This is a genomic window from Streptomyces sp. yr375, assembly GCF_900110755.1.
Classification (GTDB): Bacteria; Actinomycetota; Actinomycetes; order Streptomycetales; family Streptomycetaceae; genus Streptomyces.
Window position 1 is genome coordinate 57,672 of sequence record NZ_FOFF01000020.1, and the last position, 85,847, is coordinate 143,518.

The following is an 85,847-nucleotide window of genomic DNA, read 5'->3' on the forward strand; positions in this document are numbered from 1 at the left end:
TCCGCTACAAGAACCGCTGGCACGTCTACTTCACGACTGCCAACACCGCCGGGGCGTGGAGCCTGGGGCACACCAGTTTCACCGACTGGTCGCAGGCCGCCGCCGCTCCGCAGACCTTCCTCGACACCAACCCGAACATCGGCAACCGGTACGCCGCCGCACCCCAGGTGTTCTACTTCGCGCCGCAGAAGACCTGGTACATGGTCTACCAGACCGGGCCGCCGTCCTACTCGACCACCAAGGACCCCGCGAACCCCGCGAGTTGGAGCGCGCCGAAGTACTTCTTCGACGCCGAGCCGCAGGTCGTCCTCGACAACAAGGGCACCGGCGGCTGGCTGGACTTCTGGACCGTCTGTGACCGCAGCGACTGCTACCTGTTCTTCTCGGACGACAACGGCCACCAGTACCGCTCCCGCACCACCCGCGCCGAGTTCCCGAACGGCTTTGGCGACACCGAGATCGTGCTGTCCGAGCCCAACCGCTTCGACCTCTTCGAGGCGAGCAACGTCTACCGCCTCGGCGACAGCGGAAAGTATCTGATGCTGGTCGAGGCGCTGGCCACCGGTTCCGACTGGCGCCGCTACTTCCGGGCCTGGACCGCCGACAGCCTCGGCGGCACATGGACCCCGCTCGCCGACACCGAGGCCAACTCCTTCCTCCGGTCCGACAACGTCACCTTCGCGGCCGGTCAGTCGGCCTGGACCACGGACTTCAGCCACGGCGAGCTGATCCGCGACGGAGTCGACCAGACCCTCACCATCGACCCCTGCCGACTGCGCTTCCTCTACCAGGGCATGGATCCCGCCGCGAGCGGCGACTACTCCCAACTCCCGTGGCGGCTCGGCCTGGTGACCCAGACGAACTCCACCTGCTGATTCCGCCCGCCTGCCCACTCATACGCACCTCACGTACGACGTCCCCCGAGCCGCTACAGAAAGGGACAAGCACGTGTCCAACTCACCTGCGAGAGCGCTGCGTTGGCTGTGCGGGGCACTGATGCTCCTGCTCGCCGCCGCCCTGCTCACCGCCCCCACGGCCACCGCCCGACCACAGGCGTCCGCCCGGAACCAGGCCGCCGCGCCGGTCCCCGCCGCCACCCTCACCGAGGTCACCGGCTTCGGCGCCAACCCCAGCAACCTCCAGATGTACGTGTACGCACCGGCCACCGTCACCGCGCACCCGGCCGTCCTGGTGGCCGTGCACTGGTGCGGAGGCTCGGGACCGAACATGTACACGGGCACGGAATACGCCCAACTCGCCGACCAGTACGGGTTCGTGATCGTCTACCCGTCCGTCACGCGCAGCAGCAAGTGCTTCGACGTCGCCTCGCCCCAGGCGCTCAGGCGCGGCGGCGGCAGCGACCCCGTAGGCATCAAGTCGATGGTCGACTGGGTGATCGCGGCCTACGCCGCCGACACCAGCCGCGTCTACGCCACCGGCATCTCCTCCGGCGCGATGATGACCAACGTCCTGCTCGGCGACTACCCCGACGTGTTCGCCGCCGGCGCGGCCTTCTCCGGCGTGCCATTCGGCTGCTTCGCCACCACCGACGGCTCCGAGTGGAACAGCGCCTGCTCCGGCGGCACCGTGATCCACACCGCGCCGGAGTGGGGCGCCCTCGTCCGTGCGGCCTACCCCGGCTACACCGGGAGCCGGCCGCGGATGCAGGTGTGGCACGGCACCGAGGACGACACGCTGCGCTACGCCAACTTCGGCGAGGAGATCAAGCAGTGGACCGATGTGCAGGGGGTGAGCCAGACCCCGGCCGCCACCGACACACCCGCCTCCGGCTGGACCCGTACCCGGTACGGCGGTACGGGTGACCAGGCCCCGGTGGAGGCCATCAGCCTCCAGGGCGTCGGCCACAACCTGTACGCCTGGGGCATGGCCGCCCGCGCGCTCACCTTCTTCGGCCTGGACGCTTCGGGCCCGGCTCCGCAACCCGAGCCCGGCAGTTGCCGGGTGACGGCGACGACCAGCGCCTGGAGCACCGGTCTGACCGCCTCCGTGACCCTCACCAACACCGGCGCCGCCACGGTCAACGGCTGGCAACTCGGCTTCACCCTGCCCAGCGGCCAGACCATCACCAACGGCTGGGGCGCCACGTACGCACCGGCCTCCGGAGCGGTGACGGCGACGAACGCGACGTACAACGCGACGCTCGCCCCCGGCGCGAGCGTCACCATCGGCTACCAGGCGAACCACACGGGCAACAGCGCGGCACCGGGAGCCTTCACCCTCAACGGGGCTGTCTGCACGAAGAGTTGAGGTTTCCCCTTCATGGTTCAAGGCGTCGAGGGTGTTTGAGGGTCGTTCCTGGACGACTTCTGGCCGGGAAGGTGGTTGAAGAGCAGGTTGAGGGTGATCGCCGTTACGCAGCCCGCGCTGATGCCGCTGTTCATCACCGTCTGGAACCAGTCCGGGAACTTCTCGTAGATCGTCGGCACGCCGACCGGGAGCACGCCCATCGCGACCGAGACGGCCACCACCGTCAGGTTGTGGTTGTCCTTGAAGACGACGCCGGCCAGGGTGCGCACCCCGCTCGCGGCCACCGTCCCGAACATGACCAGCCCGGCACCGCCCAGCACCGGTGCCGGAACGGCCGCCACCACCGCGCCGAGCTTGGGCAGCAGACCGAGCAGGACGAGAATGCCGCCCGCGGTGGCGACGACCCAGCGGCTGCGCACCCGGGTCATGCCCACCAGGCCGACGTTCTGCGCGTACGCCGTGTACGGGAACGTGTTGAAGACACCGCCGAGGACGGTCGACAGGCCGTCCGCGCGCAGGCCGTCGGACAGGGTGCGCCGCTCGATCCCGCGGCCCGTCATCTCACCGACCGCGATGAGGTCGCCGGTCGTCTCGGTCATCGTCACCAGCGCCACGACCAGCATCGCGATGATCGCCGACGCCTCGAACGTGGGCGCGCCGAAGTGGAACGGCGTGCTGATCCCGACCCAGTCGGCGTCCCCGACCCCGTCGAAGTCCGTGAAACCGAACGGTACGGCGACCGCGAGCCCCACCACGATGCCGATCAGCACCGCGATCCGGCTCAGGAACACCGGCGCGAACCGCTGCACACCCAGCACCACCACGAGCACGAACGCGGCCAGCGCGATGTTCTTCGGCGCCCCGAAGTCCGCCGAACCCACCCCGCCCGCAACCCAGTTGCCCGCGACCGGCAGCAGCGAGACACCGATGATCAGGATCACCGTGCCCGTGACGAGCGGCGGGAAGAAGCGCAACAGCCTGCCGAACACGGGCGCCAGCAGCATGATCGCGAGCCCTGCCACGATCACCGAGCCGTAGATCGCGGGCAGCCCGCCGCCCGTCGTCCCGATCAGCACCATCGGCGACACCGCCGCGAACGTACAGCCCTGCATGATCGGCAGCCGCACGCCGAACCGCCAGAAGCCCACGCACTGGATGAGCGTGGCGATGCCGCACACCAGCAGGTCGGCGGTGATCAGGTACGCCAGATCGGCGGGCGACAACTTCATCGCACCGCCCACGATCAGCGGCACGGCCACCGCGCCCGCGTACATCGCGAGCACGTGCTGCAGCCCGAACGCGGCCAACTGCCGTACGGGCGGCACCTCGTCGACGGGATGGACGGGCGAGGTCGTAGCCATGGGCACTCCAGAGCGGCGGCGAGGGCGAGATCGGTGGGGGGTGACAATCACACTGCACGAGACCGTACGAGTCTTGAACAGTTTGTTGATTTCGCGGACGTTGCCGCCGTGTGTCCCGTACATCGACCCCGGCCGGCTCCCGCCGCTCCGCTGACAGGGTGTTGTGCGGTCGTGGTGCGCGCGCGTTCGATCGTATGGAAAGTGATCATGTGGTTACGTCGCGTGTGTGCTAGAAGCATCGTTTCTTAATCTTTCTGATCGTTCCGCCGAGGACGGCACGGTGTCCGTGTGGCCCGCGTGGGAGGTCCAGGAGGGCGAGGGCGCCACGTCCTGGTGCCACGTCCGGCTGGCGTTCACCGACGGCGCGCGCGTCGAACTGCTCGCCGTGGTCTGCGAGGGCCGCGTCTCCATCGAGGACATCCGGTCCCAGCCGGCCCTGTCCCTCGTCGACCTGACGGTGCTCGCGGACTGGATCGAGGGGCCCCTGTTCGAGAACTGCGACGGGGACGGCTCCGAGGCGGAGGGCGCGGAGGATGTGGCGGACGGTGCGGACGTGGGCGGCGTCGACGGGTCCGTCGTCCCCCGTCGTGCCCGCCCCGCCTGGCCGCGCGGTGTCGAGGGGCGGTGGCTGGTGGCGCAGGAGTACCGCGCGGCCCAGGGGGAGGGAGTGGACCCCGTCCTCGCGGTCATGTGCGCGACGGGGCACAGTCGACGCCGGTCGCTCAGACTGATCGCGCAGGCGCGGGACGCGGGATATCTGACACCACGTCACGCCCGGCGCTGACGCGGCCTGTTGTAAGGCGGACGGGGCTTCGGCTACTGCATTCCGCGCATCCGCGTGATCTCGCTCGTCTGCTGCGCGACCACGTCGTCCGCCATCTCCTCGATCCGCACGTTGTTGCCCTTCGCCTTGACGTCCGCTGCCATGGTGAGCGCGCCCTCGTGGTGGGTGATCATCAGCGTGAGGAAGAGCGCGTCGAACGCCTTGCCGTGCGCCGCGCGCAGCTCGGTGAGCTGTGCCTCGGTCGCCATGCCGGGCATCATCGTGTGCGTGTGCCCGGTGCTCGCCGTCTCCTTGCCGTAGGTCGAGAGCCAGGCCTTCATGGCCTCGATCTCCGGCCCCTGCGCGGCGCCGATCCGCGCGGCGAGCCCCTTGACGGTCGTCGACTGGGCCTGTTTCGGGGCCAGTTCGGCCATTTCCAGTGCCTGGGTGTGGTGCTCGATCATCATCTGCGCGTACGAGACGTCGGCCGAGTTGGGCGTGTCGTCGTCGACGCGCTGTTCGGCCGCGTCCTGGGCGGAGAGGGTCCGGTTCGCCTCGCCCGGCTTGCCCGGCGCGATCACCGAAGGCCCGCTCGCCGCACCGGACTTGGCGTCATCCCCGGAGTCGCAGCCCGCGAGGGCGAGTGCGAGCAGCAGCGAGGCTGCGGCGAGGGGCACGCGGCGAACGAGCACAACGACCTCCTGGGACGGCTGAGTTGGGGACAGGGGGACCCGCCCTCGTAGGGATCTTCGCATCACCGGCCGCGCCGCTGAACAGAAAGACTCGTTACGAGTGCGTTGCCAACCCTTGATATGTGCATGATGAAGACGATACTTCGGAGCACCGTGAACCGTTCCTGTCCGAACGGCGACGAGGGAGGATGCAGTGACCCTGTTGAACGATCCCCGAACACGCCGCAGACGGCTGGGAGTCGCAGCCGCGTGTGCCGGACTCCTGGCCGCGCTCCTGACGGCGGCACCGGCGGCCGCGACCCCCGACCCGGGGGACGGCCCGGCCGCGCAGCGCGAGGTGTCCCAGGGCGTCCAGGCCGAGGCGGCCGAGGCGATCGCCGAGGGCGAGATACCCGGCAAGGACGAGATCGTCCACTCCGCCAACATCGAGCACCTGACGAACATCCCCAAGGAGGCCCTGCCCGGCACCAACTCGGACCTGGCCTTCCAGGGCAAGTACGCCTTCGCCGGCAACTACGACGGCTTCCGCATCTTCGACATCAGCGACCCGAAGTCCCCGAAGACCGTGGCCCAGGTGCTCTGCCCCGGCTCGCAGAACGACATCTCCGTCTCGGGCAACCTGCTCTTCCTGTCGACCGACTCCTCGCGCAGCGACAGCAGTTGCAACAGCACCACGCAGCCGGTGACCGAGAAGTCCTCCTGGGAGGGCATGAAGGTCTTCGACATCAGCGACAAGGCGAACCCGAAGTACGTCGCCGCCGTGGAGACCGCCTGCGGCTCGCACACCCACACCCTGGTGCCCGAGCGCAAGAACGTCTACGTCTACGTCTCCTCGTACTCGCCGAACGCCGCCTACCCCGACTGCCAGCCCCCGCACGACGGCATCTCGGTCATCAAGGTGCCGCGCAACGCACCGGAGAAGGCCGCGCTCGTGGGCTTCCCCGTCCTCTTCCCGGGTGAGGGTCCGGACGGCGGCGGCAACCCCGGCGCTCCCACGAACCCCGGCGTCTCCAAGACCACCGGCTGCCACGACATCACCGTCCTGCCGGAGAAGGAACTGGCCGCCGGTGCCTGCATGGGCGACGGCATCCTGTTCTCGATCAAGGACCCTGAGCACCCGAAGGTCATCGACCGGGTCCAGGACAACGTGAACTTCGCGTTCTGGCACTCGGCGACCTTCAACCAGAAGGCGAACAAGGTCGTCTTCACCGACGAGTTGGGCGGCGGCGGTGCGGCCACCTGCAACGCGGCCATCGGCCCGGACCGCGGCGCGGACGGCATCTACGACATCGTCGGCAAGGGCGACAAGCGCAAGCTGGTCTTCCGCAGCTACTACAAGATCCCGCGCCACCAGGCGGACACGGAGAACTGCGTCGCCCACAACGGCTCGCTGATCCCGGTCAAGGGCAAGGACATCATGGTCCAGGCCTGGTACCAAGGCGGCGTCTCCGTCTGGGACTTCACCGACTCGTCGCAGCCGAAGGAGATCGCCTACTTCGAGCGCGGTCCGCTCAGCACGGACGCACTACAGGTCGGCGGCTCGTGGTCGGCGTACTACTACAACGGCTACATCTACTCCAACGACATCGCCAAGGGCTTCGACGTGCTGAAGCTCAGCGACCGGCGGACCGATCCGGCGAAGCGGGTCCACCTGCGCGAGCTCAACGTCCAGACCCAGCCGGACTACTTCGACTGATCCCCGGGGGCCGATTCCCGGAAGGCTGGTCCCCAGGAGGCCGGTCCCCGGGAGGCCGGTCCCGTAAGGGCTGATCTCCGGCCGGCGGGTCGGTCGCGAAGAAGCGCGACAGATCGGTGTCGGCGCCACCTCTCCCGCCGGGCGCTTCGGCGTCCGGCGGGACCCCCTGCTCCCAGTCGAGTCGGTAGCGCGCGAACAGTTCGGCGCGCAGGGTCGTGAACGGCAGGGGCGCGTTCGGCAGCACCAACGCGTAGACGGCTCCCATCAGTTGGGCGCGCAGCAGCGGGTAGTCGTGGTCGAGGTCCTGCGCCCCGTGCCGGGTGGCGGTGTCCCGCAGCAGTTCGGCCAGCCGCTGCTGCTCCGGACACCGCACGAAGCCCTCGGCCTGGAGCAGCCCCGCCATGTGCTGGCGCATCAGCACCGTACGGTCCCGGGCCAGCCCCAGGATCGCGTCGATGGCCCGCGCCATCCGCTCCCGGCCGTCCTCGGTGTGCGGCTCCCGCTCGAGCGCCTCCTCCAGCGTGCGGTGCATCAGCCGGTGCACCGCCGACTGCACGAGCTGCCGCTTGCCGGGGAAGTAGTACGACACCAGACCGCGCGCCGAACCGGCCCGGTCCGCGATGTCGGCGAGGGTCGTCGCCTCGTACCCGCGCTCGCTCACGAGCTCCACCGCCGCCTGCAGAAGCCGCTCCCGGGAACGCCGCCGCAATTCTTCATTGACCGAGGCGCTGCGCGGGCACATCCTGTAACTCCTGGGTTGACTGGCTGCCAGCCAACTATACTCAGGGAGTCCCGGTCGACTCCGTACGGAGCGGACCGGGCTGCCGCCTGCTCTGGGCGACGCGGGGGATCGTCCAGAGTGGGCGCGCTTTTCCCGCAATGGTGGCCTGAGGCTACCGTCGACGGGAAGCAGATCAGCCCTCGAGCCCCTTGAGGCCCTCGCTGCCCACCAGGTTCAGCACTGGTCGCAGGCCGTGCGGGCGTTCGTCCGTCGGCAGATGGTCCACGAAGTGCACCGCGCAGCCCAGCGCCGCCGCCCCGCCGTCCGCCCGCCGGTCGTCGCCCACCATCAGGGTCCTGCGGGGATCGGCGCCCAGCGTCTCGCAGGCGACCATGAACAACCGCGGGTCCGGCTTCTGCACGCCGTGTTCGTACGACAGCACATACGCGTCGACGTACCGGTCGAGGCCGTGCTCCCGGAACACCGGCCGCAGATCCCAGCCGATGTTGCTGACCACGCCGACCCGGACTCCGCCCCCGCGCAACCCGTTCAGCACGTCCAGTGCGTCGGGATACGGGGTCCAGGCCGCCGGCGTCCGGTGCCGGTCGTACAGCGCGTCGTGCAGCGCGGGATCCGGCAGCGTCACCTGACGGGACAGGCCGGTGTACGCGGCCCGGTGCAGTGCCGCGCTCTCGTCCCGCACCCGCCACGCCCCGGCGAGGTCGTCCGGCACCCGGACGGGAGCCGGACCGCCCGGCAGCGCGCCGGCCGTCTCCAGCGCCGCCGCCTTCGCCAGCAACTCCGACTCGGGCAACGCGACACCCGCCGCGTCCAGCACGGCCCGCAGCCAGGACTCCGCGGACTCGATACGGAAGAGGGTCCCGGAGAAGTCGAACAGCACGGTCGTCATGCGGATGATCCTATGAACCCCGGTGGGACGACATCATCGGTGCGGTGCCGGGCGGTGCCGGGCGGTGCCGGGCGGTGCCGGGCGGTCCTGTCAGGGTCGCCGGCGCTGGTGTGCCGCGATCGCCAGGGCCACCAGCATCGAGCCGAGCAGCCAGCCGCCCAGGACGTCCGAGGGCCAGTGCACGCCCAGCCAGATCCGGGTCAGTCCCACGCCCGCCACGGACACCACCGTCACCGCCAGCGCCGTACGCCACACGACGGGGCCGACGCCGTGCCGGTGCAGCAGCCACAGTAGGAGGCCGAACATCACGGTCGCGGTCAGCGCGTGCCCGGAGGGGTACGCGGCGTAGTGCGCGGAGTCGACCGGGTCGGGCCAGACCGGGCGGGCGCGGCCCACCGCGGCCTTCAGCCCCTGCTGGATCAGCGTGCCGACCGCCGACGTGACGACCAGCCATCCGGCCGTCCACCAGGCCGCGTGCCGCCACACCAGCCACCCGGCGACCGCCGCGCCGAGCAGGCGCATGGTCAGGGGGTCCCAGACCCAGTCCGTCAGGATGCGGCAGACCTGGGTGACGCCGGGGTCGGCGACGGCCCAGCGGTGCGTGGTGCGGGAGATACCGCCGTCGAGCGAGATCAGGGGATGCCACTCGGCCCAGACCAGGACCAGGAGCAGGACGGAGCTCAGTCCGAGCACCAGGGCGCTGCACAGGGCCGTGCGCGGGGCACGGGGGTGGAGGCTGGGCCGGGGCGGGGAGTCGACGGGCGGGTTGTGCATGGGGTGATCCTCGCCCAACGGTGGGGCGGGAGGCGAACCCGGGGGTACTCGTGCCACTGTCGGTCAGTGTCCGGCGGCGCGTGTGGTGAGGTCCTCGTCGGTGATGGAGCGGACCACCCGGCAGGGTGTTCCCAGCGCGACGGACATCGGGGGAATGTCGCGGCTGACGACGCTGCCGGCGCCGATGACCGATCCGTATCCGATTCGGACGCCGGGCAGAACCACCACGTTGCTGCCGATCCACACCTTGTCCTCGATCACGATCGGCTCGGAGAACCGCCCGAAGTCGACGCGTCGCGAGGGGTGAACCGGGTGTCCCGTCGTGGTGAGCGTCACGCTGGGAGCGATCATGACGCCATCGCCTATGCGGATGTCCACGTCGTCGACGAACGTCAGGTTCACGTTCCCGAAAAAGTCGTCGCCGATGTGGACGTTGCTGCCGAACCCCGCGTGGAACGGCGGCAGCAGCACCGTGCGTTCACCGACCGAGCCGAGGATCTCGACGAGCAGCGAGCGACGCTTCTCCGCTGCGGAGGGTGGCGTGTGGTTGTACTCGAAGATCTGCTCCGTGCGGCGCCGAGGGGCCTGGAAGGCCGCTTCCGACTCGGTGTAGACCAGCCCCTTGGCAATCCGGGCCAGGACTTCTTCCTCGTGACTACCCGTCACAACTCCATCTTCCCCTCGCTCAGTTACCCAGGCACAGGACCAACGCGCCGCCGTCGACGGCGCGTTCACGTTTGAGGTGCTCAACCCAGCGCGTGCAGTCCCGGCACCAGTGCCACCAGTACCGGAATCACCGGTACGAGCGAGGCCGCCGCCGTCAGGCGCAGTCTGCGGGCCACGGTGAGCCGGTCGGGCGGGGTGAGCAACCGGTCGACGCGTTGCGGGAGATGGGACTGCGGGGCGGCGGAGGGGCCGAACACCCCCCGGTCCTCGTTGAGTTCGACCAGTGCCAGCGCGGTCGTCAGACGGCCGAAGCGGCGGGACGCCATGTCGTCGGCGGACAACTCGACCAGCCGGTGCATCTCGTCACGGAACGCGGCGAACACCGGTACCTGCGGGAAGCCGGTGGCCAGCGCCGTCGAGCAGTGCAGCAGCCAGTCGTGCCGCGCCTGGGCGTGCCCCTGCTCGTGCGCGAGCACCGCATCGAGCTGACGACCCTTCAGGCGTCGCAACGCGGCGGTGGTGACGACGAGTTGGGGCTCCGCGCCGGACATCCACCAGGCGTCGGGGCGCTCACCCTCCAGTACGAGCAGCCGACCCGCCGCCGATTCCTCGCCCGGCAACAGCGGGGCGCGCAGCCGGAGTTCGGCACGCCGGGACCGGGCTCGGGCCCGGCTGCGCAGCACCTCCCGTACGAGCATCGCCCCGCTCCACAGCCCGCCGCACGCGAGCAGCACCGCGGTCGCCGCAGCCCAAGGGCCGGTCGCACCCAGCGCGTAGGCCTCCACGACTCCCTGGGGAGCCGGTGCGAACACGTGCCCGCGCACCGCGTGCCAGGCCGCCGCCGCGCTGAGCGTCATCGACAGCGCACAGCACAGCAGGACCGCCGCCACCGCGCACTGCCACGCCCACAGGGCGAGCACCGGTTCACGGTCCGGCCAGTCGGCCCGGGCGATCAGCCGGGGGGTGACGACAGCGGTCAGGGCAGCGAGCAGCAGCAGGACCGCGGGGACCATCATGGACAGCACCCTATGAGCGGCGTACCGCTCAGGGGTACGACTTATTACGGCGAAGTGACGTAGGCCACGTCCAGGTGGCGTGGATCACGGCCGGGCGGCGCGGTCGACAGGGGAGGGCAGGGGGCGCGGCGGGGGTCGGTTCTTGCGGACTGGTGCCGCTCGTACGGGAGTTGGGGTCACATCGTCAGCAGCATGGCGAGCATCCCGATGCCCATCGACAGTCGGCAGGCGCGTGCCACCTCGGGCCGGTCGCTCCAGGCGACGGCCGCTCCACCCGCCCCGGCCACCGGCAGCAGCCGGACCCCGGAGAGCAGCACGTATCCGGTGAAGTACAGCAGCAGCACACCCGTCAGCAGCGGGATCCCCGCGCCGCCGTGCGCGTGCTCGTGGGCGTGTGCGGATATGGATGCGGACGAGGAGGGGGATGAGGGTGAGGCGGCCATCACGGCCGCCATGTAGACCATGGCCCCGGTCCCCACCAGGTGGTGCAGGTGGTGGGTGCTCGTGCGGGCCGCCCACAGGGCCCGCAGCCCGGCCGCGCCGAACACGGCCGCGAACGCCGGCCAGGCCCACACCGGCGGGGTGAACACCGCCGGGGGTACCGCCATCGCGGCCATCCCGAAGCCCATCAACGCCTCGCCGCCCGCGGCTCTGCGCTGTTCCTCGACTCCGCTGCGCATCCGCAGCAGGCAGTAGGCCCCGGTCGCCGCACACAGCGCGACCAGCAGCCAGCCGGGCGAAGCCGGTCCGGGCACGCGCACCTCCCCGCTCGACGTTCGACGCTAGACACTCGACGTTCGCGACTCGACGTTCGCGATCGAGGGATGCGATGCCCACGCCATGCCGCGCGCACGCGGGCGCAAGGGTGTACACGGGGAGCATTCGACGGAGCACGGCAGGTGGAGAGGGCGGGAGGAGGAAATCGTTCACAGGTAAAACACCTGTTAAATTAATAAGCATGCCTCGTCCACGCCTACGTCTCCCGCTCACCGGTGTGCTGCGTCTCGGCCGGCCCTCCGACATCTGGTTCAAGCCCGCCGTGAGCGTGGTCGCCGCGGTCGCCCCGCCGAACCTGATCCTGCTGGCGCTCGGGCGGCTCGACCTGGCGATGTACACGATGGCCGGGTCCCTGTGCGCGCTGTACGCCCACAACCGCCCCTATGCGGCCCGCGCCCGCGTCCTGGCCCGGGTGGTGCTGGGCATGACCGTCGGCCTGGGCGTCGCCCTGCTCGCGGCCTCGCTCACCACCAGCGCCGTCGCCCTGGTCACCGTCGGCGCCCTCCTCGCGGCGGCGCAGAAGGCACTCTGCGACGCGACCCGCCTCGGCCCGCCCGCCAACGTCGTCCTCACCTTCATCAGCTCCGCCGCGCTGTTCGCGCCGCAGACCCTCGGGCAGGTCCCCGGCCATCTGGGACTGGCCCTCGCCACGGGCGCCTGGGCCTGGCTGATCGGCATGGCGCCAGGCTTGGCGCGCCCGCACGGCCCCGAGCGCCGCGCCACCGCCCACGCCCTGAACGCGGCAGCCGCCCACGCCGCCACGGACGGCACCGGCGACGGCCACGACCGGACCCGTACCGCCGCGGCCGACGCGGTGCACGCCGCCTGGCAGACGCTCCTGTCGGCCCGCGCCGGAGAGACGCGCCGCGCCCTGGAACGTCTCGTCGTCCGAGCCGAGATCGCCCTCGCGGCCCCCGCCGACACCGACCCGACCCGGCTGCGCGGCTGGGCCCGCGACCTACGCGGCACCGGCCCGGTCCCGAGCCCGGGCGACCTCGTGGACGACGCCGAACTCCTCGGCATCGACACCGAACTCCCCACCCACCGACCGCCGTTGTGGCACCGTCTCCGCGCACTCGGCCTCCTCGCCCCGATCGCCGCACGCACCGTGCTCGGCTGCGCCCTCGCCGGGTACGTCGCCCTCGCCCTCGGGGTCGGACGCCCCTACTGGGCCCTCGTCACCGCCGCCTCCCTCTACCAGGCGAACGTCACCCTCACCTGGAGCCGCGGGGTGCAGCGCGTCGTCGGCAACCTCGTCGGCGTCCTCGCTTTCGCAACGCTCGTCCCGCTCGCCCACGTGCACCGGGCGGCCCTCGTCCTGGTCTGCCTCGCCCTGAACTTCGGCGCCGAGGCGCTGATCAGCCGCAACTACTGGCTCGGCAGCGTCTGCGTGACCCCGATGGCCCTGCTCATCACCGAGTTCGCGCAGGTCCAGGACTCGGGCCGACTGATCACCGAGCGGCTCGTGGACACCCTCGTCGGCGCGGTGGTCGGCTTCGTCGCCGCGGTCGCCGTCACCAACCGCAGGGCGGGCGACCGTCTCACCGGTGCCCTGACGGCCGTCGAACGGGCCCGCGAGCACGCCGCCCGCGTCCTGGCGGAGCCGCGCCCGGCCCCGGGAGCCCTGGAGTCCGCCCGCCGCAGCCTCGCCGCCGCGCTCGTCGACCTGCGCGCCAGCGCCGACGCGGCGTCCGGCGAGTGGTGGCAGCGGGTGCCGCCCCGGGAGCGGGTCGTGACGGCCGAGCAGTCCGGACACCGTACGCTCGCGGCGACGGTACGGCGCCAGGGGCTGGTCCTGGACCGGGACGCGAGTACGAAAGCGGAGGACGCGCGGCGATGACGGCGACGCAGGGACGGTCGGCGACCGGGAACGGGACACCGGAAGGATCCGAACAACCGACAACCGGCGAAGCCCCGCAGAAACGGGCCGCAACCCCCGATCCCAAGACCAGCGGCGACGGGGCAAGCGACGGTGACCGGCCGGCCAGCGGCGACGGTTCGGAGGCCGCCGATCAACCGGCCGACGGCGACCGACCGGGGGATGGCACCCGGTCAGGCAGGCACGCCGGTCCGGAAAGCGGCGCCCGGTCAGGCAGAGACGCTGGCCCGGAGAGCGGCGACCGAACGGGCGGCGCTGACCGACCGAGCGACGGAGGCGGACCGGGGGACGGCGACGGACCGGGGGATGCTGACGGCCGGGGGAGTGTCGACCCGACGGCCAGCGCTGACCAGCCGGGCCGTGACGACCAGTCGGACCGTGGCGGCGAGCCGGACCATGACGACCAGCCGGGCCGTGGAGGCCGGCCGGATTATGGCGGCCAGTCGGACGGCGGCGACCAGGTAGAACCTGGCGACCTGCTGGAGCCAGACGACCAGCAGGAACCCGGCGATAGGCAGGAACCCGGCGACCGGCTGGACCCCAGTGACCAGGCAGGTGTCGGCCCTCTGACGCGAAATGACACGGTCGCGGCTGTCGTACGGCAATGGCAGGCCGTGCGGCCTGAGTTGGACACCGGGCCGATGGAGATCATCGGGCGCGTGAACCGCTGCGCCGCCCTCCTTCAGCAGACCGAGGACGCGCCTCTGCGGCGGACCGGTCTGAGTCGCCCCGAGTTCGACCTGCTCGGCGCGCTGCGTCGCACCGGGCACGAGCTGACCCCCGGCGAGCTGGCCCGTGAGACCTTCTCCTCCGGGGCGGCCGTCACCAAGCGTCTTAAGCTGCTCACCGAGCGCGGTCTGGTGGAGCGCCGCGGCGACGACCGCGATCGCCGCGTCGCCCACCTCCGCCTCACGGACGCCGGACGTGACCTCGTCGACGGCATCCTGCCCGAGCAACTCGCCTACGAGAGCGCCGTACTGTCCGCCCTGGACGGCGGTCGACTCGACGAACTGGCCGATCTACTGGGCGAGTTGCTGAGCCGACTCGAGGGACACATGCGGTCGCTGCGGGTTTGAGCGCCGCCCACGCCCCAGACCCGTCACGGCAGTTGGCATACCGACCCGAGGCATGCCGACCCGTCGAGGATCACCCCTCGTCTCCCGCGCGGTACACGCCGAACACCGCGCCCGGCGGGTCCCGCAGTACGGCGATCCGCGGGCCGTCCGGTACCGACGTCGGCTCCATGAGCGTGGTGCCGCCCGCGCCGACCGCCGTCTGCGTGGACGCGTCCACGTCGGCCACCGCGAAGTACGGCAGCCAGTGCGGCGGCACCTCGGGCGGGAACTTCTCGTCCATCGTGATCATGCCGCCGACCGACAGCTTCGCCAGCGAGCGCCGCTACGCCATGGCGGGCGACGCCGCCAGCATCATCGACGCCTACTACAGCCAGGGCATCGCCCTCGCCCTGGTGACGAGCTGGCACCTGGCCAACGTCATCCAGTGCGACGTCCAGGACAACCGGCTGGACCAGCCGTACATCCGGCGCATCAACGAGGCCACCCGCCAGGACTGGCACATGCTGCGCAACATGGTCCGCGAGAAGTACACCCCGGCCATCGAGGACCCCAGGTTCTTCCTGCTCTCGCACGTCCTGGACATGATGGTCTTCTGGGGCATGGGCAGCACGCGCGCCAAGCTCACCAGATGGCTCGTGGACACCGACGGCGACACCGGGCGCGAGACACCGGAGCTGCGGCGCGCCCGCACCGCCCTGGAGACGCGGCTGTTCTACTCGCGCGCCCCCTACTGGGCCTTCCTGTCTCCGGAAACCGTCCAGCGCCTGCAACGACACCTGCAAGGCCGACTCGCGGAGCGCGCCCGCTGGCGGCTGGAGAACGGCGTCCGCCTGCCCACGCTCACCAGTTGGCTGAGTCTCACCGCCCCCCAGCCCAAGGTATGGAAGCTGCCGTTCGCCCGAGCGTCGGACCATGTCGACATGAGAGGTCGCGACCTCGTCCAGCCCGCCGCGCTGCGACCCCCCGGCACCGCGACCCTCTACGACCGGCTGCCGATCTCCGCCGACACCCGTCTGGCCTGGGTCCTGCGGCTGCGCCCGCTCGCCCTGATGGCGACCTTCGCCGCCGCCTACACCTGGGACGGCGTCGACACCGCCGTACGCAGACTGCGATCGCGACGAGTTCCGCAGCCCAGCCCGCAGGACATCACCCGCTGATCCTCGGGTGCCGTATATACACCGACCTCAACTCCCCAAAGAACAGTTTTATTTGACATGTCATCAGGAGCCACGATGAACGCGAATCAGGGAAGGACGGATGTGGTGTACCTCAGCATGGGGTCGCCGCACCGGGAGTACAGCGGTGTCGCCGCCGCGCTGGCCGAACGGGGAGTACGGGCCCACCTGGTGCACCTGGACGACGTGGACGCGGTGGACTGGTCCGGGGTCGGTCTGGTCAACGTCCGCATGTGCAGGGGCTATCACACCGACCCCGACTTCCTGGCCCGCCTGGAGCGCCTGCACGACGTGCTGCGGGAACTGCCGCAGGGGCCGATCCCCCTGGCCAACTCCCTGCCCCTGCTCAGGGGCGCCGTCGACAAGGGCCGCTACCTGCGGTTGCTCGCCGACAAGGCGGGCATCGGCCTCATCCCCACCCGCTGGCTGCCGCGCGGCACCGATCTGCGGATAGCGGAGCTGCTGGACGACACCGGCTGGGACGACGTGGTCATCAAACCCACGGTGTCGGCGGGTTCCTGGCGGACCGTCAGGATCTCCCGCACCGGTCGCAGCACCTCCGACAGCCACTTCATCCTCGAAGCGTCCCGTGGCGGCACACCGCCGTACGAGGAGCAGTTGCGCCAACTGCTCACCACCCACGACCTGTTCGCGCAGCGCTTCCTGCCGTCGGTCCTGGACCAGGGAGAACTGTCCCTGGTGTTCCTGGGTGGCCAATTCAGCCACGCCGTCCGCAAGACCGTCGGGCAGGACGGCGGCTGGTGGGCCCACGAGCGGTTCGGCGGCATCAACCACCGCGTGCAGCCGACCGACGAGGAGTACGCCTGGGGCGCCGAGATCCACCGCGCCCTCGAACGGCACTACGGCCGCCTGTGGTTCGGCCGCATCGACGGCATCCGCGACGAGAACGGCGACCTGCGCCTGCTGGAATGCGAACTGGCCATTCCCCGCCTCCTGTTGCCCGAGGGCAACGCCTTCGGCAGATACGCCGACGTCATCACCAGCGCCCTGCGCGACCCGGCCGGTGACCTCGGACAACAGCCCGTCCTGAGCTGACACACCCTCCCTCCGCGAGGAGTTGGCAAACGAGACGAGTGCGAGGAACGAGAGGAGTGAAGCGACCGTGACCGTGGCCGAAGAGATGTCCCGCCTGCTGCTCGCCCTGCCGCTCGCCATCGCGGTGTGCAGGGCAGGCGGCGCGGCGGCGCGCCGCCTCGGCCAGCCACCCGTGGTGGGCGAGATCGCCGCTGGCATCCTGGCCGGTCCCTCGCTGGTCGGCCGGCTGTGGCCGCACGCGCAGGCCTACCTGCTGCCGCCCGCGGTCCTGGACCACCTCGATGTCCTGGGCCAACTGGGCCTGCTCGCCTTCATGTTCCTCGCCGGCTTCGCCCTGGACACCCGGCATCTGAAGGGGCAGGGCCGGGTGACGGTCGTGGTGAGCAACGCCGGTGTCCTGGTGCCCCTGCTGCTGGGCGGCGCGCTCGGCATGGCCCTCTACGGGCCGCTGGCGCCCAGCGGGGTCGGCCGGGTCGTGTTCGTGCTGTTCGTCGCGGTCGCCATGAGCATCACCGCGTTCCCGGTCCTGGCGCGGATTCTCACCGACCGCGGGCTGCACCGGTCCCGGCTGGGCAGTCTCGCCCTGGCCTGTGCCGCGGTGGACGACATCACCGCCTGGTGCCTGCTCACCCTCGTGATCGCCGTCGAACGGGGCGGGACACCGCTCGCCTCGCTGACAGCCGCCGGGCTGGTGCTGCTGTACGTCGGCGTGATGGCACGGCTGGTGCGGCCCCTGCTGGCGAGGGTGCTCCGGTCGTGGGCCGTCGCTCCCTCGGCGATGCTCGCGGTGCTGTTCTGCGGGATCTGTCTGTCGTCGTTCGTGACCGACCGCATCGGTGTGCACCCGATCTTCGGCGCGTTCATGTTCGGCGTCGTCACACCACGCGGCCACCCGGTGGTCGAGCAGGCCGTCGCGGTGCTGCGGTCGGCCGCCGTCCCGCTGCTGCTGCCGCTGTTCTTCCTGATCACCGGCCTGCGTACCGACCTCGGGCTGCTCGCCGCCGATCCGGTGGAGTGGCTGTGGCTCGCCGCCATCCTCGTCGTGGCCGTGGTCGGCAAGTGGGGAGGCGTCGCCGCGGCGGCCCGGTTGAGCGGGATCCCCCGACGCGAGGCGCTCGCCCTGGGCGCGTTGATGAACTGCCGGGGCCTCACCGAACTCATCGTGCTCGGCATCGGACTGGACCTCGGCGTCATCGGCCAGGACCTGTTCACCATGCTGGTGCTGATGGCGCTGCTCACCACCGCGATCACCGCTCCCGTGGTGGCCGCCCTCGGACACGGCACCCGCCCGGCCACCGAACCCCCCGACGCGGCAGGTCCAGGTCCAGGTCCAGGGCCGGGCGACGCAGAGCAGGCGCAGGGCGGACAGCGCGCCCTCAGATCCCCGGTCGGTACCGGATCGGATGGTCCGCCGGGACCTCCACCAGGGCGATCGGCGTTCCGTCCGGATCCTTGATCCACATCTCGACCAGCCCCCACGGCTCCTTCACCGGCGCTCGGACGACGTCGACCCCCTTCGCCCGCAACTCGTCGTGCGCCGCCGCGACGTCCGGCACCTGCAGCCACAGCCGTACGGCAGGGTCCGGCGGGGTCGGCGACCGGCCCGAGACCTCCAGGAAACCGCCGCCGAGGAAGTACACGACCCCACGCTCCACCCCCGTACCGAACTCGCGGTAGACGGCCAGCCCCAGTTGCTCCCCGTAGAAGGCCCGGGAGCGCTCGGGGTCGGTCGGGCGGAGCAGGGTCCTGCTGCTGAGTACGTGAACCATGCGTCCGGAGCTTAGGGGCTGCCCGGCCGATCAGGCGGCAGATGCCGGGCCAGAGCTAGGCTCGCCCGTGTTGCCGCCGCGTCAGAGAACCGGAGAACGCCCGCATGGACACCGACACGGACACGAACACCGACAGGGAGATGGACACCGCCGCCCCCGAGCACGCCCCCGCACACACCTTCCGCGACGCCACCCACGCCGACGTGGACGCGCTCGTCGCGCTCGTGGAGTCCGCCTACCGCGGGGACTCCAGCCGGGCCGGGTGGACGACCGAGGCGGACATCCTCCAGGGGCAGCGGACCGACCCCGACGGCGTGCTCGCGGTCATCGAAGCACCCGACAGCCGGCTGCTCGCCGTCGAGCAGGACGGCCGGATCGTCGCCTGCTGCCAGCTCGAACACCGCGGCGAGCACGCCTACTTCGGCATGTTCGCGGTCAGCCCGACGGTGCAGGGCGCGGGCCTCGGCAAGACGGTCATGGCGCACGCCGAGCGGCAGGCCCGCGAGGCCTGGGGCGCCACCGAGATGCACATGACCGTGATCTCCGTACGCGACGACCTCATCGCCTGGTACGAGCGCCGCGGCTACCGCCGTACGGGACGCATGACCCCCTTCCCGTACGGCGACGAGCGCTTCGGCATCCCGCAGCGCGCCGACCTTCAGTTCGAACTGCTGGTCAAGCCGTTGGTCAACCCGCTGGCGACCTGAGCGCCGGTACACCCGCGCACGTCCGCGCCCGCGCACACCCGCGCACGCCCGCTCACGCCGTGAAGCGGCCCGTACGCCTGATCTCCGGGTAGTCGGTGGTCGCCCCGTCCAGTTCCAGCGCGCGGACGAGCCGTAGCTGATCCTGCGTGTTGACCACCCAGCCGATGATCCGCAGGTCCCGCTTCCGCGCCTCTTCGACGGTCTCCAGGTTGAGCCGCCGCAGGTTCAGGCAGACCGTCGCCGCGCCCGCGTCCACGGCCCGGTCGACGATGTCGAGGCCGTAGCGGCTGCCGATGAGCGCGGTGCGCACACCGGGGACCAGCCGCGTGATCTCGGCGACGGCCTCGTCGTGGAAGGACGACACCTCCACCCGTTCCACCAGGTCCCGCGCCCGCAGCACCTCGGCCAGCGCCCGTGCCGCCTGCACGTCCTTGATCTCGGCCTGGAGCGGTAGCTGTACGGCGTCCAGGACCTCCTCGAAGAACGGGACGCGCTCCCCGCGGCCCGCGTCGAGAGTGCGCAGCTCGGCGAGGGTCTGGTCGGCGATGGGCCCGGTCCCGTCGGTCGTACGGTCCACGTCGGGGTCGTGCATGACCACCAGCGCGCCGTCCTTGCTCAGGTGCAGGTCGAGTTCGATGGCGTCGAGACCGGCCTGCTCGGCGGCGACGAAGGAGCGCAGGGTGTTCTCGGGCTCGACACCCATGATTCCGCGGTGACCGATGGTGAGGAAGTTCAAGACGGGACTCGTTTCCGTCGACGGCGGGGTGGGCGGAGCGCTCGCAGCCTAACGACCCCTGCCCGCCAGGGACACGTGTAGGCATGCCGGCCCGCCACGAGGTGCGCGCGACGCCGTCCACTACCCAGCCGAAGAGGAAGTATTCGCTCCTTCGGTTTCAGGCAGGAAAAAGTGCGGTGAAGATGCGAGCGCGCAGGATAATCTCCCGAGGATCCACTTGCTGGAGGAAACCTCATATGCATACGGTGTCCTGACGCGAGGTTCTCCAGTGGAGGATGGGACATGACGGAAATTCTTGTGCGGGCAGCTACGGAGGAGCGGGTTCCTCCGGCGACCAGGGTGGTGGAGCACCCGGCGTGGCGCGTGCTCAAGGATGCCGTGGAGCGGATCCGGCCCTGGCAGGCGAAGGACGGATCGATCGACTTCGCGGCCGAGGGCGCACCGCAGCGCACGGACGCCGAGCAGGTCGTCCGCGCCGTGATCGAGGCCGTCGCGGAGCTGTCCCCGCTGCTCCCGCACGACGCCGACTACCACCGGGCCCTCGCCGCCGACCTGCGGACCTGGGCCGACGGCGGCTTCGAGGTGCCGGACTTCCTCGACTCGCTGCTGGCCTTCCAGCCGGCCGCCGGCCGTGCGGACGGGCTCCAGCATCTCGTCGTCTTCCCCATGTACACGCAGAACGGCAACCCGGACCGCAACCTGGAAGCCGTCGTACTGCGTATGGTCTGGCCGGAGTGGCTGGCCGAGCTGGAGCGCACCCGGTACGACAACCCGCTCTTCTGCGGCATCACCTTCGAGGACTTCACGGCCGGCTACGACACCAACTCCGCCGTCCTCTTCCCGGAGACCATCGCCGTACGCGAAGCGCCGGAACGTTTCTCCTGGGGCGGTATCTTCTGCGACCGCGAAGCCGCCCGCTTCCGCCGCGTCACCGACGCCGCCGTCGGCATCCTGGGCATGGAGCTGCCCGAGGACATCGCCGCCATGGTCCACGACCAGAAGCGCTGCGAGGACGCCTTCGTCCTGTGGGACATGGTCCACGACCGCACCCACAGCCACGGCGACCTGCCCTTCGACCCGTTCATGATCAAGCAGCGCCAGCCGTTCTGGATGTACGGCCTGGAGGAGCTGCGCTGCGACCTCACCGCCTTCAAGGAGGCCGTGAAGCTGGAGTCGGACGGCGTCGACCTCCCGCAGGCCCGTGACGTGCAGTACGCGGTGCTCTTCGACCGCATGTTCCGCTTCCCGGTCACCGGCGAGCGCGTGCGCAACTACGACGGCCTCGGCGGCCAGCTCCTCTTCGCCTACCTGCACAAGCACGACGTCGTCCGCTGGACCGACAACAAGCTGCACATCGACTGGCAGCGCGCCCCCGAGGTCACCAACCAGCTCTGCGCCGAGATCGAGGACCTCTACCGCGCCGGCATCGACCGCCCCAAGCTCGTCCACTGGTTCAAGGCCTACGAGCTGGTCTCCACCTACCTCGCCCCGCACCCGGGCTCCCGGTGGGCCAAGGGCCCCGACGCCCTGGACCTGACCCAGCCGCCGCGCAAACTCGTCGATGACGTGCTTCCGGACGAGTTTCCGCTGAGCATGTTCTATGAGGCACTGTCCAAAAGGCTGAAGAACGTGATCGCCTCCACCCGGGGCATCACGGGGGACACTGCCGAGCGGATCGCCGCGTGAGCGACCTGCGAACCGAGAACACTGCTCCGCAGAACGCTGCCGAGCAGAACACTGCTCAGGAGGCGAAGACCATGGGGAACGGTGCTCTCAGCGGTGCGGTGATCGCGGTGGCCGGTGCGGGCGGACCCGCCGGCCGGGCGGCACTGCTCAAGCTCGCCCGGCAGGGCGCGACCGTCGTCGGCTCGGACAACGACCCCGAGCGCCTGGCGGAGGCCGTCGACCACGCGCGCTACGAGGCCGGCGGCGCCAGCGTCACCGGCGACACCGTCGACCTGCTGGACCTGAAGTCGACGCAGGAGTGGGCCGCCCGTATCGAGAACGACTTCGGCCGCGTCGACGGCCTGGTCCACCTCGTGGGCGGCTGGCGCGGCAGCGAGACGTTCGTCAAGACCAGCCTCGACGACTGGGACTTCCTGGAGCTGCTGCTCGTCAAGACCGTGCAGCACACCTCGCTGGCCTTCTTCGAGGGCCTGCAGCGCAGCGAGCGCGGCCGGTATGTGCTGATCAGCGCGGCCGGCGCGTCGAAGCCCACCGCCGGCAACGCCGCCTACGCCGCCGCCAAGGCCGCCGCCGAGGCCTGGACCCTCGCGCTCGCCGACGCCTTCCACAAGGCCGGGGGCGCCCAGGGGCCCACGTCCGCGGCTGCCATCCTGGTGGTGAAGGCGCTGGTGCACGACGCGATGCGCGCCGATCGACCCAACGCGAAGTTCGCGGGCTTCACCGACGTCGACGATCTGGCCGAGGCCATCGCCGGAGTCTGGGAGAAGTCCGCCCCCGAAGCGAACGGACAGCGTCTGTGGCTCACCGACCAGCCGTGATCCCCCCGAAGACCGCTTTCACGCAGGCTCGTCGCCATCACGACCCCGACGTACGCGGTTTCGCCAGCGACAACTACGCCGGAGCCCACCCGGAGGTGCTGGCCGCCCTGGCCCTGGCCAACGGCGGCCACCAGGTGGCGTACGGCGAGGACGACTACACCGAGAACCTCCAGGGGATCGTCCGGCGCCACTTCGGGGCCACGGCGGAGGCCTTCCCGGTCTTCAACGGCACCGGCGCCAACGTCCTCGCGCTCCAGGCGGTCACCGACCGCTGGGGAGCGGTGATCTGCGCCGAGAGCGCCCACATCAACGTCGACGAGGGCGGCGCTCCCGAGCGCATGGGCGGCCTGAAGCTGCTCACCGTCCCGACACCCGACGGCAAGCTGACGCCCGAGCTGATCGACCGGCAGGCCTGGGGCTGGGAGGACGAGCACCGCGCGATGCCGCAGGTCGTCTCGATCACCCAGAGCACGGAGCTCGGCACCCTCTACACGCCGGACGAGATCCGCGCGATCTGCGACCACGCCCACGGGCACGGCATGAAGGTCCACCTGGACGGCTCCCGCATAGCCAACGCGGCGGCCTCCCTGGACGTCCCGATGCGGACGTTCACCAACGCGGTCGGCGTCGACATCCTCTCCCTGGGCGGCACGAAGAACGGCGCGCTGTTCGGGGAGGCGGTCGTCGTCATCGACCAGGACGCCGTCAGCCACATGAAGCACCTGCGCAAGCTGTCCATGCAGCTCGCCTCCAAGATGCGCTTCGTGTCGGTGCAGTTGGAGGCCCTGTTCGCCAAGGACCTCTGGCTGCGCAACGCCCGCCACGCCAACGAGATGGCCCAGCGGCTGGCGGAGGGCGTGCGGGCCGTGCACGGCGTGGAGATCCTCCACCCGGTCCAGGCCAACGGCGTCTTCGCCCGGCTCCCGCACGACGTGAGCGTGCGGCTGCAGAAGCGGTTCCGGTTCTACTTCTGGGACGAGGCGGCGGGGGACGTGCGCTGGATGTGCGCGTTCGACACGACCGAGGAGGACGTCGACGCGTTCGTGGCGGCGGTCAAGGAGGAGATGGCGGGCTAGCGGTGCCGCAGACATGACGTTCGATGCATAAATATGCGATCACCTGGAAATGAATTGACTCCCAGGTGATCGCATATTTATGCTCTGCGGCCATGGAGCTGATCCAGGAGAACCCCGACCTGTCCGCGTATCTCGCCGCTGACGAGGCCATCGACCATCACCACCCGCTGGTGCGGGCCACGGCCGCGCGTCTCGCGGAGGGCGCGACGGACTCGTATGTCTATGCACGTCTGGCGTTTGACTTCGTCCGCGACACCATTCCCCACTCGCAGGACGCCGGCGACCCGCGCGTGACCTGGCGCGCCTCGGACGTACTGGAGCGGGGGACGGGCATCTGCTACGCCAAGGCCCACGCGCTGGCCGCCCTGCTGCGGGCCGAGGACATCCCGACCGCGCTGTGCTACCAGCGGCTGGCGCACGACGAGGGCGACGGGTACGCCGTCCACGGACTCGTCGCCGTGCGCTTCAACGGGGCCTGGCACCGCCAGGATCCACGCGGCAACAAGCCGGGCGTGGACGCGCGGTTCTCCCTGGACGGCGAGCGACTGGCCTTCCTGCCCGACCCCGAAGCGGGCGAGCTGGACCATCCCGTCCTGTACGCCGCACCCCACCCGGCCGTCCTGAACGCGCTCCAGGCCGCCACGGACCGCCCCCACCTCTGGCGGACGCTCCCCACATCCCTGTGAGCACCCCCGCCGCCGCCCCGCGCGGGGACGCCGACGAGGCCGACCCCCGGTGCCGTCAGCGGGTCTCGGCCTCGCGGACCTGTTCCGGTGTCGGCGCAGTGCCGCCCAGGTGGGCCGGCATCCACCACGTGTCGCTCGTGTCCTTGGGGCGGACGGGGTAGGCGCGCTGAGCGGCCTCCAGGAGCTCCTGGACGCGCTCGCGCAGTTGCCGGGTGATGGCGCCCGCGTACTTGTCGCGGGAGGCCTCGATGGCCTCGCCGACGCGGATGGTGACCGGGGTGTGGCTGCGCTTGAAGTTGCGCGGGTGCCCCTTGGTCCACAGTCGCTGCGTGCCCCACAGGGCCACCGGGATCAGCGGGACGCCCGCTTCCTGGGCCATCCGGGCGGCACCCGACTTGAAGCTCTTCAGGCAGAACGACTGCGAGATCGTCGCCTCGGGGAAGACCCCGACGATCTCACCCGAGCGCAGCGACTCCAGGGCGTGCGCGTACGCCGTCTCGCCCTGGTTGCGGTCGACCGGGATGTGCTTCATACCGCGCATCAGCGGACCGGAGATCTTGTGGCGGAAGACGGCGTCTTTCGCCATGAAGCGAACGAGACGTTTCTGCGGGAGCGCGGCCAGGCCGTCGAAGATGAAGTCGAGGTAGCTGATGTGGTTGCTCACCAGCACGGCTCCGCCCGAGCGCGGGATGTTCTCCGACCCCTGGCAGTCGATCTTGAGGTCCCAGACCTTAAACAGCGTCTGGGCGAGGCCGACGGCGGGACGGTAGACAAGCTCTGCCATGGGTGGGGCGAACCCTTCCTTCTCTTTGCCGGGGAAGATGCTCCCGACGACAAAGTTACGCAGCCGTAGGTTTACGGCATCTCGCAGATCGTGCCCCAAGAACGGCCGGGGAGCCAGCCCTGGTGCCCGGCGGCGGCGAGATTCTTGTCACGTCAACCCCCCTGAGCCACACCCTTGCCCCACCCCCTTGATCCACCTCGGCCTTTTAAGTCTTCTTTACTCTGCGCGAACCGCGACGCGCCGTACGAGCAGGTACATCTCGCAGCCGAGGCAGTACCCGAAAGCGGCATTCAGGAACGCGGCCGCCAGCGCCGCGCCGGTCGCCGCGAGGCCCAGCCAGCCGGGCCCCAGGGTGAGGCCGACGAGGCCGAAGCCCGCGAACAGCAGCCCCACCGCCTGCGCGAACCGCGGCGGCTGCGGAGCCTCGAACGCGGTCGGCGGCCCGAGCCGCGGCCGCACGGCGGTGCGGAACACCCAGCCGTACGGCGAGCGCGCCACCCCGCCCGCCGCGCCGAGCGCGAAGGCCAGCGTCTGCCAGGCCAGCGGCCAGGCGCTGCCGGTGATCAGTGCGACCGCGAGTACTACGGTCGTCACGGCGGCCCCGAACCGCGGGCCTCTCGCGTCGATGTCCATGGAATGAAGCATTCCGCAACGGCGGCGATTCCTGGGTCCGGGAATCTTTGCAGTCTCATGAACGCTGGAGCGGCTGATGACCGGACTGATGGTGTGCGTGGCGGTGCTCGTGGCGGCGAGCGCCTACGGAGTGCTGCAACGGCGGCGGAGCGGGAGGGTACGCGTGCGTGGGCGCGACGACGGCAAGCGGCTCGGGGCGGACCGGATCGGCGGTGAATTCGGTGAGCGGGCCACGCTCCTGCAGTTCTCCAGCGCCTTCTGCGCGCCCTGCCGGGCGACCCGCCGGGTCCTCGGCGAAGTGGCGGGCGTGGTGCCCGGAGTCGCCCACATCGAGATCGACGCCGAGGCGCACCTCGACCTCGTCCGCGAACTCGGCATCCTCAAGACCCCGACCGTCCTGGTCCTCGACGCCGACGGCCGGATCGTCCGGCGCGCAACCGGTCAGCCCCGCAAGGCGGATGTCATCGCGGCCCTGGGGAAGGCGGTGTGACCCTCTCCAGGGGGACGGTGAGGCATCTCCCAGAAACCGGAACGTACTTGACTGCGCGGGCCACCCGTCGTCAGCCTGACCGTATGCCTGAGGAACTCCTTCTCCACGGACGGGCCCACGTCGACCTGGTCCGTACCGCGAGCGCGCGCTGTCCGGCCTGTTGAGCACCCACGGCCAGGCCCGCCACTTCCCGCTCCCGCAGAAGGACAACTCCATGACGGCCACGCCGCCCGATCTCGACGCCCCTCAGCTCGCCTCCCCCGATCTCCTGCGCTCCGTCTTCCGGCGGCACGCGGCCGGCGTCGCCGTGATCACCGCCGCAGGTGAGGGCGGTCCGGTCGGTTTCACCGCCACCTCCCTCAGCTCCGTCTCCGCCGAACCCCCGCTGCTCTCCTTCGGCGTCGGCACCGGCGCCTCCAGTTGGCCGGCGATCTCCCGGGCCGGGCATGTGGGCGTGCACATACTCGGCGAGCACCAGCAGGCGCTGGCCGCCACCTTCGCCAGGAGCGGCGCCGACCGCTTCGGCGCGCCGACCGGCTGGCGGGAGGGCCCCGAGGGCGTGCCCGTCCTGGACGGCGTGCTCGCGTGGTTGGTGTGCCGGGTCGTCGCGCGCGTGCCCGCCGGGGATCACCGCATCGTGCTGGCCGAAGTCGTCCTGGGCGACCCCGAGGGCGCGGGCCGTCCGCTGCTCTACCACCAGGGTCGGTTCACCGCCCTGCGGGATTGATCACTGGACCGCTCTCCTGCGAAGCCGTCGAGTTCCGGTTACGCTGCGTTGCGAAGGTCACAGTTCAAAGCGCTTGCTTAGCGGGTACGAACTGGGTGTACTGGCGAGTAATATTTCGTTCGGTGCGCGGGTCGCCCCGACCGGGATCGGCCGCTTGTGGAGCCTATGCTGCCTGGAAGAAGGCAGCCGAGAACTGACGATGCAGTAGGAGAGCCGGCGTGAGCTTGAGGATCGTTGTCACTGTGAAGTTTGTGCCCGACGCCACTGGCGACCGGCACTTCGCCGATGACCTGACCGTCGACCGGGACGACGTGGACGGTCTGCTCTCCGAGCTCGACGAGTACGCGGTCGAGCAGGCGCTGCAGATCTCCGAGAACTCGGACGACGACGTGGAGATCACCGTCCTGACGGTGGGCCCCGAGGACGCCAAGGACGCGCTCCGCAAGGCCCTTTCCATGGGCGCCGACAAGGCGATCCACGTCGAGGACGACGACCTGCACGGCACCGACGCCATCGGCACCTCCCTGGTGCTGGCCAAGGCCATCGAGAAGGCCGGTTACGACCTGGTCATCTCCGGCATGGCCTCCACCGACGGCACCGCCGGCATCGTCCCGGCCCTGCTGGCCGAGCGCCTGGGCGTCCCGCAGGTCACCCTGCTCTCCGAGGTCTCCGTCGAGGACGGCACCGTCAAGGGCCGCCGGGACGGCGACGCCGCCTCCGAGCAGCTCGAGGCCGCCCTGCCGGCCGTCGTGTCGGTCACCGACCAGTCGGGCGAGGCGCGTTACCCGTCCTTCAAGGGCATCATGGCCGCCAAGAAGAAGCCGGTTCAGTCCTGGGACCTCTCCGACCTGGACCTGGAGGCCGAGGAAGTCGGCCTGGAGGGCGCCTGGACCGCGGTCGACTCCGCGACCGAGCGTCCGGCCCGCACCGCGGGCACGATCGTCAAGGACGAGGGCGAGGGCGGCAAGCAGCTCGCCGAGTTCCTCGCGGGCCAGAAGTTCATCTAAAGGCCCCTCGCCGACCGCCCCTCAACTTCGTTTCGCAGGAGAGCAAATCCCATGGCTGAAGTCCTCGTCTATGTCGACCACGTGGACGGCGCCGTCCGCAAGCCCACCCTGGAGCTGCTGACGCTGGCCCGCCGCATCGGCGAGCCGGTCGCCGTCGCCCTCGGCTCGGGCGCCGAGAACACCGCCGCCGCGCTCGCCGAGCACGGCGCCGTCAAGGTGCTGACCCACGACGCGTCCGAGTACGCCGACTACCTCGTCGTACCGAAGGTGGACGCGCTGCAGGCCGCCGTCGCCGCAGTGTCCCCGGCCGCCGTGCTCGTCCCGTCCTCCGCGGAGGGCAAGGAGATCGCCGCCCGCCTCGCGCTGCGCATCGGCTCCGGCATCATCACCGACGCCGTCGACCTCGAGGCCGGCGACGAGGGCCCGGTGGCCACCCAGTCGGTGTTCGCCGCGTCCTTCACCACCAAGACCCGCGTCTCCAAGGGCACCCCGGTCATCACCGTCAAGCCCAACAGCGCCGCCGTCGAGGCCGCCCCGGCCGCGGGCGCCGTCGAGGCCCTCGCGGTGACCTTCTCCGCGCAGGCCACCGGCACCAAGGTCACCGGCCGCACGCCGCGTGAGTCGACAGGTCGTCCGGAGCTGACCGAGGCCGCGATCGTGGTTTCCGGCGGGCGTGGCGTCAACGGTGCGGAGAACTTCGCGATCATCGAGGCCCTCGCCGACTCCCTCGGCGCGGCCGTCGGCGCCTCCCGCGCCGCCGTGGACGCCGGCTGGTACCCGCACACCAACCAGGTCGGCCAGACCGGCAAGTCCGTGTCGCCGCAGCTCTACATCGCCAACGGCATCTCCGGCGCGATCCAGCACCGCGCGGGCATGCAGACCTCGAAGACCATCGTGGCCGTCAACAAGGACGCCGAGGCCCCGATCTTCGACCTCGTCGACTACGGCGTGGTCGGCGACCTCTTCGACGTCGTCCCGCAGCTCACCGAGGAGATCAACACCCGCAAGGGCTGATCCCCCGACAGTCGCCTCGCACGACTGCCCGAGGCCCCCGCGACCACACCGGTCACGGGGGCCTCGGCCCGTTCCGGACCCGGGTTCAAGGTTCACGCGCAGGGCTCATCCCAGGCTCAGGGAGGCCTGCACCGGCAGGTGGTCGCTCGGGTACTGGCCGTTCACGGTGCAGGGGTCGGTCCACTCCCGGTGGACCGTGACGCCCGGCGTGGCCAGGATCCAGTCGATGCGGTCCCCGCCCGGCGTGAGCGCCTTGTACCCGTGGAACGTCGCGTACGCCCCGCCACGCGCGCGTGCCGCGTCCCAGGTGTCGACGAGGCCGGCGGCCAGCAGGGTGTCGTAGACCGGATTGTCGTGGGCCACGACGTTGAAGTCGCCGGTCAGCAGCAGCGGCAGGGAGCGGTCGAACCCGGCGAGCCGCTCGGCGATCAGGTCGGCGGAGCGCACGCGCGCGTACTGGCTGGCGTTGTCGAGATGGGTGTTGAGGACATGGAACTCCCGCCCCCGCGCCCGCAGATCACGAAAGCGCACCCAGGTGACCATGCGGGGATGGCCCCCGCCCCAGGTGTTGGAGCCGCGCACCTCGGGCGTGTCGGAGAGCCAGAAGTGCCCGTAGTCGGCCGGGGCGAGCCGGCGCGTGTCGTAGAAGACGGCCATCGACTCCTCGTCGCCGCCGCCACGGCTCGTGCCGATCCAGTCGTAGTGCGGCCCGAGGTCGGCCTCGATGTCCCGCAACTGCGGCGGCTGGCCCTCCTGGGTGCCGATGACGTGCGGAGCCGCCCAGCGTAACAGCGCGCGCATCACCGGACGGCGGTCCGCCCAACTGTTGGGCTCCTGGGCCGACGCGTAACGGAGGTTGAACGTCATGACCTCCAGCGGCGGCACGGGCGCGCGCACGAGCGTCTCGGACGGTGCGCGCTGGTGGCGGGCGGCCGAGGCCCCGGCCGTGCCGAGCAGCGGCAGGGCGACCACCGCGCCCACCATCGTTCTCAGTCCCGCCCGCCGGGTCGGCCCACCGCTGCCCGTCATGTGTCCCCCCTCGTCCCGTGAGCAAGGATGAAGGGGTGAACCATTGTGCGGAAGAGGGCGTGGGTGCGGCGGTGAACGCGAGGGGACCATGCCGTGGACAGGGTGTTGACCTGCCGGAAGATCCCCGGATAACTTCATTCTGCGGATACTTTATTCCGTAAAGCGGAAAATTGGAGGGTGTGGAATGGGTCAGGGCCAGCAGGAGACGGTGGCGACGAGCCTCGCGGGCGCCGTCAGCGACGAGATCAGCGCGTCCCTCGTCCCGGTCGACGCCGAACTCGACCGCCGCTACCCCGGGGACCCCGGCACCCGACAGCCCGTCCACACCGTCTACGTCCCCGGCGACGCCTTCGGCGCCGACACGATCCGCTCCTGGGGCGACCGGGCCCTCGCCGCCCTCGACGAGCACGCCCCGGACGCCGCGTCCTTCGCCGCCGTCCTCGGCCTGTCGGACGACCTCGCCGAGCCCGTGTACGGGCGCGTGCGGGCCAAACTGGAGCGCGAGCCCATCGAGGACCTCCGGGTCGACTTCGAGGACGGCTACGGCCCCCGCCCGGACGCCGAGGAGGACGAGACGGCCGCCCGCGCGGCCCGCCTCATCGCCGAGGCGTACGCCAAGGGCACCGCGGCCCCGTACATGGGCATCCGCATGAAGTGCATGGAGGCCGCCGTACGCGACCGCGGCATCCGCACCCTCGACGTCTTCCTCACCGGCCTGATGGAGTCCGGCGGCCTGCCCGACGGCCTCGTCCTCACCCTCCCCAAGGTCACCTACCCGGAGCAGGTCACCGCCATGGTCCGGCTCCTGGAGGCCTTCGAGAAGGCGCGCGGGCTCGACGCCGGGCGGCTCGGCTTCGAGATCCAGATCGAGACCAGCCAGTCCATCCTGGCCACCGACGGCACCGCCACGGTCGCCCGCATGATCCAGGCGGCCGAGGGCCGCGCCACCGGCCTGCACTACGGCACCTTCGACTACAGCGCCTGCCTCGGCGTCTCCGCCGCCTACCAGGCCAGCGACCACCCGGCCGCCGACCACGCCAAGGCGGTCATGCAGGTCGCCGCGGCCGGCACCGGCGTCCGCGTCTCGGACGGCTCCACGAACGTGCTGCCGGTCGGCCCGACCGCGAACGTCCACGACGCCTGGCGGCTGCACTACGGCCTCACCCGCCGCGCCCTGGCCCGCGCCTACTACCAGGGCTGGGACATGCACCCCGGCCACATCCCCACCCGCTACGCGGCCGTCTTCGCCTTCTACCGCGAGGGCTTCGCCCAGGCCGCCGAGCGCCTGTCCCGGTACGCCAACCGGGCCGGCGGCGACGTCATGGACGAACCGGCGACCGCCAAGGCCCTCGGCGGCTACCTGCTGCGCGGCCTGGACTGCGGCGCCCTCGACCTCGCCGAGGTCACCGGCGCGACCGGCCTGACCCGGGCGGCCCTGGAGGGCTTCGCGGCCCCGCGCCGGGGCGATCTGACGGTCACCGGCCCTCGAGGGTGACTACGGCGCGGGGAACGTGTACGGGGCCGTGATGATCTCCATGATGTGCCCCGCGGGATCCATGAAGTACAGGCCCCGGCCGCCGTGGTGGTGGTTGATCTCACCGGGCTGCCTGCGGTGCGGATCCGCGAAGTACGTGATCCCGGCCTGCTTGATCCGCTCGAAGGCCGCGTCGAACTCCTCGTCCGAGACGAGGAACGCGTAGTGCTGGATGACGATCGACTCGGCCGGGAGGGTGGCGAAGTCCAGGGTGACCTTGTTGGCCGTCTCGACCGGGACGAACGGGCCCCACTCGGCCCCGACTTCGAGTCCCAGGACGTGGGCGAGGAACTCGGCGGACTCCCGGTTGTCACGGGAGTGGACGATGGTGTGGTTCAGCTCGACTGACATGTGTGGAATGCCTCCGTAAGGCAAACTCACGGGCACCTCCATGCCTCACCCGGTCGGTGACCGACACGCGATGCCGTCCGATCACCCTAACGGACGCGCAGATGCTCCAGACCGGAATCGGTCACCAGCTTCTCCTGTGCGAACAGCCGGGTGCCCCGCTCGCACAGCCGCGCGTCGGCCCGGGCCCGGGCGCAGAACTCCTCCGGGGTCGCCCCGAACAGACGCCGCAACGCCGGTGAGCCCGCGAGGAGTTCGGTGATCAGGGCACGCTGCCCGGGATGGCCGCGCGGAACACCGGCGCCGTCGTGCAGCACGCCATGGTGGTTCACGTACGCGAACGCACCGGGGAGCGCCTGACCGTCCTCCAGCTCGATCCGGAAGCCCGACGTCGGCAGCAGGACGCGGTCGTAGTTCGGCTCCGTCGCGTCGACTACCGCGAGTTGTGCCGCGTCCAGCCAGATCACGAACAACTCCCGTGTGACGTCAGGGGCGTTGACGGGGGACGCGGACACATAGCCGAGACGGCTGACGTGCGCCGAGACGCCCACGTCGAGGCCCGTCACCCGGGCCCGCACCATCGGGACGGGCGAGGTGATCCCGAACTCGGCCATCTTGTGCCGCAGTTGGGCGGGGCTGGCGTTGGAACCGACGGCCACCACGGGGGTCCGGCCGGGATGGGTCAGACGCTCCAGCGGCAGCAGCCGGTCCCCGTCGAGCAGCCCGGACCCGGCCGGCCAGGCACCGGGATAGCTCAGCGGACGGTCGCGGGGCGCGTCCGCCAGACCCAGCGCCTCCAGCGTGCGGTGCTCGCCACGGTCGTCCATACGCGCCTCAGTCCGCCGGCGGCAGCTCGCCCGAGCCGCGGGCGACGAGCCGGGTCGGCAGTTCGATGCGCTCGGGAGCGAACAGGGTGCCGTCCAACTGCCGGAACAGCCGCTCGGCGGCGGTACGGCCCAGCGCCGCCGCGTCCTGCGCGATCACCGTGACCCCCGGCTGGAGCAGATCGGCGAGCTCCAGGTCGTCGAAGGCCACCAGAGCGACCGGGCGGGCCTGCTCGGCCAGCACCCGGATCACGGTGACCGTCACCCGGTTGTTGCCCGAGAAGACCGCCGTGACCGGCTCGGGCCCCGACAGCATCCGCTCGGCCGCCCGGCGCACCCGCGGCGGATCGGTGATCCCCAGCGACATCCAGGCGTCCTCGACGGGTATCCCGGCCTCCCGCATCGCCGTGCGGTAGCCCCGCAGGCGCTCCGCGGCGGTGTGGATGCGCGGCATGTCACCGATGAAGCCGATCCGGCGGTGCCCGTGCGCCACGAGGTGGGCCACGCCCGCGCGGGCGCCGCCGAAGTTGTCCGACAGGACGCAGTCGGCGTCGATCCGCCCGGCCGGCCGGTCGACGAAGACCGTGGCGACCCCCGCCTTGATCTCGGGCTCCAGATACCGGTGGTCGTCACCGGCCGGGATCACCACCAGACCGTCCACGCGGCGCGCGCACAGCGCCAGCGCCAGTTCCTGCTCACGGTCCGGGTCCTCGGCGCTGGAACCGTTGATGAGCAGCGCGCCGTGCGCCCGGGCGACCTCCTCCACCGCGCGGCTGAGCGGCCCGTAGAACGGGTCGGCGAGATCCTCCAGGACCAGGCCGATGCTGGCCGTACGGCCCTTGCGCAGCACCCGTGCGCTGTCGTTGCGCCGGAAGCCCAGCGCGTCGATGGACTCCTGGACCCGCCGTTCCGTCTCGGGCGTGACCCCGGGCTCGCCGTTCACCACGCGCGAGACCGTCTTCAGGCCGACTCCGGCGCGAGCGGCGACGTCCTTCATGGTGGGACGGTTGCCGTAGCGGCTCTCGGGCCTGCGCTGCGTCTCGGGCACGATGCTGGGTCCTGTCCTGTCGTCCACCGGGGTCGGCTCCGCACGCCGTCCAAGGGTGTTTGTGGACGGGATGCGTGGGTCCTGGTGGGTGTATGAGGATGTGGCGTCGAGCATAGAGCCTGGACAACGTTGTCAGATGCGGGAGACACTGTCCACCGCAAACTCCGGCCCGCGTCCCCACCGCTGGACCGGCCAGCTCTTTTCCATGGTGGACCGGGAGAAACCAGACTGATGCACACCGACCTCGTGGCCGCGCTCGACATCGGCGGCACCAAGATCGCCGGAGCGCTGGTGGACGGCGACGGCACGATCCTGGCCCGCGCGCAGCGCGCCACGCCGGCACAGGAGGACGGCGACACCGTGATGCGGGCCGTCGAGGAGGTGCTCGGGGAGCTGACGGGGTCGCCGCTGTGGGGGCGCGTGCACGCCGTCGGCATCGGCAGCGCGGGCCCGGTGGACGCCTCCGCGGGCACGGTCAGCCCGGTGAACGTGCCGGGCTGGCGGGACTATCCGCTCGTCCGCCGGGTGCGGGCCGCGACCGGGGACCTCCCGGTCGAGCTGATCGGCGACGGCGTGGCGATCACGGCCGCCGAACACTGGCAGGGCGCTGCCCGCGGCCACGACAACGCGCTGTGCATGGTGGTCTCCACCGGCGTCGGCGGCGGCCTGGTCCTGGGCGGCCGGCTGCACCCCGGTCCCACCGGCAACGCGGGTCACATCGGCCACATCGCCGTCGAGCTCGACGGCGACCCGTGCCCGTGCGGTGGGCGCGGCTGTGTCGAGCGCATCGCCAGCGGCCCCAACATCGCCCGGCGGGCCCTGGAGAACGGCTGGCTGCCCGGCCCCGACGGCGACACGTCCGCGGCCGCGGTGGCCGCCGCCGCCCGCGCGGGCGACCCGGTCGCCGTGGCCTCCTTCGAACGGGCCGCGCAGGCCCTGGCCGCCGGCATCGCGGCCACCGCGACCCTCGTCGAGATCGACATCGCGGTGATCGGCGGAGGCGTGGGCAAGGCGGGCGAGGTCCTCTTCGCCCCCCTGCGCCGCGCCCTCCGCGACTACGCCACGCTGTCCTTCGTCCAGCGCCTGACAATCGCACCGGCACAGATGGGCACGGACGCGGGGCTGGTGGGTGCGGCGGCTGCGGCGCTGGCGGGGAGGGCGGGATCGGGAGGAAACGCTGGGGCGGGGGCTGCGGTGGCGGGGGTCTGATCGGCCCACCCCCTTGATCGGCCACGCCTGAAGGAACGTTCCGGCCTTTCCGCGTTGTGGTGGGCGGGGCGAGGGGTGTGCTGGGCGAGTGCCGGTGCCGGTGCCGGTGCCGGTGCTGGTACGTGGGCGGGTGCAGGTTGCTGGGTCAGTGCCTGTGCATGTGCCCGGCGAGTGCCTTTGCGTGTGTGCCGGGCAGGTGCGCTGGACGGGTGCTCGTGCGCGCGTGCCCCGCCCACCGGGTGCGCCTGGCGGGCGGGTGCGGGTGCGGGTGCTGCGTGGGGTGTGGTCGGTGTGGCGGAAGGGTGCACGCGCGTGTGTGTGGCCGACGGGCGAGTGCCGGTGCCTGGCTGCGGCCCGGCTCTCGTGCCTTCGGCGGGCGGATTTCCAGGTGCTGTGGCCGTGCGCCCCGGGTCGCGGATCGTCGTGGTCCGGCGTGACTGCTGTCCGCGTGCGGGTCCTCGTCCGGGTGGCCGTCAGTCGGTGTTCTGGTGGGCTGCTGCGTGGGTGTCCCAGCCGTTCCAGGCGGGGACACCCACCTCGGTTGCCTGGCGCCAGGCAACCGAGGGATGTCGTCCGTGCGGGTGCGGGTGCGGTCCATCGGGGCGCGGATCGCCGTAGTCCGGCGAGTATGTGTGTGGTCCTCGGGCGGGTGGCCGTCAGCCGGTGGCCTGGTGGGCTGCTGCGTGGGCGTCCCAGCCGCTCCAGGTGGGGATGGTCTCGGTCGACTCGCGCCAGGTGGGCGGGATGTCGCCCATGCCGGTGCGGGCCGCGACGACGCCGCCCGCGATGGCGCAGGTCGTGTCTCGGTCGCCCCACCCGCCTACGGTCTGCCACAGGGCCTCGGGCAGGTCGTCCAGGTGGCCCGCGGCGGACCAGAGGGCGAAGGGCACCGTGTCCGGAGCCGAGATCAGCCTTCCCGAGCCCAGTACGGACGCCGCGTGGCGCACCGAGGTGTGCTCGGGGAACCTCGCGGCCACCAGCAGCCCGGAGCGGACGTCGCTGTCGGGCACGTACGAAGCGACCTCCTCCAGGAACGCGGCGCGCGGCGGGGCCTCCCGGCCCTCGCCGGCGGCTGCCAGCGCGGCGGCGACCGCCACGGCCACCGCCCCCGCGACCGCCTCCGGGTGGGCGTGGGTGGCCAGTGCGGACAGCCGCGCCTGCTCGCGGGCCACGGCCAGGTCGTCCCGGAACCAGGCGCCCAGCGGAGCGACCCGCATTGCCGCGCCGTTGCCGTACGAACCCTGTCCACCGAACTGCCCCGTGGTCACCGCCCGCCAGTCCTCGCCCTCGGCGACGCGCCGCAGCACACCGTGCATGGACGGGCCGTACTTGCGCCCCGGGTCGCGGACGTACTCGGCGGCGAACTCCCGCGCGAGGTCGCCCGGACGGATCTCCCCGTGAGCCCTCAGGTGGGCGAACAGGACGAACGCCATCGCCGAGTCGTCCGTCCACGGCCACGGCGCGGGACGCGGCTCGCGCGCCGCCCACAGCTCCTCGGCGGGCTCGTCGGAGTGCGTGAACCAGCGGTCACCGAAGGCGTCGCCGGTCACGAGTCCGTCGAGGGAGGCGTGGGCGTGCTGTGGACCGGTCATGGCGAAACTCCTCGGAACCGTCGGTGACCACGGCATTCTCGTCGCAGGCGGATCGATCGTGCGAGGGGATTACCGGGTTGCGAGCGGATTGCCGGGTGACGCGTGACCCCGCGCCCGTCCGCGCAGTTGATCCGCGCATGAAGAAGCGCAGCATGCTCGCCATCGCCTCCCTCGCCACCGGCTTCGTCGTCGCGGCGATCACCCCCTCGCACGCCCTGGGCGCCACGGACCTCGAAGGACTGAACCTGGGCGACACCCTCAGCACCCTCGACCACACCATCGCCAGCGACAGCCTGGCCGTCGACGACAACGCCCTGGGGCAGAACGACTGAACGAGACGGGCCGAACGGCCGACGTGGCGCCGGTACCCCACCGCGAGGGGTGCCGGCGTCGCGTCGTTCATGCGTCCTCAACTGGAACTGGTTTCCGTGGCAGGGTGGAGCGGGCAAGCCACAGGGGGCCAACAGCAGAGGGGGAACTGTGACCGTCGTCTGGATCAACGGCGCGTTCGGTGCGGGGAAGACCACCACCGCACGGGAATTGATCGACCTGATCCCGAACAGCACGCTCTTCGACCCCGAGGTCGTCGGCGGGGCACTCCCACACCTGCTGCCGCCCAAGAGACTCGCCGAGGCCGGCGACTTCCAGGACCTGCCGATCTGGCGCCGCCTCGTGATCGACACGGCGGCCGCGCTCCTCGCCGAGCTGGGCGGCACCCTCGTCGTCCCCATGACCCTGCTGCGCCAGGAGTACCGCGACGAGATCTTCGGCGGCCTCGCAGCTCGCCGGATCGCGGTCCGGCATGTCCTGCTCGCCCCGGCGGAAACGATCCTGCGCGAGCGAATAGCCAACCGGGAGGTCCCCGCGGACCTCCCGGACGGCGAGATCCGGATCCGCCAGTGGTCGTACGACCACATCGAGCCGTACCACGCCGCCCTCGCCTCCTGGCTCACCGCCGACGCCCACCCCGTGGACAACGGCGCCCTCACCCCGCACGAGACGGCCGCCCGGATCGCCGAGGCCGTCGGCAGCGGCGCCGTGGCCACCTGCGCCATCGTGCAGACCCCCGAGCCCACCGCCGAGACGCTGGCCGCCGGCGTGCTCCTCTTCGACGAGCAGGACCGGGTCCTGCTCGTCGACCCCACGTACAAGCCCGGCTGGGAGTTCCCCGGCGGCGTGGTGGAGCCCGGCGAGGCACCCGCGCGCGCGGGCGTGCGCGAGGTCGAGGAGGAGACCGGGATCCGGCTGGCCGACGTACCCCGGCTGCTGGTCGTCGACTGGGAACGCCCGAAGCCGCCCGGCTACGGCGGGCTGCGCCTCCTCTTCGACGGCGGCCGGCTCGACCCGGCGGCCATCGCCGGACTGCTGCTGCCCGGCCCCGAACTGCGCGCCTGGCGCTTCGTCACCGAGGAGGAGGCGGCCGACCTGCTGCCCCCGGTCCGCTACGAACGGCTCCGCTGGGCCCTGCGCGCCCGCGAAGGCGCCACCACCCTCTACCTGGAGGCGGGCATCCCCACGGGCTAGCCGGTGTCCCCGGAGGGCTCAGCTCGCCGCGTAGTTGCGCAGGAACAGCGCCTCCGTCACCGACAGCCGCTCCAACTCCTGCGGGGACACGCTCTCGTTGGCCGCGTGGATCTGGGCCTCCGGCTCGCTCAGGCCGATGAGGAGGATCTCCGCCTGCGGGTAGAGAGCGGCGAGGGTGTTGCACAGGGGGATGGAACCGCCCTGGCCCGCGTACTGCATCTCCTCGCCGGGGTAGGCGACCGCCATCGCCTCGGCCATCGCCGCGTACGCCGGGCTGGTCGTGTCGGCGCTGAACGCCTGGCCCTGGCCGATCTGTTCGGTGCTCACGCGCGCGCCCCACGGCGTGTGCGCCTCCAGGTGCGCCTGGAGCAGCTTCGTCGCCTCGGCCGCGTCCACGCCCGGCGGCACCCGCAGGCTGATCAGCGCGCGGGCGCCCGCCTGCACGGACGGGGTGGCGCCGACCACCGGCGGGCAGTCGATGCCGAGGACGGTGACGGCGGGCCGGGCCCAGATGCGGTCGGCGACCGTGCCGGAGCCGATCAGCTCGACGCCGTCCAGCACCTTGGCGTCCTGGCGGAACTGCGCCTCGTCGTACTGCAAACCCTCCCAGCGCGAGGTGGCGTCGGTCAGGCCGTCGACGGTGGTCGAGCCGTCCTCGGCGCGCAGCGAGTCCAGGACGCGGATCAGCGCGCCCAGCGCGTCGGGCGCGGCCCCGCCGAACTGGCCGGAGTGCAGGTTGCCCTCAAGGGTGTCGATCCGCACCCGCATCATGGTCATGCCCCGCAGGGTGGAGGTGACCGTCGGCAGTCCGACGCGGAAGTTGCCCGTGTCGCCGATCACGATGGTGTCGGCCGTCAGCAGGTCCGGGTGCTCCTCGGCGTACCGTTCCAGACCACCCGTGCCCTGTTCCTCGGAGCCCTCGACGATCACCTTGACGTGGACCGGGACGCCGCCGTTCGCCTTGAGGGCGCGCAGCGCGAGCAGGTGCATGATGAAGCCGCCCTTGCAGTCGGCGCTGCCGCGGCCGTACCAGCGGCCGTCGCGCTCGGTCAGCTCGAAGGGCGGTGTGGTCCAGGCGCCTTCGTCCAGCGGCGGCTGCACGTCGTAGTGGGCGTAGAGCAGGACGGTCTTCGCGCCGGCGGGGCCGGGCAGGTAGCCGTACACCGACTGGGTGCCGTCGGGCGTGTCGAGCAGCGCGACGTCCTGGAAGCCCTCGGCGCGCAGGGCGGCCGTGATCCAGTCGGCGGCGGCCTCGCTCTCGCTCCTGGGGAACTGGTCGAAGTCCGCCACCGACTTGAAGGCCACCAGTTCGGTGAGCTCCACCCGCGCCCTGGGCATGAGCGAGGCGACGGTCTCGGCGACCGAATTCGGCGACATGGGCACGCTCCTTGTGGGTGCGACGTTGTAGTGGGTGTCACTGGTCCGTTCGGGGGACCGTGCGAGCGTACGCGCTGCTGGGACGGGGTCGCGCACGCCGCCGATCCTTCCACGGCGGACCGTCATCGGACCGTGACGATCTCCGCCGTAGGATGCGGGGGACAGGTGCGGCAAGCGGCTTGATCGGGAGCAGTAGACCATCGTGAGCAGCGAGAACTCTTCGGCGGACGACGAGAACCCTTCGACGGACGCCGAGAACGCTTCGACGGACGACATGCGGGTGTGGGACGTCGTGGTGGTGGGCGCGGGGCCCGCGGGGGCGTCGGCCGCCTATGCGGCGGCGGTCACGGGGCGGCGCGTGCTGCTGCTGGAGAAGGCCGAGCTGCCCCGCTACAAGACGTGCGGCGGCGGCATCATCGGCCCCTCGCGCGACGCCCTGCCGCCCGGTTTCGAGCTGCCCTTCCGCGACCGGGTGTACGCCATGACCTTCTCGAACAACGGGCGTTTCACCCGGACCCGGCGCTCCCGGCAGATGCTGTTCGGGCTGATCAACCGGCCCGAGTTCGACCAGCAACTCGTCGAGCACGCCCAGAAGGCGGGCGCCGAGCTGCGCACGGGCGTCACCGTGCAGCGCGTCGAGCAGCACGGCTCGGCCGTTCCCGACCGGCGCACGGTCGCCGTCGTCCTCCAGGGCGGCGAGACGCTGCTGGCGCGGTCGGTGGTCGGCGCGGACGGCAGTGCGAGCCGGATAGGCGCGCACGTCGGCGTGAAGCTCGACCAGGTGGACCTCGGCCTGGAAGCGGAGATCCCGGTTCCGGAGACGGTCGCCGAGGACTGGAAGGGCCGGGTCCTCATCGACTGGGGCCCGATGCCCGGCAGTTACGGCTGGGTGTTCCCCAAGGGGGACACGCTCACGGTCGGGGTGATCTCGGCACGCGGCGAAGGCGCCGCCACCAAGCGCTACTTGGAGGACTTCATCGGGCGACTCGGCCTCGCCGGGTTCGAGCCGAGCATCTCCTCCGGCCACCTGACCCGCTGCCGTGCCGAGGACTCGCCGCTCTCGCGCGGGCGGGTGCTCGTGTGCGGGGACGCGGCGGGTCTGCTCGAGCCGTGGACCCGCGAGGGCATCTCCTTCGCGCTGCGTTCGGGCCGGCTCGCGGGCGAGTGGGCGGTCCGGATCGCCGAGGCGCACGACGCGGTGGACACCCGCAGGCAGGCGCTGAACTACGCGTTCGCGATCAAGGCGGGCCTCGGCGTGGAGATGAGCGTCGGCAAGCGGATGCTCACCGTCTTCGAGCGGCGGCCCGGCCTCTTCCACGCTGCCCTCACCGGTTTCCGCCCGGCCTGGCGGGCGTTCACCGACATCACGCGCGGCCGCACGACCCTGGGCGAGCTCGTCCGCACCCATCCGATGGCCCAGCGGGCGCTGACCGCCATGGACCGGCGGCAGGCCCAGGCCCAGGCCCAGGCACAGACCCCGGCCCCCGCCCCGGATGCGGCCGCTGCCTCTGCCGCGGATTCGGCGTCGGCGCCGGTGGCGGAGGAGGGCGAGTAGTCCTTCGGCGGCCAGAAGTCGCGGTACGGGGCTCGGTCCTCAGGGCTCGGCCTTCGACCGCTCAGTCCTCGACCGGTCAGTCCTCGACCGTGATCCGGAAGACCGGGTGGTCGCCGGCCGCCGCGACGATCTCCTCGTCCGTGGACTTGGCCGTGACGCCGTTGAAGTACTGGTTGACCTCCCAGCCCCACTTCTCCAGGTAGGTCCGCAGGATCGGGAGCTTCTCCTCGTCGGGAAGCTCCACCGCGGAGAACGCCCGCACCTTGCGCCCGACCCGCAGCTCTCCGCCGCCCGCGACCCGCATGTTGCGCACCCACTGCGAGTGCCCGCGCGCCGAGACCAGGTACCGGGCACCGCCGTACGAGTGCGGGTTGACCGGGATGCGCTGCATCCGGCCGCTCTTGCGACCCCGTACGGACATCTCCGCCGAGCCCATGAGACTGAAGCCGTGCCGGGCCAGCCAGCCGATGACGCCGTTGAGACGGACGTTGAGCGGGCTGCCCTTGAGGTAGTACGGCGATGACGACATGGCGGGTGACCTCCGGTCAGTGAGAGAGCGCTGCTCTCGGTTCTTCGCTTGGTGCGAGTCTGCCTGAGATCGGTGCATAGAAGCAAGAGCAGTGCTCTCTATTTTGCGCACCAATCCGAAATGTGTTCGCCGATCCGAACCGTGTGCGACGATCCGTTTCATGGGACACTGCTCTCCATGAGCAGCACCATTCGAGGGGCCCGCGCCCGCGCCAGGATCGAAGTCACCGCCGCCATCAAGGACGAGGCCCGCAGACAGCTCGCGTCCGAGGGCGCCACCAAGCTGTCGCTGCGCGCCGTGGCCCGTGAGCTCGGCATGGTCTCCTCCGCCCTGTACCGCTACTTCCCGAGCCGCGACGACCTGCTCACCGCACTCATCATCGACGCCTACGACTCCCTCGGCGAGAGCGCGGAGGCCGCGCACGCCGCCGTCGCCGACGCCGTTCCCGTCGAGCGCTGGGTCGTGGTCGGCGAGGCGGTGCGCGGCTGGGCGCTGGCGCATCCGCACGAGTACGCGCTGATCTACGGCTCGCCGGTGCCCGGCTACAGCGCGCCCCAGGAGACCGTCCCGGCCGCCGCCCGCGTCGGCCTCCTCCTCGTCGGCATCATGCGCGACGCACACCGGGCGCACGGCCTGGAGGTACCGCTCCTGACGGACGACCTGGTCCCCGAGGCGGTACGCATGGCGGCCGACCTCGCCCCCGACCTGCCGCCCGGCGCGGTCGCCGCACTCGTCGCGGCCTGGGCCCAGTTGTACGGGCTCGTCGGCTTCGAGGTGTTCGGACAGTTCCACCGGATCGTGGAGGAACGCGAACCGTTCTTCCGGTACGCGGTCACACGGCTCGCCCATCAGGTGGGGCTCCGCTAGACGCGCCAAGCCTGGGGCGCGACCGCGTCGGCGCGTACTTCCAAAGTGGGGGGCACCTACTTCCAAGGGGGCGCGTACTTCCAGGGGAGTACCGGGGGTGCCCTCGCCCGGCGGACGTCCGGTGCGGGCGGTGGCGTCTAGCGTGGCGGGCATGGACGAAGAGCAGGTGCGCGGGCGCGCCGGCCCGGGCAGGTGGTGGCGGCACGGGCCACCGTGGTCGCGTCAAGGGGAGGGCGAGGGGCCGGGCGCGCCGCGGTGGCCCTGGCCCTCCACCGTGCTGATCACCGTCTTCGTCCTCGTCGGCTCGCACTTCGCAGCCCATGCGCAGGAGGAGGGCGAGCGGGCCTCGCTCGACGTCTTCGCGCGCGTGCTGCTGGTCGTCGCCTGCGGGCTGCTGCTGTGGCGGCACCGGCACCCGGTGGCCGTCGTGTTCGGCACGGCGGCCACCGCCGCGCTCTACCTGGGCGCCGACTACCCGTACGGGCCGGTGTTCCTGACCGTCGCGGTGGCCTGCTTCGCCGCCGTCGTCGCCGGGCACCGGCGGGCCGCCTGGACGGCGCTGGGCATGCTGTGGGCCGTACACCTGCTGGTCGCGCACTGGCTGTACCGGTGGCTGCCGCCCGCCGGTGACGACCCCGCGCCCTTCGGGCAGGAGATCGTCGTCGCCGGATGGGCCGTGGCGGTCGTGGCGGTCGCGGAGCTGGCCCGGATCCGGCGGGAACAGTGGGCCCGGGAGCGGGCCGAACGCGCCCAGGCCGCCCGGCGGCGCGCCGACGAGGAGCGGCTGCGCATCGCCCGCGAACTGCACGACGTCCTCGCGCACAGTCTGTCGGTCATCAACGTGCAGGCGGGCGTGGGCCTCGCGCTCCTCGACGCCGATCCCGAGCAGGCGCGCACCGCGCTCACCACCATCAAGTCCGCCAGCAAGGAAGCGCTGGGCGAGGTGCGCCAGGTGCTCGACAGCCTCCGCACGCCGGGAGACGCGCCGCGTACACCGGCCCCCGGCCTGGACCGGCTGCCCGAACTCGTGGAACAGGCGGCGCGGGCCGGACTCACCGTCGCCGTGACCGGCCGACCGCCCCGCCTGCCGCCCCACACAGACCTCGCCGCCTTCCGCATCGTCCAAGAAGCCCTCACCAACGTCGTACGCCACTCGGGCTCGCGCCACGCGCGCGTGCGGCTCGATCAGACCGCCGGGACGCTACGGCTGCGGATCGACGACGACGGACCGGCGACCGGCGCCGACGCGGGCGGCAGCGGCAACGGTCTCGCCGGGATGCGGGAGCGGGCCGCGGCGCTGGGTGGCACGATCGAGGCGGGACCGCGTCCCGACGGCGGCTTCCGCGTACGCGCCGTACTGCCCACTCGGGACGGGCAACGCGACGACGGGACAGGGGACAACCAGTGAGCGAGGGAGGAGCGGTGAGTGAAGGAGGAGCGGTGATCCGGGTGTTGCTCGCCGATGACCAGTCGCTGGTCCGGGCGGGGTTTCGGGCGCTGCTGGACGCGCAGCCGGACATCGAGGTGGCCGGGGAGGCCGCCGACGGGGACGAGGCGGTGCGCGCGGTGCGTGAACTGCGGCCCGACGTCGTCCTGATGGACATCCGGATGCCCCTCCTCGACGGCCTGGCCGCCACCCGCCGCATCACCGACGACGAGGCGCTCTCGCACGTCAAGGTGGTCATGCTGACCACCTTCGAACTCGACGAGTACGTCTTCGAGGCGATCCGCTCGGGTGCCTCCGGCTTCCTGGTCAAGGACACCGAGCCGGACGAACTCCTGCGCGCCGTAAGGGCGGTGGTCGCCGGGGACGCGCTGTTGTCGCCGGGAGTGACGCGCCGGCTCATCTCCGAGTTCGCCGCCCGTTCCAAGGAGCCTGCCACGGCAGGTGAGTTGAGCCGGCTCACGGAACGCGAGCGGGAGGTGATGGCGCTGGTCGGGATCGGCCTGTCCAACGACGAGATCGCGCGTCGGCTGGTCGTCAGCCCGCTCACCGCCAAGACCCACGTCAGCCGCACCATGGTGAAGCTGGGCGTCCGGGACCGGGCCCAACTGGTCGTCCTGGCCTACGAGTCGGGGTTGGTCCGGCCGGGCTGGCTCGGCTGAGCCGCCGGACCGGCCTCCGTACGGAAGCGGAGCAGCACGGAGATCACCCGGGCCGCGAACACCAGGGGAGCGAGCACCAGGCCCGCCCGCAGCAGCGACTTCTCCGCCAGGTCCGGCAGTTCGAACAGCAGCGCCGGTCCGGCGACCGCCCCGAAGAGCACCGCCGCCGCGAACACCGCACTGCACAGCGCGTATCCGATCTCGACGGTGATCGCGTCCCGCTCGGCCTGAGTACGCCGTCCCCCGTAACCGCTCATCCGGCCAGTCTCACAGGTGTGCGCCCGGCAAGGCAATCGGCCCCGCCGGGCGCACACGGGGAGGCAGGGCTATTGCCCGGCTGCCGGGGCGCGGGGGAAGACAGGTGTCCTTGCATCGCCAGATCGCCCGCCCGTTCGAGCGGGTGTTCACGCACGCAAAGCGCGACGCGCTACTGGCCCGCGTCGCCGACCGCGAGCCGCACCTGCGACTCGCGGGCTCACGACCGGAATTTCCGGCCGTGTGTACTAGGATCCGCCGCTAACATCACTCGATCGATAGGAGGCCCGATGATCGGCGTGCTCGTGACTTTCGCGCAGACCGGCAAGTTCGATCGCTCAACTATCGCAAAGATTGCCGGCGAACTCCGAGGACCGTTCGAAGGCATGGCCGGCCTTCGCTTCAAGAGCTTCATGCTCGACGAAGACGGCGTGCAGGCAAGGAACTTCTACGTGTGGGATGACGAGGAGAAGGGCCGCGCCTTCTTCACGGAGGAACTCGTCGAAAAGGTGACGGGGATTTATGGCGTCCCGCCCAAAATCGAATTTCTCGATATCGTGGGGTTCGTCGACAACTCTGGCACCTGATTCTCAAGGAAGCTGTCGCACAAACCTTTGCTGTCCAGGCCGTTTTGGACCATCGGGGCATGCCACAGAACATCCTCACATGCGATCGAGGTTAAGCGCTGCCGCGCCCTTGCAGCCTCCTGACCTGCGCGACTGGCTGCCTGAGGAGCACCTCGCCTGGAACACGCAGCCCAGCCATGACGGGCTCGAACAGCGGGCGCGTCACCCGCCTGGCCGGGCTGAGGGCGAAGCACAGCGGCCGGCATCCCAATCCAACTCGCCCTCGGCATTGGCCTGGGCGAGCAGGGCAGTGAACACCCGCTCCCAGGTACCGTTGACTGCCCACTTTCGCAGCCGGGTGTAGACGCCCTTCCATCAGCCGTACTCGGCGGGCAGATGCACCCACTGCGAGCCGGTCTGGAACTTCCACGCGGTGGTGTGATCACCTGCCGGTGATCACACCACCGCCCGCCCCGGCCCCGCCTCCGCCCCGGCCTCTGGATCAGCCTTCGGGTCCGTCTCCGGCGCCGTGGACCTGGCGATCACGACTGAGCCCTGGGGGCGTCGGGTGCGCAGGCCGGGGAGGGTGATGAGCAGGCCCGTGGCGGCGATGACGGTCACCACCGCGAGGCCGGAGTGGTAGCTGTCGAGGACGGCCTGCGGGGTCGGGTCGGCCGGGGTGCTCGCGGTCACCACCGCCGTCACCACCGCGAGGAAGATCGCGCCGCCGACCTGCACCGAGGTGTTGAGCAGCCCCGAGACCATGCCCTGCTCGTGGTCCGCCACACCGTTGGTGGCCTGGATGTTGAGCGAGGGGAAGACCAGCGCGCAGGCCGCGCCGATCAGCAGCATCGACGGCAGGATGACGGCGGCGTAGACCGGGTCGAGATCGACGCGCAGGAACAGGGCGTACCCGACGACCATGAAGACGAAGCCCGCCGCGATCAGCCGGGGGGTGCCGAACCGGTCCACGATCGAGCCCACCTTCGTCGAGGACAGGGCGACCAGCGCACCGGCCGGCAGGAACGCGAGCGCCGTGTGCAGCGCCGACCAGCCGAGCAGCGTCTGCATGTACAGGGTGGCAATGAACTGGAAGCCGACGTACGAGCCGAAGAAGGCCATCGCGCCGAGCTGGGCGCGGATCTGGCTGCCGGAACGCAGCACGCCCAGCCGGATCAGCGGGCCCGCCGAACGCCGCTCGACGAGGACGAACGCGGTCAGCAGGACGACGACGGCGAGGAACGACAGCAGCGTGCGGGCGGACGCCCAGCCGGCCTCCGGGGCCTGGACGACGGTGAAGACCAGCAGCAGCATCGACGCGGTGCCGAGGACCGCGCCGGGGACGTCGTAGCCGTCGTGGTCCTTCTCGCGTGCGCTGCGCGGCAGCAGCTTCAGGCCGGCTGCCAGCGCTGTCAGGGCGATCGGTGCGGGCAGCAGCATGGTGAGACGCCAACTCGCCTCCGTGAGCAGGCCGGAGAGGACCAGGCCCATCGAGAAGCCGGTGGCGGCGCAGGTGGTGTAGATGGCGAGGGCGCGGTTGCGCAGCGGGCCCTCCGGGAACGTCGTGGTGATGATCGACAGCCCGGCCGGTGCCGTGAAGGCCGCGCTGAGGCCCTTGACGAACCGGCTCGCGATCAGCAGCGGACCCGAGTCGACGAACCCGCCGAGCAGCGAGGCCAGCGCGAACACGCCGAGGGCGACCAGGAACACCTGGCGGCGGCCGAGCAGGTCGGCCGTGCGGCCGCCGAGGAGGAGCAGGCCGCCGTAGCCCAGGATGTAGGCGCTGACGACCCATTGCAGGGTCGAGGTGGAAAGGCTCAGGTCAGCGCCTATGGACGGCAGGGCCACGCCGACCATCGACACGTCCAGCGCGTCCAGGAACATCGCGGCGCACAGCACCAGCAGGGTGCCCCACAGCCGGGCGGTCCAGCGGCCCTCGACGAGAGGGGACGCGGGGGAGGGGAGCGGAGAGGTCATGCCGGAGACAGTACATGTGCATGCATTGATTGCGTGCGCATTTAATTTGCGCGCAATAAATCTCCTGTGCGGTGCGCGGTGTGGATCGGGATGCCGGCGAACTGACGTCGGTGGCTTGTCAGTTCACGGCGGACGTCTCCCGCCACAGCCTCGCCAGTGAGGCGTCCCCGGTCACGGCGGGCAGCGGCAGGCGGTTCCAGAGCGCGAGATAGAGCAGCGTCGCCGGCCCGGACACCTCGCAGTCGACGACCCCCTCGGCATCCGCTTGGGGGTTCCCTTCCGCCTCGCGCTCCGTCACGGGCGGTTCTGTCGACAGGCGTACGGTCCACACGGCGTCGGCCGTGTCCGTCGCCCGTACTCGCAGGACCCGGGGCTTCTCGGTGCGCACCCCGCTCCTGTCGCGCGCGTGGAAGCCGCGCAGCAGCTCGTCGATGCCGTCCGCCGCGAAGTCGACGGTGAACTCCCGGGCGATCTCCTCGGGTGTCCGGCCCCGGGCCGACTCCGCGTCCACCCGGTGTACGGCCGTCTCGTGCGCCTGACGTCTGGCCCAGAACGCGAGCGGCGAGGGCGCGGGCAGGAACTGCCAGCACCGCAGGTCGGGTGAGGCGGTGGACAGGGTGTCGACGAGCCGTGCGTGTCCTTCACGGAACCAGTTCAGCAGCGGGTCGCCGTCGAGGTCCGGCGGTTCGTCGAAGGGGCGGAACGAAGGGTGGCCCTCGGCCACGAACGACGTGGCCCAGCGGTGCACGGCCCCCGTGTGCCGCAGCAGGTCCCTGACCTGCCACTCCGGGCAGGTCGGTACCTTCGCCCCGGGGCCGGCCTCGGCCGCGGCGGCGGCCAGCGACCGGCCCTCGCGGTCGAGGACGCGAATGAACTCGGCAGTCTTCATAGCTCCATAGTTTCCATGGGGGAGCTGGGGGAGAGCTGCTGTCGTGTGTTCAGTCGGCCGTCGCGCGGCGCGTGGCGAGGCCGATCCCGGCGGCCACCGCTGCCAGTACCGCCACGCTGGTGAGGGCGGCGGACAGGGAGAACCAGTCGGCCATGAAGCCGATGGCGGGCGGGCCCAGGAGCATGCCGCCGTAGCCGAGCGTCGAGACGATGGCGACGCCGCTCGGGCCGGCCAGCGCGCCCGCGCGTTCGACGGCCACCGGGAACAGGTTGGCCAGGCCGAGTCCTGCGACCGCGTAGCCCAGCAGCGCCGCCCACAGTGCCGGGGCGAGGGAGCCGAGCAGCATCCCGACCGCCGCGACCGCGCCGCCGGTCACCACCGTGCGGGTGCGGCCGAGCCGCTCGAGGAGGGTGGTGCCGGTGAGTCTGCCGACCGTCATGGCCAGCGCGAAACAGGCGTAACCGGCCGCGGCGGCCCCGGCGGAGGAGCCCAGATCCTGTTCCAGGTGCAGTGCGCCCCAGTCGGCGAGGGCCCCTTCGCCGTAGGCCGTGCAGAGTGCGATCAGGCCGAAGACGACGACCGGGCGGCGGGTACGGGTGGTGAGGCTGCGCGGGGGTGCTGTCGGCGGGGCCTTCGTGGGGGCCGGAGCCTCGGGTGCGGTGACGGCGTCTTCGGGCGGGCGCGGTGGCTCGTACCGCAGGAGTGTGGGTGCCGTGAACGCGGTGACGAGCAGGCCGATGGCCCCGAGGCCCAGCAGATGGTGTGTGGGGGACAGGTATCCCGCGGCCAGGCCGCCGAGACCGGCGCCGGTCATGCCGCCGAGGCTGAAAGCGGCATGGAAGGTGGGCATGATCGGCCTGCGCAGTGCCGTGACGAGATCGACGGCGGCGCTGTTGAAGGCGACGTTCAGGCTGCCGTAAGCCGCACCGAACAGCAGCAGGACAGCCCCGAGCGCAGTCGCTGAGTGGGTGAGTGGGGGGAGCGTGACGCTGAGGGAGAGCAGGATCGCGCAGGCCACGGTGACCGGGTGGCTGCCGTAGCGGTGGCACAGGCGTCCCGTGAACATCATGGTGATCACCGCGCCCGCGGAGACACCGAGGAGCGCGAGACCGAGGGTGCTGGGGGAGGCGCCGGTCTGCTGCTTGATGGCGGGGATGCGGACGACCCACCCGGCGAAGACGAAGCCGTCGAGGGCGAAGAAGGTCGTCAGGGCGATGCGGAGGTGGGTGAGGTGGTCGCCGTCGCCCGGCACGGCGTTGTGCGTTCGGGTTTTGTTTATGAGCGGCACTAAACGAGGCTAGGGGGTTGCCCTGAGCCGGACAAGGGGACCTGCCCCTAGGGGATCATGGGGGGATGCGAATGCACGGAGACCGGCGGTGGGCCCTGGTGGGGACGGCGCTGATGCTGGTGGGCGGCGCGGTGGCCTGCGGCGGAACCGGAGGAACCAGCGACACCGGCGACACCGGAGGCAGGGGAGAGGGGGCTTCGGCCACTGCCTCGGCCACCGGCGCGGTTGCCTCGCCGCGGCCCTCCGGCCCCCGGTTCGACGAGGAGATCGAGCTGTCCGACGGGCGGCGCGTGGGCATGTCGTACGTCGCCGGGCGGGGGCTCGTCGAGCGGCACCGAGGTGCGGGTGCGGGAGTGTGGAGCGCGCCGCACGTGGTGTACGCGACCGTGACGGACCGGTGTCAGAGCCTGACGCTGAAGGAGTTCGGCGGGACGGTCGCCGTCATCGCGAACTGGGGCGACTACTGCTACGACGGTGAACCGCCGATGGAGTCGATCGCCGCGGTCGGCGTCGGTGACCTGTCCCGCTGGGACACCAAGCTCACCGAGGAGTTCGACGGCTGGGAGAAGGTCGTCGCCGTGGACGACGTACGGGAGTTGGTCTTCAGCGAGGCTTCCACGGAGTACCTGACCCGGCTCCGGTGGAGCCGGACGGCAGGCTTCGCGGAGGTGGAGGAGATTCCGCGCTGATTTCCCGGTATCTCCGGCATGCGCGGGTGCGACCACTAAGCTTCCGCGACGCGTCCGTCGTATCGACGCGTCAGCCCGTCAGTACATCAGCCGTGACTCGGGGGAGCCCGCTACATGAACGCCTGGAATCAGCAGGGCGGTCGGCCACCGTACGACCCCTACCAGCAGCCGAACCAGCCGTATCCGCCGAACCAGCCCTACGGGCCGCCGCCGGTGCCGCCGTTCGTGCCGCGGGTGGGGTTGGTCCGGCGGGTGTGGCGGGCCGTCGGGCCGATCGCCGTCGGGCGTAAGGTGTTTCGGCCGTCGCGGCCGGGGCGGGTCGACGATCCGGTGGTGGCCCGGATGCAGAAGATCCGTACCGGTGTCGGTCTGGCGGCCGTGGTGTGGGTGGTGGTGTCGTATCAACTCGCCCGGTCCGTGGGGGATTTCGCGAACGACCGTGTCAACCAGTCCTGGAACAACGTCCTCGTCCTGTCCGTGACGTTCCCGGTGGTCGTCGGCGTGCTGATCGGTGTGGCCCGGCCGCCGGCCCGGCAGGAGTTGCTGCGGCGGGCGGTCAAGCCGTTCGGCTCGGTCGTTGCGATCATCGCCGCGGTCGGCGTGTTCCCGGTGTTCGTGCTCACCGGCTTCGCCGACGGGCGGTTCGCCACGAACCCCGTGACGACGGCGGTCACCGTCCTCGTCATGCTGCTCGCGGTCGGCTGGATCCTGCCGTTCGTCGTCTACGGCATCGGGCTGTCCTTGGTGCACGTCTTCCGCACCGCCGACATACACGAGACGGTCCCGCCGCTGCTGGCGCTGGTGCTCGTATGGGAGATGGCGCTGCTCGACCTGGTGACCGGGGCGTACGAGGGCGCGCCGGTGCCGGTGCGGATCGGGCTCGTGCTGGGGGCTCCGCTGTCGGTCACCGCGGTGGCCCTGTGGGAGCTGCGGCGGCTGCGCGTGGGCTACGGCCTCACGCTGCGCGGCGCGCTCATGCGCTGACGGGGCCCGGCCGCGCGGACGCGTTCGCAGGGGTTCGCAGGGTTCGCAGGGGTTGGCAGGGGTTGGCGTCGAAGACCGGGCACGCCAGCCTGACTTGGTGTTTTACAGTGGCTCTCGCCAGTCAGGAGACCCCGGAACCTGTGAGGAACACGCCAGACATGTCGACCGAAACGTTTGAGTTCCAGGTAGAGGCCCGTCAGCTCTTGCAGTTGATGATCCACTCGGTCTACTCGAACAAGGACGTCTTTCTCCGCGAGCTCGTCTCCAACGCCTCCGACGCGCTGGACAAGCTGCGCCTCGCCGCGCTGCGGGACGACGCGCCCGACGCGGACGTCTCCGACCTGCACATCGACCTCGAGACCGACGCCGAGGCCCGCACCCTGACCGTCCGGGACAACGGCATCGGAATGTCGTACGAGGAGGTCGGCCGGCTCATCGGCACGATCGCCAACTCGGGTACGGCGAAGTTCGCGCAGGAGCTGCGGGAGGCGCAGGAGGAGGCGGGGGCCGAGGGGCTCATCGGGCAGTTCGGCGTCGGCTTCTACTCCGGCTTCATGGTGGCCGACGAGATGACGCTGCTGACCCGGCGCGCCGGCGAGAACCACGGCACCCGCTGGTCGTCGCGCGGCGAGGGCACGTACACGCTGGAGCGGGTGGACGACGCGCCGCAGGGCACGACGGTCACGCTGCACCTCAAGCCCGCCGACTCCGACGACCAACTGCACGACTACACCTCGCACTGGACGATCAAGGAGATCGTCAAGCGCTACTCGGACTTCATCACCTGGCCGATCCGGATGGTCCCGGCGGCGCCCGCCGCCGACGCCGCCAAGACCGACGACGCCGACGCCGAGGCCTCCGAGACCGCCGTCGCCGCGCCCGAAGCCGAGACGCTGAACTCGATGAAGGCCCTGTGGGCGCGGCCGCGCGACGAGGTGTCCGACGACGAGTACCACGAGCTGTACAAGCACATCAGCCACGACTGGCGGGAGCCGCTGGAGACCGTCCGGCTCCAGGCGGAGGGCACCTTCGAGTACCAGGCGCTGCTGTTCGTGCCCTCGCACGCCCCGCACGACCTGTACAACCAGGGTTACAAGCGCGGTGTGCAGCTCTATGTGAAGCGCGTCTTCATCATGGACGACTGCGAGGCGCTGCTGCCGCCGTACCTGCGGTTCGTCAAGGGCGTGGTCGACGCGGCGGACCTCTCGCTGAACGTGTCCCGTGAGATCCTCCAGCAGGACCGGCACATCAAGATGATGCAGCGCCGGCTCACCAAGAAGGTCGTGTCGACGGTCAAGGACATGATGACCGCGGCCCCCGACCGGTACGCCACGTTCTGGCGGGAGTTCGGCGCGGTCCTGAAGGAGGGGCTGCTGTCCGACTCCGACAACCGCGACACGCTCCTCGCGGTCTCCTCGTTCGCGACCACGCACAGCGAGGACGAGCCGACCACGCTGAAGAGTTACGTGGAGCGGATGAAGGACGGGCAGGACGCCGTCTACTACCTGACCGGCGAGTCCCGGCAGAGCATCGAGAACTCCCCGCACATGGAGGCGTTCTCGGCGAAGGGCATCGAGGTCCTGCTGCTCACCGATCCGGTCGACGAGGTGTGGGTCGACGCGGTGGGCGAGTTCGACGGCCGGCCGCTGCGGTCCGTCGCCAAGGGCGAGGTCGACCTCGGCGGCGAGGACGACGACAAGGCCGACGGCGAGCGCGAGAAGCAGGGCGAGGAGTACGCCGGACTGCTCGGCTGGATGAAGGAGCGACTGGCCGAGGACGTCAAGGAGGTGCGGCTGTCGTCGCGTCTCACCGTGTCCCCGGCGTGCATCGTCTCCGACGCGCACGACCTCACCCCGGCGCTGGAGAACATGTACCGCGCGATGGGGCAGGAGGTGCCGCGTGCCCTGCGGATCCTCGAACTCAACCCCGACCACCTGCTCGTGAAGGGCCTCAACCAGGCCTACAAGGAGCGTGAGGACCACGCGGGGCTCGCCGACACCGCCGAGCTGCTGCACGGTCTGGCGGTCCTCGCCGAGGGCGGGCGGCCCAAGGAGCCCGGCCGGTTCGTGAAGCTGGTGGCGGACCACCTGGAGCGCGCGCTGTAGCCGACGGTTCGTGCGAGACCGGGCAGGAGACCCCTCCTGCCCGGTCTCTTCACGGTCCGCGTACGGTTCGCGCACCAAAAAGTGCTCGTTGCTTGAGTCAATCAAGCGGGCATACGATGCTGCTCTGCAGTGGTGCAGAACCGCATCCCCCACGGAGGCCCCGACCATGTCCCATGCGCAACCCCGGTCCGCGGAGACGGTGACGGGGGAGGGGACCGCCGTACCGCGGGCCGGCCTCGTCGTGGCGGTGCTCGCCTTCGGCGGGATCGTGGTCTCGGTGATGCAGACCCTGGTGATCCCGATCATCCCGGAGCTGCCGAAGCTGCTGGACGCCCCGGCCTCGGACGCCGTCTGGGCGGTCACCGCGACGCTTCTCGCGGCCGCCGTCGCCACCCCCGTCATGGGCCGGCTCGGCGACATGTACGGCAAGCGCCGGATGCTGCTGGTCAGCCTGCTCATGCTGATCGCCGGATCGGTCACGGCCGCCCTCAGCGACGGGCTTCCCCTGCTGATCGTCGGCCGGTCCCTACAAGGGCTCGCCTCCGGGGTCGTCCCGCTCGGCATCAGCATCATGCGCGACGAACTGCCCGCCGAGCGGCTCGGTTCGGCGACCGCCCTGATGAGCGCCTCCCTCGGCGTCGGCGGCGCTCTGGGGCTGCCCGCCGCCGCGCTCATCGCGGACCACTTCGACTGGCACACGCTGTTCTGGACGTCGGCCGCCCTCGGCGCGGTCGCCCTCGTGCTCGTCCCGCTGTTCGTGCCCGAGTCGAAGGTGCGCTCGGGCGGACGCTTCGACCTGGTCGGCGCTCTCGGCATGGCGGCCGGGCTGGTCTGTCTGCTGCTCGCGATATCCAAGGGCGCCGACTGGGGCTGGGGCAGCGCCACCACCCTCGGGCTGTTCGGCGCGGCGGTCGTCGTCCTGCTGCTGTGGGGCCTGTTCGAACTGCGCGTCAAGGAGCCCCTGGTGGACCTGCGGGCCACCGCCCGCCGTCAGGTGCTGGTGACCAACCTCGCCTCCCTGGCCTTCGGTTTCTCCATGTTCGCGATGTCCCTGGTCATGCCGCAGCTTCTGCAACTGCCCACGGCGACGGGCTACGGTCTGGGCAGGTCGCTGCTGGCCGCCGGCCTGGTCATGGCCCCCACGGGGCTGGTGATGATGGCCGTCGCGCCGCTCTCCGCGCTGGTCTCCAAGGCGCGGGGCCCGAAGGTGACGCTGATGCTGGGCGCCGTCATCGTCGCCGTGGGCTACGGCGTCGGCGTCGTGCTGATGGCCGAGGTGTGGCAGCTCGTGCTGGTCTCCTGCATCGTCGGCGCCGGCATCGGCTTCGCCTACGGGGCGATGCCCGCGCTCATCATGGGCGCGGTGGACCCCTCCGAGACGGCCGCCGCGAACAGCCTCAACACCCTGATGCGGTCCATCGGCACCACCACCGCCAGCGCCGTCGCCGGTGTGATCCTGGCCCAGATGACCACCGTCTTCGGCACCACCGCGCTGCCCTCGCAGAACAGTTTCAAGGTCGTCATGGCCGTCGGCTCGGCCGCGGCGCTCCTCGCCCTCTTCGTCGCCGGGTTCATCCCCCGGCAGCGGACGGCAACCCAGAAGCCCGGCACCGAGCCGGTGGTCGTGGCGCAGGTCGCCGTAGCGGACGAGCGGGCGATGGGCGCCGCGGTCCCCGTGCCGCTGGCCCGCGCCGTCGCGGAGTTGGTGGCGACCGTGCCGGGGCTGGCCGACGCCCGCCCGGCCGGCGGCGGGCACCCGGTGCGCGGGCAGGTGCGCGGCGCGGAGGGCGTACCGGTGGGCGGGGCGGCGGTGACGCTGATCTCGCTGGGCGGACGGCAGTTGAGCCGGGCGGTCGCCGAGGCCGACGGCGCCTACGCCGTCGACGCGCCCGGGGAGGGCACGTACCTCCTCGTCGCCGCCGCCGACGGCCATCAACCGCAGGCCACGACGGTCGTGGTCGGGGCGGAGCCGCTGACGTACGACGTGCTGCTCGGCGGTGCCAGCGGGCTGGCCGGTGTGGTGCGGACCGCCGACGGCGGGGTGCCGGTCGGCGGGGCGGTCGTCATCCTCACGGACGCCCGCGGCGACGTGGTGGCCAGCACGCAGACCGACGGCATCGGCGAGTTCTCCGTCGCCGACCTGGTGCCCGGGCCCGTGACCCTCGCGGTCAGCTCGCCCAAGCACCGGCCGCTGGCCCTGCCCGTGGAGATCCGCGCCACCGGTGTCACCCGGGTCGACGTCGAACTGCGGCCCGGCGCGCAGGTACGGGGCACCGTGCGCGGCGCGGGCGCTCCGTTGGGCGACGCGCGGGTGACCCTGGTCGACGCCGCGGGCAACGTCGTCGCGACCGCCAGAACCGGGCACGACGGAGCGTACGCGTTCTCCGACCTGGACAGCGGCCAGTACACCGTCATCGCAACCGGCTACCCACCCCGGGCAACCGGCGTCAGCCTCGGCGGCGGCGACGTGGACGACCACGACATAGAACTGGCGCACGCCGCCGAGTAGTTCACCCTGCGCGGCGGGCCGCTGGACACCGTCTGGTGGCCTGTCGTCTCGGATCCGCCGGGGCCCGTTGCTGGTGGTGCGGCAGTGGCGTCGGCTTCGGTGGTGGCGATGTGGACGGCCCGTGACCTGGAACTGGAGGACGCTGCTGAGTAGTTGACCTCGCGCGGCGGGTCGCCGGAGACCTTCCGGGGGCCTGCCGTCTCAGATTCGCCCCGCCCGCCGCTGGTGGCGTAGCCGTAGTGCCAGATACAGGCCGCCGACCACCCCCGTCACCACGCCCACCGGTAACTGGGCTGTCTCGTGGACGCGTTGGGATGCGAAGTCGGCGGTGACGACGAGGACGGTGCCGGTGCAGGTGGCGGCGGCCAGGTTGGGGCCGGCGACACGGGTGAGGCGGCGGGCCAGTTGGGGTGTGACGAGGGCCACGAACGGGATCGGGCCGGCCCACGGACACCGCGCCCGCCCGCCGGGTACCCCCAAGCTGCCCGCCACGTCGTCGCCCATCTTCAGGACCTTCAGTCGGCTGCCCAGCAGGGTGCGCACCACGTCCGCCGGGGAGATCGGGTACTCGCCGGTGCCAGGGCGAGGACGCCGATCGCGGCGGTGAGGGCGAGCGCCACGAGACAGACCGTGAGCGCGCGGAGCTCCACCCGTAGCGAGAGGCGCTGGGAGCGGCCGCGGACGACCCGGACCCGGCGGGCGGGGGCAGCCTCCGTGGGTCGGCCGGTCACCGTCACACCGCCACCACCCTGCGTTGGCGCACCAGCGCGATGAACATCGGGGCCCCCACCACCGCCGTGACCACGCCCGCGTCGAGTTCGTCGGGGCGTACGACGACCCGGCCGAGGACGTCGGCGAGCAGCAGCAGCAGCAACAGCAGCGACGGCGCGAGCAGCATGGACAGCGGCAGCGTCCAGCGCCGGTCGGCGCCCGTGATCAGGCGGGCCATGTGCGGGACGGCGAGGCCGACGAAGACCAGCGGGCCGACGGCCGACCGCGAGAGGGGCGCCGGCCGGGAGCGGCTGCGCTTCCTCAACGTCTCCCGCGTGCGCGACGTACGGCAGCGGGCCGACGGCTCGCTCGGCATCGCCGTGGAGTTCCTGCCCACCGGCGAGGAGCAGGTGCTCGACGCCGACGTCCTCGAACGGATCGGCACCGGAGTGGGGCTCACCCCCGGCTGGTCGCCCGGAGCACCACGAACTTCCGGTCGCCGGCGACCAGTTCACAGGTGCCGAACAGTCGCTTCAGCTTCAGGTGGTAGCCCAGGTGTCGGTTGCCCACCACCCACAGCTCGCCGCCCGGTCGCAGCGCACGTCGGGCCCCGGTGAACATCCGCCACGCCGTCGCGTCCGTCGTGGCCTGGTGGGAGTGGAACGGTGGGTTGTTCAGCACGACGTCCACGCTGCCGTCCGCCACCCCCGCCAGCCCGTCCCCGACCCGGAACTCGGCGTGCCCCGGCACCCCGTTCGCCTTGTAGGTGGCCTCCGCCGACGCGACCGCCTGGAACGACTCGTCCGTGAACAGCACTTCGGCCGCCGGATTGGCCAGCGCCACCGCCGTCCCCACGATCCCGTTGCCGCAGCCCAGGTCGACGACCCGGCGGGCGCCGCTCGTCGCCGGCAGGTGGCGGAGGAAGAACCGGGTGCCGATGTCCAGCCGGTCGGCGCAGAACACGCCCGCGTGGTTGACGACCGGACGGCCCGCGAGGGTGCCGCCGACGTCGTCGGGGAGGTCGTAGGCGTGCGGCCATGGGTTGACGGGGCGCTTCAGCGATGCATCAGGGGTGCAGAGGATCAGCCGGGCCTTCTGCTCGGCCAGCGAGGTCCGGGTCGGTCCGAGGATCCGCTCGAACAGCCGCAGCGTCGAGGTGTGGATCTCCTTCACCATGCCGGCGGCGACCACGACCGTGTCCGCGTGCACGGCGTGCGCCAGCCGCAGCAACTGGTCCTCCAGGAGCGCGAGGCTCTTGGGCACCCTGATCAGGAGCACGTCGATCCGGTCCGGCACCGGGTCCTGGGTGGTCAGCAGCCGGACCGCGCCGGTCTCCACACCGGCCCGCGCGAGGTTCGCCCGGGTCGCCTCCTGCCCCAGCCAGGAGTCGGTGATCTGCGTCGGACGGTACGCCGCGAGCGCCGTGACCAGCGCACCCCAGCGGTCGCCCAGCACCACCACCGCACCGGTGAGCGGGACGTCCCGCTCCACGAGGTGTCGGAGCAGGTACGCGTCGGAAGCGTCCCAGGCGCGCAGCGTCTCGCGCGGATCCTCGGGGTGGCGGGCCAGCGAGACCTCGCCCCACGGCGTCGTCATACGGTCGTTCATCGTGCGGCAAGGCTAACCGAGCCGCAGCTCAGGCCCGGTGTCGGACCCATGGCGGAGGATGGGTGCATGGACACCGAGCTGTTTCCCCGGGAGCGTGCGCAGGTCGCGCCGGGCGCGGTGCACGTCCCCGACTGGCTGGACGAGGCGCGGCAGCGCGCGCTGCTCGCGGCCTGCCGCGACTGGGCCCGCCCACCGGCCGGCCTGCGCACGGTCCGCACCCCCGGCGGCGGCACGATGACCGCCCGCCAGGTCTGCCTGGGCTGGCACTGGTACCCGTACGCCTACGCCCGCACCGCCACCGACGGGGACGGCGCACCCGTCAAACCCCTCCCCACCTGGCTGGCCGAACTGGGCCGCCGAGCGGTCACCGACGCGCTGGGACCAGAGGAGAGCGGGGAAGGGGTGGGCGGGGAGCAGGAAGGCGCAGGGGCGGCGGCGTACGACATCGCGCTGATCAACTTCTACGACGGCGACTCCCGGATGGGCATGCACCGGGACGCCGACGAGCGGTCCGCCGCGCCCGTCGTGTCCCTCAGCCTCGGCGACACCTGCGTCTTCCGTTTCGGCAACACCGAGACTCGGACCCGCCCCTACACCGACGTCGAGCTGCGCAGCGGCGACCTGTTCGTGTTCGGGGGGCCGTCCCGGCTCGCCTACCACGGGGTGCCGCGGGTCCTGCCGGGCACGGCGCCGGCCGGGCTCGGGCTGACCGGGCGGCTGAACGTGACCCTGCGGGTCAGTGGCTTCCCGGACGCCACCTGACGAAGCGGATCATGGGAGACTCGCTCTCATGAGCGGCAAGGCGGACCCCCGGCCGGCGGGGGAAGGGACCACCTCGAGGGCGCGGTTGGACCGGGGGCGCGGTGCGCTCGGCCCCGCGTTGGAGCTCGTGCACACCGGCCGCGCGCCCACCCGCGCGGTACTCACCGCCGAACTCGGCGTCACCCGTGCGACGGCCGGCGCGGTGGCCGCCGAACTCGCGGCACTGGGCCTGATCCGGGTGGACGCGCGGCCCGGCGCCGCCGCCGGTTCGCAGGGCCGCCCCTCGCACCGGCTCGCCCTCACCGAGGAGGGCCCGGTCGCCCTCGCCGCCCAGGTCCACGCCGACGGGTTCCGGGCCGCGCTGGTCGGCCTCGGCGGGCGGATCGTCGCCACCACGCCCAGTTGCGAGACCGTCGACGCCGACCCCGCCAAGGTGCTCGGCGCCGCCGTCGACGCCGGCGCGGAACTGCTCCGCCAGACGGGTCGGCGCTGCGTCGGCGCCGGGCTCGCCGTACCCTCCGCGGTCACCGAACCCGAGGGACGCGCGCTGAACCCCCTGCACCTGGCGTGGCCGGCGGGGGCGCCCGTGCGGGAGATCTTCGCCGAGCGGATCCGCGCCGCCGGTCTCACCGGCCCCGCGTTCGCCGCCAACGACGTCAACCTCGCCGCCCTCGCCGAACACCGGCACGGCGCCGGACGCGGCGCCCGCGACCTGCTGTGCGTGGCCACCGGACACCGGGGCGTCGGCGGCGCGCTGGTGCTGGACGGCCGTCTGCACACGGGCAGTTCGGGCCTCGCGCTCGAAGTCGGTCACCTCACCGTCAACCCCGAGGGCGGCCCCTGCCACTGCGGCAGCCGGGGCTGCCTCGACGTCGAGGCCGACCCGCTCGCCCTGCTCACCGCGGCCGGCCGCGCGCCGGGCCCCGAGGGCTCCCTGCTCCAGCAGGCCAACGAACTGATCCGCGAGGAGTACGGCGACCCGGTCGTCCGCGCCGCCGCCGACACCCTCATCGACCGGCTCGGTCTGGGCCTGGCGGGCCTGGTGAACATCCTCAACCCGGACCGCATCATCCTCGGCGGCCTGCACCGCACCCTCCTCGACGCCGACCCCGACCGCCTCCGCGCCGTCGTCACCGACCGCAGCCTGTGGGGCCGCAGCGGCGGCGTCCCCATCCTCGCCTGCTCCCTCGACCACAACAGCCTGGTCGGCGCGGCCGAGCTGGCCTGGCAGCCGGTCTTCGACGATCCGCTGGCGGCGCTGGGCGCCGTGTGAGACCGACGCCCGGGGAGGCGTCCGCGTAGGTTGACGGCATGACAGAGCAACTGACCGTGAGCGTCCTGGGCACCGGCATCATGGGCGCGGCGATGGCCCGCAACCTCGCCCGTGCCGGACACACCGTGCGCGCCTGGAACCGCACCCGCGCCAAGGCCGAGCCGCTCACCGCGGACGGTGTGCGGGTCGTCGACACCCCCGCCGAGGCGGTCGACGGCGCGGACGTCGTCCTGACCATGCTCCATGACGGCCCGGCCGCCCTGGACGTCATGCGCGAGGCCGCTCCCGCGCTGCGGGCCGGCGCGGCCTGGGTGCAGTCGACGACCGCCGGGATCGAGGCCCTCGGCGACCTGGCCGCCTTCGCCCGCGCCCACGACCTGGTCTTCTTCGACGCGCCGGTGCTCGGCACCCGGCAGCCCGCCGAGGCCGGTCAACTGACCGTGCTGGCGGCGGGCCCGCCGGCGGGCCGGGACGCGGTGGCGCCCGTCCTGGACGCCGTCGGCGCGCGGACGGTGTGGACCGGCGAGGACGGCGGCGCGGGCAGCGCCACCCGGCTGAAACTGGTGGCCAATTGCTGGGTCATCGCGGCCACCGCCGCGGCCGGCGAGGCCCTCGCCCTGGCGCAGTCCCTGGACGTCGACCCGAACGCGTTCCTCGAACTGATCGCGGGCGGCCCGCTCGACATGGCCTACCTGCGGGCGAAGACCGGCCTGATCCTCGACGACCGGCTCTCGCCCGCCCAGTTCGCGGTGACGACGGCCGCGAAGGACGCGCGTCTGATCGTCGAGGCGGGCCGCGCGAACGGCGTCCGCCTGGACGTCGCGGCCGCCAGCGCCGACCGCCTGGAACGGGCCGCCGCGCAGGGCCACGGCGACGAGGACATGGCCGCCGCCTACTTCGCGAGCTTCGACAAGAACGCCTGATCCCACGCTGGAGGACCGCGCCGGCGGCGGCCTGCGGAAGCAGCCGATCGCCGCGCGCGTACTCCCCGCGCGGTACACGCACTGCCGCTGGCCGTACGACGACCCTGACCCCCTCCCGGCGGGACTCTCGAGACATCGAACGAAGACCCACCGAAGGTCTCACCGAGGAGATGACCCGAGATGAACACCCTGGCGAACTGGGACGGCGGACCCGGCCCGTGGATCCTGTTCCTCCCGCTGATCTGGGCGGCCGTGGTGATCGGCGCCGTCACGCTCCTGCGCCGCACCGTCTGGCGCGGCCGCCGCGGCCCCTGGCACCCGGCAGCCGACCCCCGCCCCACCGGCGACGCGCCCCTCGCGGTCCTCGGCCGCCGCTTCGCCTCCGGCGAGATCGACGAGGACGAGTACTGGCGCCGACTGTCCGTCCTGGACGAGCAGTTCGGCCGCATGGGCAAGGGCGGCGGTCCGGCATGAGCACCGAGACTCCCGCGACCTCCGCGACGCGGGCCGTCGCCACGGAATGACGTACGCCTGACTGACGTACGCCCGGGGGTGAGGTCACCGCCCGGTCAGCCGAGGACGGCCGACCGGGCGGGAGCATGGGCGGGCCGCAGGTCGTCGACGCAGACGACCTCCGCGAACCGGGGCGCGACCTGCTCGCGGGGCGTGCGACGCGGTGGACGCGCCGACAGTTCGCGCGCGGCGACGGGCGCCGGCAGCGTGAACCACACGACCTTGCCGGACTCGCCGTCCGGCCGGGCGCCCCAACTCTCGCTCACCGCGGCCACCATGGCGAGTCCGCGCCCACAGGTGGCGAGGGCCGCGGCGTCCTTCAGCTCGCCCACGACCGGCAGCCGCGGGTCGTGGTCGCGCACCGAGACGGTGAGCCGGTCGAGCAGCAGCTCCATCTCCACGACGCACACCTTGTCGGGCTGGGCGTGCAGGTGGACGTTGGTCAACAGCTCCGTCACGCCGAGCGCGGCCCGGTCTATGAGCGGATCCATATGCCAGTAGCGCAACTGCGCCGATACGATTCTGCGGACCTGGCCGATCCGCGACGGCAGGGCCTGAAGCTCCACCGCGCAGTGCCTGTTTGGGTTGGTGATCACGGCTGCGACTCCCCGACTGAGGTCCGGAAGAACACGGAGTTCGGATCGAGCAGAGCGTCTGCGCAAGGCGGCCGCCTGCTGTCGTGGCCGGCGGGGCTGGTTCGCAGCGTTATCGCCGGTAAACCCAGAGTGACGTGAGACCAGAGTGACCCAGGGGCCGCGGTGCCGCAACTCGCGGCGTTCCGGCCACGGAGTCGGGGCCCCGGTGGCGCTCTGTGTCGCCCCGCGCAGCCCCACGCGGGCAGCCTTGTGCCGCCCCCGTGCTGTGTCTGTGTCGGTCAGTGTCGCCCCGCTGCCGCCCTCGGCGCAGGCTCAGCCGCCGCGCCCCGCCGCTTTGCGCACGGCCTCGATGAAGCGGCGCGCCGCGGGCGGCCCCGGCTCGCCCGGCGCCGGATCGTGGTCGCCCAGCGTGAGCAGGTACCGCGTGCCGTTGACGTCGGCCTGCGCCCGGTCCTCCGGGGCGAACCAGGGTTTCGAGGCGCGGACCGCCTGCACGGGCGCGCTGTCGATCTCGCTGCCGTAGCTGGTCAGCAACTCCAGCCTGCCGTCGCTGATCCGGACCTGACCGGCCCGGGTGAGCGAGCGCAGCCGCTTCCCGATGCGCACGCCCGTGGCCCTGAACTCCGGCTCCGCCATGCCTCCCGCCCCCTTGTGCGCCTGGGCGGGCCGGACCGCGCGCCCGCGTGGGGCGTGCTCCAGCCCGCGTCCTGTCGAACCCGTCCTCGTGAACCAGTGTGCGCCCCCGTCCGGGCCCCGCCGCCGGACCGGAACGTTCACCCCGTCCGGGACCCGTGCCCGACCCGGTGCAGTCTGCCCGCGCCCGGCGGCGAGCACCAGTGCCCGGAACGCCCCGGCCGCACCCGCCCGGAGCACTCGCGCGAATGCGCCCCCACCCGCCCACGCCCGCTCCCCAGGGCCGCCTTTGAGCCTCCCAAAGGTGTGTTTATGCAGGTGAGAAGCGTGCGGAAGGTGCTTATGATCGAGGTGTCGGCCGCGCGGACCACCGTCGGCGCGAAGCCTGAAGGAGCCCTCGCCCGTGACCACCCCCCAGCCCCCCAGGACCGGCGCCACCCTCGACGTCGACCACAGCGACCCCGCCTACCGCGACTGGCTGAAAGAAGCCGTCCGCAAGGTCCAGGCGGACGCCAACCGCTCCGCCGACACACACCTGCTGCGCTTCCCGCTCCCCGACCAGTGGGGCATCGACCTCTACCTCAAGGACGAGTCGACCCACCCCACCGGCAGCCTCAAGCACCGCCTCGCCCGCTCCCTCTTCCTCTACGGCCTGTGCAACGGCTGGATCCGGCCGGGCCGCCCGGTCATCGAGGCGTCCAGCGGTTCGACGGCCGTGTCGGAGGCGTACTTCGCCAAGCTGATCGGCGTGCCCTTCATCGCGGTGATGCCGCGTACGACGAGCGCCGAGAAGATCCGCCTGATCGAGTTCCACGGCGGCCAGTGCCACTTCGTCGACGACTCGCGCACGCTGTACGAGGAGTCGGCCCGCCTCGCGGCGGACAGCGGGGGCCACTACATGGACCAGTTCACCTACGCGGAACGGGCCACGGACTGGCGTGGGAACAACAACATCGCCGAATCCATCTTCCGCCAACTGGAGTTGGAGCGTTTCCCGGAGCCCGCCTGGATCGTCGCCACGGCCGGCACCGGCGGCACCTCCGCGACCCTCGCCCGGTACGTCCACTACACCCAGCGCGACACCCGCGTCTGTGTCGCCGACCCGGAGAACTCCTGCTTCTTCGAGGGCTGGACCACCGGCGATCCGGACGTCACCTGCGACTGCGGCTCGCGCATCGAGGGCATCGGCCGGCCGCGTATGGAACCGAGCTTCGTGCCCGGCGCCGTCGACCGGATGATGAAGGTCCCCGACGCGGCCAGCATCGCCGCCGTCCGCGCCCTGGAACAGGCCATCGGCCGCAAGGCGGGCGGCTCGACGGGCACCGGACTGTGGAGCGCGCTCAAGATCGTCGCCGAGATGGTCGCCGAAGGACGCCAGGGCAGTGTGGTAACCCTGCTGTGCGACCCGGGCGACCGCTACCTCGACAAGTACTACTCCGACGCCTGGCTCGCCGAACAGGGCTTGGACATCGCCCCCTACACCGCCGCGATCGAGTCACTGCTCGCCACAGGCGTATGGCCCGCCTGAGGGCCTGAGGGCCTGAGAGCCTAAGGGCTTGACCGACTGACGCCTACGGAGCGAGCCGGCGGTCCAGGCGCGTCACCGCGTCCCGGAAGGACCGCCCCACACCCGCCCGCACCAGCCGCAGGACCGCCCGCAGCGCCCTGCTGCCGTCGGCGGCGAACGTCCACTGGACCCGCGTCCCCGCCCCGGCCGGCGTCAGCCGCCACTCCTCGACCAGCGCCCGCAGCCCCGGCGCGTTGGCGACGTCCACGCGGTAGGCGTACACCTCCGGCGCCTTCGCCACGAGGACCGTCTCGCGCAGCCGTACACCGCCCTTGACGCGTACGTCGCGCCCCGCGCCGTCGTCGAGGGGCTCGATGGAGGACACGGCGGGAAACCACTCGGACCAGCCGGACACGTCCTCGGCGAGGGCGCGGAACACCTGCTCGGGGGAGGCGGCGACCTCCCGCGCGAAGACCAGTCGCAGCGGAGCGGTCCCGACGAAGTCCAGCCCTTCGGGCCGCAGTCGGTGAGCCATGCGCGCTACCTCCTCAGCACGAGGAAACGGGGCGCCACCCTAGCCGCCGGCCGGTCAGATGTCTGCACCCTCGACGGGCTCGCCCGACGCCTCCGCCTCACCCGCGACCACCAGCCGCCGCAGGTGCTCGGAGATCTCCGCGCGGGCCTCGACCGGCAGCCCCGCGTCCGTCACCAGCGTGTCGACCTGCTCCAGCGCCGCGAACGAACTCAGGCCCACCACACCCCACTTGGTGTGGTCCGCGACCACCACGACCCGCCGCGCCGACTGCACCAGGCGCCGGTTGGTCTCGGCCTCCGCGAGGTTCGGCGTCGACAGACCGGCCTCGGCCGATATCCCGTGCACACCGAGGAACAGCACGTCGAAGTGGAGCGCCGCGATGGCCTGGTCGGCGACCGGGCCCACCAGCGAGTCCGACGGCGTGCGCACCCCGCCGGTCAGCACGACCGTGGCGGCGCCCTGCCGCGGGCCGGCGGTGCGCTGCGCCAGGTGGAAGACGTCGGCCACCCGCACCGAGTTGGTCACCACGGTCAGGTCCGACACGTCCACCAGGTGATGCGCCAGCGCGTACGTCGTCGTACCGCCCGACAGCGCGATCGCGCTGCCCGGGGGGACCAGCCGCGCCGCGGCCTTCGCGATGTCCTCCTTGGCGGTCAGCTCCAGGCCCGACTTCGCCTCGAAGCCCGGCTCGTGGGTGCTCGCCTCCACCACCGGCACCGCGCCGCCGTGCACCTTCTCCAGGACACCCTGGCGCGCCAGCGCGTCGAGATCGCGGCGCACCGTCATGTCCGACACGCCGAGCTTGCGGGTCAGTTCGTTGACCCGGACGCCGCCGCGACGCCGTACCTCGTCCAGGATCAGGGCGCGGCGCTGCTCCGCGAGGAGGTTCTGATTCTCGCTCACGTACGCTCCGGTCCTTTCCCTCACACCGTCCGACAGGCCCGCTCACCTGCTCCGACGAGGACGTTCTCGCCGACTCCGGGCTGCGGGCGCCCCATCCTCGCACGGCCCGCCCACCGCCGGACCACCACCCCGACGGGTGCCTGCCGGTAGCGGGCGGCACCGCAGTGTGCCCCACGGTCCGGGGAGATTCTGTGACGGGAGGTGTATCACGCCTGCGAAACGGCGATCCTTATGCCCGCACGGACACAAAGTCGAAGGCGTGTCACGGGGGAAGTGCGAACAGTGGAACGTGTCTCCGCGGACCGAACGGCCCTGGAACTCCTGGTGCACGGCGTGGGTGGCGCCACGCCCGAGAAGATGCTGAACGATCCGCGCACGGTGCGGATCACCGGCGACGAGACGGCGGCCGTCTTCCGGCGCGCCGACGACGTCACCGCCGACACAGGGCCGGGCCACGACCGGGGCCGCGACGCCCCGGTGCCCGAGGCCTACGTCTGGTCCAACCTCACCTCCGGGAACGGCACCCGCGCCCTGTGGCTGTTGCTGCTGCCGTTCATGGTCGTCAACCTCGCCCACTGGATGCGGCCCGCCGCCCGCGAACGCGTCCGCGCGGTGCGTCTCTACGGGCTGCTGGTGCGGCTCGCGGCGCTCAGCCTGACGGTGCTGCTCGTCGCCGCGGCCTGCGAGGTCGCCCTCGACCTGACGGCCTGGCAGTGCGCGGGCACACCCGCGTGCGCCGACCGCCACTCCTGGCTCGGCTTCCTCTCGCCGACCGTCTCGAACGGCGGCTGGTGGAGCACGCCCGGCCGCCGCCTCGCCCTCGCGGCCCTGGTCCCGACCGCCCTCACCGGCCTCCTCTGGTACCTCTCCCACCGCACCTGGCGGGCGTACGAGTCACAGGAACCCCTCGATCCCACGCCCGAGCCCGAGACCGGCCCCGCCCACACCGCGCTCGGCCGGCCCGGCTTCTGGTACGGGCGCCGCCTGGTCGCCCGCCTGCGCGCGGCGCACACGGCGGCCGGGCTGCTGACGGTGGCCGCGGCGGTCGGCACGGCGGCCGTACGTGAGGACCGCAGACCCGGCGGCTCCGCCCTCCTCGACGGGCTCGGCCGGCTGCTGGAGGCGTCGCTCGTCGCGGGCGCGCTGGCCACGGTGTGGGTGGTGTGCCGCCGGGGCCGCAGCGAACGCCGCCTGGACCGCCGGGTGGACGCCCACCTCGTCCACCGCCTCCCCCTGGCCGCCCTCGTCCTCCTCGCCCTCACGCTGCTGTACGCCGGCTGGGACCGCCCCGGCTGGCACTCCACCGGCCGCCTCCCGGGCGACGCCACCTTCGGCACCCTCGCCCTCGTCCAGGGCGCCCTGGTCATCGCCCTGGCGGTCGTCGCCCGCGCCCCGCACCGCTGCCCCGCTGAGGAGGAGCGGTGCGCGGTGGGCGGGCTCGGCGGGCCCGCGGTGGCGCTGCTGGCCTGCGCGCTGGGCGGGGTGATGTCGGGCGGTGTGTCGCAGCGGGTGTCGGACTGGCTGGACGGCACCGGGACCTACCTCGCCGGACCGCCCGTGCTGCTGACCTGGCAGGCGTCCGCGATCCCCGTGCTGATCGCCGTCCTGCTGGCGCTGTGCGGGGTGCTCGGGCGGCGGACCCTGCTGCTGACCCGGGCCGAGCAGGAGAACGTGCTCCGGGAGTACGGGGTGGCGCCCGGCGACCCGGCCCGCACCCGCCGTATCGCCCGCGCCCGCGCGATGGCCACGCTCACCGACCGCGCACCCCTGCTCGTCGCCGTCACCGCCGTCGCGACCCTGGTCCTGGGCGCGGGCGCGATCGTCGGCGCGTTCGGCACCGGGAAGACCCCGGTCCGGGCCGCGGAAACGGCCCAGCCGTTCGTGCACGGGGCCGCCCAGACCGCGCAGGCGCTGGGGTCCTGGCTCATCGGGCTCGGCTGCATCCTGTTCGTCACCTGGGGCCGGCGCGCCTACAAGGACGCCTCCGCGCGGCGCACGATCGGCATCCTCTGGGACGTCGGCACCTTCTGGCCGCGCGCCGCGCACCCCTTCGCCCCGCCCTGCTACGCCGAGCGCGCCGTACCCGACCTGACCTGGCGCATCGCCACCTGGACGCGCGCCACCGGCGGCCGCCTCGTGATCTCCGGCCACTCCCAGGGCAGCGTCCTCGCGGCAGCCGCGGCCTGGCAACTCCAGCCCTCCGACCGCAGACGCGTCGCCCTGCTCACCTACGGCTCCCCGGTCGAGCGCCTCTACGGCCGCTGGTTCCCGGCCCACTTCGGCCCGGCCGCGCTCGCCGCCCTGCACGAGGACATCGACTGCTGGCGCAACCTGTACCGGCTCACCGACCCCATCGGCGGCCCGGTACGCGTCTGCGGCGACGGCTGCGGCCCGCAGGTGGACCGCGAGCCCCTCGCGGACCCCCTCGCCTACGGCCGCACCGACGACCACCCACTGCCCGCGGCCGTCCTGGGCCACTCCGACTACCAGGCCGACCCGGCGTTCGCGCAGGAACGCGCCCTACTGCTGAGGCGGCTGCGACCAGAGGCACCGCAGGTATCAGACGTATCAGCCGTACCAGACGCACCGGAGGTGCCCGTGCAGCGGACGTGAGCGGGGGTCAGGGCAGCTCGGGGAGGTCCTCCGCGTACAGCAGCGTCAGGTCGTCCTTGTCCGGCTCCGCGACCTGCGCGACCCGGCTCGCGTGCCGCTCGACCATCGCCTCGAACGTCTGCCGCGCGGTACGCCCGTTGCCGAACGCGGGGCCCTTGGGGAGCTCCGTGAAGTACTTCAGCAGGGCGTCCGAGGTGCCCGGGCCGAGCCGGTACTCGTGCTCCTCGGCCTGCTGCTCCACGATCCGCAGCAGCTCGTCGGGGCCGTAGTCGCCGAAGGTGATGGTCCGTGAGAAACGGGACGCCACACCGGGGTTGACCGACAGGAACCGCTCCATCTCGGCCGTGTAGCCCGCCACGATCACGACGACGGCGTCCCGCTGGTCCTCCATCAGCTTCACGAGGGTGTCGATGGCCTCCTTGCCGAAGTCCCGCCCCGCGTCCTCCGGCGACAGCGCGTACGCCTCGTCGATGAACAGCACGCCGCCGTGCGCCCGTTGGAAGGCCTCCTGGGTGCGGATCGCCGTCGACCCGATGTGCTCGCCGACCAGGTCGACCCGGGACACCTCGACGAGGTGGCCCTTCTCCAGGACGTCGAGGGCGGCGAGGATCTCGCCGTAGAGCCGCGCGACCGTCGTCTTGCCGGTGCCCGGGGAGCCGGTGAAGACCAGGTGGCGCTTGACGGACGCGGCCTTGAGCCCGGCCTGCTGCCTGCGCCGGCCCACCTCGATCATGTCGATGAGGGCCCGCACCTCGCGCTTGACGCTCTCCAGGCCCACCAGCGTGTCCAGTTCGCCGAGCACGTCCTTGGAGGTCCGCACCGACGCCGCCGGCTCGCCGTCGGCCGGCTGCGCCTCCTCCGGGACGCTGACGCGCTGCTCGGGGATCACACCGAGCAGCCCGGACGACTGGACGGTCGTCTGCACGACCGGCTCCGCCGCCGCCACGGCCCCCGGGGTCCGCACGCCCGCGCTCTCGTCGCTCGTGCAGTCCTCGACCAGGGGGCCGGAACCGGCCGTGGCGTCCGCCCCGGCGTCCGCGAACTCGTACCCGCCGCGCGCGCAGCGCTCCGTACGGCACTTGCGCAGCGTCGTACGGCTGCCGTCTATGACGTGGAAGCCGTAGCCGCCGCTGTTGGTCACCCGGCAGTTCAGGAAGCTGCCCCGGCCGCCCGCCGACACGTAGAAACCGGCCTCGGCGGGGGAGTCGACCGTGCAGCGCTCGACGGTGGGGTCGGCGCCCTTGGTGACGATCACACCGGTCTGCGTGCCGTCCACGGTGCAGTTGTTGAGGGTGCCGCCGCTGCCGTGGTCGCGGAACCACGCGCCGGTCGCCGCGTCCCGGATCCGGCAGTCGTCGAGCTGGGCGGTCGCGCCGTCGCTCACCGACACGGCCGTGTTGCGCACCTGGGACAGGTCGCTGTCGACGACGTCCGCGCGCGAGCCGCGGTCCAGGACGAACAGGGCGTCCGGCACGTCGTGCACCCGGCAGGAGTCGAGGACCGCCGTCGCGCCGTCGCTGACCCAGACCGCCGGGTAGTCGCCGGTGCTGTCGAAGATCTCGCACTGGTTGGCGTCCACGCGGGTGCCCGGGTCCCACACCGACAGCCCGTTGCGCCCGAACTGCCGCACCGTCGTGCGGGTCAGCGTCAGCACCGAGCGGGAGCGCAGGTCGACCGCGTTCTCCGGGATGTCGTGGATGCGGCAGTCGGCCAGGGTGAGCACGGCGTCCGTGTCGAGGGTGACGCCGTCGCCGGTGGTGCGGTGCACGTCGCAGTCGGTGAGGTGCGCGCTGGCCCGGGCGGTGATCTGCACACCGCTGCCCCGCACCTCGTAGACCTCGCAACCCACCGCCTCCAGCGCGGAGTTGTCGCCGGTCGCGCTCAGGCCCGCGCCCGAGGTGTGGTGCACCCGGCAGCGCTCCAGCCGGGGGTGGGCGCCGCCGCGCACCAGGATGCCGGCCTGACCGGCCGCGACGACCTCGCACTCCTCGAAGACTCCGCCGCCGCCGTCGACCACGGCGATGCCGATGCCCGCCGGGTTGTCGACCGTGCACCGCCGCACCGTCGGGCGGGCGCTGCCGCGCACCTCGATGCCCGCCGCGGACCGGGTGACGATCCGCAGGTCCAGCAGCTCCGGCGTGCCTTCTTCGACGAGCACCGCGGGCGCGGCCGCGTCCTGGCCTTCCACGTGCAGGTCCTGCACCACCGCCGAGGCGCGCACGGTCAGCGGCACCCCGTCCAGGGGCGCGAGGCGCACCGAGCCGGGGGAGCCCTCGGGGCCGCGCAGCGTCACCGACCGCTGCACCACGAGGTTCTCCCGGTAGGTGCCGGGAGCGATGGTGAGGACGTCCCCCTCGGCCGCGGCCTCCAGGGCGGCGGCGAGCGATGCGTACTCACCCGTGCGGCGCCGCCACCTCGATGTGCCGGTGTGCGTCACCTGGACCGTGCCCTGTGCCATGGCGTTGTCGTGCCCCCACCTCGTGGTACGCGGGTTGATGCCGAAATGCTTCGGCCGGACCACCGTAGCGTGCGCGCGGGTGGTGGGTTGACCAGAGCCGAAAGGCCGTCAGCAGCCGGTGCCGGTGCGGCCCCAGTCCGGGCCCACCCGGTCCCAGGCCCGGTCCAGGCGGGCGTACCGGCGGCGGACCATGCGCCAGACGATCAGCCGCCGGCCGCCCTCGACCGCGCCCGCGGTGAGCAGGGCCGCGCCGAAGCCGGCGAGCACGGCGTGCGTCGTGGCCGTGACGGAGTCCAGCGGGCGGGCCGCCGGCCGGCCGTGGCCGTCCGTCCATATCGCGAAGTGGTCGCCGCCGTGCGGGACTTCGAGGCCGGCCAGGACCGTGCCGTGCTGTGCCGTGCCGTCCGGCGCGGTCCAGTCCGCGACGACCCTGGTGCGTGTTTCTCGGCCGGTGGCCGTCTCCGGGTCCAGGTCCAGCGGCGAGCCGGGCACCTCGCGCACCACGGTGGCCGTGACCTCGTGGCGGGTCCCGCGCTGCTCGCGGACCGCCTGCTGCAGGACGCCCTGCGCGACCGTGCCGATCACCAAGCCCGCCACGGGCGCCACGAAGAGGACCAGGAGCAGCGCCGACAGCGCCACCCAGGCCTCGGCCAGATCCGTACCCCGACGCAGCGGATTGTGCCGCCAGCGCCAGATCCCGCCGATCGCTCGCACACCCGCACCCCCTTCCCGGCCCCTTCCGCTCACACCGTCCCAACGCTCCGGGACCGGGCGGGGGTTCCCACCGATCGCCCTGCCTCGCGGCGCGGCCGAAATCAGGCGACGACGCGCACCGGATCGCCGACTCTGACCGTGCCCCGGGAGAGGGGCACCAGGTTCTGTCCGAAGACCAGTCTGCCGTCCATGCGCCGGTGCCGGGCGAGGGTGGCCAGGGGCTCCTTGCCGCGGGCGGCGGTGGCCTGGTCGGTGGTGGTCACGACACACCGGCCGCACGGCTTGGCGACACGGAACTCGACCTCGCCGACGGCCAGGCGCGACCAGCCGTCCTCGGCCCACGGGTCGGCGCCCGCCACGACCAGGTTCGGCCGGAAACGGTCCATCGGCAGTGGCCCCTCCGCGGCCTTCCCGCCCTGCGCGATCAGGGAGTTGAGGGCGTCGAGGGACGCGGTCGTGGTGACCAGCAGCGGAAATCCGTCGGCGAAGGAGACGGTCTCGCCGGGCAGCGCGTACTCCGGGTCGACGGGCCTGCGCGTCGCCGGGTCGTCCATGTGCACCAGCCGCACGTCGGCGCCGACATGGGCGCTGCACCAGTCGTGCGCGGCGTCGTCGGCGAGGACCCCCTCCACCTTGTCGCGGAAGATCTCCAGCGACACCGTGCCCACCGGCTCGGGCACCCGCACGGTCAGCGGCTCGAGGCCGGGCGCGGACAGCCGGACGCCGCCGGGCAGCAGCTTGGCGGCGGCCAGCGCGAGGCGCGGAAACTGGCGTTGCGTGACGACCTTTCCCCCGTCGTCGATCAACGCCCAGCGCCGGTCACCGGCCAGCCCCCAGGGCTCCACGACGGCCTCCCGGGGCGCCTGACCCCGCAACGCCTTGACCGGATGGACGTGAATCGACAGCAGCTCCGTGTTCCCCATGAGGTCATCCTGCCAGGCGGCGGCGACCACCCCGGGTCGGTCAGTAGCCGCCCCGGTACTGCTGCTGGTTGTACGGATCCTGGTACTGGGGTGCGGCGGGTCGGGGCGCGGCGGGGCGCATCGCCTCGTACCCCGTGCCGGGACCGGCCGGGCGCGGCTGCTGCGCCTGGGGCCCGGGATAGCCGCGCGGCGCGGCCTGCTGCGGGATGTACGCCGCCGGGGCCTGCTGCAGCGGCGCGGGCTGCTGCGCCTGCGGGTACCCGTAGGGCGCCTGCGACGGGCCCGCCGGGAGGGCGGGCAGCGCCGACGGCAGCGCGGGCAGGTTGCCGCCGCCCATGTCGTACGCCGCGGGGACCCGGATCGGGGCGATCTGCGGGGTGCCCCGCTCGGCCACGAGCGAGTCGTAGATCGGAGTGTCCGGGAAGGAGGCGTAGTAGCCGCCGCCATAGGTGGAGCGGGGGGAGGTCATGGCACATAAGTTAAGCCCACGATGTGCTGGTTGGGGAGACCGATAAGAGGGTTGATTTCCGTGTCGGCAGTGACCTCGGATCCCCAATGCGAGCGAAGGGTGGAAAATGGGACGGCAAACGCCCTGAAGATCGTGTAAAGGCCGAGTTCCGAGTGGGTAACCGGCCGGTCGGCCGGTGCTGATCCCGTGCTCCTGATGGGCGTTCGCCGTCCCGCGCAATAGGTTTGTCGGACAGCCAACCGATGGGGGCGTGCACATGTCCATGGCCAAGGGGTCGAATGCTCCGGTGCCGACCACGGCACTGCGGGTCGAACTGGGCCGGCGCTCGGGACCGGGCGTCCCGGACACGGACGCGTCGGCGCTGCTGCTCGTCGGCGGAAAGGTCCGTTCCGACGCCGACTTCGTGTTCTACAACCAGCCGGCGCATGCCTCCGGAGCCGTCCGCCACGAGGGCAAGAACGATGTCGGGGGCCGGGTGACCGACACCCTTCTCGTCGACCTCGCGCGCGTGGAGCCCGCGATCGAGACCGTCGTCCTGGCCGCCTCGACGGACGGCGGCTTTTTCGGCCAGGTCCCGGACCTCTACATCGAGGTGCGGGACGCGGCACAGGGCACCGTCGTGGCGCGGTTCGACAGCACCGGCGCCACGGTCGAGACGGCCTTCGTGCTGGGGGAGTTCTACCGCCGCCAGGGCGCCTGGAAGTTCCGGGCCGTGGGCCAGGGCTACGGCAGCGGACTCGAGGGCCTGGCCACCGACTTCGGGATCACGGTGGACGAACCGCAGCGGCCGGCCGCCCCGGCCCCGCCGACTCCGCAGGTCCCGTCGACTCCGCCCCCGCCCCCGCCGGCGGCCCCGCCCGCCGCGCCGGTCCGGCTCACCAAGGTGACGCTCACCAAGGCCGCCCCGTCGGTGTCCCTGACCAAGCAGGGCGGCACCTCGGGCGCCCTGCACGTCAACCTCAACTGGCAGACCCGCAAGCAGTTCTCGGGGTGGGGCAGCAAACTCGGGCGGGCGACGGCCCTGCACAACGACCTCGACCTCGACCTGTGCGCCCTGTACGAACTCACCGACGGCCGCAAGGGCGTGGTCCAGGCCCTCGGCAACGCCTTCGGCGCCCTGCACCAGCCGCCGTACATCCACCTCGACGGCGACGACCGCACCGGCGCGCAGGCGAGCGGCGAGAACCTGACGGTCAACCTTGACCGCCGGAACGACCTGCGGCGCATCCTCGTCTTCGTGACCATCTACGAGGGCGCCCGTTCCTTCGCCGACCTGCACGCCACGGTCACGCTGCGACCGCAGTTCGGCGTCCCGATCGACTTCTCCCTCGACGAGTGCACCGTCCCGTCGACGGTGTGCGCGCTCGCCCTGATCACCAACCACGGCGGCGACCTCGTCGTCCAGCGCGAGGCCCGCTACCTGGTGCCCGCGCGCGGAGTGAGCCCGCAGCGGACCGTCGACCACGCCTACGGGTGGGGCATGAACTGGACGCCGGGCCGCAAGTAGCCCCAAGCAGCCGTTCCCGACCGGGGCTCAGCCCTCGTCGGGCACCGCGTCCGGACGGGCGTAGGTGCGGCCCTTCCAGGCCGCGCCGCGCCCCCGGTAGTGCTGGACGGCGGAGTCGACCGTCATCAGCAGGTAGAGGAACGCGGTGAACGGCAGCAGCGGAGCGAGCCGCGGCGGCAGACCGTAGTAGCGCAGCATCGGGACGTACGTCCCCGCCATCACCAGCCACGCCAGACCACCGAGCGCCGCCGTGGCCGCGTCGCCGACGGCGAGCCCGGCGAGGAGCGCGAGCGGCGGCACGAGGTACACCAGGGCGAGGCCCAGCACCGTGCCGGCCAGCAGGAGCGGGTTGTGGCGCAGTTGCGCGTAGGCGCTGCGCGACACCATCCGCCACAGGTCGTGCAGCCTCGGGTAGGGGCGCACGCTGTCCACGCGGTCGGCCAGCCCCAGCCAGACGCGACCGCCCGCGCCCCGCACGGCCCGCGCGAGCGCCACGTCGTCGATGACGGCGTGCCGGATGGCGTCCGGGATCCGCGCCCGCTCGGCCGCCTCGGCGCGCAGCAGGACGCAGCCGCCCGCCGCGGCCGCCGTGCGCGCCCCGCGCCGGCCGATCCGGCGGAAGGGGTAGAGCTGCGCGAAGAAGTAGACGAAGGCCGGCACCACCAGCCGCTCCCACCGGCTCTCCACCCGCAGCCGGGCCATCAGGGAGACGACGTCGAAGCCCCCGGTACGCGCCGCCGCCACCAGCTCCCGCAGGCTGTCGGGCGCGTGCGCGATGTCGGCGTCCGTCAGGAGGAGGTACTCGGGCTCACGCGCGCGTGCCAGCGCGATGCCGTGCCGGACCGCCCACAGCTTCCCGGTCCAGCCCGCGGGCGGCTCGCCCGGCGCGTCCACGGTCAGCGGGAGCCCGCCGAGGCGGCGGGCGAGCGCGCGCGCCAGGTCGCCCGTGCCGTCGGAGCTGCCGTCGTCGACGAGGAAGATCTCGGCCCGCCCCGGATAGTCCTGCGCGAGCAGCGAGGGCAGGCTCGCGGGCAGCACCGCCGCCTCGTCGCGCGCGGGGACGACGACACAGACCGACGGCCACCGCTCCGGCTCCGCACGGGCCGGCAGCCGCACATCCGTGCGCCAGAAGAAGCCCTGACAGAGCAGCAGCCACAGCCAGGCGGACAGGGACAGGGCGGCGATCCACCCGACGGCGCTCACGCGCGCAGTCTGCCCCACCCGACCGGGCCTCAAGAGCACATCGTCTATCGTGGCCGGGTGAAGATCGCGCTCATGGACTCCGGAATCGGTCTGCTGGCGGCCACCGCCGCGGTACGGCGCCTGCGACCCGACGCCGATCTCGTGCTCTCCCTCGACCCCGACGGCATGCCCTGGGGCCCGCGCACCCCGCAGGACCTCACCGAGCGTGCCGTGGCCGTCGCCGAGGCCGCCGCCGCGCACCGGCCCGAGGCCCTCATCGTCGGCTGCAACACGGCGACCGTGCACGCCCTGCCCGCCCTGCGCGCCCGCCTCGAACCCGGCATCCCGGTGATCGGCACCGTGCCCGCGATCAAACCGGCCGCGGCCGGCGGCGGCCCCGTCGCGATCTGGGCCACGCCCGCCACCACCGGCAGCCCCTACCAGCGGGGCCTGATCCAGGACTTCGCCGACGGCGTCCCGGTCACCGAGGTGCCCTGCTGGGGCCTGGCCGAGGCCGTGGAGCACGCGGACGAGACGGCGATCGACACCGCGGTCGCCGCGGCCGCCGCCCTCACCCCCGAAGAGGTAACGACCGTCGTCCTGGGCTGCACCCATTACGAACTGGTCGCCGACCGCATCCGCGCCGCCGTGCAGCGCCCCGGGCGTCCGCCGCTCGTCCTGCACGGTTCGGCCGGGGCCGTCGCCGCGCAGGCGCTGCGCCGGATCGGCGTACGCCCCGCGCCCGAGGCGACGCCCCTCGGTACCGTGACCGTTCTCCTCAGCGGCCGCCAAGGCGCGCTGCCGACGCCCGCGCTGGCCTACGCGGAAGGCCGCCTGCTGCAGGCCGTCAGCCCCGCGCAGTGACCGACCGGTAGCGCCGCCGGCCCGGGGAGCGTCCGCCGCCCGGGCGGAGCAGTGACCCTGCGCTACGCGCTACCGGCGCAGCGAAAGCTGAGTAACCTCATGCGTATGAGGGACCACGCCCACGACGAGAGCACTCCGCTTCCCGACGTCCCGCATCCCGACGTCTGGACCGGGCGCGCCACCAACCGGTTCCAGTGGCTGCTCGCGCTCGTCGGCGCCGCCTGTATGGCGCTCGGCATCAAACTCGCCATCGACTCCGCGTGGACGTCCGGCGTCGCCCCCCTCGTCATGGCCGTCGTCGGCTGTATCGCCGCCGGGCTGCTGGTCCTCTTCGGCACCCTCGCCTTCGTCCACGTCGACCTGAGGCTCGACAAGGACTCCCTCGAAGTGCGCTGCGGGCACATCGGCCTGCCGCGCCGCCGCATCCCGCTGGCCCATGTCGCCGGCGCCGACTTCGAACCGCTCGTCACCCCGCGCCACTGGGGCGGCTGGGGCTATCGCTGGCGGCCGGAGAAGGGCACCGCCGTCGTCGTCCGCCGTGGCGAGGGCGTGGTGCTGCGGCTCTGGGACGGTCACACGTTCACGATCACCGTGGACGACGCGGAGTCGGCCGTACGCGTCATCAGGGCCCGGCTGCGGGCGGACACGCCGGACGCGGCGCGCTGACGTCAGGCGGCCGGATGGTCGTCGTGGCGCAGGTCCCGCTCGAACTCCGACGCGGACGCGGGCAGCGCCTCGGGTGACTCGGGTGGCGCGGGTTCCTCGGTGAGCGGTCGGGCCGTGGCCAGGCCCGCCAGCAGGCCCGCGCCGACCGACACCGTGGTGAAGCTCAGCGCGTTGCCGATCGCGGCGACGCCGGCGAGGGCCGTGAGCGCGGCACCCGCCGTGAGGACGACCGGTGTGGGGCGCGGCGCGCGCCACAGGGCGAACAGCACCCAGCAGAAGGCCGCCGCGAGCAGCAGCACACCCACGACGCCCTGCTCCGCCGCCAGTTGCAGGGGCGCCGAATGGGGCTTGCCGTCGGGCAGCGTCGACTGCGCCGCCGTCGTGCTCAGCTCCCCGAAGCGCCCGGGGCCCACGCCGAGTCCGGCCTCGTCGTGGGCCATGCCCAGGGCGTCCTGCCACAGGTCGACCCGGTGCGGCGTCAGCCCGTCCCGCAGCGCGCCGGCTACGCGGCCGGGCAGCGCGCCCCCGGCGACCGCCCAGGTCAGGCCCGTCACCAGGAGGGCGACACCGGCCAGAGCCACCAGGCCCGGGCCCCGGCGGCGCATCCGGCCGGCGGCCAGGGCGCACAGCAGCACGGCGCAACAGGTCAGCACCGCCATGGTCGATCCGAGGAGCGCCCCGGCGACCGCGATCACCCCGGCGAGCAGCCACAGCGCCCACCGCAGCGCGGGCACGGGCGTGGCCCAGGCGGCGCAGCACGCGGCACCGGCCGACAGGGTCAGCAGCGCGACGGTGGCACCGGCGTGCCCCAGCGGCGCGACCGTCTCGGGCCCCGGGGCGAGCCGGGGCAGGGCCACCGCCAGGGCGAGCCCGGCCAGCGCCCCGGCGCAGGGCGCGGAGACCGGCAGCAGCACCCCGAAGATCCGCCCCGCCGCGTACCCGGCGGCCAGCGCCAGCACCGCGAGCAGGACGCCCTCGGGGCGTCCGCCGTGCACGGCGGCGGTGACCAGGGACCAGACGGCGCAGGCCCCGAACACGGCCATGCCCGCCGCATCGGAAACGTTTCGCCTTTCTCCGTCCCCGTGTCCGTCTTCCCAGTCCCCGTCTTCTCTGTATGCGCCCGTGCCGCCCGCAGACGTCATCCCCGTGGAACCCACCCCGTCCCCCCGAACCCGGTCGCCCCCCGACCGTGACGGACCCGACCGAACCGTGCCGGACCCGAACGCGTGCGCGACCAGGGCCCTGGCTCACCGTAACGGCTGATGGACGGTTTGTGGATGACTTGCGCCGGGTTGTGCGCCGGATCGCGGGTGCTGAAGGTGCCCCGAGGGTGCCCGGGGCACCGTACGGTCGGTCGACCGCGCTGTCGGCCAAAACCTCACCCGCCGTACACTCCCGGAGTGACCGTCACCGCACCTCCCGTGGGCCAGCCGGACCAGGCGGAGCCCCAGACCGCGCAGGCCTCGCGCGGCTCCCGGCTCCTGCGCCTCGTCCCGGCCGCCGCAGCGGCGCTCTCCGGAGTGCTGCTCTACGTCAGTTTCCCGCCGCGCACCCTGTGGTGGCTGGCGCTGCCGGCCTTCGCCGTCTTCGGCTGGGTGCTGCGTGGCCGGAGCTGGAAGGCGGCCTTCGGTCTCGGCTACCTCTTCGGGCTGGGTTTCCTGCTGCCGCTCCTGGTGTGGACCGGCGTCGAGGTCGGCCCGGTGCCCTGGCTGGCTCTGGTGGCCATCGAGGCGGTCTTCGTCGGGCTGGTCGGCGTGGGCGTCGCCGCCGTGTCGAAGCTGCCGGCCTGGCCGGTGTGGGCGGCGGCCCTCTGGATCGCAGGCGAGGCGGCACGCGCGCGTGCGCCCTTCGGCGGCTTCCCCTGGGGCAAGATCGCCTTCGGCCAGGCGGACGGCGTCTTCCTGCCCCTCGCCGCACTGGGCGGCACCCCCGTCCTCGGCTTCGCGGTCGTCCTGTGCGGCTTCGGCCTGTACGAGGTCGTACGCCTCGTACAGGAGCGCAGGCGCACGGGTGAGCTGCGCCGGACGGCCGCCGCCGTGGCGCTGCTCAGCGTGGCCGTTCCGGTCGTCGCGGCGGTGGCCGCCCGCACGCTGGTGAGCGACAAGGCGCAGGACGGCACCGCGACGGTCGCCCTCATCCAGGGCAACGTCCCGCGCCTCGGCCTGGAGTTCAACGCCCAGCGCCGGGCCGTCCTCGACTACCACGCGCGCGAGACGGAGCGCCTGGCCGCCGAGGTCAAGGCGGGCAAGGTCGCCCGGCCCGACTTCGTGCTGTGGCCCGAGAACTCCTCCGACATCGACCCCTTCGCCTACGCCGACGCGGCCGTCGTCATCGACGGCGCGGCCAAGGCGATCGGCGTGCCCATCTCGGTCGGCGGGGTCGTGGAGCGCGGCGGCAAGCTCTACAACGAGCAGATCCTGTGGGACCCGGTGAAGGGACCCACCCAGACGTACGACAAGCGGCAGGTCCAGCCGTTCGGCGAGTACCTCCCGATGCGCTCGCTCATCGGCGCCATCAACGGGAACTGGACCTCCATGGTCCGCCAGGACTTCAGCCGGGGCAGCAAGCCGGGCGTCTTCGACATGGACGGCGCCAAGATCGGCCTCGCCACCTGCTACGAGGCGGCCTTCGACTGGGCCGTGCGGGACACGGTCACCCACGGCGCGCAGGTGATCTCCGTGCCCAGCAACAACGCCACCTTCGACCGCAGCGAGATGACCTACCAGCAACTCGCCATGTCCCGCGTCCGCGCGGTCGAGCACAGCCGTACCGTCACGGTGCCCGTGACCAGCGGCGTCAGCGCGATCATCATGCCGGACGGCAGGATCAGCCAGAAGACCCGCATGTTCGTCGCCGACTCGCTGGTGCAGAAGGTGCCCCTGCGCTCCTCGGAGACGCCCGCGACGAAGCTCGGCATCCTGCCCGAGATCGCCCTCGTGTTCGTCGCCGCGGGCGGCCTGGGATGGGCGATCGGCGCGGGGGCGCGGGCCCGCCGACGGACCACGACGAACTGACCGGCCCGCCTCCGCACGACAAGTCCCGCCCGGTCAGGCCTTGTCCGGGCAGGTCGTGTCCGGTCAGGTCGTGTCCGGACACGGCCGACTGGATAGGGTCGGGTCCATGCCGACTCCTGACTTCATCACCGAGATCCGGGCCTCCGCAGGCCACCAACTGCTCTGGCTCCCCGGCGTCAGCGCCGTCGTCTTCGACGACGAGGGGCGTGTGCTGCTCGGCCAGCGCGCGGACAACCATCAGTGGTGCGTGATCTCGGGCATCCCGGACCCGGGCGAGCAGCCGGCGGACTGCGCCGTGCGCGAGGTGTACGAGGAGGCGGGCGTGCACTGCGTCCCCGAGCGCGTCGTCCTGATCCGCGCCGGGAGCCGGATGGAGTTTCCGAACGGCGACAAGTGCCAGTTCATGGACGTCACCTTCCGCTGCCGGGCCGTCGGCGGCGAGGCGCGGGTCAACGACGACGAGTCCGTCGCCGTGGGCTGGTTCGCCCTGGACGCCCTGCCGCCGATGCAGGAACGGCAGCTCTTCCGCATCAAGCAGGCCCTCTCCGACGAGCCCACGTGGTTCGAGACCGCGACGACCGAGTAACGCGGGGGCGGTGACTGTACGTCGTCCCGGACGTCCTGCGGTCCTACCGGCTGCGGTCCTACCGGCGTCGGCCGCGCGCCCAGTGTTCGTCGATGAACCGGCGGATCTCGCGGGCCTTGTCGCGGTCCTCCGGGGTGCCGCCGAGGAACATGCCGTGGCCGGCCGCCTCGAAGACGTGCAGTTCCGCCTCGATCCCGGCCGCGCGCAGCGCCCGGTGCATCCGGACCGTGTCCGACAGCAGCAGGTCACGGGTGCCGGTGGTGAGGATGGTCGGGGGGAATCCCCTGGCGAGGTCGCCGAAGAGCGGGGAGAGACCGGGGTCGCGCAGGTCGTGGCCGGCGGCGTAGAGGCGGATGGCCGGCATCAGGTCGGCGCTCAGTACGGAGTCGAGGCCGAGGTTGGTCCGCAGGCTGTCGCCGGCCCCGGTGAGGTCGGTGGCCGGGGTGCTCAGGACCAGCGCGGCGGGGAGCGGCAGGCCCTCGTCGCGGGCCCGCAGCAGCAGCGCGGCCGCCAGGTTGCCGCCCGCCGAACTCCCGCCGACGACGATCTCCTCGGGCCGGTGCTCACCCAGCAGCGCCCGGTAGGCGGCCAGGCAGTCGTCGAGCGCCACCGGGTAACGGTGGTCCGGCGGCATCCGGTAGTCGACCGCCCACACCCGCGCGCCCGTCGACACCGAGGTCAGGATGCCCCTGGCGCGGCAGACCTCCCCTTTCCCCGAGATCCACGCGCCGCCGTGGATCTCCAGGTAGACCCGGCGGTCGTCGGGCGGGAGGCCCGCCGGAGTGATCACATGGACCGGGAAGCCGTCCAGGTCGAGCTGCTTGACCTCGACCTCGGCGTCGAGACGGGCCAGCGTGTCGCCGACCATCCCCCGCACCGCCTCGTCCGTGGCGGCGCTCAGCGCCCGCCAGCCGTCGAGATCGTCGAGCTGCGGATACGGCGTGGTCGGCACCGGTACCCCGCGCGCGAGGACGGCCTGGGCCTCCTCGCTCACCGACGTGGGTACGGGGATGTGGCGCGCCGGCAGATGAAGGCCGGGGCGAGCGTCATTCGTCGACGCGCCGCACGGGACGTCGGGGCGCGGGGCGGGGGCGTCGGCCATCGAGTGGTCGGTCATCGGGTGGTCTCCAGGATCCGGGTCAGGTCGTCGGTGGAGAGGGTGATGCCGGGAAAGTGCAGGAACTGGCGGGCCGGGATGGACGCGATCATGTGGATGAGGTCGCCGTTGGCCTCCGACCCCCGGCGCTGTTCCTCGGTCGCCCCGGCGCTGAGCGCCTGTTGGAGCAGCGGCCCGGCGACCGGGTGGGCGAGCCAGTCGCCGAGTGCGGAGTCGAGGGACAGGGCGACGGCGGTGGTGTCGCCGGTGAGGGTGACGGTCTGTTCGGCGACGACACGGCCGGCGCTCTCGCCGATCTGGACCGTGTACGAGCCCGGCGCGACCGCCCAACGGCTCTGCTCGACGTCGTAGTAGGCGAACGCGCGCCGGTCCAGGGGGAGTTCGACGGTACGGGACTCTCCGGGGAGTAGGGCGAGCTTGGTGAACGCGCGCAGTTCACGGGCGGGACGCCGTACCGGTCCGGCGGCGGTGGCCACGTACACCTGGACGACGTGCTTACCGGCCCGGTCACCGGTGTTGGTGACCGTGACCCGGACCGTGGCGGTGTCGTCGCCGGTGACGTCGACGGCCAACTCCCCGGTGCTGAACGTGGTGTAGCTCAGCCCGTGTCCGAAGGGGTAGCGGACGGCGCGGCCGACGGTCTCGTAGTGGCGGTAGCCGACCATCACGCCCTCGCCGTACCGGACATGGCCCGCCTCACCGGGGAAGGTGAGGTAACTGGGGTTGTCCGCCAGGCGGAGCGGGATGCTCTCGGCCAGGCGGCCGGACGGGTTGACGACGCCGGACAGTACGTCCGAGAGGGCGCCGCCCGCCGCCTGGCCGAGCAGCCAGCCCGCCACGATCGCGTCGGCGTCGTCGTGCCAGCCCTCCAGGGACACCACCCCGCCGGCCGAGACGACGACCACGGTACGCGCGGCGACGGCGGCCACCGCGCGCACCAACTCCACCTGTTCGGCGGGAAGTTCGAGGTCCTCGCGGTCACTTCCCTCGGTCTCGCCGCGCAGTCCGACGAAGACCACCGCGACCTCGGCCTCCCGGGCGACCCGCACGGCCTCCTCGCGCAACGCCTCCGGATCCAGCGCTTGGTCCTGCGTGCACCCGGCCGCGTAGGTGACGGTGTGGCCGAGTGCCCGGAGCGCCGCCAACGGGGTGTCGACACAAGGGGCGTTGACGAGCGAGCTGCCACCACCCTGGAACTGCGGGTCGACGGCGAACTCGCCGACGACGGCGACCCGTGAACCTTCCACGAGCGGCAGGGCGTTGCCCTCGTTCTTCAACAGCACGACACAGTCGGCGGCCAACTCACGTGCCAGCGCGTGGTGTTCAGCGGCGAGCGCGTCTCCGACCGCCCCGACAGTCCCGGCCGCCTCGCTCGCGTCGGTCGCCCCGGCCGGGCCGGCTGCCGCCGCGTGGGCCGTCGCGGCGAGTTCGGCCACGCGTCGTACGCTCGCGTCGACGACGGCCTCGGCCAGGACGCCGTCGTGGACCGCTCGTACGATCGCCGCGTCGTTCGCGGTGTCCGGGCCGGGCATCTGCAGGTCGAGCCCGGCGGCCAGGGCGGCGACGCGGTCGCCGACTGCGCCCCAGTCCGAGACGACCACGCCTTCGAAACCCCACTCCGCGCGCAGTATGTCGGTGAGCAGCCGGCTGTGCTGCGAGGCCGGGACGCCGTTGAGGCGGTTGTAGGCGGCCATGACCGCCGCCGGGCGGGCCTCGGTGACGACGCGCTCGAACGCCGGCAGGTAGATCTCGCGCAGGGTGCGTTCGTCGACGTCGGCGCTGACCCGCATCCGGTTCGTCTCCTGGTTGTTGGCCGCGAAGTGCTTGACCGTCGCGCCCACGCCCTGCGCCTGGAGGGCCCGTACGAACGCCGCGCCCAGCACGCCGGACAGGAGCGGGTCCTCGGAGTAGTACTCGAAGTTGCGCCCGCACAGCGGGGACCGCTTGATGTTCACTCCGGGGCCCAGCAGGACGCCGACGCCCAGCGCGCGGGCCTCCCGGCCCAGCGCCGCGCCGACCCGGGCAGCGACCTCGGTGTCCCAACTGGACCCGACGGCGACGGCCGGGGGGAAGCAGGTGGCCGGTTCACTCGCGTGGAAGCCGAGGTGATCGGCGCCGGCCCGCTGGCGGCGGACGCCGTGCGGGCCGTCGGTCAGGACCACCGCGGGGACTCCCGCCTCGTCGAGCGCCCGGGTGGACCAGAAGTCCCCTCCCGAGAGCAGGGACGCCTTCTTCTCCAGGGGGAGAGCGGCGGGGTCGGACTGCTGCATGGGTGAAATCCCTTCGGCGGAGCGGGCCTTGCTGGCGGCCGAAATCTTTCCGTGTCAAAAATCTATCACTCGAAAAAATTAAGAGCTAGCCTGCGCGCAGTCAGTACAAGCGCTCTGCCCGTACGAGGAAGCCGGGGTGCCGTATGTCGCTCAACGTCGAGTCACAGCACACGGAGAGGGAGGCCGGGAGGTCCGGCTTCGGCGCGCGGTACGCGCTGATCCTGATCGCGCTGCTCTGGGCGTGTCAGTTGAACGGACTGATCGGCCTGATCTCCGGGAACGCCCAGTCCGCGATCGCCATCCACTTCCAGACCACCAAGATCTCCTGGTTCAGCCAGGTCGGGCTGCTGGGCGGCGTCTTCGCCACGCCCTTCGTGGTGAAGGCCGCCGCGATGTACGGCAAGCGGCGCGTGATGGTCGTCATCACCTCGTTCGGCCTGGTCGGCGACGTGCTCGCCGCGGTCGCGACGAACTACGAGACGCTGCTGGTCGGGCGGGCGCTGGCCGGCTTCTACGGAGCGGCGGGGGCGCTGACCTACGCGCTGGCCCGCGATGTGTTCCCGCGCCGGCTGGTCGGTCCGGCCAGCGGACTCCTCGGCGGCGGCGTCGGCCTGGTCGCGCTGGGCGGGCCGTTCCTGTCCGGCTGGCTCCTCGACGACCACGGCTTCCGTACCGCGCTGTGGTTCATGGCGGCGGCCACCGCGCTGAGCCTGGTGCTGCTGCTGGTCTTCGTGCCCGAGAGCCCGGTGCGCGAGGAGCGCACCCGCATGGACTGGGCCGGCGGCTTCCTGCTGGGCGGCGGTCTCACGGCCGTCGTCTACGGCATCGGCGAAGGCGCGGGCTGGGGCTGGACCAGTGGCCGCACGCTGGGCGTCATCGGCGCCGGGATCGTGGCCGTGATCGCCTTCCTGGTGGTCGAGGGCAAGGTCGCCCACCCCATGTTCCCCATCTCCCTGCTGGGGCGTCGCCGGGTGTGGACGACGTTCCTGGCGACGGGCCTCGTCTCGGGCGCGATCTACGCCGGGGGCGTCGTGACGAACCTGCTCACCCTCATGCCGAACATCCCGGGTGTCTCCGGCGGCCTGGGCTGGAGCGCGACGAAGGCGGCGCTGGTCGCCGCGCCCGGCAGCATCCTGGTGATCGGGGGCGCGGTGGCCACCGGGGCGCTCGCCCGGCGCTTCGACTCACGGCTGCTGCTGGCCGTCGGCGGCGGACTGGTGGCCGTCGGGATCGGCCTCACCTCCCAGTTCCACCACAGCGTCGCCCAGTTCATGGCGGTCGGCGTGTTCGGCGCGGTGGGGATGGGCATGGTCGTCTCCATGATCCCCGTCATGATCATCGAGTCGGTGGAGCCGGAGGAACAGGCCCTGGCCAACGGCGCCCAGGGCATGGTGCAGGGTGTCGTGCAGGGGCTGCTCATGCAGGTCGCCTTCGTGGTCCTGGCCAAGGACGGCAAGGTCCTGAACGGCACCGAGTTCTACGGCGACGACGGCTACACCAACGGGTTCCTGCTGTTCGCCTGCGCGGTCGGCGTCGCCGCCCTGATGGTCCTGCTCATCCCCAAGGGCAAGCGCCTCGACGAGGCGGAGACCGGCCAGGCCGCCTGACCTGCCCGCGCACGGCCGAAGGCCCCTCGGATCTTGGGTTCAAGGGGTCGTCGCAACACCACCTGGTTTCAGGTGGTGAGTAGATCACGTAGACGCTCGGCTGGGGTATCCCAGTCGAGCGTCTTG

The 85,847-nt window shown here is 72.1% G+C and carries 82 protein-coding genes and 3 pseudogenes (1 of these 85 only partly in view); 44 read left to right on the forward strand and 41 right to left on the reverse strand.

Annotated elements, in window-relative coordinates; translation table 11 throughout:
• Positions 1-875 carry the 3' portion of a glycoside hydrolase family 62 protein gene (locus tag BMZ82_RS20690; protein WP_093777889.1) on the forward strand. 223 nt of this gene lie to the left of the window's left edge, so the window shows 875 of its 1,098 coding nt (coding positions 224-1,098); its start codon lies beyond the left edge, outside the window; its stop codon occupies positions 873-875.
• A gap of 121 nt (positions 876-996) precedes the next feature.
• On the forward strand, positions 997-2,268 hold the full coding sequence (locus tag BMZ82_RS20695) for an extracellular catalytic domain type 1 short-chain-length polyhydroxyalkanoate depolymerase (protein ID WP_093777891.1): 1,272 nt from the start codon (positions 997-999) through the stop codon (positions 2,266-2,268).
• A 17-nt stretch (positions 2,269-2,285) separates the two neighbouring features.
• Here the strand turns inward: BMZ82_RS20695 and BMZ82_RS20700 are convergent, their stop codons facing one another.
• A complete protein-coding gene (locus BMZ82_RS20700) occupies positions 2,286-3,629 on the reverse strand; it encodes a nucleobase:cation symporter-2 family protein (protein WP_093777893.1) in 1,344 nt (447 codons plus the stop codon).
• Between the two features lie 280 nt (positions 3,630-3,909).
• Here BMZ82_RS20700 and BMZ82_RS20705 point away from each other — a divergent pair, with 280 nt between their 5' ends.
• The gene (locus BMZ82_RS20705; RefSeq protein WP_093777895.1) at positions 3,910-4,413 is read left to right on the forward strand and encodes a DUF6214 family protein; all 504 of its coding nucleotides are present in this window, start codon (positions 3,910-3,912) and stop codon (positions 4,411-4,413) included.
• A 32-nt stretch (positions 4,414-4,445) separates the two neighbouring features.
• Here BMZ82_RS20705 and BMZ82_RS20710 read toward each other — a convergent pair whose 3' ends face one another.
• Complete coding sequence (locus tag BMZ82_RS20710; protein ID WP_256252023.1) at positions 4,446-5,084, reverse strand: DUF305 domain-containing protein; 639 nt, start codon at positions 5,082-5,084, stop codon at positions 4,446-4,448.
• Positions 5,085-5,277: 193 nt separating this feature from the next.
• Here BMZ82_RS20710 and BMZ82_RS20715 point away from each other — a divergent pair, with 193 nt between their 5' ends.
• Positions 5,278-6,780 (forward strand): LVIVD repeat-containing protein, encoded by a 1,503-nt coding sequence (locus BMZ82_RS20715; RefSeq protein ID WP_093777899.1) that lies wholly within the window; start codon positions 5,278-5,280, stop codon positions 6,778-6,780.
• On the opposite strand, the gene BMZ82_RS20720 is transcribed toward BMZ82_RS20715, so the two are convergent.
• The 6 genes from BMZ82_RS20720 to BMZ82_RS20745 form a co-directional block, all read right to left on the reverse strand.
• Positions 6,746-7,522: a TetR/AcrR family transcriptional regulator gene (locus BMZ82_RS20720; RefSeq protein WP_093777901.1), complete on the reverse strand. Its 777-nt coding sequence runs from the start codon at positions 7,520-7,522 to the stop codon at positions 6,746-6,748. The two genes, BMZ82_RS20715 and BMZ82_RS20720, sit on opposite strands and share 35 nt — an antisense overlap.
• 172 nt (positions 7,523-7,694) lie before the next feature.
• A complete protein-coding gene (locus BMZ82_RS20725; protein WP_093777903.1) occupies positions 7,695-8,411 on the reverse strand; it encodes an HAD family hydrolase in 717 nt (238 codons plus the stop codon).
• A gap of 90 nt (positions 8,412-8,501) precedes the next feature.
• A complete protein-coding gene (locus tag BMZ82_RS20730) occupies positions 8,502-9,185 on the reverse strand; it encodes a phosphatase PAP2 family protein (RefSeq protein ID WP_093777905.1) in 684 nt (227 codons plus the stop codon).
• Between the two features lie 63 nt (positions 9,186-9,248).
• On the reverse strand, positions 9,249-9,851 hold the full coding sequence (locus tag BMZ82_RS20735; RefSeq protein ID WP_093777907.1) for a sugar O-acetyltransferase: 603 nt from the start codon (positions 9,849-9,851) through the stop codon (positions 9,249-9,251).
• Positions 9,852-9,931: 80 nt separating this feature from the next.
• Complete coding sequence (locus BMZ82_RS20740) at positions 9,932-10,867, reverse strand: M56 family metallopeptidase (protein ID WP_093778025.1); 936 nt, start codon at positions 10,865-10,867, stop codon at positions 9,932-9,934.
• Positions 10,868-11,043: 176 nt separating this feature from the next.
• The gene (locus tag BMZ82_RS20745; RefSeq protein ID WP_093777909.1) at positions 11,044-11,622 is read right to left on the reverse strand and encodes a DUF5134 domain-containing protein; all 579 of its coding nucleotides are present in this window, start codon (positions 11,620-11,622) and stop codon (positions 11,044-11,046) included.
• A gap of 203 nt (positions 11,623-11,825) precedes the next feature.
• Here BMZ82_RS20745 and BMZ82_RS20750 point away from each other — a divergent pair, with 203 nt between their 5' ends.
• Positions 11,826-13,484 (forward strand): FUSC family protein, encoded by a 1,659-nt coding sequence (locus BMZ82_RS20750; RefSeq protein ID WP_093777911.1) that lies wholly within the window; start codon positions 11,826-11,828, stop codon positions 13,482-13,484.
• A gap of 248 nt (positions 13,485-13,732) precedes the next feature.
• On the opposite strand, the gene BMZ82_RS40775 is transcribed toward BMZ82_RS20750, so the two are convergent.
• The gene (locus BMZ82_RS40775) at positions 13,733-14,128 is read right to left on the reverse strand and encodes a hypothetical protein (RefSeq protein WP_177244576.1); all 396 of its coding nucleotides are present in this window, start codon (positions 14,126-14,128) and stop codon (positions 13,733-13,735) included.
• Here BMZ82_RS40775 and BMZ82_RS20755 point away from each other — a divergent pair.
• Positions 14,057-14,599: a MarR family winged helix-turn-helix transcriptional regulator gene (locus BMZ82_RS20755; RefSeq protein ID WP_093778027.1), complete on the forward strand. Its 543-nt coding sequence runs from the start codon at positions 14,057-14,059 to the stop codon at positions 14,597-14,599. The two genes, BMZ82_RS40775 and BMZ82_RS20755, sit on opposite strands and share 72 nt — an antisense overlap.
• Before the next feature lie 70 nt (positions 14,600-14,669).
• On the opposite strand, the pseudogene BMZ82_RS20760 reads toward BMZ82_RS20755, so the two are convergent.
• Positions 14,670-14,894, reverse strand: a pseudogene (locus BMZ82_RS20760) (VOC family protein); the annotation flags it as partial.
• Here BMZ82_RS20760 and BMZ82_RS20765 point away from each other — a divergent pair.
• From BMZ82_RS20765 to BMZ82_RS20775, 3 genes are all read left to right on the forward strand, one after another.
• Positions 14,887-15,756: an MDR/zinc-dependent alcohol dehydrogenase-like family protein gene (locus tag BMZ82_RS20765; protein WP_093777913.1), complete on the forward strand. Its 870-nt coding sequence runs from the start codon at positions 14,887-14,889 to the stop codon at positions 15,754-15,756. The pseudogene BMZ82_RS20760 and the gene BMZ82_RS20765 overlap by 8 nt on opposite strands.
• Before the next feature lie 75 nt (positions 15,757-15,831).
• The gene (locus BMZ82_RS20770) at positions 15,832-16,830 is read left to right on the forward strand and encodes an ATP-grasp domain-containing protein (RefSeq protein WP_093777915.1); all 999 of its coding nucleotides are present in this window, start codon (positions 15,832-15,834) and stop codon (positions 16,828-16,830) included.
• A gap of 67 nt (positions 16,831-16,897) precedes the next feature.
• Positions 16,898-18,286: a cation:proton antiporter gene (locus BMZ82_RS20775; RefSeq protein ID WP_256252025.1), complete on the forward strand. Its 1,389-nt coding sequence runs from the start codon at positions 16,898-16,900 to the stop codon at positions 18,284-18,286.
• Here the strand turns inward: BMZ82_RS20775 and BMZ82_RS20780 are convergent.
• Positions 18,207-18,599, reverse strand: coding sequence for a VOC family protein (locus BMZ82_RS20780; protein ID WP_093777917.1), 393 nt, complete (start codon positions 18,597-18,599; stop codon positions 18,207-18,209). The genes BMZ82_RS20775 and BMZ82_RS20780 overlap by 80 nt on opposite strands.
• A 140-nt stretch (positions 18,600-18,739) precedes the next feature.
• Here BMZ82_RS20780 and BMZ82_RS20785 point away from each other — a divergent pair, with 140 nt between their 5' ends.
• Positions 18,740-19,306 carry a GNAT family N-acetyltransferase gene (locus tag BMZ82_RS20785; RefSeq protein ID WP_093778031.1) on the forward strand — a complete coding sequence of 189 codons (567 nt, stop codon included), beginning with the start codon at positions 18,740-18,742 and terminating at the stop codon, positions 19,304-19,306.
• 52 nt (positions 19,307-19,358) lie between these two features.
• Here the strand turns inward: BMZ82_RS20785 and BMZ82_RS20790 are convergent, their stop codons facing one another.
• Positions 19,359-20,042, reverse strand: a complete 684-nt coding sequence (locus tag BMZ82_RS20790; RefSeq protein WP_093777919.1) for a glycerophosphodiester phosphodiesterase — start codon at positions 20,040-20,042, stop codon at positions 19,359-19,361.
• 282 nt (positions 20,043-20,324) lie between these two features.
• Here BMZ82_RS20790 and BMZ82_RS20795 point away from each other — a divergent pair, with 282 nt between their 5' ends.
• From BMZ82_RS20795 to BMZ82_RS20810, 4 genes are all read left to right on the forward strand, one after another.
• Positions 20,325-21,728: a DUF6421 family protein gene (locus BMZ82_RS20795; RefSeq protein WP_093777920.1), complete on the forward strand. Its 1,404-nt coding sequence runs from the start codon at positions 20,325-20,327 to the stop codon at positions 21,726-21,728.
• 71 nt (positions 21,729-21,799) lie between these two features.
• Positions 21,800-22,546: an SDR family NAD(P)-dependent oxidoreductase gene (locus BMZ82_RS20800; RefSeq protein WP_093777922.1), complete on the forward strand. Its 747-nt coding sequence runs from the start codon at positions 21,800-21,802 to the stop codon at positions 22,544-22,546.
• The gene (locus tag BMZ82_RS20805) at positions 22,543-23,622 is read left to right on the forward strand and encodes a threonine aldolase family protein (protein ID WP_093777924.1); all 1,080 of its coding nucleotides are present in this window, start codon (positions 22,543-22,545) and stop codon (positions 23,620-23,622) included. The genes BMZ82_RS20800 and BMZ82_RS20805 overlap by 4 nt, the downstream gene beginning before the upstream one ends.
• Before the next feature lie 92 nt (positions 23,623-23,714).
• Positions 23,715-24,308 carry a transglutaminase domain-containing protein gene (locus BMZ82_RS20810; protein ID WP_093777926.1) on the forward strand — a complete coding sequence of 198 codons (594 nt, stop codon included), beginning with the start codon at positions 23,715-23,717 and terminating at the stop codon, positions 24,306-24,308.
• Positions 24,309-24,363: 55 nt separating this feature from the next.
• Here the strand turns inward: BMZ82_RS20810 and BMZ82_RS20815 are convergent, their stop codons facing one another.
• Positions 24,364-25,092: a lysophospholipid acyltransferase family protein gene (locus BMZ82_RS20815; protein WP_093777928.1), complete on the reverse strand. Its 729-nt coding sequence runs from the start codon at positions 25,090-25,092 to the stop codon at positions 24,364-24,366.
• 216 nt (positions 25,093-25,308) lie between these two features.
• The gene (locus tag BMZ82_RS20820) at positions 25,309-25,725 is read right to left on the reverse strand and encodes a DUF4395 domain-containing protein (RefSeq protein WP_093777929.1); all 417 of its coding nucleotides are present in this window, start codon (positions 25,723-25,725) and stop codon (positions 25,309-25,311) included.
• 76 nt (positions 25,726-25,801) lie between these two features.
• On the opposite strand from BMZ82_RS20820, the gene BMZ82_RS20825 reads away from it, so the two are divergent.
• From BMZ82_RS20825 to BMZ82_RS20840, 4 genes are all read left to right on the forward strand, one after another.
• Entirely contained in the window at positions 25,802-26,215 is a 414-nt protein-coding gene (locus BMZ82_RS20825; protein ID WP_093777931.1) for a TlpA family protein disulfide reductase, read from the forward strand.
• A 214-nt stretch (positions 26,216-26,429) separates the two neighbouring features.
• The gene (locus BMZ82_RS20830) at positions 26,430-26,942 is read left to right on the forward strand and encodes a flavin reductase family protein (RefSeq protein WP_093778034.1); all 513 of its coding nucleotides are present in this window, start codon (positions 26,430-26,432) and stop codon (positions 26,940-26,942) included.
• A 218-nt stretch (positions 26,943-27,160) separates the two neighbouring features.
• The gene (locus BMZ82_RS20835; RefSeq protein WP_093777933.1) at positions 27,161-27,949 is read left to right on the forward strand and encodes an electron transfer flavoprotein subunit beta/FixA family protein; all 789 of its coding nucleotides are present in this window, start codon (positions 27,161-27,163) and stop codon (positions 27,947-27,949) included.
• Positions 27,950-28,000: 51 nt separating this feature from the next.
• Complete coding sequence (locus BMZ82_RS20840; protein WP_093777935.1) at positions 28,001-28,963, forward strand: electron transfer flavoprotein subunit alpha/FixB family protein; 963 nt, start codon at positions 28,001-28,003, stop codon at positions 28,961-28,963.
• Between the two features lie 105 nt (positions 28,964-29,068).
• On the opposite strand, the gene BMZ82_RS20845 is transcribed toward BMZ82_RS20840, so the two are convergent.
• A complete protein-coding gene (locus BMZ82_RS20845; protein ID WP_093777937.1) occupies positions 29,069-29,992 on the reverse strand; it encodes an endonuclease/exonuclease/phosphatase family protein in 924 nt (307 codons plus the stop codon).
• Positions 29,993-30,176: 184 nt separating this feature from the next.
• Here BMZ82_RS20845 and BMZ82_RS20850 point away from each other — a divergent pair, with 184 nt between their 5' ends.
• Positions 30,177-31,487, forward strand: coding sequence for a DUF6986 family protein (locus tag BMZ82_RS20850; protein ID WP_093777939.1), 1,311 nt, complete (start codon positions 30,177-30,179; stop codon positions 31,485-31,487).
• Here BMZ82_RS20850 and BMZ82_RS20855 read toward each other — a convergent pair whose 3' ends face one another.
• From BMZ82_RS20855 to BMZ82_RS20865, 3 genes are all read right to left on the reverse strand, one after another.
• Complete coding sequence (locus BMZ82_RS20855; RefSeq protein WP_093777941.1) at positions 31,488-31,877, reverse strand: VOC family protein; 390 nt, start codon at positions 31,875-31,877, stop codon at positions 31,488-31,490.
• 86 nt (positions 31,878-31,963) lie between these two features.
• Complete coding sequence (locus tag BMZ82_RS20860) at positions 31,964-32,701, reverse strand: hypothetical protein (RefSeq protein WP_093777943.1); 738 nt, start codon at positions 32,699-32,701, stop codon at positions 31,964-31,966.
• Positions 32,702-32,708: 7 nt separating this feature from the next.
• Positions 32,709-33,746, reverse strand: coding sequence for a LacI family DNA-binding transcriptional regulator (locus BMZ82_RS20865; RefSeq protein ID WP_093777945.1), 1,038 nt, complete (start codon positions 33,744-33,746; stop codon positions 32,709-32,711).
• 231 nt (positions 33,747-33,977) lie between these two features.
• Here BMZ82_RS20865 and BMZ82_RS20870 point away from each other — a divergent pair, with 231 nt between their 5' ends.
• Positions 33,978-34,955, forward strand: coding sequence for an ROK family protein (locus tag BMZ82_RS20870; protein ID WP_093777947.1), 978 nt, complete (start codon positions 33,978-33,980; stop codon positions 34,953-34,955).
• Between the two features lie 656 nt (positions 34,956-35,611).
• Here the strand turns inward: BMZ82_RS20870 and BMZ82_RS20875 are convergent.
• Positions 35,612-36,547 carry an ADP-ribosylglycohydrolase family protein gene (locus BMZ82_RS20875; RefSeq protein WP_093777949.1) on the reverse strand — a complete coding sequence of 312 codons (936 nt, stop codon included), beginning with the start codon at positions 36,545-36,547 and terminating at the stop codon, positions 35,612-35,614.
• Positions 36,548-36,684: 137 nt separating this feature from the next.
• On the opposite strand from BMZ82_RS20875, the gene BMZ82_RS20880 reads away from it, so the two are divergent.
• Together BMZ82_RS20880 and BMZ82_RS20885 are read left to right on the forward strand one after the other, a co-directional pair.
• Positions 36,685-36,879 (forward strand): hypothetical protein, encoded by a 195-nt coding sequence (locus BMZ82_RS20880; protein ID WP_093777951.1) that lies wholly within the window; start codon positions 36,685-36,687, stop codon positions 36,877-36,879.
• A gap of 148 nt (positions 36,880-37,027) precedes the next feature.
• Positions 37,028-38,071, forward strand: a complete 1,044-nt coding sequence (locus tag BMZ82_RS20885; protein ID WP_093777953.1) for an NUDIX hydrolase — start codon at positions 37,028-37,030, stop codon at positions 38,069-38,071.
• 18 nt (positions 38,072-38,089) lie between these two features.
• Here the strand turns inward: BMZ82_RS20885 and BMZ82_RS20890 are convergent, their stop codons facing one another.
• A complete protein-coding gene (locus BMZ82_RS20890) occupies positions 38,090-39,448 on the reverse strand; it encodes a dipeptidase (RefSeq protein WP_093777955.1) in 1,359 nt (452 codons plus the stop codon).
• Between the two features lie 274 nt (positions 39,449-39,722).
• Here BMZ82_RS20890 and BMZ82_RS20895 point away from each other — a divergent pair, with 274 nt between their 5' ends.
• Positions 39,723-41,003: a geranylgeranyl reductase family protein gene (locus BMZ82_RS20895; protein ID WP_093778036.1), complete on the forward strand. Its 1,281-nt coding sequence runs from the start codon at positions 39,723-39,725 to the stop codon at positions 41,001-41,003.
• Positions 41,004-41,079: 76 nt separating this feature from the next.
• On the opposite strand, the gene BMZ82_RS20900 is transcribed toward BMZ82_RS20895, so the two are convergent.
• Complete coding sequence (locus BMZ82_RS20900) at positions 41,080-41,532, reverse strand: nitroreductase/quinone reductase family protein (RefSeq protein ID WP_093777957.1); 453 nt, start codon at positions 41,530-41,532, stop codon at positions 41,080-41,082.
• Between the two features lie 177 nt (positions 41,533-41,709).
• Here BMZ82_RS20900 and BMZ82_RS20905 point away from each other — a divergent pair, with 177 nt between their 5' ends.
• The 3 genes from BMZ82_RS20905 (at position 41,710) to BMZ82_RS20915 (ending at position 44,505) form a co-directional block, all read left to right on the forward strand.
• Positions 41,710-42,399 (forward strand): TetR/AcrR family transcriptional regulator, encoded by a 690-nt coding sequence (locus BMZ82_RS20905; protein WP_093777959.1) that lies wholly within the window; start codon positions 41,710-41,712, stop codon positions 42,397-42,399.
• Between the two features lie 151 nt (positions 42,400-42,550).
• Entirely contained in the window at positions 42,551-43,807 is a 1,257-nt protein-coding gene (locus BMZ82_RS20910; RefSeq protein WP_093777961.1) for a sensor histidine kinase, read from the forward strand.
• Between the two features lie 32 nt (positions 43,808-43,839).
• Positions 43,840-44,505 carry a response regulator transcription factor gene (locus BMZ82_RS20915; RefSeq protein WP_093777963.1) on the forward strand — a complete coding sequence of 222 codons (666 nt, stop codon included), beginning with the start codon at positions 43,840-43,842 and terminating at the stop codon, positions 44,503-44,505.
• Here BMZ82_RS20915 and BMZ82_RS20920 read toward each other — a convergent pair.
• Positions 44,466-44,762 carry a DUF6332 family protein gene (locus BMZ82_RS20920; RefSeq protein ID WP_093777965.1) on the reverse strand — a complete coding sequence of 99 codons (297 nt, stop codon included), beginning with the start codon at positions 44,760-44,762 and terminating at the stop codon, positions 44,466-44,468. The genes BMZ82_RS20915 and BMZ82_RS20920 overlap by 40 nt on opposite strands.
• A gap of 288 nt (positions 44,763-45,050) precedes the next feature.
• On the opposite strand from BMZ82_RS20920, the gene BMZ82_RS20925 reads away from it, so the two are divergent.
• The gene (locus BMZ82_RS20925) at positions 45,051-45,347 is read left to right on the forward strand and encodes a hypothetical protein (RefSeq protein ID WP_093777967.1); all 297 of its coding nucleotides are present in this window, start codon (positions 45,051-45,053) and stop codon (positions 45,345-45,347) included.
• A 435-nt stretch (positions 45,348-45,782) separates the two neighbouring features.
• Here BMZ82_RS20925 and BMZ82_RS20930 read toward each other — a convergent pair whose 3' ends face one another.
• From BMZ82_RS20930 to BMZ82_RS20940, 3 genes are all read right to left on the reverse strand, one after another.
• The gene (locus tag BMZ82_RS20930) at positions 45,783-47,303 is read right to left on the reverse strand and encodes an MFS transporter (protein ID WP_093777969.1); all 1,521 of its coding nucleotides are present in this window, start codon (positions 47,301-47,303) and stop codon (positions 45,783-45,785) included.
• A gap of 118 nt (positions 47,304-47,421) precedes the next feature.
• Positions 47,422-48,192, reverse strand: coding sequence for a maleylpyruvate isomerase family mycothiol-dependent enzyme (locus tag BMZ82_RS20935; RefSeq protein ID WP_093777971.1), 771 nt, complete (start codon positions 48,190-48,192; stop codon positions 47,422-47,424).
• Positions 48,193-48,241: 49 nt separating this feature from the next.
• Positions 48,242-49,480 (reverse strand): MFS transporter, encoded by a 1,239-nt coding sequence (locus BMZ82_RS20940; RefSeq protein ID WP_177244579.1) that lies wholly within the window; start codon positions 49,478-49,480, stop codon positions 48,242-48,244.
• A 65-nt stretch (positions 49,481-49,545) separates the two neighbouring features.
• On the opposite strand from BMZ82_RS20940, the gene BMZ82_RS20945 reads away from it, so the two are divergent.
• The 4 genes from BMZ82_RS20945 (at position 49,546) to BMZ82_RS20960 (ending at position 55,767) form a co-directional block, all read left to right on the forward strand.
• On the forward strand, positions 49,546-50,169 hold the full coding sequence (locus BMZ82_RS20945) for a hypothetical protein (RefSeq protein WP_256252026.1): 624 nt from the start codon (positions 49,546-49,548) through the stop codon (positions 50,167-50,169).
• Positions 50,170-50,283: 114 nt separating this feature from the next.
• Positions 50,284-51,153, forward strand: a complete 870-nt coding sequence (locus BMZ82_RS20950; protein ID WP_256252027.1) for a hypothetical protein — start codon at positions 50,284-50,286, stop codon at positions 51,151-51,153.
• 158 nt (positions 51,154-51,311) lie between these two features.
• A complete protein-coding gene (gene htpG / locus BMZ82_RS20955; RefSeq protein WP_093777975.1) occupies positions 51,312-53,258 on the forward strand; it encodes a molecular chaperone HtpG in 1,947 nt (648 codons plus the stop codon).
• Between the two features lie 166 nt (positions 53,259-53,424).
• Positions 53,425-55,767, forward strand: coding sequence for an MFS transporter (locus BMZ82_RS20960; protein WP_093777977.1), 2,343 nt, complete (start codon positions 53,425-53,427; stop codon positions 55,765-55,767).
• Between the two features lie 201 nt (positions 55,768-55,968).
• Here BMZ82_RS20960 and BMZ82_RS20965 read toward each other — a convergent pair whose 3' ends face one another.
• The 3 genes and pseudogenes from BMZ82_RS20965 to BMZ82_RS20970 all read right to left on the reverse strand — a co-directional run.
• Positions 55,969-56,313, reverse strand: a complete 345-nt coding sequence (locus BMZ82_RS20965) for an iron chelate uptake ABC transporter family permease subunit (RefSeq protein ID WP_256252028.1) — start codon at positions 56,311-56,313, stop codon at positions 55,969-55,971.
• Complete coding sequence (locus BMZ82_RS40780; protein WP_177244580.1) at positions 56,283-56,498, reverse strand: hypothetical protein; 216 nt, start codon at positions 56,496-56,498, stop codon at positions 56,283-56,285. Before BMZ82_RS40780 ends, BMZ82_RS20965 begins: the two co-directional genes overlap by 31 nt.
• A gap of 2 nt (positions 56,499-56,500) precedes the next feature.
• Positions 56,501-56,761 (reverse strand): annotated as a pseudogene (locus tag BMZ82_RS20970) (iron chelate uptake ABC transporter family permease subunit); the annotation flags it as partial.
• Between BMZ82_RS20970 and BMZ82_RS42720 the strand changes: the two are divergent.
• Positions 56,754-56,909: pseudogene (locus BMZ82_RS42720) on the forward strand (L-lysine 6-monooxygenase); the annotation flags it as partial. The pseudogenes BMZ82_RS20970 and BMZ82_RS42720 sit on opposite strands and share 8 nt — an antisense overlap.
• A gap of 25 nt (positions 56,910-56,934) precedes the next feature.
• Here BMZ82_RS42720 and BMZ82_RS20975 read toward each other — a convergent pair.
• The gene (locus BMZ82_RS20975) at positions 56,935-58,074 is read right to left on the reverse strand and encodes a methyltransferase (RefSeq protein WP_093777979.1); all 1,140 of its coding nucleotides are present in this window, start codon (positions 58,072-58,074) and stop codon (positions 56,935-56,937) included.
• Between the two features lie 78 nt (positions 58,075-58,152).
• Between BMZ82_RS20975 and BMZ82_RS20980 the strand changes: the two genes are divergently transcribed.
• The 4 genes from BMZ82_RS20980 to BMZ82_RS20995 all read left to right on the forward strand — a co-directional run bounded on the left by BMZ82_RS20980 (position 58,153) and on the right by BMZ82_RS20995 (position 61,518).
• Positions 58,153-58,848, forward strand: coding sequence for an alpha-ketoglutarate-dependent dioxygenase AlkB family protein (locus tag BMZ82_RS20980; protein WP_093777981.1), 696 nt, complete (start codon positions 58,153-58,155; stop codon positions 58,846-58,848).
• A gap of 28 nt (positions 58,849-58,876) precedes the next feature.
• On the forward strand, positions 58,877-60,121 hold the full coding sequence (locus BMZ82_RS20985) for an ROK family protein (protein WP_093777983.1): 1,245 nt from the start codon (positions 58,877-58,879) through the stop codon (positions 60,119-60,121).
• Between the two features lie 38 nt (positions 60,122-60,159).
• Entirely contained in the window at positions 60,160-61,044 is an 885-nt protein-coding gene (locus BMZ82_RS20990) for an NAD(P)-dependent oxidoreductase (RefSeq protein ID WP_093777985.1), read from the forward strand.
• Positions 61,045-61,224: 180 nt separating this feature from the next.
• Positions 61,225-61,518 (forward strand): SHOCT domain-containing protein, encoded by a 294-nt coding sequence (locus tag BMZ82_RS20995; RefSeq protein WP_093777987.1) that lies wholly within the window; start codon positions 61,225-61,227, stop codon positions 61,516-61,518.
• Positions 61,519-61,613: 95 nt separating this feature from the next.
• Here BMZ82_RS20995 and BMZ82_RS21000 read toward each other — a convergent pair whose 3' ends face one another.
• Entirely contained in the window at positions 61,614-62,153 is a 540-nt protein-coding gene (locus BMZ82_RS21000; RefSeq protein ID WP_177244581.1) for an ATP-binding protein, read from the reverse strand.
• Positions 62,154-62,465: 312 nt separating this feature from the next.
• Positions 62,466-62,789, reverse strand: coding sequence for a hypothetical protein (locus BMZ82_RS21005; RefSeq protein WP_093777989.1), 324 nt, complete (start codon positions 62,787-62,789; stop codon positions 62,466-62,468).
• A gap of 400 nt (positions 62,790-63,189) precedes the next feature.
• Here BMZ82_RS21005 and BMZ82_RS21010 point away from each other — a divergent pair, with 400 nt between their 5' ends.
• Positions 63,190-64,314, forward strand: a complete 1,125-nt coding sequence (locus BMZ82_RS21010; RefSeq protein WP_093777991.1) for an L-cysteine desulfhydrase Cds1 — start codon at positions 63,190-63,192, stop codon at positions 64,312-64,314.
• Positions 64,315-64,357: 43 nt separating this feature from the next.
• On the opposite strand, the gene BMZ82_RS21015 is transcribed toward BMZ82_RS21010, so the two are convergent.
• Both BMZ82_RS21015 and BMZ82_RS21020 read right to left on the reverse strand, forming a co-directional pair.
• Positions 64,358-64,828, reverse strand: a complete 471-nt coding sequence (locus BMZ82_RS21015) for an SRPBCC family protein (RefSeq protein WP_093777993.1) — start codon at positions 64,826-64,828, stop codon at positions 64,358-64,360.
• 54 nt (positions 64,829-64,882) lie between these two features.
• Positions 64,883-65,731: a DeoR/GlpR family DNA-binding transcription regulator gene (locus tag BMZ82_RS21020; protein ID WP_093777995.1), complete on the reverse strand. Its 849-nt coding sequence runs from the start codon at positions 65,729-65,731 to the stop codon at positions 64,883-64,885.
• Positions 65,732-65,962: 231 nt separating this feature from the next.
• Here BMZ82_RS21020 and BMZ82_RS21025 point away from each other — a divergent pair, with 231 nt between their 5' ends.
• Positions 65,963-68,344 (forward strand): hypothetical protein, encoded by a 2,382-nt coding sequence (locus BMZ82_RS21025; RefSeq protein ID WP_371271271.1) that lies wholly within the window; start codon positions 65,963-65,965, stop codon positions 68,342-68,344.
• 7 nt (positions 68,345-68,351) lie between these two features.
• On the opposite strand, the gene BMZ82_RS21030 is transcribed toward BMZ82_RS21025, so the two are convergent.
• The 4 genes from BMZ82_RS21030 to BMZ82_RS21045 form a co-directional block, all read right to left on the reverse strand.
• Entirely contained in the window at positions 68,352-70,802 is a 2,451-nt protein-coding gene (locus tag BMZ82_RS21030; protein WP_177244582.1) for a right-handed parallel beta-helix repeat-containing protein, read from the reverse strand.
• Positions 70,803-70,910: 108 nt separating this feature from the next.
• The gene (locus BMZ82_RS21035) at positions 70,911-71,516 is read right to left on the reverse strand and encodes an Rv1733c family protein (protein ID WP_093778001.1); all 606 of its coding nucleotides are present in this window, start codon (positions 71,514-71,516) and stop codon (positions 70,911-70,913) included.
• 101 nt (positions 71,517-71,617) lie between these two features.
• A complete protein-coding gene (locus BMZ82_RS21040) occupies positions 71,618-72,439 on the reverse strand; it encodes an MOSC domain-containing protein (RefSeq protein WP_093778046.1) in 822 nt (273 codons plus the stop codon).
• 40 nt (positions 72,440-72,479) lie between these two features.
• A complete protein-coding gene (locus BMZ82_RS21045; protein ID WP_093778003.1) occupies positions 72,480-72,908 on the reverse strand; it encodes a DUF6643 family protein in 429 nt (142 codons plus the stop codon).
• 262 nt (positions 72,909-73,170) lie between these two features.
• On the opposite strand from BMZ82_RS21045, the gene BMZ82_RS21050 reads away from it, so the two are divergent.
• Positions 73,171-74,415 carry a TerD family protein gene (locus tag BMZ82_RS21050; protein WP_093778048.1) on the forward strand — a complete coding sequence of 415 codons (1,245 nt, stop codon included), beginning with the start codon at positions 73,171-73,173 and terminating at the stop codon, positions 74,413-74,415.
• Between the two features lie 27 nt (positions 74,416-74,442).
• On the opposite strand, the gene BMZ82_RS21055 is transcribed toward BMZ82_RS21050, so the two are convergent.
• A complete protein-coding gene (locus tag BMZ82_RS21055; protein WP_093778005.1) occupies positions 74,443-75,636 on the reverse strand; it encodes a glycosyltransferase in 1,194 nt (397 codons plus the stop codon).
• Between the two features lie 39 nt (positions 75,637-75,675).
• Between BMZ82_RS21055 and BMZ82_RS21060 the strand changes: the two genes are divergently transcribed.
• Together BMZ82_RS21060 and BMZ82_RS21065 are read left to right on the forward strand one after the other, a co-directional pair.
• Complete coding sequence (locus BMZ82_RS21060; RefSeq protein ID WP_093778007.1) at positions 75,676-76,461, forward strand: glutamate racemase; 786 nt, start codon at positions 75,676-75,678, stop codon at positions 76,459-76,461.
• A 105-nt stretch (positions 76,462-76,566) separates the two neighbouring features.
• Positions 76,567-77,127, forward strand: a complete 561-nt coding sequence (locus tag BMZ82_RS21065; protein WP_093778009.1) for a hypothetical protein — start codon at positions 76,567-76,569, stop codon at positions 77,125-77,127.
• 2 nt (positions 77,128-77,129) lie between these two features.
• Here BMZ82_RS21065 and BMZ82_RS21070 read toward each other — a convergent pair whose 3' ends face one another.
• A complete protein-coding gene (locus tag BMZ82_RS21070) occupies positions 77,130-78,170 on the reverse strand; it encodes an O-antigen ligase family protein (protein ID WP_093778011.1) in 1,041 nt (346 codons plus the stop codon).
• Between the two features lie 357 nt (positions 78,171-78,527).
• Here BMZ82_RS21070 and lnt point away from each other — a divergent pair, with 357 nt between their 5' ends.
• Together lnt and BMZ82_RS21080 are read left to right on the forward strand one after the other, a co-directional pair.
• Positions 78,528-80,141, forward strand: coding sequence for an apolipoprotein N-acyltransferase (lnt, locus tag BMZ82_RS21075; protein WP_093778013.1), 1,614 nt, complete (start codon positions 78,528-78,530; stop codon positions 80,139-80,141).
• Positions 80,142-80,247: 106 nt separating this feature from the next.
• Positions 80,248-80,727 (forward strand): NUDIX hydrolase, encoded by a 480-nt coding sequence (locus tag BMZ82_RS21080; RefSeq protein ID WP_093778015.1) that lies wholly within the window; start codon positions 80,248-80,250, stop codon positions 80,725-80,727.
• Positions 80,728-80,785: 58 nt separating this feature from the next.
• On the opposite strand, the gene BMZ82_RS21085 is transcribed toward BMZ82_RS21080, so the two are convergent.
• Together BMZ82_RS21085 and BMZ82_RS21090 are read right to left on the reverse strand one after the other, a co-directional pair.
• Positions 80,786-81,844, reverse strand: a complete 1,059-nt coding sequence (locus BMZ82_RS21085) for an alpha/beta hydrolase (RefSeq protein ID WP_218159040.1) — start codon at positions 81,842-81,844, stop codon at positions 80,786-80,788.
• Positions 81,841-84,114 carry a glycoside hydrolase family 3 C-terminal domain-containing protein gene (locus BMZ82_RS21090; RefSeq protein ID WP_093778017.1) on the reverse strand — a complete coding sequence of 758 codons (2,274 nt, stop codon included), beginning with the start codon at positions 84,112-84,114 and terminating at the stop codon, positions 81,841-81,843. Before BMZ82_RS21090 ends, BMZ82_RS21085 begins: the two co-directional genes overlap by 4 nt.
• A gap of 143 nt (positions 84,115-84,257) precedes the next feature.
• On the opposite strand from BMZ82_RS21090, the gene BMZ82_RS21095 reads away from it, so the two are divergent.
• Positions 84,258-85,721: an MFS transporter gene (locus tag BMZ82_RS21095; protein WP_093778019.1), complete on the forward strand. Its 1,464-nt coding sequence runs from the start codon at positions 84,258-84,260 to the stop codon at positions 85,719-85,721.
• The last annotated feature ends 126 nt before the right edge of the window (positions 85,722-85,847 follow it).

Excerpts from the sequence above, each read along its gene's own strand:
- BMZ82_RS20695 (WP_093777891.1), top strand. The coding sequence starts at position 997 with ATGCTCCTGCTCGCCGCCGCCCTGCTCACCGCCCCCACGGCCACCGCC.
- BMZ82_RS20700 (WP_093777893.1), bottom strand. The coding sequence starts at position 3,629 with ATGGCTACGACCTCGCCCGTCCATCCCGTCGACGAGGTGCCGCCCGTA.
- BMZ82_RS20720 (WP_093777901.1), bottom strand. The coding sequence starts at position 7,522 with ATGTGCCCGCGCAGCGCCTCGGTCAATGAAGAATTGCGGCGGCGTTCC.
- BMZ82_RS20725 (WP_093777903.1), bottom strand. The coding sequence starts at position 8,411 with ATGACGACCGTGCTGTTCGACTTCTCCGGGACCCTCTTCCGTATCGAG.
- BMZ82_RS20730 (WP_093777905.1), bottom strand. The coding sequence starts at position 9,185 with ATGCACAACCCGCCCGTCGACTCCCCGCCCCGGCCCAGCCTCCACCCC.
- BMZ82_RS20740 (WP_093778025.1), bottom strand. The coding sequence starts at position 10,867 with ATGATGGTCCCCGCGGTCCTGCTGCTGCTCGCTGCCCTGACCGCTGTC.
- BMZ82_RS20750 (WP_093777911.1), top strand. The coding sequence starts at position 11,826 with ATGCCTCGTCCACGCCTACGTCTCCCGCTCACCGGTGTGCTGCGTCTC.
- BMZ82_RS20765 (WP_093777913.1), top strand. The coding sequence starts at position 14,887 with ATGCCGCCGACCGACAGCTTCGCCAGCGAGCGCCGCTACGCCATGGCG.
- BMZ82_RS20770 (WP_093777915.1), top strand. The coding sequence starts at position 15,832 with ATGAACGCGAATCAGGGAAGGACGGATGTGGTGTACCTCAGCATGGGG.
- BMZ82_RS20780 (WP_093777917.1), bottom strand. The coding sequence starts at position 18,599 with ATGGTTCACGTACTCAGCAGCAGGACCCTGCTCCGCCCGACCGACCCC.
- BMZ82_RS20785 (WP_093778031.1), top strand. The coding sequence starts at position 18,740 with ATGGACACCGCCGCCCCCGAGCACGCCCCCGCACACACCTTCCGCGAC.
- BMZ82_RS20795 (WP_093777920.1), top strand. The coding sequence starts at position 20,325 with ATGACGGAAATTCTTGTGCGGGCAGCTACGGAGGAGCGGGTTCCTCCG.
- BMZ82_RS20800 (WP_093777922.1), top strand. The coding sequence starts at position 21,800 with ATGGGGAACGGTGCTCTCAGCGGTGCGGTGATCGCGGTGGCCGGTGCG.
- BMZ82_RS20810 (WP_093777926.1), top strand. The coding sequence starts at position 23,715 with ATGGAGCTGATCCAGGAGAACCCCGACCTGTCCGCGTATCTCGCCGCT.
- BMZ82_RS20815 (WP_093777928.1), bottom strand. The coding sequence starts at position 25,092 with ATGGCAGAGCTTGTCTACCGTCCCGCCGTCGGCCTCGCCCAGACGCTG.
- BMZ82_RS20820 (WP_093777929.1), bottom strand. The coding sequence starts at position 25,725 with ATGGACATCGACGCGAGAGGCCCGCGGTTCGGGGCCGCCGTGACGACC.
- BMZ82_RS20825 (WP_093777931.1), top strand. The coding sequence starts at position 25,802 with ATGACCGGACTGATGGTGTGCGTGGCGGTGCTCGTGGCGGCGAGCGCC.
- BMZ82_RS20830 (WP_093778034.1), top strand. The coding sequence starts at position 26,430 with ATGACGGCCACGCCGCCCGATCTCGACGCCCCTCAGCTCGCCTCCCCC.
- BMZ82_RS20840 (WP_093777935.1), top strand. The coding sequence starts at position 28,001 with ATGGCTGAAGTCCTCGTCTATGTCGACCACGTGGACGGCGCCGTCCGC.
- BMZ82_RS20845 (WP_093777937.1), bottom strand. The coding sequence starts at position 29,992 with ATGACGGGCAGCGGTGGGCCGACCCGGCGGGCGGGACTGAGAACGATG.
- BMZ82_RS20850 (WP_093777939.1), top strand. The coding sequence starts at position 30,177 with ATGGGTCAGGGCCAGCAGGAGACGGTGGCGACGAGCCTCGCGGGCGCC.
- BMZ82_RS20855 (WP_093777941.1), bottom strand. The coding sequence starts at position 31,877 with ATGTCAGTCGAGCTGAACCACACCATCGTCCACTCCCGTGACAACCGG.
- BMZ82_RS20860 (WP_093777943.1), bottom strand. The coding sequence starts at position 32,701 with ATGGACGACCGTGGCGAGCACCGCACGCTGGAGGCGCTGGGTCTGGCG.
- BMZ82_RS20870 (WP_093777947.1), top strand. The coding sequence starts at position 33,978 with ATGCACACCGACCTCGTGGCCGCGCTCGACATCGGCGGCACCAAGATC.
- BMZ82_RS20875 (WP_093777949.1), bottom strand. The coding sequence starts at position 36,547 with ATGACCGGTCCACAGCACGCCCACGCCTCCCTCGACGGACTCGTGACC.
- BMZ82_RS20880 (WP_093777951.1), top strand. The coding sequence starts at position 36,685 with ATGAAGAAGCGCAGCATGCTCGCCATCGCCTCCCTCGCCACCGGCTTC.
- BMZ82_RS20890 (WP_093777955.1), bottom strand. The coding sequence starts at position 39,448 with ATGTCGCCGAATTCGGTCGCCGAGACCGTCGCCTCGCTCATGCCCAGG.
- BMZ82_RS20895 (WP_093778036.1), top strand. The coding sequence starts at position 39,723 with ATGCGGGTGTGGGACGTCGTGGTGGTGGGCGCGGGGCCCGCGGGGGCG.
- BMZ82_RS20900 (WP_093777957.1), bottom strand. The coding sequence starts at position 41,532 with ATGTCGTCATCGCCGTACTACCTCAAGGGCAGCCCGCTCAACGTCCGT.
- BMZ82_RS20905 (WP_093777959.1), top strand. The coding sequence starts at position 41,710 with ATGAGCAGCACCATTCGAGGGGCCCGCGCCCGCGCCAGGATCGAAGTC.
- BMZ82_RS20910 (WP_093777961.1), top strand. The coding sequence starts at position 42,551 with ATGGACGAAGAGCAGGTGCGCGGGCGCGCCGGCCCGGGCAGGTGGTGG.
- BMZ82_RS20920 (WP_093777965.1), bottom strand. The coding sequence starts at position 44,762 with ATGAGCGGTTACGGGGGACGGCGTACTCAGGCCGAGCGGGACGCGATC.
- BMZ82_RS20925 (WP_093777967.1), top strand. The coding sequence starts at position 45,051 with ATGATCGGCGTGCTCGTGACTTTCGCGCAGACCGGCAAGTTCGATCGC.
- BMZ82_RS20930 (WP_093777969.1), bottom strand. The coding sequence starts at position 47,303 with ATGACCTCTCCGCTCCCCTCCCCCGCGTCCCCTCTCGTCGAGGGCCGC.
- BMZ82_RS20935 (WP_093777971.1), bottom strand. The coding sequence starts at position 48,192 with ATGAAGACTGCCGAGTTCATTCGCGTCCTCGACCGCGAGGGCCGGTCG.
- BMZ82_RS20945 (WP_256252026.1), top strand. The coding sequence starts at position 49,546 with ATGCGAATGCACGGAGACCGGCGGTGGGCCCTGGTGGGGACGGCGCTG.
- BMZ82_RS20950 (WP_256252027.1), top strand. The coding sequence starts at position 50,284 with ATGAACGCCTGGAATCAGCAGGGCGGTCGGCCACCGTACGACCCCTAC.
- htpG (WP_093777975.1), top strand. The coding sequence starts at position 51,312 with ATGTCGACCGAAACGTTTGAGTTCCAGGTAGAGGCCCGTCAGCTCTTG.
- BMZ82_RS20960 (WP_093777977.1), top strand. The coding sequence starts at position 53,425 with ATGTCCCATGCGCAACCCCGGTCCGCGGAGACGGTGACGGGGGAGGGG.
- BMZ82_RS20975 (WP_093777979.1), bottom strand. The coding sequence starts at position 58,074 with ATGACGACGCCGTGGGGCGAGGTCTCGCTGGCCCGCCACCCCGAGGAT.
- BMZ82_RS20980 (WP_093777981.1), top strand. The coding sequence starts at position 58,153 with ATGGACACCGAGCTGTTTCCCCGGGAGCGTGCGCAGGTCGCGCCGGGC.
- BMZ82_RS20985 (WP_093777983.1), top strand. The coding sequence starts at position 58,877 with ATGAGCGGCAAGGCGGACCCCCGGCCGGCGGGGGAAGGGACCACCTCG.
- BMZ82_RS20990 (WP_093777985.1), top strand. The coding sequence starts at position 60,160 with ATGACAGAGCAACTGACCGTGAGCGTCCTGGGCACCGGCATCATGGGC.
- BMZ82_RS20995 (WP_093777987.1), top strand. The coding sequence starts at position 61,225 with ATGAACACCCTGGCGAACTGGGACGGCGGACCCGGCCCGTGGATCCTG.
- BMZ82_RS21005 (WP_093777989.1), bottom strand. The coding sequence starts at position 62,789 with ATGGCGGAGCCGGAGTTCAGGGCCACGGGCGTGCGCATCGGGAAGCGG.
- BMZ82_RS21015 (WP_093777993.1), bottom strand. The coding sequence starts at position 64,828 with ATGGCTCACCGACTGCGGCCCGAAGGGCTGGACTTCGTCGGGACCGCT.
- BMZ82_RS21025 (WP_371271271.1), top strand. The coding sequence starts at position 65,963 with ATGCCCGCACGGACACAAAGTCGAAGGCGTGTCACGGGGGAAGTGCGA.
- BMZ82_RS21030 (WP_177244582.1), bottom strand. The coding sequence starts at position 70,802 with ATGGCACAGGGCACGGTCCAGGTGACGCACACCGGCACATCGAGGTGG.
- BMZ82_RS21040 (WP_093778046.1), bottom strand. The coding sequence starts at position 72,439 with ATGGGGAACACGGAGCTGCTGTCGATTCACGTCCATCCGGTCAAGGCG.
- BMZ82_RS21045 (WP_093778003.1), bottom strand. The coding sequence starts at position 72,908 with ATGACCTCCCCCCGCTCCACCTATGGCGGCGGCTACTACGCCTCCTTC.
- BMZ82_RS21050 (WP_093778048.1), top strand. The coding sequence starts at position 73,171 with ATGGCCAAGGGGTCGAATGCTCCGGTGCCGACCACGGCACTGCGGGTC.
- BMZ82_RS21065 (WP_093778009.1), top strand. The coding sequence starts at position 76,567 with ATGAGGGACCACGCCCACGACGAGAGCACTCCGCTTCCCGACGTCCCG.
- BMZ82_RS21070 (WP_093778011.1), bottom strand. The coding sequence starts at position 78,170 with ATGGCCGTGTTCGGGGCCTGCGCCGTCTGGTCCCTGGTCACCGCCGCC.
- BMZ82_RS21080 (WP_093778015.1), top strand. The coding sequence starts at position 80,248 with ATGCCGACTCCTGACTTCATCACCGAGATCCGGGCCTCCGCAGGCCAC.
- BMZ82_RS21085 (WP_218159040.1), bottom strand. The coding sequence starts at position 81,844 with ATGACCGACCACTCGATGGCCGACGCCCCCGCCCCGCGCCCCGACGTC.
- BMZ82_RS21090 (WP_093778017.1), bottom strand. The coding sequence starts at position 84,114 with ATGCAGCAGTCCGACCCCGCCGCTCTCCCCCTGGAGAAGAAGGCGTCC.
- BMZ82_RS21095 (WP_093778019.1), top strand. The coding sequence starts at position 84,258 with ATGTCGCTCAACGTCGAGTCACAGCACACGGAGAGGGAGGCCGGGAGG.